Raw genomic sequence first — 115343 nt, 5'->3', positions numbered from 1 at the left:
AATGGGGCGGTCTCGAAAACCGTTGTGCGTGCAAGCGTACCGAGGGTTCGAATCCCTCACTCTCCGCCATATCTACCCTTTTTGGGGTGCTGATATACTAGATATAGCTTTCTCTTAGAGAAATTTTACCAAATATAGATTTGAGTTTAGGTTTGCTACGACGTTTGCTACGACGTTGCTACGAAAACTAGGCAATCCAAGCTTGTGAGCATTGCGAGCAGCGGCCTTCTGCTACGAGGCCAGCTAAGGCCGACAATCTTTGTAATGTTTTTGAACTGAAGTCGCCGTTTCCGAACCAAAGCGGACATTCCGACAAGCTATAAAAAGCACTGCTGTTTCACTTGGGACGCCCCGCAAACATTTTGCACATACACATCAAAGCGATAGCCTTGGCTGATGTTGTGAAAGGTCTCACTCCCCATGGAGTAGAAATCAGGGTGAGATACTATGTCGCCAAGTTCCGGTGTTTCACTGTCTATCAGTTCAAAGATGACGTATTCAGTGCCGGTCATTTCTGCTGCATACATACCGCGCTGCCTGTTTACCAGGACGATTCTCGCCTGCATCATAAATCTCCATTTTCAGCAGGATGCCAGATTGGGAGGTTATCTAGCCTAGAGGCGTCGATTGTAAGACAAGTCCATGGTGTTTTGTCCGCTTTAGTGGGTAAAGGCGACCTCCTGAATTTCCGTTATGAATGGCGAGAGGACGTGGGTTTGATCTTATGCTAAGTGAAGAACAAATCGCACTCCCGCAACCAACAACAAACCTCGGTCCATCGGACCCCTGGCGTTTTTATTTGGACGTATGGCGCTGATTTTAAGCTGCTCGTTCGGGAGGAAACATGTTGTGAAACAACATGTTGGAGACAACGGAGCAAGCGTTGCGGCGACGGTAAATCCGGCCAGTGTAACCAAACGTGACAGGCCCCGTCACCGCGTTATGAGAAAGCTAGCGGGGGCTGAGATTTCGCTTCACGGGGTAGCGAGAGAACTATTGAGGCTGCCAAGGTGGCTGTTCGCCAGCGCGAGAAGGTTGGACTGTCCGGCAAGTATGGAGCTGAAGCGTGGGTCGATGATATAGCGGTCGCCATCTTTCTTGATGATGATATTGGCGACTATCCGCAGCTCGTTGGTTGTGGTTGGTCCGCGCTTTCCCAGTTCCCATTTCGACACGGCGGCCTGGCGCACACCAATAGCCGCGCCAAAGGCGCCTTGGCTCATGCCAGCTGCGTTCCGTATCTGGGTGATAACGCTACCTGGAATGCCAACACGGTCAAGATACTCGCCGGTTCGGCCAGTTCGCGTGACAGGGTCGGGTTTTTCAATCTTGCTCTTGCCAGTCTTGTCGCGTTCGGCGCCTTCAGGCACATTCTTGATCCCGGTTTCGCCAGGCTGTGGCACTTTGCTTGGCGATGCCTTGCCGCCACCAGGGCCAAATTCGCTGGTGAATTTGAGAACAGGGCCTACGGGGGCGAGTTCAGGGGACAGATGCTGTGCTTCGGCTGTAATTTTGCCTTTCAGCTCATACGGCGGTTTTTCACTGCTACCTGACAGGACGTCGGTTGTCACCTTATAGCTCATCCAATAGCGATGCTTGTTGATCCGTTCGGTGAGTTCGCTTTCTATGTTGCTTTCGTGCAGCGAATTGACGCTATAGGTCAGCGGAAACAGGTTCCTGCCGTCTTTGCCTGGTCCTCCAAGGCCGCTATGCAGCAAATGCCCTTTTACGAAGATGTTTTTGTCGTCTGAAGCAGAGGGAGGGTTGAGTTTTCGCATGACCGGATCGATGTCTCCTGCGCCCGTGCGAGATCCCTTCGGATGGTCAGGCCCCAGAATGTCGGCTTCCATTTTGTGGCCAATGGACATGCCGAATTTGGTTTGAGGCGTGAACTTAACGGTCGTTCCGCCACCAAGCTTGCTTGCGCCATTGCCCAGGTCCGCCACATTGCCTTGAAGCTTGCCGTCGTCATCCCTGATCACGGCTTCCGGATTGATGGCGATCTTGATACCTGCGCCTTTCTGTCCCAATTTTTCATAGCCGATTTGTTTCAGTCCAAAACGCTTCTTCAGTTTAGGGAAATATTCAGCCACCTCGCTTGTTGAGTTGGTCTGCGCTTCAATCTTCTTGGTGATCTGGGTCGCTTGGTCCAATTCCGTTTTCTTCATCGCAGGCGAGCGCGGTTCCTTGGTTGGCGGCTGCGCGAGCACGGCCTCTATGCCTTTGCCGCCAATAGACTTGGGTGTTTTATTGTCTTCCTTGCCTTTGCCCTTGCCTTTGACCTTGGCGATCAGGTCTTTGGCCTTCTTGACGATCCAGTCGAGGATCTTGTCGACGCCTTTGTCGATCGGCTTCCTGATCTTCTCGATGATCTTCCTGATCTTATCGGATATGCCGCCGAGGCCCAATAGGCTCGCGAGGAAGCTGATCATCACGGGCACCGCCTTGCCGATCGTGGCTTCGACATATTTGGCGGCCTTGGCGAGCTGGCCATTGGCGATCTCGCCGATCGAGTTGAACACGCTCGTGGCAAACGCGACAATCTGGCTCCAGCGTTCGATGAAGAACATCACGACGCTATAGAGCACCTTGATGACCTTGATGAGCGCACCGGCGGGGTTGAGAAGCCCCAGCACCCATGTAACGCCTTCCATGATCACCTTCGAGATCACCCATTCCTTGATGCCGCTGATCACCGCGTCCTTGAGGCTCGCGAGCTTGTCCTTGAGCTTCTCCCAGAGCGCCACAGGGCCCTTTGTGACCAGGAGCTTGATGAACTCGATCGCCTTTTCGATCCGGCCGACCGTCTTCTCGCCCAGGCGTTTTACGAGCTTTTCCCTGATACGGTCGTATGTCAGGCCTAGGATCTGCATCACGAGGCTGAAGATGCCCTTGATGTCCCATTTGGCCGGAAGCGTGATCCCGGCGCCCCCCAGTGCGCCGGTGAGCCAGCCGATAAGCCCGCCCATCAAGTGCTTCCTGATATTCTTCAGGAACAGCTGCAGACCCTGTTTGACCGCGCCCGCCAGGTTTTTCACGAACTGGATTGGGTCGGAGAATATCTTGCCCAGTACGGCCTTGCCCTTGTTGAAAAGCGCCATGAATTTCTCAACCGGCGCCCCGACAAGCTTGAGCGCGCCCTTGAAAATCAGCTCCGCGATCTTTGTGCCGATGGCCTTACCGAAATTGATGATGCGCCTGACGGTCGGGCCGAAGACCTGTTTGATGATATTGAGGTTATAGCTGAAGCCGCGCACAAGGCTCATCTTGTCCCAGGCTTCGCTGAGCAAATTCTTGATGCCCTGCCAACTGAGGTTCAGCGTCTTGACCTCGGCTGCGAGCCAGTCAAAGGCCTCCTGCAGCGCGCCGGATTCCTTGAGTTTGTCAAATAGCACGGTGCCGCCCGGCACCATGCCAAGGATGCCGCCCACCAGGTTCATCGGCGTGCGTTCAACGCTTTCGCCCAGGATCGGGTTGTAGCCCACAAGCACCGTGATCAGGGTGTAGCCAGGCACCTGACGGGCATATTTGTTGATCTTGTCCGCGAGCCATCCGCCCTGGACCTGCCGGTTCGCCCGGCTGACACCTGCGGCCACTGGTGCGGTCTGCACGGCGGGCAGGGCCTGGGCTTCGTTGGGTGCAGCCTGAGCTTCCTCAGGAGCCGCTTGGGCTTCCTCAGGGGCTGCCTGTGCCTCTTCGGATGCGCCTTGAATCTCCGCTGGCGCGGCCTGCGCCTCAGCGGGGGCTGCCTGTGCTTCTTGTGGCGCTGACTGCACCTCATCCGTGGTTGCCTGCGCTTCTTCAGGTGCCGACTGAACTTCATCGCCAGCAGTTTTTGCTTCCTCGGGTGCAGTCTGTGCTTCTCGTGGTGCCGACTGTACTTCCGCCGCAGCCTGTGTCTCTTCAGGGGCAGCTTGAGTTTTCTCTGGCGCAGCCTGAACATCCTCAGCCGCAGCCTGGGGCTCCTCTGGTGCCGCCTGCGTTTCTTCGGACTTGCTCTTGGCTTCTTCTTCAGCGGCGGCGGCGCGCTCTTCCTGCGTGCGGATACCGCCTTTTTGCTGCACCACGTGCGTCAGCTCGTGCGCCAGCAGGAACCGGCCCTCGCGGCTGTCGGGGTTGAAGCGGCCGCTTGAGAAGAAGATATGGTAGCCGATCGCGAAGGCCTTGGCGCCGATCTGCTTGCACAACCGGTCGGCGTCGGCGCCCAGATGAATGCGGACTTTCGAGAAATCAGCCCCGAACCGGTCTTCCATGAAGGCTTTGGCCTTGGGCGGCAGGGGTACGCCGCCTGACTTGGCCGCTTCCACGGCGGCTTCAAAGTCTGGTGTGGCGGCGACGGCCTTGTCGTCATTGTCGGCCGCATCGCCTTCTTTCTCAGCGGCACCGGCAGCGTTTTCGTCGGGGCTTTTCTTGGCCTTCTTGCCATCGTCAAACACATGGCCGGCGGCGGCGAAGTCCTCGACGGCGAGCTCTCCTTCTCCGCCTTCTTCGCCTTTGGCCGCGACCGTTTCGTCGGCTTTGGCCTTGGGTTCTTCCATTGCCTGCGCTTCTTCGGGTGCGGATTGAGCTTCCTCAGGCGCGGCCTGGGCTTCCTCAGGCTCAGACTGGACTTCCTCAGGTGCCGTTTGGGCTTCTTCGGGTGCTTTCTGGGTTTCCTCAGGTGCCGCTTTGGTCTCTTCGGGGGCTGCCTGTGCTTCCTCCGCTGCTCGGTGGGCAATACGGGCGGCCTGGGCCTCATCAGCCTTGCCCTGGGCTTCCTCCGCAGCTTTCTGGGCTTCATCCGGAGCGGATTTGGCTTCTTCGGGTGCCTTCTGAGGTTCTTCGGGCGCTTTTTGGGCCTCGTCCGCCTTTTGGGCCTCTTCGGGCGCCATGCGCGGCTGGTCTTCCCATTCGGCCTGGCGCCATTTGCCGCGTTCAGGCACAGAAACCACCTTTTCCGCCGTGCGGTCGGCTTCGGCCTCAAGGGGATCGTTCTTGGCGCCAACTGTCAGCTTGGCCTGCAGCGCCATGCTGGCTTTCGAGACCTGTTCGGCCGCGGGCCCCGCACGCCGGGCCGTAGGCGCACGGAAGGCCGCGGCCCGGCTCACATGAGACGGTCTTGATATCCGGTGCAGCGATTTGGCGTGATGGCCTATAACTGCCTCCCTTCTTTCTCAAGCTCACGGTGGATACCCGCCTCGATTTCCGTGAGGCGGATGATACGGTCACCGCGTTCGGCGCTCTTGAGAGCAGCATAACGCGCCACATTCATGATCGCGCCGCCAGAAATTTCATGCAGCAAGGCCACATTCTCAAGCATGGCCTGGTCCTCGAGTTTCACTCGTTCGCTGAAGGCATTCATCCAGATACGGTAGCGGTTCGAGGCGTCGGGCATCGGGAAGTGGATGATGGTATGGAAGCGCCGGGTGAAGGCATTGTCGATATTGCTTTTCTGGTTGGTCGCCAGGATCGCGACACCGTCGTAATCCTCCACCCTTTGTAGCAAATAGGCCGTCTCCTGGTTGGCGTAGCGGTCGTGCGCGTCCTTGGTTTCTGTGCGCTTGCCAAAGAGTGCGTCGGCTTCGTCGAAAAACAGGATCCAGCGGTGATGCATGGCATAGTCGAACACGCGTGCCAGGTTCTTCTCGGTCTCGCCGATATATTTGGAGGTCACCATGGAAAGATCGATGCGGTAGACATCATAGCCGCTTTCCCGCCCCAGCAGCGCGGCGGTCATGCTTTTGCCGGTGCCGGGCGGGCCATAGAACAGGCTGCGGTAACCGGGCTTGACGCGCCTCGACATGCCCAGGTCATGCATCACTGTGTCACCGTGCTGTAGCCAGCTGCGAATTTCCCAGATTTGCTCAAGCGAATGGCCTTCCAGCACCAGATCGTCCCAGCTTTGCGATGTGTCGATCTTCTGGGCTGGGAAATCAGGCCCGAAGGACGGCGCGGAAATAACGCCGGTGGTCAGATAGTCGATGAAGGTCCGGGACAGGGTAATCTGGCCAGAGAGCAGTGGCTCGTTTCCAGTAACACCCTGAAGAGAAAGAATATTGTGCTGGGAAAAGAAGTGTGTGCCGTCAAAGACGGCCTGCAGGGCAAAGCGTACCTCAAGGTCCGTGCCGGCGATCAGGAAAAGGATCGTCTCGCCGGTGGGCAGGAAGCCGCTGTGGAAGCGCCCCTGCAGGCCACCAAATTCGGTGAACCCGCGGTCGAGCATCTGGTTTTTCATCAGGAAACAGTCGAACAGGTTGGGCCTGATATGCGGCACGAGGGCTGTGATCAGCACCAGGCGTTCGACCGGTGTCATCTGATAGTGGCGAATGACGCTGCCATAGGGCGACGGGTCTTCCGTGACGTCCGGCGGGTCCGGAAGCGGCAGGGCGCCTGAAGGCATGTCATCGGTCATGCTGGCAAGCCGGGCATTCAGGGTGCGTTGGAGCCAGTCGAGCTCGGCTTCGAGCGCAATGGCGTTGAGTGTTGTGTTTTCCGTCACCATTCCACCTCCAGCATTTTGGGCATCCAGGACAGCATCAGCGTGCGGTAGGGCCAGGGCAGGCCGTCGAGCAGGATGTCATACGGCCCAGGCTCTACCCTTAGGCGCCAGGCTTTCTCCTGTTCACTCAGTAGTCCATCACGCATCAGGAAGGTGCGCCTGAGGCCTTGCGTGCTGGTGCCCGACATTTGCTTCCAGTGGCCAAGCATGGCCTGCAGGAGCCCCTCCGCCTGTTCTTTTTCATGGTCCCTAAGGCTGATGCCGAGCGGCAGCACAGTGCCGAAAGGCAAGCCGCACATGACCATCGGGAGTGGTAGCTCATATTGCGGAGTCTCACACTCGCCGCTCGCCAGATACTGCACAAGGTGCACGGCGCGCGCCGCCAGTTCGGGCGACCGCCAGCCATCGTCCCCGAGCATCTCCAGCCGCGCGAAGAAGGTGGGCAGGAAAGGCCCCATCAGCACGGCCCCGGCGTTCCTGACGGGCAGCGCCGCGCCTTCCATTGCATCTGGCCGTTTCCAAGCCAGTGGCTCGCCGGCCTGTTGCCTGGAAAGATGGTCTTCATCGTCGCCGGGCGGCAGGTGGGCAGGGGGCTGGTCCGGGGTGCGCTCCTGCCCTCGGGGCAGTGCCCGTGGGGTGGTCGGGTGGCTGTCTTGCGGTGCTGTCCCGTGGGCCCCCGTCTGCTGGCCGGGGGCATCTGGGCGCGCCTCATGTGGCACAGGTTCGTCGCCGCGCACCGACAAGCCTCCTGGGCCCTGTGCATCGCTCGGCGGCGTTTCAACTGGCTCGTGATTGTCGCGCTGTGCCTGCTCGGCATCTGCCGGGCCTACTTGAGGCGCCTTGGTGGCGGTGTGTGTGTCCTTCGCTACGCCATTCTCTCCCATCTCTGCCGCGCTCATGCCCTCAGGTGGCTTGCCAGTTGAGGTGTGGGATACGGGGGCGCCCTCATCGATGGTCCGGGCTTCCGGGATGGAGGCTTCATCTTGAGGCCGATGTGTCTCTGGCGCCTCATGCCTTTCATCAGTGGGGCCGTTCGCCCCAATCCTGGAGGTGTATGGGGCCTTTGCTGTTATGGGTTCATCTAGGGGCCATCTTGTTGCGTCGGCTTCATCGGGGCCCGGCAGCATGTCAGATGACGCCGGAATGACAGCACCAGTCGCGTCACCGGCATGCGTCTCGTGCGGTTGCGACTGGGCGCGTGGCTGAACGCCTCTCCGCCTGAGAAGGGCTGTCAACTGCGTGGCTTCGGCACTGGACATCGTCGCCACTGCTTCGTCAAGCTCGGCCGCAAAAGTGCGCGGCAAGGCGGCCACAAGGCTCGTTGCGGCTTCCTCGCCCAATTGGGCCAGGCAGCGGCCGATGACCGGAAGCGCGACATCCGCGCGGCCAAGCCAGGACTGGATCAGCCCCGGCGAATGCCTGGCCGTATCGCTAACGGCCTTCGCAAGCGCCTGCAGGCTGTCTGCAACAGTGCCCGCTGTCGGCTGATACCATGGGGGCAGGGCGCCGGTCTCCAGGAACAGGGCGGCGGCGTCAAAAGTGCTCAGCCGTGTGATGCCACTGCCGGGCTCCATGGAACGCGGCAGAGCTGCAGCGTCCGATGGGGCGTTGTCAATGATCGCCTGCAGGCGTGTGGTGACTGCCTCCTGATACTGGCCCAGCACCTCGTCGATCACCATGTCGGGCTCGATGGCGCCCAGATCCACTTCAAGCCGCTCGATCACCAAGATCTCGTCCTGGGGGCAGATATCATCGAAGAGCCGGGCATCGACCGCATCAAACCGATCAGCCAAGTCAAGGGCGTCATGTTCCAGCAGATGGTCTGCGTCTGCACCCATGGGCAGGGTAAAATCCAGCACCCGACGTTCGATGATATGTTGCCATTCTGTCATCAGGTCACCGCGATTGCCCGCATACGTTTGAGATGCCGGGTCGCTTCATCGTTCGGGCTGCGTTCGATGATCGCATCCAGCTTGCGGACGAAATCATCGCTATATTTCACGCCCGCGCGCTTGCCAGCTTCCATGGTCTCAAGCGTTTTCCTGAAGGCTTCCTTGGCCTCTGGCGTGATGGTTTCGCGCCTGCCGAAGAAGCCCGCCACGGCGAGAGACGGATTTTCGATGGCAATAGGCAGGCCATCGAAGCGTTCTGCAGGTGGTGCATCCCGATCCGCGTCGGCAATTTTCTTGACGCTGTCGAGCACCTTGGTGGCTTCCTCGCCCATTTTCTTGTCGAGCGACCCTTCGCGGAAACGTCGCAGGCCGTCCCGGCTGCTGAGGCTGTTGCCCAGAAGTTCTGAGAAATTATTGAAACTGTCGAGCTCGCGGGCAGTAACCGCGATATGCTCGCGCAGGTCAAAATTGACACCTGGGCGCGGGGGCCGCGGTCCGGGCACTACGATCGGCCGTGTTGGCCGGTCGCGAATGACATCGCCGATATCCACAATCACGGTCGGATCAATGATGATCATCTGTTTGGTGATATGATGCTGACAGGATTTGGACCCTTTCGGCTGCACAAACAGATGAACCGTATAGGTTCCGGCTTTCCGGTAGGCGTGGGTCGGGGTCGGCCTGGTGCTATCAGGCCGCGAGGCGAAGATGAGATCGCCCAGTCTTGTGTCGGTTTCGCCGAAATACCAGCGATATTCCAGGTCGCCATCGTCCGGCTCGAAGCCATAGCTGAACTTGACCTTGCGGAAATCGTTCGGATCCACGACGCTTGATATCACGTTGCTCAGGCGGAAGACCGTCACGCTGAAGGTCTGTGTCTTGTCCTGGCCGGTATCGTCTGTGATCGTGTAGGCAAACTCGACCTTGCCGGGTCTTATGTCCGGTGATGCCGGCACAAAGACCCGCTTCAGTTTCAAGTCGCGCACTTCTGCGTCCGTCAGGTTCCGGCCTGTCAGTTCGCGGTTCAGCCGACCAGACGCAAGGTCCAGATACCCGATGCCCTTGCCGCGCAGGTTGCGCGCTGTCCCGGTGAACTTAAACTCGTAGAAGATCTTGTCGTCGATGCAGAAGACGCTTTCAGGAAGCGTGACATCGCCGCCGGTGGGTTCAGGGTCCGGTATCGGGTCAGGCGTTGGTGTGGGGTCTTCATGCTCGCAGCATTCGACAATATGCACGGTCACCCGCGCGTGCGAGACCAGGCGTTCGCCTGTGGGCAGGAAGGAAATCAGCTGATAGTGGAACTCGTCCAGCCGCTGGCCGTCCTTGCCGAACGGCTTATAGAGGAAGGCTGATTTTTCATCCAGGAACTCAACGCGTCCGAACTCGGGCTCCTTGGTGATGCTGACCCTGAAATGTGGTGTCGGCAGCAGGTCGTTGCGGATCACCTCGATCATCACCAGGTGTTCCTTGTTGGTGACCGCGAAATCGTCGTGGGCGATCATCAGCGGTGTGGTGACGCTGACCCAGAAGGGATAGCGCACAACGCCGCGCCCCTTGGTGCCGACAACAAAATCGACCATCTTGCCGATCGCCTCCGGCGCGGGCGCAAGCGCCAGATACTGGCCGTCATCTGCTTCGGCGATATAAAGCGCGCTGCCGCTGTCGTCCACCAGGACCGGCAGGTTGGCGTCAGACAGGCGCTCCGCCGTCTCCATGAAGCGCCTGAAGTCCGCGAAGTCCTCGCGGTTGCGCTTCTTCTCGCGGCTTACGTAAATCTCGGCATCGGGGCCCACCAGGCTCTCGAGGCTACCAAGGCGAACCTCTTTCTGCCACACAAGCTGGTGGTAGAAGGGGTAAATCTCCGGCTGTAGGATCTCAGTGCTGCGCGGTGGGCAGTCACAGCAACAAACATAGGGCAGGTAGAAATCTCCGACAATCTTGCCGTCCGCGATCAACAGGATGAGCGTCCCGCCCCAGGTGACCCCGGCGATATGCTCGAGCCCCCGGTGCTTGCGGTAGAAGTTTGCAAAAGCGCGCGGGTCATCAACCTGATGCTGCCTGCGGTGGGCCTCGAATATCTCATGGGTGGCCAAAACGGGGTTCGGATCGAGCCCGCCGAACAGGCGTTCGAGATATTTGGTCAGCTCACACAGCGCCAGCGTGACCATCACATGATAGGGCGAGCCCTGCCGCGTGCCCGGCTGCACGATGCCGCGGCTCCTAAGCGGCGCGTCGAGCACCGAACGGATGAAGTTGATGAGCGCGTCACGGTAGGCGGCGGCCTCATCCAGCATCAGCATATACTGCTGCAGGAACAGAGGCTGGTTGAAGCGGGTGACATGGTCGGGCAGCGCCTGCGCGAGCTCGTTCATCCTGTCGATCAGCGCCTTCGCCGACGGAACCTGTTTCGACAGATAGAGAATCCAGGGGTCGGTGCCGGGCAGGGTTTTGGTCAGGAACAGCTGCACACTCTTGAGCTGATAGACAAAGCCCGCGCGCGCCTGACCATACTGGTTCTGGTCGTCCGCCAGGTCAAACAGGCTGCCGGCGGGGAATCCACCATCCAGATAGACCTCTTCGACCGCGAAAGCGAGCTCGAAGCGTTCGCGCAGGTTCTTGACAGCCGTGATCGCCGCATCTGCCGTGTGCCCCAGAATGCCTTCGACGCGGATCATCTGCTGGTCGTCGATATTCTGCAGGAACGGGTTCGGGCCCGGGTCGCCATGATGGCTGGCCGCATCGCTTGCATTCACATGCCGCGCGCGCGCCGGGTTCCACAAGTCCTTGAGCTTCCGCCCGTCCTGGCCCGCCATGTGGTAATAATAGGGGATCAGGTTGTGGCTTGACGGGATGCGTTTCTGGGGCCGCACTTGAATGTCGCCAATGGGCACCCTGTTCGGCTGATAGAGGTCCAGCATGGTATGGATTTTTTCGAACCCGCGCCTGAGGCGCCAGATGGCTTCCTCTTCGCCCGAGACCGCCACGGTGGGAAGGAAATAGTGCCGCGCCGCCTTATAGGGGGCCAGCGGCTCCTCCATCACCATTTCCGAGACCAGAAGGTGGCGCGGAAAGGCCGTCTTGTCGGCGCAGGGCCTGGAGACAAGCGGCAGGCCGTCATTCAGCAGATCATTATAGGCGCTCACAAGGTCGCGCAGGAAATCATAGTAAACCTGGACCTGCTCACGCGGCGTTGCATTCCTTTTGCTCGTGAGGCGGTTGACAAATTGCTGACGGGTGGGCCAGGTCATACCCTCTTGCAGATAGGGCTGGAAATGGCGGAAGGCAGCGGTAAGAGCGTTCGCGAGGCCCGTAATCATATCATCGAACACTGGAGCATAAAGCGCCGCGAGATTGCCGCCAGTGTAGCTGGTGATACGTTTCATGCGGAGCGGCGAAATAGTGGCAAGTGCGCGGCCATTGTCGAACGTCTGCGGCACGATATCGGCCTTGCGCATGGCGATGCGTCGAACATTCACCAGCATCCGCTGGCCGCGGTCTGTGCAGTCCTCCTGGAAGCAGGATTTGATGTCTTCCTGATCGGCCTCTACATAAACAAGAAGGACATAATCCCTAGCCGTGATGTCGGTGAATTTGGCTCGGGCCGATTGTTTCTCAGCGTCCGACAGGGTCGAGACTTCGTCGTCGGTTCTGAGCTCGAACATATTCTCTATCTGCTTGCGGTTCTGCCCAGTGCCGGTCCAGAAGGGCTCGTACCCCTTCCTGATGGTGCCGTTGTCATCGTCCAGCGTCTGCTCGAACGGGTCTTCATAATCGAAAGCATATTCGAGCACGCAGTCATCAAGCACCGCGAGGAAGCCGAGCGACGTGATCCCCGCCCCGCACGACAGGCGGATGCGGTTCAGTTTGGTGCCGGTCAGCTCGAAGCTTGCCTCAGCGCCGCCGAGCCAGCCACTGCCGATGGCTTCGCGCCGGGTGGCGCGGTCGCTGGTATCCAGGTAGCTCAGGAGTTCATTCAGGTGATTGCTGCTAAGTACCTGATTAGCCTCAAAAATTGGATATTGGAGTTTATTCAGCTCTATATGGGTCATTGGGCTACTCCTCAGTCGCCATCGGAGACGGGATCGGTGCCGTCATTGGTTTTTTCGGTGAAGGTGCCGATTGCGGTATGGTCGAGAACCACAGGGTTCAGCGTGTCGTCCGGGTCTTCGCAGTCATGCAGCGTCGCCACGGGGTATATGCTCGTCAGGTCCCTGAGGACCGCCAGAAGCGCATTCTGTTTGCTCGTGAGCACATCAAGGTCCGGCGCGACGCCGACTTTGGCGGCCGTCCAGGCCTTCATGGCGGCCTCGACATCGCGCATCTGGTTATGGTCGATCCAGCAGATCTTGAGCGAGATATGGGCCGGGGCCTCAAGGCGGAGCGTGGTTTCCACAAGGCGCCGCATGTCGCGGTTGCGGAAGCGCTGCGCGAGCGCAGGCACCACCACGGTCGCGCGATAGCTGTATGGGTCCGCGATCTCGGCCGGGAGCGTGCATTCATAGCCGCTGCTGGTTCCCAGAAGGTCGGCATTCTTGGTGAGTGGCCTCAAAAGGATATGCTCGATCACATGCATGCCCTCAAGGAAATAGGTGGCGTCGATGAAGGCGAGGATGGTCTCAAGCGCCGCCCGCGCCGCGTCTTCGCTTGCGAACACCTCTGTGCAGGCCGCGAGCTGCTCACCCTCGCTGTTGAGGAAATAAAGGATGTGCGTGCCGTCTTCTTTAGGCGGGAAATAGGCATAGACATCTTCGGTGATGATGCGGATCAGGTCATAGTAGGTGCGCTGGGCTGCCGCTTTCGTCGGGTTGCGGACTGGGTCTTTCTCGCTTTTGATCACCAGCGGTGGGGCCGCACCCTCGGTTGGAACCGTCAGTTCGAACAACCAAGCCGCACCGTCCTTGGTAAATACCACCTCGTCACCCGAGCCGGGCGCCAGCGCCCGGTCACCGCGTGGTGGGATGCCCACAAGCCGCGCGGTCCGGTAGGCGAGGCCAGAGATATTGTCGGGCTTCCAGTGACGGGCCGGGTCGAAATAGTCGAAGCCGAGGCTGCGGCCGCTTGAGATGGCGGGATATTCCTTGAGGTACGTGCGCTTGTCCTCGATCAGGTCCTTGTCCGCGCGGCGGCGCCCTTCAAGGGTGTACAGAAGGAGCGCATAGTCCGTGAACTGTTCTGCAAAGCGCGCCAGCAGGTGATCCAGGAGCCTGTTTTGTCTTTTCAGGTAGCGTGCTTCCGTGTCACTGATGGCGATCAGGTTATCGCGGTACCCGGTGTTCGGGTCGTTCGCCACATAGGCGGTCCAGGCCAGCGCTACGGCCTCCGTGTCTGAAAGATCAAGGCTCGCGCCGTCATTTTCCATGAAGTCGCGGATCAGCGTCGCGATGTTCGGCGCGTGATAGACAGGGCCAACGAAGAAGGAGGCCTCGCTGTCGCCATTGATGCTGAGGATGTTCTTCACCTGGCTAAGCTGCGCCAGATAGTTGGCCATCATCTGGTCGAAGAACATCAGATAGGCCTTCAGCTGCAAAGCCTGTGCCTTGCGCTCGTCGCTTTCCGACGCGGCGAGCCCTTCATGGCCGATGCCAAAATTCAGCGGAAAGTGGCTCTGGATTGAGGTATAGCCATCGAGCGCCCGGTAGGTACCCTCAGGGGGCTCAATGTCATAGACATCCGCGGCCAGGCGGTTGCGTTCCCGTTTCGCAAGCGCCTCTTCATACAGAAGGTCTGCCTCTGCCCGGTCTATGGCGCAGGGCACATAGCCCTTGTAGAAATTAATCTTGGAGCGGTCGAGCGACAGGCGCGGCACATGGCGTTCGTCATTGATCAGCTCCAGCGACCAGCGCTGGCTGTGCTTGCGCACCGCGCCGTCTATATAGCTGGACATCATCAGATCGCGCACTGCCACGATGCCGTCGATGTCCATCAGGATATTGATGATGTCAGAGCTGTTGATCTCATCCGGCCAGGCGTCCCTCATCAGGCCTTGGGGGTCGATAAAGCCATGGTCGAGCGCCGGACCCTCGAATATCTCTGTGGGGTCGATGCCGTCATCCAGCAGGTGCTCAAGCGTCCGGAACTGGATGTCGGGTGATAGGAACTGCTCCACCTCGAAACGGATGGCGCTATAGACCGTCTCCGTGTCGGCGGCGGGGTCCAGTTCAATGTCGATGCAGAGGCCAATCTGCTCCACCTTCATGCCGAAGATATTCGCATAGTCCTCGCACACGGCCCGGTTGGCCTGGAGGCGCGCGATGGTGGCCTCGACGATCTCGAAGCGGCGGATCAGCTTGCGCTGGTGCCGCTGCATCAGGGCCTTCAGCCAGGTTTCGCGCTTGGCCCGTATCGTCTTGGCGAGTGCTTCCCGCACCGCCTTGGCCCCGAGATTCAGCTTGCCCGTGTGGGTGAAATGGAGGCACAGCCCTGCGATGATGGTGTCTGCGCCTTTGGTGAACTCAAGCATCAACGGCACCATCACGTCTTTCTCGAGCCACGCGAAGGCGGGCCGTACGGTCGTGACCTTGAAACTGTCGCTGGTGCGGAACAGGGCGTCCATATGGGCGGGCGACCAATCGGCCTGATAGATGATATATTTCTGCTGGTGGACCTTGTTGTCTGGCTGCAGCTTATAAAGCGCCGGGTTGGCCTGGTTGAGTTCACGGGGGTCGAAAAGGCCACCGAAGCCGATCACCAGATCAAGCGGGTAATCGGTCGCAGCCGCACCGCTGCCGATCGTTAGCGTCAGAGCCGCATGGAGGAAATTGTCGTTCAGGTCTTCCTTGATCTCCACCTGGCGACTGAGCTCGAGGAATATACTGTTCAGGCCGCGCATCAGGATATCCTGGTCCTGGCCGGTGTTGCGGCCCCCCAGTACAGGCGGCACATAGCCGAGCCGGTCGCCCTCGCGGTCGAGGAACAGCGGGATTTCCTGGTGTTTCGCCGGTTTGATCCAGGCATTCTTGACGCCGTCCGTATCGATCATCAGCTTCCGGTAGTCGAGGCTCGTGACTGGCGCACAGGTGAGGATCTCGCGCGCAGTGAAGAATTGCGGTGGCGGCGCCGCCGCTCCTTCGGCGTCGGGTGCATCGGCAAGCAGGTCCTTGACCTCATAGTTGGTGCGGAATCCCAGGTCGCTGACGGCGAAGCACAGTAGGTCGAGCATCGCGATGCCAGGGTCGTGGATATTGTGGTCTGTCCATATCTTGCCCGCGAGGCGCCGGATGTGGCCAAGCGCGATATCCTTGAGCGACCAGGCATTCTCAAGCGCCTCTACGGGTTCGCCGCGCGGGATCGTGGTCTCCCGCGCTTCCTGCCACTTGTCGGTTTTGTCGACAATGGTCATAAGGATACTCCTTTGCGCAGGATTTTATGGCGTTCCTTGGCGGCTGCGACGAGCACGGACCGCGCGCTCAATGCCTCGGCCTCGATCACCGGTTTGGGCTGGCCGCCTTCCGCCGTGTGGGTCATGACGAAATTGTGGACGGAATCCACATAAGGCCGCTCGTCGATGAAATCGACAATGGCGGAGGCGTGAATCTTGTTGCCGAACACGATGTCCCGGCCCTCGCTGAAGGCCCAGGGCGAGAGGAAGCGCACGATGTCTTCCGCCAGTTGGTCGCTCGCCAGGTCGAAATCGGCCACCTGGTCGTTATAGACCACGTTAAAGTGGGTGGTGATCTCCTCGAATGCGGGCGTCAACACTTCGATCCGGCTGGCGATATTGTGCGGCGAGCGCTTACCGAGGAGCGCTTTGATCGCGCGCCGTGTGGCCTGGCTGGCATAGGGCTTCAACCGATCGAACCCATTCTTGTTGCGGACATTGGGCACCACCACCACGGCCACGTTGCCGGGAGCGATTTCGCGTTCGTGCGTGGCGTGGCTGATGCACTTCACCTTGTAGATGTCAGGGAAATGCTCAAGCACCAGGCGTTCATAGTCCCAGATGGTGACAGCGCGTTCCTTGTGCCTGAGCCGCTCGCTGACACGGATATAGAAATCATCGTCCTGTTCTGCCATCTGGCCGCCGAAGGACGCGTATGGCTGTGCGACGGATGAAATGCGGGCGTCCTTGTTGACCATCTTTGCAATGGTCTCCTTGGGCAGGGCGGCAGAGAGGTGACTGGCCGCGTTATTCTGGTCTTCGAATTTGACTTTGGCGGCCTGGGCATGAAGGCTGACCATGTCGCACACTCCGGCCGGGTCGCGGTCCACGCTGGCGCGCAGCCACATCATGCCAGATGGCAGCAGCGTGTGGCTCGTGGTGGCGTCCGCGCCGATCTTGAAAGTGATGATGCCAGCCTTGAGTAAGCCGTCTGTGTTGTCTTCAAAGGTGACGTCTTTTTCCAAGTCCACCCATGTGTCGCCCGCGAGATAGGCCCAATTCACCGTCGGCAGCACATTCAGGGTGGGGTCTTCCGTGCCTTCGACCACTTGCATGAGGAGCGACAGCGCGAAGGAAGACTGCACCGCCGGAATATCCTTGAAGCCGATATAAAGTGTGCCCGCCTGCTTGGTGGCGCCATTCCCGGTCGTGGAGGCCGGCAGGGCACCGGAATCATAGTCCGGCAGCAGGGTGACCTTGCTGCCTGTCACAGGGCTGTGGCCGAACGGATGCAGGTGGAACAGCTGGCCGACGTCTGCTGCGGTCGCGAGCTTTGTTAGGTCCCAGTCGTCGCTCGCCGTATAGCCAAGTTTGACGGTTTTCGCGAGGGGTACAAAGGGCGCGTTCGGCAGCGTGACTGTGGGGGTTGGGTCCGCATCATCGTTGCCCTGGCCGTCATTGTTGCCGCTTGAGGGCTGCAGGGACGCAGTCGCCAGTTGGAGCGCGGCCGTGGTATAAACCTGCAAGTATTTCTCATGCAGCAGCGTGTGGTCCAGCGTGACGCGCACATAGCCGCGATTGAGGCTGTTGCCGAAGCTGGTGAATGTTTCAAGGTCCGGCGTGCGCGACCAGCCGCTGACCGGGTCGATCTTCAATTCGAAGCTGGTGCTTGAGGCCGTGGTCTCGCCGCCTGCTGTTTCCTTGTCGGCTTCTTCGTCGGTTTCCTTGGTCTCCACATTGACGACAAACAGCGTGTTGGTCTTGGGTGTCTGATCTTTCCAGCCGCCACTTGAGGTCTTGTCGAGGAAGGCGACACTGCAGGTAACGCCCGCGTTGGTGATGGTCTCGCCGTATCCGGCATAATGAGTGGCGAAATTCGGCAGGTCGTCCCATTCGATGGTCAGCGTCAAGCTCGAGAGCTGTTTCTGCAGCATTTCCCAGCTGCCGATCAACAGGCGGCTGCCAAGGCGCGGTGTGCTGCCGAAGGCTGCGAACGGCTTGTTCGACGGCACGGGGCCCTGGTCATTTTCCACCAGGAAATTCTGCATGCCTGAGACCGACACCTGGAGTGACAGGGATTGGAGCGGTGTGGCGGCCAGAAGCGCGAACTGCTCGGCCACTTTGCCGCCGTCTGCCACCAGCTTCATGAGCGGCCATTCGGTATCAAAAAGCGCATCTTCGGTGCCCAAAGCAAAGGCCGCGATTGCCGGCTCGTCTGCCGGGATCGTGAAGGTCAGTGACAGCAGCTGTTGCTTGTCTTCCGCGTCCCCCAGCTCGACCGTCGGTTTCGGGGCGTCCAGCCACCCTTCAGCGGTGCTGACGGCGGCGCTGAACAGGTTATTGAGCGTGTCGAGGTCCGGCAGCGTGATATCTAGCGGCAGGCCGACCGTCAGTGCGATCGTTCGCGTGCCCTCACCAAGCCTGAGGAGCGGGGAGGCGATGACAAGCCCCAGCGTGGGTGACGGACGGCTGTTGTCCTGCCCGAAGGTCAGCCACTGGACCTTGTCCGCATCCTCGAACGCCTCGCCCTGGCCATCGTTCGAGGCGGCCTCCAGGGACGTGTGCAGGCTGGTGCCGCTTGCACCGCCTTCGATATAAAGCGCGCGGATTTCCTCAACGCTCGCGCGGTTCAGGCTGCAGCTTTTGCTGAGCTTGTAGACGAGGTCCTTGCCATCCGCGTCCTTGCCCGCCTTGAAGCGCGTGTCGGCCCCAAGGGCGAAGCTACCGGTCTGGTTACCCGCAAGGGTGAAGACAAGATGCGCTTCATCCGGCACGCTTGGTTGGCGTGCAAGGCACAGAACCTCCTCATAATAATATTTCAGATGCTTTTCCGTGAGGGAATTCAAGGATTTCTGGGCAAGTCCGAAGATTTTTAGGAAAGCGATATAGAGCGCCATATGCGGCTGGTGCTTGGGCCAGCGGAGGCTGTCTTCAAGAAGCGTCGGGGCTTCGTTCACCGTACGCACCAGCACCCGGTGCATGGTGTCGAAAAGCGCCGATATGCGCCCGACCGCATGGCTGAGCATCTCTTTGAAATCATCGCCCTGGAAGATACCGACACCGGATACAAGGCCCTGGTTGCCGAAGCCCCATACGCTTGAGGCGTCGCTAAGTGCGCTGAAATCAAGGCCGAGAATGCTTTTGGTGCCGTCAGTGAAGGCAAGATCAAGCCCGGCGGCAGCGTCATAGGCAATCAGCCGGTGCATGGCGGGCGCAAGGTCCGCCCGAATTGTGGTTTTGAGGCTATGATAGACGGCAAGCTCGGGCGATGCAGCCTGGAACCAGCCGTCAAATAGCGCGGCGAGGTCAATCAGCTTGCCGCACAGGGCGCGGAAGCTATCGAACTGGTCCTGCTCGGTGCCCTCAAACGCCAGAACCGTTTCCTCCTGCGCGCGGAATTCCCCCAGGAAGGCGCGGTGGTCATAGAGGCTGATGAGCGCGATCAGGGTGGAGGGGTCATCTTCAATGAACGAGACCCAGTCGCCTGATATCCTGTTGTTACTGTTATAGAAAACCAGTTCTTTGCCATACTTTGTGGCCCAGGCGAGCAAGTCCGCGAGGCTGCGGTCGTCCAGTTCCACTTTCTTCGGATCGAGCATCAGCGGGGCCCGTCCGGCCTGGCTGGTGCCGTCGCGCAGAAGCGGATGCCGGGGTGTGCAGCAGGGGTCTTTCATCAGCTACTGGCTCCCAGTTGCGGGCTTGCGGCCTCGGACGGCAGATAGAAGGGGAACACAAAGTTGAAGCGGCTGTTCACCGTGGGGATCAGGTAATCGAGTTCGATATCGATCCGGCCTTCGTTCGGCACGGCATAAAGCTGGATGTCCTTCAGCTTGATCCTGGGCTCGAAATAGAGGATCGCGTCGCGGATCACCTCCCTCATATAGGTCTTGAGCGTGGTGTCGATGGGCTCGAACAGAAACCGCGTCAGGTCGCAGCCGTAAAGGGGCTCCAGAAGCCGTTCGCCCACCCGGGTGGTAAGGAGAATATGCAGGCTCTGGCGGATATCGGTTTCCTTTTCTACCATCTCGGCCCCGCCCCGTCCGCGGTCAAAGGTGGGCGGGAAGGCCCAGCCGCGTCCGAAAAAGGTGTTGTTGTCCATGCTCATGCGCTAGCCCCCGATCATCACAGTTGGTTCCCCCACGGCGGCCATGGCGCCGCAGATGCACACATCGGTGGTCCGAAGCGCCGGCATGCCGCCGATCAGCACCGTGGCGCTGCCCATCGGGAAGGGGCTGACGGTGGGCGGATGGACGATGGGCGGGATCGGGCAGACATGCATGTCCATGGCGACAGACGCTGGCATGCCGCCGATCAGCACCGTCGGTTGGCCGGGGCCGATAAGCGTGCCGCCATGAACGCTGACATCTCCCACCCGTGCGGCTGGAGGCATAAGTCTCTCCTTCAGTTGATCATCACCGTGGCACCCTTGACCGTGGTCACGGCACCCGATGTCAGTTCACTTCCCGCGCCGCCGTCCGCCTTGAATTGGGCGCTTGCTTTGGCCTCGATGTTGATGGCTTCCATCTTGATGTCGCCCTGCGCCTTCAGGGTGATGTCCTTGGGGCTTTCAAGCGTGATGCCGCTACTGTCCAGCGTGATGGTGTTGCCGTCAGGATCCTTGCAGACGATGGTGCCGGCTTCGTCGTCCATCTCGATGATGCGGCCGCTATCGAGCGACAGGTGGCAGGCGGGCTTGCCGTCATCGAAATACAGCTGTGTCTTGGCCCGGCTCTGGTAGCCCTTCTGGTTATTGTCCGCGGCGGGCGCAATGGGTGGCGCGTTCTTCGAGGAATGCAGCATCCCCAGCATCACGGCCTGGCGCGGGTCGCCATAGAGGAACCCTACGATCACCTCGTCGTCGATTTCAGGGCGGTAGACCGTGCCGCGCTCGGGCCCCGCGTCGAGTGTGCAGATGCGGGTCCAGATGCCGTCCTCGCTTTCATTGATCGTGGGCAAGCGCACACGGATGCGGTTGTCGCCTTCGGGGTCGCCGTCGATCGATGTGACCACGCCGATATGGAGGCCCTCAACTGAAGGCAGCATGCCGCCCGCCAGCGGCGCCTCTGCCTTGACCTTCCGGTTGAACCATTTGGGGTCCACACCCAGCTGATAGTGGCTGATCCAGTTGCCCTGGGTGATGTCATGCCGGATGGCGGAGACATAGGCATTGCCGCCGAAGCGTTCGCCCACATCCTGCAGTTCGACCACATCGCCCACGCCCACGCCCGCGAAGCCCTGGCTGGTCATGCGGCCACGGATCTTGGCCAGGCGGCTCCTGGCCATCAGGCTGTCGCCCCAGCTTTGCAGTTCACCCTCCGTGATCTTGCCTGTGTGGTGCAGGTGATAGTCCTTGGGGGCCACCACGGCCGCGAGGTCGGATGCGCTCACATTGCCCTGTTCGGGATAGCCGGGGTCGGCGCCTTCCACCTTCACCAGCTTCTGGCTGGACTGGTCCCAGCCCGCTGTACTGGTGGCCTGATACTGCTGCTCGGCGTCCAGCTCTGCCTCGAAGTCTAGGATCGTTGAACCATAGACAAACGCCTGTTTGGCCGCCTGGCTTGGGTCTGGCTTCTTGATCGTCACGGTGCCGCCTGCGACGAACACCAGCATACCCGCCATCTCGGCGCGCATCAGGAGGAAGTCCCAGTCGGTTGACAGGTACTGGACGATGCTCTCATGGGTTTCGGATGTGGCCGCTACATCCGCTGTCAGGCCGTGTTTCTTGATCAGCTCCTCAAGGACATCGCTGTCCTTGCTGTCATAGAAATACTGGCTGTTGTGGCCGATGGTCATCTTGACCGCAAGGTCCTTGCACACAACGGTCAGGAAGGATGAACCTTCCGATTTGCTTTTGAGGCCGTGGCGTATCACCAGCCCCTTGAAGAGCGTCTCTTCCTGGCTGTGATAGCCGCACTGGATTTCGATCTCGGCGCCCGGCGCGAACGTGTCCTTGTTGCTGGCCGCGAATGTCTGCTTCGATACATCGCCGTCTGCGAAAACCAGCTTGGCGGTGGGGATGCGGTTCACCTCATGCGTGATGGTGATGGAAATCAGGTGCAGTGTCAGGTCGATCTCTTCGCCGTTCGACAGGATCGTCACGGTCGACAGATCGACCGCCGCCGGTTGCGGCAGGATATGGCCGTCAGCATTCATGCCGTGCCTCCCGCGCTTGTCGTGGTTTTGGAGATGGGCGGGAACAGAAGCGTCTGGCCGGGCTCCAGGGTGCGGAAATCATTGAGCGCATTCACCCGCGCCACGGCCATATAATAGCGCGGATCGCCATAATATTTGTGCGCGAGGATGGGCAGTGTCTCACCCGCCGTCACCGTGTGATAGCGCGTCAGGTCGGGTGATTTGTCAGACTCTTCCGCCACGCGCTTCTCGTCATCGATGGTGCCATAGAAGGAGGCGGAAATGGTGGCGCGGAGCGGGTTGCCGTCCGGCTTGAACAGGGTGTATTTGACATCGGCGCCCTTGAAGACGCAGTTGAACAGCAGCGTGCCCCACGCCACGCGTAGGTAACGCGGGCGGTGGATTTCGCCGTCATATTCATACACCACCGACAGGAAGTGCCGGACCTTGTCAATCACGTCTTTCTTGCCGGGTTCCGAACCGTCGACCATCAGGTCTTCGGAGGCGCCGGTGCCGTCGATCATGAAAGTAAGGGCCAGGTCAATCGGCTTGGTACGCTTGAATTTCTGGGGCAGGGCGGATGTGCCCTTGCCTTGGTCTTCTTCATATTCGACCGCATATTTGACCGAATAATTGTCCGGGTTGAACATGGTCGTGAAGGTTGCAACCGGCGAGCCCGAGAATTTCTCGTCGGTGAAGGATTCGATGAAAAGCTTTTTCAGTTCACCGCTCATCTAGCGTTCTTCCCTCTCGTTCAGCATTGCAAGAACCTGATCCGTGCATTCGCTGATCAGTCTTTCCCGTTTGACGGCGGGCTTTTCCGCGCCTTCTTCGGGTTTCTTCTCTTCCTGGGCCAGGGTGGCCCGGATCACCAATTCTCGGACAACAAGGGGCATATCAAAGTCTCGTAAATCGTTGATAAGCGAGCTCGATGGTCTCGACCGCGATCGCATTCGCCTGCGCATTCAGGTTCGAGAAGGACCATTTGGTGGGCCACACCTTGACGAAGTTCCACACGGCCACCTCCGCCTGAGTCTCGTCGAGAAGCGAGATGGTGAGCCCCACGGGCTCAATCTCGAGGTCCTCGATCGCCGACTTGAACCAGTCGATCAGGCCGCTGTCGGTCAGGACCGCGCGCTTCAGCACAAGGGCCGGGAACTTGGCCTTGCCGGGCAGGCGGTGGGCGAAGCGGTTCTCACCGCCTTCCTGCACCTGCTCGACAGACACTTCGCTTGTGAGCCCGGATATTTCCTGGAAGCGGATATCCTGGTCTCCGGCCCCGTCCAGTTCGAACTTGGCGCTGAAGCTGAAGGCAGTCAGAGGATAGGCGTCAGCCATAAGTCAGCTCCTAGCCAAGCTCGATGGTCAGTCCCTCGTGCGCCAGCACCATTGTCTCGATCGCGACCTCATTGCCGCTGGCTTTCAGGCCTGGTCCCTCGACCTTCATGGCCCAGGCATTTTTCGCGTTCCAGACCATCACAGCTTCCTGCTTTTCATTCAGCAAGCTGATGACGACGTCAGTGCGCGGCACATTCCTGAGATCGGCGGTGCCTTTCCACATCTCGAAGAAGCCATTGTCATCAACCATGATGCCTTTCTTCAGCGTGATGTCGGAATATTTCCTCAGGCCCGGCATCTTGATGGTGGAGAATTCCTTCATCATGCCGTCGCGATATTCCAGAAGCTGGGCCTCGACGGTCAACCCCGAGGCCTCAGAGAAGCCAAGAGTGCTGCCGTTCAAGAGGACAGAAAACTGGAAGACGGGAAGTGGATAATCAGCCATTGTATTTTACCTTTCCAAGGGCGCCCGATCAGGCTTCCTGAAGTTTGTGGGAGAAACGGAGGATGATGAATTCGGCGGGCCGGACAGCAGCCATGCCGATCTCAATGATCATGCGTCCTTCAAGGATATCGACGGGTGTCATCGTGGTGCCCAGGCCCACATTGACAAAGAAGGCCTGCTCGGGTTTTGAGCCGGCAAGTGCGCCGCGCCGCCACAGGTCGGTCAGGTAATTGTCGATCATCGCCTTCACGCGGATCCAGGTGCCGCTGTCGTTGGGCTCGAACACCACCCAGCCGGTGGATTTCTTCACCGACTCCTCAACCATGTTGTAGAAGCGGCGGACCGGTACATAGCGCCATTCATTGTCGTTGCCCGCGAGCGTACGCGCGCCCCAAACCAGCAGACCCTTGCCAGCGAAGGATCGGATGGCGTTGATGGATTTGCCAGCTGTCACATCGACATTCAGGCGTTCCTGCTCGCCATGGTCGATGGCATAGCTGAGGCGCACGGCGTTCGATACGCTGACATTTGCAGGGGCTTTCCACACCCCACGCTTGCGGTCGACCGCGGCATAAATGCCCACAATCGCGCCACTTGGTGGCAGCCAATTGAGCCTGCCGCGCACCGCGTCAATAACTGCCTTGTAGCTTGACGAGACTTCATAAAGGGTCTTGTCGGCGGTCGTTTCAGCCATATCGCCTGCATTGTCCATGCTCATCAGCGCGCCATGGAGGCTGCTGAACAGCTCCCCCATATGTGGCATTGCCGCGGCTATCTTGTCGGCAACTTCTGTCTTGCCGTCAAAGATGGCGACATTTTTGGCGATAGCTCCGGTGACACCTAGCGCAGTCTTCTTGCTGTCGTAGTCGGCCGCAACCGGCGCATCGGCAAACCCGATGACCGCATCCGCAGCACCCAGATGGTAGGCGATCAAAGTCTTGAGATTGTCGCGAACGCTGTCTTCAATTTCTGCATTGGCAGCAAGAAGCAGGTTACCGCTCAATTGCTTGCTGCTTGCGGAATTGTCCACTGTGACCCATGTCTCGAACGCGCCGACCATTTTGCCGAGGAAGGTGAGCAGGTTCTTGAAGTTTGTCTTCGCATTGGCCGCGGTAGTGGACGCAGCCACTTTGCCTGCTAGCTCGAGATATTTGGTCTGGATCGCGGCGTCGACACCCGTGATCACGTCACTGACCTTCTTGTTGCCTGCTTGTGCCGACTGCAGGCTGACGATGGCCTGCGACACGAGCGTGCTGTCCGCGCCCGGCAGGCTGGTGAGGTCGATCGCAGATGTGCCCTTCTTGATGGTCAGCTGCGCGTTGGGGATATAACGCTCGATCCCCGCCTGGATCCAGGGGGTATAGGCCGCGCCGTATTTGAGGTTGTTGATACCGATATTCTTGCGGAAGTCTTCCTTGCCGGTGCGCCAGCCGCTTTCCCAAGTCGTTTCTTCCTTGGTCAGGTCTTCCTTCATGTCCATGACGGCGAACCGGTCGCCCAGCTTGGCGCATTGCATCAGGGCGGCGACCTGTAGGCTGGTGAGGTCTGTGGAGCTAAGGTAAGCGGCATCGGGGAAGACAATCAGGGTGGGTTCGTCCACCTTCTCCAGCTTCTTCAGGCCTGCCTTGATATCGGCTTTGGCTGGGCTGCCGGACGTGTTCCTGCCCACGGGTACGATGTAACAGTCGCCGCCACCATTATCGTAGTACATCTGCAGGCTTTCAAACAGGCAGTATTTGGGCGTGCCTGAGACTTCCTTGAGGGCATAGGTATCCGTCAGTGTGGCGGTAATTCCGGAAATTGGCGCCGGGCCACCAAAATATTTGCGGTATTCAACCAGCGACTTAATGCGTCGGGGCTCCGTGATCGGGACGCCATTGTCCGTTGCGAATTCCGTGTAGCCGATGAAGGCTGGCACGGCGGTTTCAACCTCAGCCACAGATGCGGGCAGGGTGCTGATTTCTTCGACGTAAACGCCAGGAGTTTTATAGGCCATGGTTTTCCCTTTCTAGCCTTAGATTGCTTGCTGTGTCCGTACCTGGGCCTTGGGTTCTGATGGGCTCGGGTGCGCTGTTACTCGGGACCGTGGGTCAAACTTGTACATAGACTTCGGCATTAACATCCGCGGGCGACGGGCTCGGGAGGTTGCCGATTATGGTCTTGTCCTGCGCGGGCGGGCTGCCGCCCCCGCCTCCACCCCCGCCGCCGCCGTTCCCGGGCGGCTGGGCGGGAGCTCCCTGATCAGCTTTCTCGATCAGTTGGATTGCTTTTCTGGGCTTTTCCCTGAAGGACACGGGCGCAGTGGACTGAAAAGTGAGCAGGCGTTTGCCACCCGTGGTGTCCTCTGCCGGATCGCCGAACGTGATCTGCGTATCGGCGCCCGTGGGGGTGTGTGAAATCTTGAAATCCTTGTCCTTGCGCTTGGCGCCGACATTGACATGATAGCGCCAGACTTTCTCAACCGGGCTGAACTGCGCCGTGAAGCTTGTGGTGGGCTTCAGCTTGCCGTCGCCATCGAGCAGCGCGCCGGGCGCAAGCGTGATCCACACGGTACGGAAATGCCGGTACTGCAGCTCGTCCTGCAAAAGGATGGGGATATCGTCCTGGCCCGCAATGTCGCTTGAGAGGGTGTAGAGCCCGGGGGGCAGGTCTTCCACCGGCAGGGCGTCAGTGATCCAGCCGTTGTTTTTGGTGTCATCCGTCGCGCCAGGAAGGGCCAGATAGCTTTTCTGCCGCGCGCTGGTGCCGTCCGGGCGCTTCAGGTCCACCGTCACATGGGTGTGGGGCTGGGCCGTCTTGATGACGACCGGGACAGAGCCGAAGAAATTATAGATGGCCTGTGAGGCGAGGGTGGATTGTCCCACTGCGTTCGCAAACGCATAGCTGGGCAGGCGGCCGAGCCACAACCGGTCCGCCTGTTGCCCTGCGTCATAGGTTGCACGGTGGGCAGGCTTGTGTTCAGGCAGGTCCGTGAATGTCAGAAACGCCCGGTTCCTGAGGCTGAGTCCGAACGAGAGTGATGTAAGATCCGCGAGGTCCACAAGCGGCTTGCCGTCTTTTGCTTCCGCGAACAGCCGCAGGATACCGCCGTCCTGCCGCACAAGAAGGCGCAGATTGGCAAGCGCCTGCTGCGTGGCTGCAAGCGGTTTGATGTCAAAATCGGCCGTGCTGCCACCCACATAGAAGCTGTGCAGCAGCTTGAGCTGAATGATTTCCACAAAATCTGTCATCGTCAGGTGCAATCCCCTGGGAGGTGGTTGGACTGAACTCAGAACAGGGAAGAAACTTCAGACAGGGATACTGGAAACGCGGGGCGGCAGGCGTGCCTACCCAAGCACGAGGGCCTCTTTCTTGGTGATCGGTTTGCCGCTTGAGACCACGCGGCCCATCTGCATGGCCACCAGGCGCACGCGGTACATGACGGATGGTGTCAGTTTGCCGCCCAGCGTGCCCCAGACATGGTTCTGGAACTCATAGTCCAGCGTCTCAAGCTCAAGCACCAGTTTCTTGACGCCGTCCGGCAGCTCGGGATACTCGTCTGCTGAGAACACCCGGTGGCCCTGGAAGAAAGTGATGGCCGCCGACAGGGACCTGAGCGACTGGTCATATTTTGTGTTGTCGGCAGCGACACCACTGACGTTGGCGGCAACAAGGACATGCAGGTTCAGTCGCACTTCAGGCGGCAGGAACTGGATGGCAGTGCCGGATCCAACAGCCTCCCGTTGCTGGGCTTTGTTCACCCGCTCTTCCTCCACATTCACGAGGCACATGCCAAGAAGGGCGTCCCCCAGCAAGCTCTTGCCGTCGCTATCGAAAAGCGGGGACAGGACGGTCGACGTCTTGGTGGAGCCGGTGATCGACTTGATGTAGGTGTCCAGCTCGGAGCGAAGAAATTCTAGCGATTTGTCGAGCATGCCAAGCACCTGTCAAAAGCTGGATTGAACCGGGGGTGGAAAAGCCGGACTGGCGAACTTGCGATGGCGTGAATACCCCCAAAACGTGTATTCATTATCGATCTGATAGAAGTCGTGTCAAACGGATTCTACCTCGAAAAAGTTTAGTCATACCCGATAGCTGGAGTGTCTGTTTGACACTTTTGGTGGCGGATTAACGTTACGGAAACATAACGATCTAGCCTCATTCTGGCCTTCAACCTGCAGGCCGATGCCAAGTGGAGACTATTTCATGGGAAGCTATCTAGAATAGATTTAAAACAATTAAAATTTGTATTTTAAATTCAGTTACCTAGCGATCTATTCGCGACATGGTTTAGTGGCGCGTTGCCTGCGAGACTCGGCATTTTGTTTCGGCCTAGAATTGTTTCCTTGGCATCAAGCTGGTCAAATAAATCTGTTAGGTCGATAAATATATTAAAGATAATCGTTTTTATGATTTAAATCGCATCGACATATCTCTTCCATCAACCGCGATTGGCTTCCAGGTTTTAGAGGAAACCGCAAATGGCAGTCTTGCCGGAGACCGAGCGTTCTCGCCTCTATAGAGCTCTAGCTATGATGTGGACTTGTCTTAAAAAAGTGGACACGACCGTGCTCTTTAAGCGGCTAGTTTTTCGTACGCCATTGGGCTGATATTGCCAAGTGTCGAATGTCGTCGTTTCCGGTTATAGAAGTTCATAATATACTCATTGATGGTCCTTTCCGCCTGTTCTCGGCTTTCAAACTTCACCCGCCATACCAGTTCTGCCTTCAAGGTTTTGAAGAAGGCCTCCACGACAGCATTGTCATAACAATTTCCTTTGCCGGACATAGACGACAGGATGCCATGCTGCTTCAGCGTCATTTGATACTCGGTCGCCACATATTGGCTGCCGCGGTCTGAATGATGGATCAGGCCTGGCTCTGGTCGTCTGAGGGCAATCGCCATCTTCAGGGCCTGCAGTGCCAGGTCCTGCTTCATGCGGTCACTCATATGCCAGCCCACAATCCGCCGACTGTAGAGATCCATCACGACAGACAGGTCAACAACCCATTTCTCATTCGGCCTTTCGGCGGTGAAGTCCTGTTCCAGCAGATTGGGGGCATAGCCGAAGGATGGTACGAGCCCTCGGCGCTGATACCGCTTCCTGCGGCTCCTGATGGCCTGGATGCCATTTTCCCGCATCAGCCTGCCAATCCGGGTAGGACCAACAGCCCAGCCCTTCTCCTTCAGCTCTTCAACCATCCGGGGGCGACCGTAGGAATAGTGGCTGCTTTCAAATTCCGCCCTGATATGGGCTAAGAGCACCATGTCTTCCCTGGCACGCTTGCTGGCAGGACGGCTGCTCCAGGCATAATAGCCTGACCGGGACACCGCCAACATGTTGCACAGGCGGTTCACCTGATGATGCGCCTTCTCCGCATCGATAAATCGATAGCGCATTACTTTTGGCTCGCGAAGAAGGCTGTTGCTTTTTTTAATATCTCGCGCTCCTCGCGCAGGATCTTGTTCTCTCGACGGAGCCGGGCAAACTCCCATTGTAGGTCATCAGTGCCTCCCAAGGGCTCACTGGTGCCTTTCTGATCCTGTCGGTATTGGGTGATCCATTTGCCGAGTGCGGCAAACCGCTGGTCAGCGCCAGCTTTACTGCTTCACGCTTGAAGTCTGATGAATGTCTCTTGTGGACCATAAATTCCTCCAATCAGTATTCCTAAGTCTGTTGAAGGTCGTGTCCACTTTTTTAAGACAAGTCCACCCTCTAGCTGCCTCCCGGTCGCATCATCAGTTCCAGGTCGATTGAAGGGCGCCCTGTTGCCGGAAACGGTTTCCTTCGTCCCTGGCACAGGTTCCCTGATAAATGGCGTGCATCGATTGGATTGACCTCAGGCAGGCACAACCGACACCCGGAAAGGCGTGAGCCTGAGGGACGCATACAGCACCGGCATCATCACCGGCTCGTAATCCGGGCACAGGGCGAAGGGTTGGCTTTCCGCGCTGCCGACCACCAGCGCGCCGTCCTCCATGCGCCAGCCAACCGACCACAAGCGGTTCGGGTTGGCGAAAATGGCGCCGCCTTCGGCCTGATAGTCCAGATAGTGCGGCTGGCCCGCGATCTGGCATTCCAGATAGTCGGTATCGCCCTCGAAATTCAGGCGGGTGAAGCTGGTGGCCTGGTCCTTGTGCGGCACAAAACAGAACAGGCGCCGCGAATTGGGCCGGTATCCCAGATAGCCGGTCTCGCCCTGCTCGTTACCGCTTCTGTATGTCAGCTTCAGGAGAACCTTGTCGCCCGCGCTGGTCAGGCGGTCTTTAAGCAGCATCTCCATCACTTCATCCGCAAGGGTGAATTTAGCCAACATATTCATTTCAACTCTCCTGGACCCGGCCCGTCCGTTTTGGCGGCCCGGTTCTGCCTTGGCGTTTTCGCATTATGGCGCCTTATCAGCAGGAAGCATGCCAACAGGCGGCCCCGCGGAAACCGGGGACTTCGTGTCAGGTTTCCCTCAATTAGCCGCGCAACGGCGTGTCCGGCCCGTGTCAGACGTGTCCGACACGGACATGGGAGGTGCAGGTCCTCCTGGTCATCACTCAAGTCATTGAAATAAATGAATTTTATAATTGGCATGCCCCCTGCAATCGCCAGTCCTACGGGGTAGATCACCGACGACACTTTGAGGGGACGATGACAATGAATGCACCACTGGTTTCAATGCAACGGGGCCTGGGCCATGACCTGGCGTCAGAGTATAAAGAGGAACTCCTGGGGGTTGTCCTGCACGCCAGTGCGGCGCTTGAAGCCCCGGCACCATCAGGCAGCCTGCCGGATGCTTTCCAGAAGCGCTACAGCGAAGCCAAGACAGCAGCCTACAGGTTCGTCAACCAGGTGCTGGACCCGCTCCTTGAAGTGCCCATGTATCTGAAGCGCCAGCAACAGATCATCTGCAAGAACCCGGTTGGGGTGCGGAACTGCTTCACGTTGCTGCGCGACAGCGCGGCCGCCGCAGACGCCCGCAAGCAGGCGACGGATTTCCTGAAAGTTCAGGCAGACACGGCCTATTTCAGCCTCAACAGCAGCGCCGGCAAGGTGCTGACGCTGGAAGCCAGCATCCGCGACTATGCCGACAAGATGACCCAGCCGGTGCAGAAGCTGAAGAAACTGGCCGGTGAAATTCGCACCCAGACCGCGCGCAAGGTGGACCTGGCGCAGCTACATGCTTTCGAGGGCCAGCGCCAACATCTGGCCATGCAACTCCGCGCCGCCTCCTGGCAGCTGATTGAAAATGGTGTCCGCACCGGTGACCGCTTCCGCGTGGCGCACGCGGAAATCTCAAAGGAAATGCCTTGGAACAAGGTGCCGTTTGTATCCGTTGTCGCCCAGGTGGGCGAAGACACGATCCGCATGGACGGCAAGCTGCTGCAGAAATCGGCGGCGCGGGCGCTGGCCCTCCACAACAGCCTGTGCGAGGCGGCAAAAACGGTGTTCCACGCTGGCGCCACGGCAGACGCGCTGGCGGGCCTGATGATGCATGCCCAGGATGTGCTGGCCCAGCGCAAGGCCATCTGCGAGGCGCTTCTGATCGTCGCGGCGGAGATCGAGCGTGCCACCACCCACTGCACCCAGGCCCAGAAGGCGCTTGAGGCTGATGATTATGCGGGCGCAGAGGCCGCGTTTGAAAATATGGCCGAAGCCTGGCACGAAGCGGTGCTGACCGCCCAGGGCATGGAAGTGGATATCGCCTACGCGAACGGTGATTTCGTCAGCGTCGGCATGGAAGGCAAGCAACTGGGTGCCAAGCTCGCGGAAGTCACCCCCGCCCATGGTCTCGCCAGCGAGATCTGTTGACCCCCAATCGAGGGACGGGGCGTGAGAGCCGGTGCAACGATGCCTCGTTGCACCGGTTTTTTGTTTGGGGGTGGGTACTCGGTCGTCACTCGGAGCCAAGCGCTTACCTGGCTACACTCTGTCGTCATTCGCCGGCTTGACCGGCGAATCCATTGGTCATGCCACCCAACATGGACTCGCCGATCAAGTCGGCGAGTGACGAAGATGAGGGAGTGCGGCCCCCCCCCCCCTTGATGCATGTCCGACACGCCTAACGTGTCTGAGCGGGGCAAGCGGGTGAGGCGCAGGCAATAAAAAAGCGGGCACCGCAGCGCCCGCTTTTGTGATTGGTTATGTCGCGATTCTAGTGTGGGTTAGTGCCGTCGCCGCTACCGGTCTCCGGGTCAAAGCTCAGTACGCGCGGGATGCGCACGATGTCGTCGCCCATATTCTGGTATACGGCCACGCCGAGGAAGCCTGAAAGCTGCCAAAAGCCTTTTTCGGCAACGACCGTGAGCGTGTCACCTGACCATGTGCTGACCCAGGTACTGATGCCAGTGGACGGGTCTGTGGACTGCTTCGGCTCGCTCCAGTCGCCCACCAGGCATTTGGTTACCTGATCCATTTCAAAGGGCGAGAAGCTCTCAATCTCATGCCGCACATTGGGTTGGGACACCAGATCCAGGCTGATCACCTGCACGCCGCTGACCTTGCGCAGCTCATCTGGTGTGGCGGTCATGGTGACTTCCACCTCAATGGTGTCGCCCGCATTGAACTGGATACAGCCGGTGTAGCGGCCTTGTTTGGTCATGGCGTCCTTGCCATTATGCTCGAACCGGTACAGAAGCACGTCGGAAATCTGGTCCCCGTCGAACTGCAGCCTCAGTTTATAGTCGTTCTTTTGCGTGGTCATAAAAAGACTCCCCTGTGATTAAACTGTTTTGTCAAATGGGGGCAGGTGCCCAACTCGGAACTTCAGAAACATGTTGGTCTTGCTGCCCCTCAAAGGGGGTAACAGCAAGATGCGTGCCTTATTTTGAAGGCTGGCTGGCAAGAAGTTTGTGATAGGCCGGGTCTTCCCTGAGAGCATTTAGGTAAGGCTCGTTCTGGATTTCGTTTACGGGTTGTCCTGCATCTATTGAGTGCTCGAGAAATTTAAGCGCTTTCTCTCGGTCTCCCGTTTGCTCCATCACAACAGAAGCCCTAAAAAGTACGTATCGATCCTCCGGGGCCAACTCTAGCGCTCGATATGTCATGGCGAGAGCTTCTTCAAGCTGTTCGGCCTTTGCATAGTAAAGCCCGGCTCTGCTGAAGACTGCAGGGCGCGTATCGTCTGGCTTTATCTGAGGAGTTAGGAGTTGAATTGCCCGCCGGTATGCGAGTTTGGCATCTCCATTGCTTCCTTTAATCATGCTGTAGGCATCGCCAAGGTTAGCCCAAAGGAAATAATTGTGGCTGTTGCCTTGTGCATCAATCGCGCGTTCAAAAGCCTGGACAGATTGGGCATATTGGCCCAGCGAGAAATAGAAGGAGCCGAGGTTGTTGTAAAGCATCGGGTCAGGCCGAATTTGCAGCCCTTGCTGTGCTGCACCTATGGCTCCAATAGTGTCTCCTTTGGCAAACAAGATTGCGCTCAGTGTTTTATAAGAATACACGTTGTCTGGCGCTTTTGAGATAGCTTGCCTAATGCGCTGTTCGGCGACCTCATAGCTTCCAGACCGAAAATATAGGTCGCCTAGATAGATCAAAAGCCTAGTGTCAGACGAGTATAGCTGGTTGGCAGTTTCAAAACGACGGATTGCCTCGGCAAGATTTCCTTCCCCCAAGGATAGCCTGCCATTCCCAAGAAGGGCGAAGTAATTTTTTGGGTCCAAATTCAGCGCAATCTGATATTCAGATTGGGCTTCATCCATTTTCCCTGAGAACTCGAAGGCCCAACCTGCAACGGCATGAGCAAGCGACAGTTGGTTGTCTAGTCCAATGGAGAGTTGAGCCGCCGCCATGCCATCGTCCAAAAGCTTCTGGTCAGATTTGGAGCTTGAGTACTCTGTTAGCAGCGCGAGGCTATAGCCGGCTGTGGCCGCTGCATTCTCCGGGTCTTCGGTCAGGATGCTCTGGAAGTAGGCTTTGGCTTCTTCAATCGCGCCCTTTTCCTGGCTGTTTCGCAGCCGGTCCATGCCTGCCTCAATGCGGCCGCTGACAGTCAGCGGTTCGTCGCCCATGTAGCGGGAGCCCACGAACCCAGCGCCCAGCGCGATAGCAATGGCGGCTGCGGCGGCGATGCGCTTGAGGGAAAGCAGGCGTTTGGCCTTGTCTGCCGCTTTGCGGTCGCGGAGCGGCGTGCCGGGGTCGGCGCTGTCGATGGCTTTCAGAACATCCGCGAACGTCTGGGGCCGGGCCGCGCGTTCCTTGGATAGCATCCGTGCCACCAGGTTGGCGCACCAGGCCGGGGCGTCCGGCGCGTGGGTTGATACCGGCGCTGGGTCCTCGTTCAAAATCAGGTGCACGATCTCGGCGTCCGATCCCGCCTTGAAGGCGCGCTCGCCCGTCAGCACTTCGTATAGCAGCGCGCCGAAGGAGAAGATATCAGACACTTCATCGGGCTTCCCGCCCTTCATCACCTCAGGCGCCATGTATGGCAGCGTGCCCAAAATCAGGCTTTGCCCCAGTGACCCGCGGGTCAGGGTTTCCATGTCATTGGCGGTGGGCGCGGTTTTCGCCAGGCCGAAGTCCACCAGCACCGGCACGCCACCAGATCTCATGATGATATTGCCGGGTTTGATGTCCGCGTGCACGATACCGAGCGAATGGCTGGCCCGAAGCGCGTCGGCCAGTTGCCGCACCAGCGCGAGGCGGTCGTCGAACGATGGGCTTGTGCGCGCCAGATAATCCTTCAGCGGTTCGCCGTCTAAGTATTCCATCACCATGACGGTATGGCCGTCATGCTCTGAAATCTCATAGAGCGTGACGATATTGGGGTGGTTCAGCTTCGCCAGCGTCTTGGCTTCCACAAGGCTCGCCTTCGGGTCCGCGCCGTCAGACACCGACTTGTTCAGAAGCTTGATCGCGACAGACCGGTCCAGCAGCGTGTCTTCGGCGCGGTAAACCGTGCCGTAAGCGCCCTTGCCCACCGTTTCGCCAAGCTGATACCTGCCGATTGCCTCAGCCATAAATAGACTTCCCCCGAGCCACGCACTTTTTGCCCCGCGCACCAGCCCCCACACAAAAGGCTCGCGCCCCTTTGACCTGCCTGCTATATCGCCTTAAGTTGCTATAGAGGCACGCAAAAGTAGACAATATTGCTTTTACGCGCAGGATGATGACATTTCAAGGACAGTGCATCAGGTCCGTGAGCGGGGAGAGGGCAGCATGCAGGACGAAACCGGTGAATACGGCTTGATGGACGAAACCGTATCGGTGGAAGGCGCGCGCACCGGCGGCCCCGGGCGGGAAATTCTGCTGCCCAGCCTGGGGATCATCTGGCACCCTGACGCCTCGCGCATCGGTGCCGTGGCACCCCTGATGTTCGGCCGTGCGACTGAGGCCAGTGTATCCCGGAACGCGCCGCAGTTCCGCAAGCGCGGCGTGAGCGAGGAACCGCTTGCTGACCGCCGGATTTCGCGGTCTGAGGTCATGATCAAGCGGGTGAGCCCGCGCGAGTTTTCCATCACCCCGCCAGACAGCAAAATGAAGGTTCTGGTGAACGGGCAGGCGATTACCGCACCCGTGACCATCAGCCTTGATGCGCTCGGCGACGATATCATCATCACGCTGGCCGGCACCATTGTGCTCTCCTTGTTCCTCAGCCCGGCTGAGGCTGCGCCCGCGCCGCCGGAAGGCCGGCTGCTGGGGGTCAGTGGGGCGATGCAGGCCATCTGGCGGGCGATCAGCCGGGTTGCGCCAACACATCTTCCGGTGCTTATTCGGGGTGAAACCGGCACGGGCAAGGAACTGGTGGCGCAGGCGCTCCATCTGGCCAGCGACCGGGCGGCTGAAAACCTGGTGTCGATCAATATGGCGACGCTCTCAAAAGAACTTGGTGCGGCGGACCTGTTCGGCGCCACCAAGGGGGCGTTCACCGGCGCCGTAAGGGACCGGGTCGGCTTTTTCGAAACGGCCGACGCCAGCACCATTTTCCTGGACGAGATCGGCGATACGCCCGCGGACTTGCAGGCCATGCTGCTGCGCGTGCTGGAGACCGGCGAATTCCGCCGGGTGGGGGAAACCCGCCTCCGCTACACCGGCGCGCGGGTGCTGGCGGCCACGGATCGGCCCCTGGGCGCGGACACTTTCTCGCAGCCGCTCCTCCGCCGCCTTGAAAGCATGGTGGTTGAGATGCCACCGCTTCGTCACCGGCGGGTGGATATCGGCATCCTGATCAAGCATTTTCTCGACACCGGGTCGTTCGGGGCCGCGCCCACGGATTTCACTGAGCATATGACCGCCATGGTGCTGCATGACTGGCCCGGCAATGTGCGCGAACTCAGAAACGCAGTGCAGCAGATGTCCGTCGGGCAGGTGCCCCAGTTCAACACGCCTGAAATGGGCCCTACGGGTGTGCCCCAAATGGGCCCAAAATCCTCTGGTGTGCCCAAAGCGAAGCCGTCCTACCGGGCGCCGGCGAGCGTGACGGAAGCCGAGATGCTCGCGGCGCTGGATGCCACCGATTGGCGCATCAAGGAGGCGGCAGAGCACCTGAATGTCTCCCGCACCGCGCTCTATGGTTTGATGGAAAAATCGAACAGTGTCAGGACGTTAGAGGATATCTCAGACGCCGACATCCGCGCCACCATGGAGGCCCACCCCGGCGATATCGGCGCCTGGGCGCGGGCGCTGAAGGTCCCCCACGGCGTGCTTGAGCGCCATACCAAGAAGATGATGTTCGACTAGAAGCGCCTAAAAGCGCCAGCCCAGCTCCACGCCGAACGTGCGCGGGCGAAGCGGTGTTGCGTGTAACCCCGTGGAAACAATCACGAAATTCGGGTCGTCCGGGTCCTCGCCCTCAATCACTTCAAGGCTGAGGGGGTTGCCGAAGGCGAACACGTTCGATTTGTCGCCGATCAGGTTGTTGCCGTAAACGGTCAGCGACCAGTTGTTTTTCTGCAGGCTGAGGCGCGCGTTTACCAGGTGATAGCCGTCCATTTCCGGCGAAAAATCGCTTTCGAACAAAAGGTCCGCGCCGCCCTCATAGCTATAGTCCGCGCTCACGCTCGCCCGTAAGTCATTGCTCAGGCTGAATTCCTTGTAAACCGACGCACCGGCTGAAAACTTGGGTGCCGCGGGCAGGGGGGTGCCAACCTCCGCGCCAAAGCGGGCCGTGGTGTCCGTGAGTTCGCTGTCGCTCGCGGACAGGTGCGCGCGCACCTCAAAGTCATAGGCCGGGCGGTAGGCCAGCTCAAACTCGGCGCCAATCACCCGCGCGTTGCCGACATTGTCGATATCCGGCAGGCCTTCGAAGCTGAATTGCTGGCTCTGGATACGGCGCCACAGGGCCACGTAAACCGCCGCTGACGTGGTCAGCGCCTTGTCGGGGCTCTGGTACTTGTAGCCCACTTCATAGTTGGTCAGCGCGTCGGATTTGTAATTCGTCAGCTCGGTCGCGACCGTCTCGCCACCCCCGATCGGCGTGGGTCCGGCCAGGTTGATGCCGCCCAGCCGGTAGCCCTCCGCCACCTGGGCATAGAGCATCAGGTCCTTGGTATGGTGGTAGGCCAGCACCGCCTTGGGCGTGACGCCGGATTTCTTCTGCTCGCCGTCCGTCTGCGCGAACAGGAACAGGCCCAGGTCGACAAGGTCAGAGGACGCGCGTTCGCGGTAGTCGAACCACCGAAAACCGCCGGTGACGGCCAGTTTTTCGGTCAGGAAATAGGTCACCTCGCCAAATAGCGCCGCTTCCTTGAGGGTGCTGGTCAGGTCTTCGGTATAGATATCCAGGTCGCCCTCTTCATCCGGCCAGATGACAGAAGCGGGGATCGCCAGGTTCGAGTTGATCCGTTCATTTCTCTTCGACCAGAAGGACCCGATGGTCCACTCAAGCCGCCCCCCGGTCTTGGACGAGAGGTGCGTCTCATTGCTGGTCGTCGCGATATCGCGGTTCATGGTGAAGGGGCTGGCGACCACATCAATCAGCACCAGTTTCGGTACCGCCAGCGAGCCATCAAAGGTGGCGTCAATGTTGCGGTCCGTCCAGCTGAAGGTGGTCTCAAGCGTGCCCCAGCCATAGTCCGCGCCCAGCGTGGCATAAACCTGGCTGAAACTGTCTTCGCGCGGTTCCTGAACATAATTGCCGCGCTTGGTGAAGGTGCGCCCGACATCATAATAATTGCTGTCGTCGCGGTCGTTTTCCTGCAGGGTGACACCCGCGAGCAGGTGCCAGTTGGGCCCCAGGTTCAGATGGGCCGAAAGCCGCCCGCCATAGGTGTCCGCCTGGTTGACGTTATCCAGCCCCAGCCGCAGGTCATCGATATAGCCGCCTTCATGCTCGAAGTAGGCCGCGGCGCGGATGGCCATCTGGTCTTCGACAAGCGGGACATTGACGATGCCGGAGATATCGCGCGAGGCCGTACCGCCCTTGGTCCATGCAAGGCCCGCGCTGGTGCTGAGCTCAGTTTCCGCCAGATTGGGTTTCTTGGTGACAACCCGGTAAAGGCCCGTGAGTGCGCCCGAGCCATAAAGCGTGCCCTGCGGGCCGCGCAGCACCTCGATGCGCTCGACATCCACTAACCGAAGCGATGGGTCGGGCGCGTTGTAGGTCAGGCGCGTATTGTCGAAATAGGTGCTCACGAGCGATTGCGCCCGGCCAGAGAATGCCCCGTCTGACAGCCCGCGCACCATCACCTTGTTCTGGCCATCGCCCTGCGTTGTGGCATGCATGCCGGCAATCCGGCGGGCGGCCGCGTTGGTGGTTTTCAGGCCAAGCTGCTGCTGGGTGCTGGCGCCGATGGCGCTGATACCGTAAGGCAGCTTCTGCAGGTTATCAGTGCGTCTCAGAGACGAGACCATGATCTCCTGCACGAAGGGTTCGCTTTGCGCCTTGGTAGCCGGCTTCGGAGCTGTTTTTTCCCTGGCTGGTTCGCGGAACACCCGAACCACGCTGGGGCTCACCACCTCGAACGTGAAGCCGGTGCCTTGCAGTAGCTGTGTGAGGCCTTCTTCAACAGTCAGGTCGCCGTTGAGAGCGTGCGCTTTGCCGTCCCGGTATGATAGGGGTGGGCGGCCGATGGAAATGCCCGCCTGACGCGCGAAAGAGGCCAGCGCTTCGGCAAGCGGCATGGCCTCTATCTCAAAATGGCTGGTGTCGGATGCTGTGGCAGCTCCGGGCGGCGCGGCAAGGCAACAGGCCAGCAGCACCGCAGCGGAAGCTGTCTTCCCATTTATGCGCACATGCTACTCCTTGCGACCGATCAGGATTGCCCCATCCGTTTGTTTTACGGTAACCGGCAGCAGTTGTTCAAGCGTCGCAAGCACGGTCTGCTTGTCACCCATGTTAAGGATTCCAGAAAAGTTGATATCCCTCGCGCTGGATGTCACGGCGATGGGTTCGCCGAAATAGCGGCTCAGGTCCCGCGCGATCTGATGCAGCGCCGCGTCTTCATATTCCAGATAGCCTTCAAGCCACGCGGTGACTTGCCGTGCGTCGACTTTCTGGACACGGGTTTCATTGGATTTTTCATAGGCAACCAGTTGGTCGCCGACCCGCAGACGTTCCCGCGCGTCTGACTGGACTTCATCCTCGATCACCTGTGTCGGCGCTACATCCACGATGCCTTCCGACACGGTAACAACCAGCTGGCTGTCGTGGCGCAGGATATTGAACTGGGTACCCACCACCTGCACAGAACGGTCGCCCAGGCCTACCCGGAAAGGCCGGTCCGGGTTCTTGGCGACGGAAAACAGCGCTTCACCGTACGCGAGGGCTGTCTGGCGCACGTCACCAGTGAAGGCAACTTCGATTTTCGTGTTGGTGTTCAGCTGCACAGTCGTGCCGTCTTCGAGCGTCACAAGCCGGGTTTCGCCCAGGCCGGTCTGGTAAAATTGCGCATCCGGGGCCATGAAATTGGTGCCGATCATGACCAGCAGGGCTGCGGCCACCGCGGCAGCTGCTCCGGCCCACGCCTTTGGCTTTGTCCAGCGCCAAGCAGCATCGATTACGGTGCCAGTGTCTGTTTCAGTGTTTTCAACGGAAGCCGCCACCACATCAGCGCCCTCTTCAACCATCAGGGCCAGGTCTTCCACATGGTCATAGGCCATGCGGTTGGCATCATCGGCTTCAAGCCAGTCTGTGAAGGCAAGCCAGTCGGCCTCCGTCACGCTGTCGCCAGTGAGGCGCGCGTGCCAGTCGGCAGCGGCGTCAAGCCGCTCGTCCGTCAGGAAACTGGTATCGGTTTTGGTCATCTGTCTGTACTGCCTTCACGAGCCCTGGGGGCTCAAATCAATCCTATTCAGGGTTAAGACGCCACCACAGGCACCCACCCGCCATGTCCAGCTGCTAATCCTTGTCCTTCAGGTGCAGGACAAGGAACTTCATGGCCTTGGCCATGTGTTTTTCCACTGTGCTGACCGCAATCCCAAGGCTTTCGCTAACCTCGCGGTGGCTTTTGCCCTTCAATTTGTGCAGCACAAATACCTTGCGGCACTGGGGTGGCAGCTGGTTCAGGGCCTCAGACACCTGCGCCAACTTCTGCTTGGCTTCAAGTGCGCGGTCTGCGGCCGGGCCTTCGTCAACGCTTTCACCGCCCTGGTCTGCCCTGCTGACATCCACCCAAGCCTTGTCGCGCACCATCTGCCGGGTCTTCTGACGGCGGTGGTCCAGCGCCACATTATTGGCCATGCGGAACAGATAGGCGCCAACATTACTGATGGCTGAGGCATCCTCAATGCGCTCCAGCTTCAGATACAGGTCCTGCAGCAGATCATCGGCGACAGTTTCATCCCGAAACCGCGCGACCAGAAATCGCTTCAGTGCCGGGCGTTTTTCCAGGAACGCCTCCAGCAATATTGATTTTGTTCCAGTATCCAAAAGGGTCGCCCTGACAAATGCGGCGCCTTCCGCGCCGCCATACCGGTGCCAACCATTCCAGATGTCAAAAGATTTCGCAATATCGCTCATAAGCAAAAATAAAATGGCCCCCCGCCAAAGAGGGAAACGGGGGGCCAGGTTACGGGCCAGAGCTCGATCGCAAGCTGGACAAAATTATCCATACTCAGCCCGATGAGGAAATCGTCTTCGAGCAGCGGACGCGCCGAGGATAACTCCCCGGCGCCGCCCCACAGGCCGTCATCACCATGACCCCCATCGATGGTAATGTCGTCCGCGCTACCAGAGAGTCTTGTGGCGCCAGCCTCGCCGACCTTCTGGTGATTTCGGGTGCCCAATCTGTCCGGCCATCAGCAGCCCTCTCGAGTGCAAGGTCTTGCTGCTGCCTCCTGAGCGGCCAGGGCACCCAGAAATTCTCACCCCTTCGGGTGGTCTACTAGGACTATGACGCCGCGCGTGAGGAATACCCGCCATTCAAAAAAACATTTTTTATTGGTGGTGATTTGACGGTGGAAATGGGCAGGATCGGCCCTCTGTTTGCAAAAATAAAAGGCTTCCAAAATAATGGAATTTCTTGCTAAAACAGGGATAAGAAAAAATACGACAGAAAATTTTGCAAAAATATGCAACTCGGGGTGACAGCATGAGTGACGACGAAAAAGAAAAAAATCTTCACCGTCTGGAGGATCTGGCCGCAATTGCCGGTGTGTCGATTTCGACTGTGTCGCGTGCGCTGAATGACAGCCCGCTGGTATCGGACCGCACCAAGAAGAAGATCCTGTCGCTGGCCCAAAGCAATAACTACAATGGCCGCCTGCGCGACAAGGTCTATACCGAGGATGCAGACAAGACGATCTCGATCGTGATCCCGCCGCCGCAGGGCCGCGACACGCGCCTGTCTGACCCCTTCACGCTGGACCTGATTGGCGGTATCGGTGACGCGCTCAAGGAACAGAATTGCGACCTTCTGATTTCGCACCTGACGATGACCGATTACCACAGCGCTGCAAACCTTGTGGCCAGTGGCCGGTGCGACGGCCTGATCGTGCTGGGGCAGAGCACAATGCACAAACAGCTAAACCAGTTGGCGGCACAGCGTGTGCCGTTTGTGACTTGGGGTGCACAGTTCCCGGATCAGCGCTATTGCTCGGTCGGCAGTGATAACCGCCAGGGCGGGCGCCGTGCCACTAATCACCTGATCCGTATGGGGCGCACGCGCATTGCCTTCGTGGGCGACTGTGAAGGGCCTGAGATGAAGTTGCGGCAGGAAGGCTACCGTGAGGCGCTTGATCAGAACGGCATCGCCTTTGACCCACGCCTCGTCAGGCCTGCGCATTTCTATCCGGAATCCGCCATGGAGGCGGTGGATGTGCTGGTGGAGCAGGGCGTCGAGTTTGACGGCGTTGTCGCCATGTCGGACATGATCGCCATCGGCGCCATGAAGGCGCTGGCGAACCGCGGCATCAATGTGCCCAAGGACGTATCCGTGATTGGCTATGATGATGTGCTTGTGGCGGCTTATTCAAGCCCTGCGCTCAGCACCATTCGCCAGGACGTGACGAAGGCGGGGCGGCTTCTGGTTTCCAAATTGCTGCGCATGCTGGAAGGCGAGGATGTGCAGTCTTCCACGCTGCCGACAGACCTGATTATCCGTGAAAGCTGCGGGTCTTAAGTCTTCCTGAGTGGACATGAAAAAAGGCGGCACCACCGGGCGCCGCCTTTTTTGTTTGGGTGTCGGCTTTGATCAGCCCTCGCAGGCTGCTGGTTTGAACAGGGCCCAACTCAGCGCTGGTGCCGTGTAGGCTTCGCCAGTCTCACCCGCTGTGCCGTCGATGAAACAGAGCGGGCCTTCAAGCGCCGGAACGCTTGCTGTCGCCACCTCGGCCGAGGTGTTGAAGACCGCCAGAACCGTGTCGCCTGTGGTTTCGTCCGTGCGCTCAAACACCAGCAGCCCGGGCTCACTGTCGGCATGCAGGAAAGTCATCTTGCCGTGCCTGAGGGCCGGGTGCGCGCGCTTGACCATGGTGAAGCGCTGCATGGCCTGATAAAGCGGATGATCGACGTCGAAATTATCCTCGGCGCTCGATTTTTCCGTGCCCAGCAGGTCGTTGTCGGCGTAGGACGCCACCTGGCTCACAAACATATCTTCGCGCGCGTCCTGGTCATGGCCGTCGCCGATAAAGCCTTGTTCGTCGCCATAATAAATCACCGGAACCCCGCGGCTGTAGAACATCAGCGCGTGGGCGAGCAGATCTTTCTTGAAGGATGCTTCCGGGCTTTCGTCCGGATTGCCGCGGCGGATGAAATGGGCGATGCGGCCCATATCGTGATTGCCCAGGAAAATGGGCAGCGACCGGGCGTCGCCCTTCACGGGCTGATAAAGGGTGTCTTTTTCAATGGTTTCCGCCAGTGCCTGCGGACCCTTGTTTTCCGAGAACATCTGATAGGCGGCTGACTGGAAAGCAAAATCCAGCACGAAGGGCACCTTGGCCTCATTGGTGAAGTGGCTGAGGCGCTCCGGCGTGGGTTCATACACCTCACCAAACATGTAGAAGTTCGGGATGCCTTCGGCCTCGGCGTGGGCCGTGATGGCAGGTGCGAAAGTTTGCCAGAAGCTGTCGTTCACATGCTTGACCGTGTCGATGCGGAAGCCGTCGATCTTGAATTCCGAGATCCAGAACTTGTAGATGTCGATAAAGCCTTCCTTGACGTCCGGATGTTCGGTGAACAGGTCATCAAGGCCCGCGAAATCCCCGTAGAGCGAGCTTTCACCCTGCCATTCGCTGTCGCCGCGATTGTGGTAATAGCGCATGTCGTTGAGCCACGCCGGCACCTTCACATCTTCTTCGCCCGCAGGCACATAGGGCGTGTAGGCATAATCAAGGGCGGTCAGCTTGTCGAAATTGTCTTTCGTCTGGTGCTCTGGGTCGTCGCCTAGGAAACCTGCGTTGATGGCTTCACCGTCCGGACCGCCTTTGGTGGTGTAGGGGAAGGCTTCTTTGCTGCGGTAATCGCACAGCGGCACGTTTGCCGGGTCGCTGCCGCGGGGGAAGCATTCCTCATATTTGATCACGTCGGCCGTGTGGTTGGTGATGATGTCGAAAATCACCTTCATATTGCGCTTGTGGGCTTCATCCACCAGCGTCTTGAGGTCATCATTTGTGCCCAGGTGCGGGTCGATCTGGGTGAAGTCCGTGATCCAGTAGCCGTGGTAGGCGGCTGTCATATTCACCGGGTTGCCCTGCACGGGCTTGTTCTTGAAGATGGGTGTCATCCAGATGGCGCTGACACCCATGTCAGCCAGATAATCCAGCTTTTCCGTCAGGCCCTTGAAGTCCCCACCATGAAAGAAACCCTTGTGGGTTGGGTCAAAGCCGTGTGTGGTGGCGTCGCCACCAAAGCCGCCGGTGTCGTTTGACGGGTCGCCATTATTGAACCGGTCAGGCATGACGAAATACATCACATCATCGGTGATCGGACGGCTGATGTATGGCTCCAGCAGTTCCGGGCGAACGGTGATGGGCTCTTCCGGGGGCAAGGCTTTATCAGCCTGGTCACAGCCAGAAAGAAGGGTCAGGGCAAGGCCGAAGGCGGCCAGGTTTGTTCGTTGAAATTTCATGTTATTCGGCCTCCGGCTCGGCGACATTGAGGGTGGCAAGGGCTGCAATGATCATGGAGCCGCCGGCAAACACAAGGCCATAGATGGCCTGGCCGGCAAACAGTTCACTGACCAACAGGCCCAGGGTGGTGGACGCCACAATTTGTGGGATCACGATGAAGAAATTGAAGATGCCCATATAGATGCCCATCTTGTGGTGGGCGACCGCGCTTGAGAGCAGCGAATAGGGGATCGACAGGATCGATGCCCAACCAAAGCCGACAAGCCCCATGGACACCACCAGCCAGTCTGGGTCGGTGACCAGATAGAAGGACGCCAGCCCAATGCCGCCGAGCGTCAGGTTCAGCATGTGGATTTTACGGCGGCCGATCCTGTTGGCGCAAAGCGCGATGAAGATGGCAGCGCCGATGGTTACGATATTGCGCACCGAATTCAGCACGCCGGCCCAGTTGGCGCCGGTATTATAAAGCTCGCTTGACGGGTCCAGGGCGCCAAAATGGAAGGCCGTGACCGCCGGCGTGGTGAAGGACCACATGGCGAACATGGCAAACCACGAAAAGAACTGCACGACGGCCAGCTGCTTCATGACCGTGGGCATCAGCATCAGGTCATCTGTGATTTCCACAATGGCGGATGTGGTTTTTCCTTTGGCTTTGCTGGCTGACACGATCAGGCGCAGCAGGCCAAACACGGCCACGCCACCTGACAGGATATGCAGCCGGTAGGATCCATCTGTCATATAGATAAGAAGCGAGGCGGCGGCGCCGACAATAAGCCACAGGAGGCCGCCTGATTTATGGCGCTGTGGCGTGATCAGCGCCCTCTCTTCATCTGACTGGGTGTGCGCAGCGGCGGCTTCGCCAATCGCCTGCTCGGCTTTGTTGAAGGCTTCAAGTTCCTCGGGGGCATACTCCTTGGTGGTGAAGACAGTCCACAGCACGCAGATCAGCAAAAAGATGCCACCGGTATAGAAGGCGTAAACAACCGAATCCGGGATGATGCCGGGATCGGCCTCGTTCGCCACACCGAACATGTTGGTCATGATCCACGGAAGTGCCGCGGCAACCGATGCACCAGTGCCAATGAAGAAGGTCTGCATGGCATAGCCAAGAGACCGCTGGCGGTTCGGCAGCATGTCACCCACAAAGGCGCGAAATGGTTCCATCGCGATATTGAAGGAGGCATCCATGATCCACAGCATGCCTGCCGCGATCCAGAGTGTCGGCGAGTTGGGCATAATCAGAAGCGCAAGTGTCGACAGAATCGCGCCATAGAAAAAATAGGGGCGTCGGCGGCCAAGCCGGGTCCATGTCTTGTCGCTCATATAGCCGATGATCGGCTGGACAATCAGGCCCGTAAGCGGCGCGGCCACCCACAGGATGGCAATTTCGTCGATGTTGGCGCCCAGCGTCTGGAAGATACGGCTGACATTGCTGACCTGCAGTTCGAAGCCGAACTGAATGCCCATAAAGCCGATACACATGTTCCAGATTTGCCAGAAGCTCAGCGCAGGTTTTTGCGTCATGCGATGATCCCGTTCCCTATAATAATGCGGCACCGAAGAATCGGGCCTCCCTTCCTGTTGTCTAGGATTAGCAATTTTTGCAAAAAATGCAAAAAGAATATTGCAAAAGACATCTTTGCAAACTTGCAAGGCAGCTAAATCGGTCGCTTATGACGCGATATATCACTCTATAACCCTTTATATGAGCCAGTGTACGCAAAACTGTTGCAGGAAAGGCACAGTTTGCATGGTCGCTGCAATAAATAGCAAAAATATGAAAAAATGACTTGATGTTTGCAAAGTGATGCGCGAACTTTCGACGCAGGGAAAGTTGCGGAAGTTTAACTTTTGGCCAGTAGGATCGGCCTGTGGGTTTGCTTCCAGGGTTAATACAGGGAAGGGAAGGCTTCATGCGTACCTCTAAATTTAAGTCTCATTTTTTATCCTTTGCGTCGGCTTCCGCCATCGCATTCGCCGCACAGCCTGTGCTTGCACAGGACAGCTCATCTGACACCGATGAGGACGAAGGCGTACAACTGGAAGAAATCGTTGTTACGGGCATCCGTGCATCGATCATGAGCTCGGTTGCCCGCAAGCGGGAAAGCAGCTCCATCGTGGAAGCGATCTCAGCGGAAGACCTGGGCAAGTTGCCTGACGCGTCTATTGCCGAATCGATTGCCCGCCTGCCGGGTCTTGCTGCACAGCGCCTTGACGGCCGCGCCAACGTGATCTCGATCCGCGGTCTGGCGCCAGACTTCACCACCACCACACTGAATGGCCGCGAGCAGGTTTCTGCAAACAACGGCCGTGCGGTTGAATATGACCAGTATCCATCAGAGCTGATCAACGGCGTGACCATTTATAAAACGCCGGACGCCAGCCTGACCAGCCAAGCTGTTGGTGGTACCGTTGACCTGCAGACCATCAAGCCTCTGGCGTACGGCGAGCAGGCCATTGTAGTGAACCTGCGCGGCGAATATGCGGACCTGGGTGCGCTCAATTCCGGCACGACGGCGCTTGGCTACCGCGCCAGCATTTCCTACGTTGACCAGTTCAACGACGATCAGGTTGGCATCGCGCTTGGTTACGCGCGCATGCTGTCACCAACGCAGGAAGAGCGCTGGAACAGCTGGGGCTTCCCGGAAGCGGCTGACGGCAACCTGATCATTGGTGGCGCCAAGCCTTATGTGAAATCGAACGAGCTGACGCGCGACGGCTTCCTGGGTGTGCTTGAATATGCACCACACGACAGCAAGTTCCGCACAACCATCGACGCCTATTATTCCAAGTTCGATGACGAGCAGACCCTGCGCGGTATTGAAATTCCACTGGCATGGTCTGGCGCGCAGCTGCAGGACGGCTACACAGTTGAAGATGGTCTGATCACGCAGGGTCAGTTCAACGGCGCAGAGGTTGTGGTGCGTAACGACTTCGTAAACCGCGAAGCTGAAACGCTGGCCATCGGCTGGAACACCGAATATCAGGTGAATGACAATCTGATGATCGAACTGGACCTCAGCCACTCCAGCGTTGACCGTATCGAAAGCAACATGGAAACCTACGCGGGTACCGGTCGTGGTAGCGGCAATGGTGCCACTGATAACCTGGGTTTCACCATCGGTGCGGACGGCAACGCTGTCTTCACCCATGGTCTTGACTATTCTGATCCGAACCTCATTCAGCTTGGCGGTCCGCTTAGCTGGGGTTGGGGCCTGTTTGTTGCTGGCTTCTATCCAGATGATCAAGCCCAGGACGGCTTTATCAACGCACCGGAAACCGATGACGAACTGTCTGCCGTGCGCCTGAGCGCCGAACAGTTCATGGACGAAGGCTTCCTGTCCAGCGTTGAATATGGTGTTCGCTTCTCAAAGCGAAGTAAAACGCTTCTGGACCAGGGCTTCTTCCTGACGCTCAATGAATATCCAGCGGACGTTCCGGTGCCAAGCCAGTTCCTTGAGGACCCAACGTCGCTTGAGTTTATCGGCATGGGTGATGTGCTTAGCTACGACGCGCAAGCGCTGTTTGAAAGCGGAGCCTATGTGATCAATGACGAAGCCGCCAGCACGCAGTCCCGTCTGACTAACAGCTGGACCGTGACCGAGAAAGTTGTGAACCTGTATGCCCAGGCCAATATCGACACCGAGCTTGGTAACCTGCCGGTTACCGGTAACGTCGGCCTGCAGGCTGTTTACACCGACCAAAGCTCAGATGGTTGGGCAGCCAAGACAGTAGACAACCAAGTGGTTGCAGCACCTGTTACGGAAGGCACTGATTACTGGGACTTCCTGCCAAGCCTGAACCTCAGCTTCAATCTGGATGACAACAACAAGCTCCGTGTTGGTGTTGCACAGGTTCTGGCACGTGCACCAATGGCTGACATGAACGCAGGCTTCGGCTTTGGTTTCGACCAGCAGAACCTGATCTTCACCGGTGGTGGCGGTAACCCGAACCTGAAGCCGTTCAAGACCTGGCAGTATGACCTGTCATACGAGCACTATTTCGGTGAAGGCGCTTATGTGTCGGTTGCTGGTTTCTACAAGCAGATCACAAGCTTCCCGTTCAGCTCGTCTGAAACCTATGACTTTGCGGAAGTTCTGGGCCCACTGGGCGAGGACCTGACGTTTGTCGACGGTGACGGCAATGAGTTTACGCTTTCGACCATCGGTCGCCGCGACTTCAAGGACAACGTAGACGGCGGTAAGATTTACGGTATCGAACTTTCGGGTTCCCTGCCGTTCGCGAACTTCTCGGAAGCGCTTGACGGCTTCGGTATCCTTGGTTCGGCTTCCTTTACCAAAAGCTCGATCATCGATCCGAACAGTCAGGAAAAAATCACGCTTCCAGGCCTGTCGAAGACTGTTCTGAATGGTACGATCTACTATGAAAAGTATGGCTTCCAGGCACGTGCCAGCGTTCGTCACCGTTCTTCGTTCCTGGGTGAAGTTTCCGCCCTCAGCCTCACCCGTGTGAAGGTTGATGTGGAAGCAGAAACCATCGTTGATGCGCAGCTTGGCTACGACCTCAGTGAAGTTGGTGTGGATGGCCTGACCGTTCTGTTCCAGGTGAACAACCTGACGAACGAGCCGTTCACCACCTTCTACAATGGCGATAGCCGCCAGGTGCGTGACTTCCAGAACTATGGCCGTACCTTCCTCTTCGGTCTGAACTATAAATTCTAGTCAGATCCGGCTGAGGCTGGTTGAAACAATTGCCCCTGCCGATATGATCGTCGGCAGGGGTATTTCTTTTTCAGGGTTTGGGTGAGGGCTTAGCGTGCAAGAGAACAGCATCAAGAAACTGGTAATCGTGGGCGGCGGCACCGCCGGCTGGATGGCGGCAAGCCTCCTCGTCAAGTTGATGCGCGGCCAGCTTGAGATTGTCCTCATTGAATCCGACGATATCGGTACCGTGGGCGTGGGCGAAGCCACCATTCCGCCCATCCAGATTTTCAACAATGTGCTGGGGTTGAATGAAGACGAGTTCGTCAAGGCCACCCAGGGCACCTTCAAGCTGGGGATCCAGTTCGAAAATTGGGGCGCCGTGGGCGACAAATATATGCACGCTTTCGGGTCCATCGGTCGGCAGATCGGCATGGTGCCGTTCCAGCATTATTGGCTGCGCGCGAAAGAGGCTGGCTTTGCGGGTGACCTGTGGGATTTTTCCTTCAACTATCAGGCGGCGAAGGAAGACCGGTTCGACCGTATGCGCCAGATCCCCAATTCGCCGCTCGAGGGCATCACCCATGCCTTCCATTTCGATGCCGGGCTTTATGCGCGCTACCTTCGGAAAGGCTGCGAGCTTTCGGGCGTCAACCGCATTGAGGGCATGATCACCGACGTGTCGCTTGATAGCGCAAGCGGCAACATTGCATCCGTCACGCTCAAGGACGGGCAGGTGGTCGAAGGCGATTTCTTCATCGATTGCTCGGGCTTCCGCTCGCTCCTTCTCGGCCAAGCGCTTGGGGTTGGATATACGGACTGGACAGGCTGGCTGCCGTGCGACAGGGCCGTGGCGGTGCCCGCGGAAAATGGCCCGCGCATGCGGCCCTACACCCAGTCGATCGCGCATAAGGCCGGCTGGCAGTGGCGCATCCCGCTGCAGCACCGGGCAGGAAACGGCCATGTTTTCTGCTCTGACCATATCAGCGAAGACGAAGCCACGCAGACGCTCCTCGACAATCTTGAGGGCAAGCCGCTGGCGGACCCGCGGGTGATCCCGTTCAAGACCGGGCGGCGCGAGAAATTCTGGCACAAGAACTGTATCGCGGTGGGCCTGTCATCCGGCTTTCTGGAGCCCTTGGAGAGCACAAGCATCCATCTGATCCAGACCAGCATCGTGCGCTTCGTGCAGATGTTCCCAAGCCTTGGCCTGGATGCCACCAATATCGATGAATATAACGAGCAGGTGGGCTTCGAGTTCGAAAGCATTCGCGACTTTATCATCCTGCATTATCACGCGACCCAAAGGGACGACAGCGCCTTCTGGAAGCGCTGCCGCACGATGGAGATCCCCGAAAGCCTGAAGCACAAGATGGACCTGTTCCGGGAGACCGGCCGTATCTTCCGCTTCAATAACGAGCTGTTCTCGGAGGCCGGGTGGCTGCAGGTGATGCTGGGCCAGCGCGTGATGCCGAAGGCCTACCACCCGATGGCTGACGGCTTGAGCGACAAACAGCTCAGGGAATATTTCACCAATTTGAAAACCATCATCAGCGGCACCGTGCCCAAGCTGCCAAAACAGGTCGACTTTATCGCCAAACACTGCGCCGCCGCACCGATGTAGCATCTATTCCGGACAGGCCAGGTTGATGAGCGTACGTGCGGCGTCTTTGGCGTCGGGGGCAGCGAAAGCCTTGCCCTGAATGTGTGCGGTGACAATCGCGCCTTCCTTGAGGAGCATCAGTTGCCGCGCCAGCGCTTCCGGCTCCTTGGCGCCGGCCTTGCGGGCCAGGTTTGCCATATGCTCCGTCAGGGCGCGCTTATGCATGGCCGCCATCTGGTGGATGGGGTGCGACGGGTCCTGAAACTCCGATGACGCCTTAATGAACATGCAGCTGTTGAAGCCCTCGCTCGCGATCCATTCCTGCAGTGTGTCGAAGCTGGCCATCAGTTGGCCCTTCGGCGAGTCCGCGCGCGCGGCAGGGCCTTCGGTCAGCAGGGCGGTGAACTGTTCATGCCGGCGCTCAAGCGTGGCCAGGATCAGGTCTTCCTTGGTCGCGAAATATTTATACATGGACGTCTTCGAGATGCCGGTCTCATGAACCAGCTTGTCCATGCCCGTGGCGTGGAAGCCGTCCCGGTAGAAAATCTCCAGGGCCTTGTCGATAAGTTCGTCCTTGCGCGACGGTCGCATGACTGATTCTTCCTTTGGGTACTGATCTGTTCTTTTTGTATCATTTTGGGCTTTCTTGATCCAGATAAGAAAAAATCCATAAAAATCAATATCATGAGACAGTATTTCTGCCCGTCACGTGTTTGTGATAAGGCTTCTCTTGACGAAATGTACCGATCTGTTCATTTTAATGTGTACCGATCAGTACATTTTCATATGGCGCGCGAAAGCGCTGGAAACGGAGGCATTCATGTCTGAGACCAAACGTATACTCTATAGCTTTCCCCTGTCGGGGCATTCACACCGGGCCGAGCTGGCGCTGTCGCTTCTGGGGCTCGATTTCGAGAACCGGGTGACGGACCTGCCGGCGGGCGAGCATAAATCCGACTGGTTTTTGAAGTTGAACCCCGAAGGCAAGGTGCCGGTTCTGGTGGACGGCGACGATGTGATTTACGAATCCACAGCCATCCTGACCTACCTTGCGGCCAAGTATGACACGGACAATAAATGGATACCGGCCAGCGCACATGGCCAGTCACTGGTGCAGCGCTATTTTTCCCAGGCCAGTGGGCCCTTGGCGGCAGGCCCCGCACGGGCGCGGTTGATCCAGGTTTTCGGCGCAAAATTTGACGAAGAGGAAACCATCACAAACGCCCACGCCTATCTTGAAGGGCTGGAGGCACAGCTTGAAGGCAGTGGTTTCCTTCTTGGCCAGGAAGTCACTTTCGCTGACGTGGCGCTCTATAGCTATGTGGCGCGGGCACCTGAAGGGTTCGTCAGCCTTGAGCCTTACCCCCATATTCGCGGCTGGCTTGCGCGCATAGAGGCGCTGGAGGGCTTCGTGGACATACCGCACACAAAGGTTTCAGCGGCCGCCTAGCGGCAGCTGTATGGCCGGGGCGGGCGTTTCCATTATCCCTGAGCAGGGATCCGCTTCGGCCAACCCCCACCACGAAGAGGCCCAGGAGAAAAACATGCCAGTAGACGAAGTGAAAGATGTGTTCAGCCCGTTTCACGACAGCGAGCTCGCCATCCAGGAAAGGCTGGGTGTGCGGGAAAAAGTGCATAAATATGCCAGCAAAATGGTGCGTCCCTACATGCCTGACCAGCATCGGGCGTTTTTTGAGGGCCTTTCGTATTTCTTTCTGGGGACGGTGGACGCGGAAGGCATGCCGTGGGCCCACATGATTTGGGGCGACCCCGGCTTTATCAGGTCGCCAGACGCGGAGACCCTTGTGTTGCCGCTTGCCTGTGTGCCGCCGGAGGCCCGGCATGTTGGGGCAGAAGTTGGCGGCCTTGGTCTGCTGCTCGAGAACCGTCGCCGCAACCGGGTGAATGGCCGCGTGGTTAGGGTGAGCGATGACAGCGTGACGCTGCAGATCACCCAGTCCTTCGGCAATTGCCCGCAATATATTCAGGCGCGCGTACCGGAGCCAGTGGCGCGGAAGTCGGGTGAGTGGCAGGAGGCCACCTTGTCCACCCGGTACCGGCACATGATTGAGACAGCTGACACTTTCTTCATTGCGTCTGCCGCGTCCCGGCTGGGCGTGGACGTCCGGCACGGTGTGGATGTCTCGCACCGGGGCGGCGCGCCGAGCTTCGTGAAGTTTCTGGATGACAGCACGCTGCTGTTTCCGGATTTTTCCGGCAACCGCCATTTCAACACACTCGGCAATATCCACGACACCGGCCGGGCAGGGCTGCTGTTCGTGGATTTCACGACCGGTGATCTTTTGCAGGTCAGTGGGGCCGCGGCCATCGTCTGGCCGGAAGACAGCCCATATGCGTACGAAGGTGCGGAACGGTTCGTGCGCGTCTCGATTGACAAGGTGAAGGCCACATCGGCCGCAGTGCCCTTTATCTGGCGGTTTCTGGGGGTATCCCCGCGCCTGCCGGCAGGGGCGGTGTGGACGCCAACGCCAGCACAAGGAACGGCGTCATGAAACCGGTAGGTCTTTCCAAAGTGCCGCCGCGCGCCCCTTTTCGGCATATTCTGTGGTCCTGGTGTGGCGGCATGCTGGCCATTGGGCTGATTGCCTTACTGGCAAAGGCATCCGCATTCCCGTTGATGATGGCGCCTTTGGGGGCCAGTGCTGTGCTGGCGTTCGGCGTGCCCGACAGCCCGCTGGCACAGCCGCGCAATATTGTGGTGGGACATGCGGTCAGCGCCTTTGTTGGTCTTGTGGCATTGTCGGTGTTTGGTGACGCCTGGTGGGTCGCAGGGGGCGCGGTTGCGACCGCCATCGCCGCCATGCAGTTGACGGGTACGGTGCACCCGCCTGCGGGCGCAAACCCACTGTTGGTGATCATGACGGGGGCTGGATGGGATTTCCTGTTCATGCCGGTGATCGCGGGTGCCGCCCTTCTGGCGCTGGTGGCTGTGGGTTTCAACCGGTTCGCAGCCAGGCGGGCGTACCCTGTTTATTGGTGAGGGCGGCTTATAGGGGAAGGATCAGGCAGGCTTTTTGGGCAGGTCGAAGGTCACGGTGGTGCCTTCGCCAAGCCGGCTTTCGATCTTAAGTGAACCGCCATGCAGCGTGACAAATTGTTCAACGATGGCGAGCCCCAGGCCCGTACCTTCAATGGCGTTCGTTGGGTCCAGATGGCCGCGGTCGAACCGGTGGGTGATGGTGGCCAGGCGGTCTTCGGGGATGCCGCGCCCGTCATCCATCACGCGGAACAGGGCACTGTCTTTCTGATCAATTACCTGGACCCAGACAAAGCCGTTCTCCTTACCGAACTTCACGGCATTCGACATCAGGTTGATCAGGATTTGCCGAAGCCCGCGCGGGTCGGCCCACACGGCCACAGGCGCCTTGCTCAGGTCCGGGCGGATCTGGATGCGTTTCTTGGTGGCCTGGGCGCTGACCATCACAGTGCAATCGCCAATGATTTCGGCGACATCAAGATGGGCCTTTTCAGGGGCGCGCTCGGCGGCATCGATGGCGGACAGGTCAAGAATGTCGTTGATCATCTGCAGCAGGAAGGTGCCAGAACGGTATATGTCGTTGCTGTATTCTTCATATTTGGCATTTTCAATGGGGCCAAACAGCTTGTCTTTCATGATCTCTGACATGCCGATGATGGCGTTCAGCGGTGTCCTGAGTTCATGGCTCATGTTCGCCAGGAAAGTGGATTTGGCCTTGTTGGCAGCTTCAGCTTCGGCCAGCGCCCGTTGCAGCGCCGCCTGGTCTGCTTTGGCGTCCGTGATGTCGCGGCAGATGGCGTAAAGTGCCGCCTGGCCCTGGTAGGGCACGCGGGTCAGCGTCACCTCCACGGGGAACACTTCGCCGGTTTTCTTGCGGTGCATCCATTCGAACCGGTTATAGCCTTCCTCAATCGCGATGCGCATCATGTCCTCGGCCTTTTCAAACGACGTCAGGCCGCAGGGCTGAAACTCGGGTGATACTTCCGATGGGTGCGCCTGTTCCATCTCCTCTGCGCTGGCATATTCGAACATCGTGGCCGCGCCCCGGTTGCACAGTTCGAACTTGTTTTCCGTCAGGATCATCATGGCGTCTTCGGACATTTCGAAAAGCTGGCGGTATTTTTCCTCGCTTTCGGCCAATTGTTTGTGGGTCTGCCATTCGGCCAGCCGGACGGCGAGCATGGAGGCCACCGTTGTCAGAAGGTCTTCATGGTCTTTGGTGAAATATCCGACGTCAGGGTGTTCACAGTCGATAATGCCATACAGCTTGTCGGCATAGACAATCGGCACTGTCAGTTCGGACCGCATGCCCCGCAGGTCTTCAATATAGCGCTGGTCCAGGCGGGTGTCGGCAATGCGCTCCGGCTTCAGGGTCATGGCCACGTGGCCGCTGATCCCTGCGCCCAGATCCAGCTCGATCTTGTTCTCGATAGACTGGTCCGGGCCCTTCTTTTCGCCGTAAGCGGCCCGTTGCACCAGCTTGCCGCGCTTGTCGTCATGCAGGTAGATCACGCAGTCCACGAAGCCCTGCTGGCCGACAACTTCTTCCACCACATACCAGACCAGGTCGTCCACAGACGACAGTCGCATCAGGTCCCGCGCAAACTTGTTCAGGATCTGCAGCTGTTCCTTGGGTCTGTTGTGCTTTGGCAAGCGATCATTCCTTGTGAAGGCCTTGGTGCGCCTTTCATAGCGCAAAAATGCTTAACGGGGAATTGATGGTGCCAATTTATCGCAGGGGATGAGAATGTGGTTTCACGCCAGCACGTTAGGTCGTCCGTTTGGCGGGGCAGTGTTTGGTAATGAAATCCGCGTGGCTGGGCATGGCAGCGGCGGTTTCTTCCATCACGCGCCTCAGGCCCTGAAGTCGGCCCTGATAGTCCACGTCCCGCGCGTCCGCCAGCGGGTCATGGCGCTCGGGCCAGATGCCCTGGCCGGTGAACACCGCCAGCCAGCTGGGGTTCCTGAACAGCTCAAGCTCGTGCGCCACAATGCGGCCGCCGCGCCGGAATTGTTCTATCTTGTAAGCCAGTTCTGCGGGGATTTCCATGTCCGCCACATACTGCCAAAGGGGCGCGTCGCGGCGTTCGGTGGCTTTATAGTGCAGGATGATAAAGTCGCGCGTGCGCTCATATTCGCCTGTTGTGATGCGGTTATATTCCTGAATGCCGTATTGGTCGAAATCAAGCGTCGGAAACAGCGCCAACAGCCGCGTGATGCCACTTTGGATCAGGTGCAGGCTGGTGCTCTCAAGCGGTTCCATGAAGCCCGCGGACAGGCCAATGGCCACACAGTTCCTGTTCCAGAATTTCTTGCGCCTGCCGGTTTTGAACCTGAGAAGTCGTGGGTCCGCCAGCGGCGTGCCGTCCAGATTGTCCAGGAGCGTCGCCTGCGCCTCATCGTCGCTGATATGCTGGCTTGCATAGACATAGCCGTTGCCGATGCGGTGCTGCAGTGGGATGCGCCACTGCCACCCCGCCTTGTGCGCCGTGGAGCGCGTGTAGGGCGTGAATTCCCCACCATGTTCGCACGGCACGGCCACGGCCCGGTCGCACGGCAGCCAGTGGGTCCAGTCCTCATATCCGGTTTTCAGCGTTTTTTCGATCAGCAGGCCGAAAAAGCCGGTGCAGTCGATGAAAAACTCGGCGTCCACCTTGGTGCCGCTTTCAAGTGTCAGGCTTTCGATGAAACCATCCGTGCCCCGCAGCGCCACATCCACCACCTTGCCTTCCATGCGCTTCACGCCGCGGGCTTCGGCATAGTCGCGCAGGAAGCGGGCGTACATGGTGGCGTCGAAATGATAGGCATAATCAAAGGTGCTCTGGACCATGCGGCGGTCCTGGGCAGGCACGCTGAACTTGCCGTTTTTCGCCATCACCCAGGCCATGGAATAATCGTCGATTGGGTCCACGGGGCCTTCCGCGCGGGCCTTGAGGTAATAGTGGTATAGCTGCACGGCGTCAAAGGGTGCGCCATATTCCCCGAACGGGTGGAAATAGCGGTGGCCTTCCTTGAACCAGTTCACAAATTCGATCCCCAGCTTGAAGGACCCTTCGGTGCGCTGTACGAACTCGGCTTCATTGATGCCCAGCGACTGATTGAAAATCTTGATCGGCGGGATGGTGGCTTCACCCACACCCACGGTGCCGATCTCTTCCGATTCCACAAGCGTGATCTCACAGGCGCCCTGCAGCGCGTTTGACAAGGCCGCTGCCGTCATCCAGCCGGCGGACCCGCCGCCGACAATGGCAATCTTTTTGATGTTGCGGTCGGTAGCGGTCATCACTCGCCTCGTGGCAGTTGCAGGATCATTGACTGGAGCGGTTCAAGCGTCAGGTCGATCATAGCCTGACTGTCCTGAACCACAAGCATCGCATCGCCGCCGCCAAGTTGATCGCCCAGCCGGTGGGTGCCGTCCGTCAGGCCCCAATTGGCCACAAGGTCTGAGGGTAGGAGGAGTGGCAAGTTGGCGGTATCCGTGTCTGAAAAGTTGGCGATAACCAGCAGCTTTTCCGCACCACTCCAGCGGGCGAAGGCGAACAGTTGGTCTGTGTATCCAGGCACATGCTGGCGGTTCACGCTGTGCAGTTCCTGGTACTCGCCCATCAGCGCCGAGCTGGTGGCTGAGAAGGTCATCACGCGCTCATAGTAGGCGCGCAAGTTCGCCTCATCTGCGGTCAGCGCGCCGCCGTCGAACTTGCCGCCGTTCATCCAGCGCTGGTGTGCGGGCACGCCGATATAATCGAAGATGCTGGTGCGGCTTGGGTCGCCAAAGCCCGCGTCCTCAGACCCATCCTCGCCCACGGCCTGCCCGAAATAAAGCATGGTGGGGGATGTGCGCAATGTGGCGGAGACAACCATGGCCGGCATGGCGCGCCACGGGCTGCCCGCGAATTCGGGACTGGCGATGCGTTGTTCGTCGTGGTTCTCAAGGAAATGCATCATGTGGGCTTCGATATCGCTGAGGCTCGCGATCTCGCGCGGCAGGGCGTCTGTGGTTTCGCGGCCCTGGATGATGGCCTTCAGCAGGTCATAAAGCCCGACCTTGTCATAAAGCACGTCCATCTTGCCCAGATGCACATAGTCCCTATAGAGCTTCGGGTTATAGACTTCCGCGAGCAGGAAGGCGTCCGGGTTTCGCGTTTTGATCGCGCTATTGAGGAAGCTCCAGAACTCCACCGGCACCAGCTCTGCCACGTCATAGCGGAAGCCGTCCACGCCCTGGTCCAGCCAGAAGAAGGCGACATCACGCATCTTGAGCCAGGTGTCCGGCAGGTCTTTGTCAGCCCAGAAGGCGGCGTGGGCGGGGTAGTCCCTGTCCGCATACCCTTCCGGAAGCGAAGGGAAGTCACGGCTGCCGTCGGGGCGCACACCGTAATTAAGCTTCACGGTCTCGTACCAGTCGTCGGCGCTTGGTTTGACCGACCGCGCGCCATTGCCGGTCCATTTGGCCGGTTTTTCCGCAAACTTGCCGTCCGCCAGCGGGTGCGCTTCTCCGCCTAGCGGCTCATAGCCCGCAGGGAAGTCCGGCACCTCAAACGCCTCGCCAGGGACATAATAGAAATTATTGTCGCGGGCATACTCGAGGCTCGTGTTGTCCGCCGCGCCAAAATCCTCCACGCCCGCAGGCTTCCCCAGCGAGGTGTAGCCCCGCGCCACATGGTTAGGGATGATGTCGATAATCACCTTCAGGTCGTGCTTGTGCGTGCGGTCGACGAGCGCGCGGAACTCATCCATGCGCCTGGCTGGGTCAGTCGCCAGGTCAGGGTCGACGCTGTAATAATCCTTCACGGCGTAAGGCGAGCCCGCGCGGCCCTTGATCACGTCCGGGTCGTCATTCGAGATGCCGTAAGCAGAATAATCCGCGATGACGCCGTGGTGCAGCACGCCCGTGTACCACACGTGGCTGACGCCGAGTTCCCTGATGCCTTCAAGCGCTTCATCGGTGAAGTCAGCAAACTTGCCGACACCGTTTTCTGCCCTTGTGCCCCAGGGCTTGTTCGTCGTGTTCTGGTTCCCGAATAGGCGGGTAAACACTTGATACACGACTGGCTTGCCTGTGCGCGCAGCCTCAGCCGTCGGTTCGGTTTCAGGGCTTGAACAAGTGGCGCTGGTGAGGGACGCTGCCGCCAGGGCGGCAAGGCAACCGATAAAAAACAGCCTGAAGATTCCCATAGTTCCCTCCTTCGACGTGGACGGAAGTATAGGCAAAACTGAAAACTTGTTGCAAATAAATCTGCAAGAAATGGCAAACGGCGACGTTTAATTTGCAGTTATTGTTATGTTTATTTAATTTATTTCAATACGTTAATATTATTTTATCGCTTTTGCAAATTTATGCAAAAACATCACCGACTCTCTTTTTCCCAGTCGAAAGGCGGGTAATCTGGATAGTCGAGGGTGATTCCCGTCTCGCCTGCCGCTGTGCGGCTGCGGGCTTCATCGCGCAGGCGCGCCAGGTCTTCAGTGATGCTGTAGCGCAGGTCCCGAAGCTGGGTCCAGTAGGCGCCGAAATGTTCCGGGCGCTCATCTGCTGCCAGCATGGGGCCGACGATGGCAAAGCCGCCATAGATGCGGGCCGCTTGTTTGCTTTCGAATTCCTTGATTTCGGTCATCAGCCGCGCCAGTTCGCCTGTGGGTACAGGGGCTGCAGTCGGTGTGCGGTCCTGGCCTGCAAACAGGCTGATTACCTTATCTGTGGGCATGGCCGCCGCGTCGCGCCAGATGTTCACCGTGTCAGCGTTCAGAAGTGTCTCGGTTTCCGGTTCAATCACCAGCACGGTGGGCGTGCCGTAAATCACGGGCAGGCCGAAGCGGGTGGCCACATGCAGGCCATGGTCCAGATAGCCTACGTCAACAATTTGTACTTCATAGCCTGCCTTCACCACCGCGGCGACTTCGGGCTTGTTGAGATGCTCGATAAAGCCCATGCTGTCGTGGCACCAGTTGGCGCCCATGACGATCATCGCGAGCTTGCCTGACGCGCGGGCGCGCATCAGTGCAGCGTCCACATCTGTCATCGCGTCCGCCGATGGTTTGAAGGGCGCATCGGTGTTGAAATGGTAGCTGGACTGACCTTCTGCATCCTCGGGCTCAAAGCCGGATGCAAGGGCCGGATCCTGAAGGCCGAACATCCCGGCAAAAAGGGCGATTGCCAATTTATACATGTGTCTGTCTTCCCTATAGGTCTGCTAAACTCATGCAGCAGAATTTGCCACTTTGCCAGTACTAATCGTCAGGTATATATAGGCGCATTGTCGCAGATGATTCCAGGCTTGGAAAAGCTGCGCATTAAAGTTACAACTGAAACCAATTGATATTGCTGCGATCCACACCCTTAGGAGAGTCTAATGTTTTCGCACCTCGAGCCGCTTCCCGCTGACCCAATTCTTGGCCTGTCGGCGCTTTTCAAGGCTGATACCAACCCGGAAAAAGTTGATCTGGGTGTCGGTGTCTACAAGACGGCAGAGGGCAACACACCGATTATGCGCTCCATTCAGGCGGCATTTGACCGGCTGGTGAAAACAGAAGGCAGCAAGGTTTATATCGCGCCTACGGGTTGGCCTGGCTTTACCGATGCGGCGCTTGACCTTTCACTGGGTGCACCGCTTGTGCATGCCCTTGAAGGCCAGATTGGTGCGATCCAGACACCGGGTGGTTGTGGTGCGCTGCGTCTCGGCTTTGAACTGGTAAACCACGCGGCTCCAGGCACCACCGTGTGGGTCTCAAACCCAACCTGGGCCAACCATGTGCCAACGCTGAAGGCGGCGGGCCTGGACAGCAAGGTGTACCGCTACTATGACCGTGCGACCACGTCGATCGACATCGAAGGCATGCTCGAGGACCTCAAGGGCGCCAAGGCGGGCGACCTGATCCTGCTGCACGCATCCTGCCACAACCCGACGGGCGCTGACCTGAATGATGAGGAATGGGACCGGGTGATCGAGCTGATCGGCGAACGCGGCCTGGTGCCGTTTCTGGACATGGCCTACCAGGGCTTTGCCCAGGGGCTGGAAGCTGATGCAGGCCCGCTGCGCCGCGCCTTTGAAAAGCTGCCGGAAGCTGTGCTTTCCTATAGCTGTTCCAAAAACTTCGGCCTGTACCGCGAACGCACGGGCGCGCTGATCGTCAAGTCCCAGGGCAAGGACGCCGCGAAGGCGCTGACGACCAACCTCGCCCGCATCGCCCGCGAAAACTATTCCATGCCGCCAAGCCACGGTGCCGCGCTGATGACCACAGTGATGCAGGATGAAGCCCTGCGCGCTGACTGGGTGGCTGAACTGGGTGAAATGCGCGACCGTGTCAACACCCTGAGGCGCACGCTGGCAGACAGCCTGACCCAGAAGGGCTATGGCGCTGAGTTCGGTGCTGTAGGGCGCCAGACGGGCATGTTCTCGCTGCTGAACCTGACGCCAGAGCAGGTCGCGGCCGTGCAGAAAGACAAGTCCATCTACTTCCCGGCAAACGGCCGCATCAACGTGGCGGGCCTGACGGAAGCCAACATCCCGTATGTGGCGGACGCCATCGCCGGCGTGATGTAAGGTAAAGCCTGATCAGTTATGGAAGAGGCGGTCCGGGTGGCCGCCTTTTTTATTTTCAAAGATCGCCACGATAGCAGCCATTGTCACACCGCTACCCAGAAAAATGGGGCCGACAAGTCGGAGGCCAGCGACAACCTGTAACGCATTCAACAAGTGGTGTTTCCCCAAAAGGAGCAGGGGGGTTGGTTACTGGCCCATGAAATCATAAATTATCAGGCCGCCTATGCCCGCAAGGATGCTTAAGACGGCGGCGGCCGGTATCAGCAATAAGGCGCCGATTACAGAAAAGGTGATCGTGGCGCCAGAGGGTGGGGTGCCGGTCGGGCCACCGAATGTCTCCAGCGATCTGTTATAAGCCGCAACCTGGAACAGATACTGCGCAATGAAGATAATCGCTGACACAAGGGCGATTCCTGCCCCAATGGGGGCGGTGGTAATTGGAATGATCAGGCCGGAGCCATAGGCTGAGCCGCCCATCACATATGGTACCGCAATGGCCGATGCAATGCAGGTCAAGCCGAACGTAATTGAAACATGCATTGTGAATTTCAGATGCGGCTTGGTGTTCTGCGCTGCGGGCATCATGGTTCCTCTATTTGTGTTCATGTAACACAATAATCTGAAATCGAAATAAGGCCAGAGATAGATAAAATTTGAAACAGGCGGTCCGGGTGGCCGCCTTTTTTATGCTCGGCCCGAGGCCAGCAGCATCTTGATGTCGGCTTTCAGGCCATCGATGTCATAGTCCGGGAACACTTCCAGAAAGCCAATGCCGGCGCGGGTGGCGGCTTCGCGCTTGACCGTGTCGCGGCCCTTTGCGGTGCCGTCCAGATCATGGCCCTCACCCTGATATTCCACCAGGATAACCGGGTATCCTTTCGCATCCGTAATGGCAAAATCCACGCGCTTGCTGTTGATCGCCAGGAAGCCTTCATCGGTGTCGCACGCGATCAATTCCCCCATGGAGACCTGCGGGAACACCTGATACTTGCCGCCATAGGCCGCCAGCAGGGTCTGCAGCTGACCATAGAGCTGGTGTTCGCCGTGGCGCATGATCTGCTTGCGGTCGAGAGAGGCGCTTTTGAGCGCCCGCAACTGCTTGCGGGACACCTTGCCCAGTCGGCCAATCGTACTGCGCCATGCAAGCCACAGAAGGGCGACAAGGACAGCAACGCCGATAAAGGAAATCATGGTTTCCGAAAATGTCATGAAGCACAGCCCCTTGTGTTTCAATTTCCACCAGCCTATGCCGGGTAGCGCGCAAACGCCAGCCCGCAGCCTAAAAAAGAAAATGGCGGGCAGCACCGGGGGCCGCCCGCCTGTGCGGGAATTACCAGAATTTCAGGCATTTCTCTGTTGGAGCTTAGGGAATGCCGAAGGCCAGGATTGCCCGGTGGGGCGGCCAGCGACTGCCGCCTCCCGCACTTAAACCTTGGGCTCAGGCGCCTGGGTCTGTCGCCCCTTCTTCCCGATAGACGCTGAAATCGAAATCTTCCACTTTAGCCGTGCCCAGCATCACGCCGAAGCCGATCAGCACGCAATATTGCATATAGAGGCTGGTCAGCACCGGGTCGAACGCTTCCAGCGCATATTCATCCGCCGCCACGGTGGTGATATGGAACAGGCTGATGCCAATCGAGGAATAGACCAGCACCTTTGTGATGGCTTCCACGGTTTTCATATAGTCCTTGCTGGCCTGGTATGGGTCCAGCTTCTTGCCGTAGATGAAGCGGGCGATGATCCAGGCATAGAGCAGGTTCATGCCGGTGGTCATGCCCACCGAAATGTAAACTTCTTCCTCCCAGGGCTGGTCCCAGCCCTTGACGGTCAGATAGTATACAAGCCACGCACCAAAGCAGACGAGTGCCGCAAACACCGCGACCGGTGAGACAAAGTCAAACAGGTGCCGGGGGCGCAGATCCGCCGTGCGCCGTGCTTCCTTGAAAGCGGCGCGCAAGGCTTTGTATTGCTTGTGCTCTTTCACTGCGACAATGAAAAACGGGATGAACTGCAGGAAGAAATAGAACATCACGAAGATTTCGTCACCGCCCAGCGGGTCAGGCCGGTATCCGCTGCCAAGCATGCCGGCCAGGATCAGCAGGCCAATGATGGCGATCCCATTGTTCACGCGTCTGAAAAGCTTCAGCTTTCCTGCCATGTTAGCGGCGAAGTTGGGCCCGGCGTTCGGATACAGTTTCGGGTATTCTTTAACTGGGAAATTGTCGATCACATAGCGCACCCGCGCGATGAAGCGTCCCGGGAAATAGTGGCTGAGCAGGTAAATCTGCCCCAGGAAGGCGGCATAATAAATCACCATCACAGCGGTTTCGGACATATTGAACGGCATGTCATTGGCCTCCCGCTACAAGCTTGAACAGATAGGCAAGGCCGCCTGCGGCGACCAGCATGAGCATAATGATAAGGGCGGCGTACATTGTTATTCTCCCGCTGTCGGTTTGTTTTGCATGATGTTCGCGAAGGCTATTCTGATCTCGCTGTCGGTTGCGCCTTTTTCGCGGCATGCGTTGATTGTTTGGTTGATCTGGCCTGCGACCCAGGCATTCAGGTCAAAGTCCATGTTCTTGCGGGCATCGGGGTGCACGAAGGTGCCCCTGTAGCCCTTGGTGATAATCACCTTGTCCCGTTCCAGAAGCTGGTAGGCCTTGGCGACGGTCTTGTTATTCAGGTTCAGGTCATTTGCCAGCTGCCGGATGGAGGGCAGGGCATCGCCGGGGTTGATGCCGCCCGCGCTGACAGCACGTTTGATCTCGGCCATCAGTTGGGCAAAAAGCGGTTCCTCGGCGTCTATGTCGATGACTATTTCCATATTCTTCTCATCTGTCGTGACTCGGGTTTCTGCTCCAAATGGCCGGGATCGCTTGGTGTTTTTGTTGTTCCCTGTGTACCATGTATATAAGGGGTACAATGGGTACATTAAAGAGTCAAGCGCCAAAACCACCGGCAGACTTTTGCGTGCCCTGCAGAAGTGTCTGTCTTTACCGATTTCAGGTCCGATGCCCCTCAGGGGCTAGAGCCGCACCAGGTCATCCCGAGTAAGTGCGGCAGATTGGAATATCTGACATGCGAGAAGCCCCTGACTCTCCGCTCGGTCGCGGTGTCTGAAGCGCTGCGGTTGATCGTGCGACCTATTTATTCTTGGTCAGGAAGTTCTTGATGATGCCTGTCAGGTCCAGGATCGAGCTGTCGGCGGCATCCATGTGTTCCTCAAGGTCATCCACCTCGTGATGCTGGCGTTCCAGCTCACGCGCCTCCAGCTCGGCCTCCAGCGCGTCCAGCAGTTTCCGCGTTTTCTTAACCCGTTTCTTGAGCTTCTTGTATGGCAGGTCTGTTATGTCTTTAGCCATGATTAAGTCTCCTCGCACTTCTTAAGCAAACATCTGGTAAACCAGTACCAGCACGCCCGGCAAAGCAAAGTAAACACCCAAAATATACAACAAGGCCAGCGACTTGTTCTTGGTGGCCAGTTTCGCAAGCGACGTTGCGCCCTTCAGCGGCAGCATGCGCAGGTTCTTGATGCCGTAAATAACCAGCACCGCCAGCACATTGAAGGTAAGGTGTACCATGGCAATTGTCATCGCCGGCAGGGCTGTGGCGCCGGTAATGGCCGTCGCCGCCAGAAGTGACGTGATACAGGTGCCGATGTTGGCGCCCAGGGTGAAGGGGTAAATCTGTTTCAGGCGGAAGCTGCCCGCGCCCGCCAGCGGCACCATCAGGCTTGTCGTGGTGGAAGATGATTGCACCAGAACCGTGACAATCGCGCCCGACGTGATGCCCGCAACCGGCCCGCGGCCAATGGCACCATGCATCACCCTTTTGGCCCGGCCAACCATCAGCTTCTTCAGCAGTTTACCAACAAACATGATGGAGAAAAAGATGATCGCGACACCAAACAGGATGAGGAGCGCGTTTGCCCAGGGGGCATAGATCATCTCGGAAAAGTCCTTCACCAGGCCGATAACGGGTTTGGTGATGGGCTTGATGAAGTTGAAGCCTTTTACGCTGACATCCGCGCCGCCCACCAGGAAGCTGGCCACAAACGCGCCGATTTTATGGAGAATCCCTGTTGCCAGCTCCAGCGTCATGAAGATGATCACGGCAATCAGGTTGAAGATGTCATGCACCGTGGCGGCGGCAAAGGCGCGCCGGAAGGCCTTCTTGCGGTTAATATGCCCCAGCGCCACGATGGTGTTGGTGATGGTGGTGCCAATGTTGGCGCCCATCACCATGGGTACGGCCATTTCAACCGACAGCCCACCAGCCACCAGACCGACGATGATGGAGGTAACGGTGGACGAGGACTGGATCAGCGAGGTGGCCAGAATGCCAACCACAAGCCCCATGAAGGGGTTGGTGGCGAATTCGAACAGCTGGGTTGCGTCCCCCTTGGTCGCGCCCTTGAAGCCGCTGCCGATCATTCCGACCGCCGTAATGAGAAGATAGACCAGAAACGCGACAGCGATCCACTGGACGGTCGACTTCAGGATGGAAGTTTCCTCCGCACCGGCCGTTGCTACGGGTTGATTGGTCATGATTGTCGTCCCCTAAACCACCAAATTTCAGTATCGCCCCCAGAGGCGCTGGATGCTAGTTGGGTTGCCGCCCGAGGTCAAATCCAATCGTCTGTTGGCGCCAGTGGTGGGCACGGAAATCTCGTTGAGGGGTTATTCAGGTTGAAGATCTTTGATCACCTGCGCATCGATCCAATAGAGGTCAGATTGAGGCTCTCCGTTACCGCCCGCTGATGGCACCATCCTGTTGAAGAACAGATATTTGCCGTCAGGCGTGATGTGGGGGCCGCCCTCTTCCGCGTCTGTGTTGACCTTGTCGCCCATATTGATCGCTTCGCCCCAGGAACCATCTGGCCGCCGGAAGCTGATGTATAGGTCATTGCTGCCAAAGCCGCTCTCTCTTTCCCCGTCCCACATGATGTAACTCTCATCAGGCGCGATATAGGGGTGGGCATTCCATGTGCCGGTGTTGATCTCATTGGGCAGGGGCTGCGGGTCTTCCCGTTTCCCGTCAACAAACCTTGAATACCGAAGCGTGCCATTGCCGTCACGGGTCCATTCATCGAAAACCAAAGTGCCCTTGGCAGACGCCGACAGGCCCATGATGTCTATTGCCTCGAAAGCGGGGCCGAGGCTTTTCATGTCCGACCAGCCGTCAGGTGTGCGCTCTTTATACTGGACGCCATAATGCAGGGCCTTACCGTCGGGCGAGGGGAACGGCCGGCGCCAGCCTTCCGGCATCACAACTTTCTGCCAGCCGTCACCCACGCGTTCATAGGTAACTTTTTCGGGCTCTGGTGCGTCCCGCGTGTGCCGCCACCGGTTGACATAAAATTTATTCATATCCAGCGAAAAGCTTCCGGCATCGCCCCATTTTTCCGTGTTCACAAGACCAGGTGCGAAGGGTTCGGCGGTCATGCCGGGTGGTGTTTGGCCGAGGTAAGGGCCTTTGAGCGCAGACAGGTCGTCCCCCGCATGGCTGCCGCTCGCCACCGATGCAGCAAAGGCTATAACTGTTGACGCAAAAAAGAATTTCATGGTTCCCCCCTTATTCCGCAAACGCAGGCAGAATTCTTTCCGCCGTTTTCTGCAGGGTACTGGGCTCTGCATCATGAGCGGTTACCACCACCATCAAATCCAGCTCCTCGATCAGAATGATAAACTGGCCACCACCCCCTTGGGCAGATGCGCTGAAATAGCTTTTATCGCCGGCTCTCAGATCTGCGCTCCACCAGAAATACCCATACCCCTGGTTGGAAACATCTTTGCCGCCGCCAAAAGCATCCTCATCCCCAACAGCAATGAGCCTGTCGGTTGCTTTGGCAATGAAGGCCTCCGGCACCAACTGTGCACCATTCCACCGCCCTTTATTCAGGGCCAGAGCAGCTACCTTGACCATGGCACGCGATGTAATGCTTGCGCGCCACCCTGCCGCTGGCAGGCCACTCGGGTCGGTCTGCCAGCTATAGGTCGCTATGCCCATTTTGCCGAAGAGTTCATCCTTGATAAAATCTTTGGCAGAACCAGGCACGACTGCCTCAAGGACCTGCATTACCAAGCCTGGGCCGGTGCCATAAAGAAAGGTTTGAGACTCTGCGGTGATCGGTGCGGTGCGCTCAAAGATGGCCTGTACCTGCTTCTGGCCCTGAATCTGGTTCGGGTCGTCGTTAAGGGCGCTCCACTGTTCTTCCGTCAGCCGAATGCCGGTGGTCATCGTGAGTGCCTGATGTAGCGTGATCTTGTCTGCACCTTCGATAAATTTTGTTGGGTCCAGCTCTTTCAGAAAGCTGGCCACGGGTTTGTCCAGGTCGGCCATGGTCAGATATCCCATCTGGATTGCACGCCCCAGTGCCAAACCGGTGTAAGTCTTCGTCGCGGAAACTTGCGGGTGGGTCAAGTTGACTCGACCACGCAAATAGTATGATTCAAATAACAGTTTGCCGCCCTGTGCGATCAATAGACTGTCGATATCGCCGTGCTTACCCTCAGCGATCTCCCGAGCCAGCTTGATGATCATGTCTTTATTGCCGCCATCGCCACCCAGTTGGCCCACACTAACGCCGTCTTTTCTGTCCGCCGGCGTGGCATCAATAAAAGCTTTTTCAAGAAGCGGGACATCCCAAAATGACAGCCCGGCATCATCGACGGTAACCTCCAGCGACACATAATCCATATGCGGCGTTTTCCAGAAAGGAAGCGCGGCCTCGGTGGTTGTGGCGCCATTGCTTTCAGCCGCGCTGACTGTGCTGAAGCTGCTCACACTGCTTAACAAGGCAACAGCAAGAAAGTGCGTGAATTTTGCTTTGATCGTCATGATAATTCCCCATTCTATTGAACCCCACACAGACAAAATCAGATTTTTTTGGTGAAGCGTTATTTGTTCCCGTCAGGGCTCAATCTTGTGGCCGCAGGTTTTCGATCACCTTGGCGTCAACCCAGAAGATATCGATGTTGTCATAGTTGCCTGGCGGGCTCACGACCCTGTTGAAGAACAGATATTTGCCGTCTGGCGAGACATAAGCCCCCGCCTCCGAGGCTGCTGTATTGATCTCGGCCCCCATATTTTGGGCGTCTGTCCATGTGCCGTCCGGCAGCTGGAAGCTTATATAAAGATCACCGTCCCCCTGGCCGCTTTCCCGCTCCCCATCCCAGATGATGTAAGATCCGTCCGGTGCGACGAAGGGGTGGGCATTCCACAGGCCTGTGTTGATCTCTGTCCCGAACGCTTCTGGGGCCTGGCGCACACCGTCCACCAGATGGGAATAGCGGATGATGCCGTCGCCGTTCGGCACGCCAGCCTCGTCAAAAACATAGGTGCCATCCAACGTGGCCGACAAGCGCATGATGCGGATGTCTTCAAAATCAGGGCCCAGGCTTTTCATTTCACCCCAGTCATCGCCGGCTCGCTCCCTATAATGCTTGCCCAGATGCATGGTCTTGCCGTCAGGTGAAACGATCGGGCGGCCAACGCGTTCCGTCATGCCAGACACGGTCCAGCGGCCATCTGCCTGTTTCAGGGAAACCAGCCACCAGTCTTCACTGTTGGTCTTTTTCAGCGTGTAATAATATTCCGTCATGTCCGGACTGAAAAAGCCGCTGAGTTCCCGGTGACCTTTCGAAATGATGCCCGGAGCGAACACCTCGGGTGTCAGTCCGGGTGGTTGTTGGCCAAAGTATGGGCCTTCGGCAACCGACGCCTCGTTGCCTGCGTGGCTGGCGTCGCTCAATATCATCGCCGCAAATAGCAGGGCTGCCTTTGTACAAGAAGGTTTCATAACGTCTTTCATGCCCATGGTTAGTTTTTCGGCCGCAGGTCTTCGATGAAGCCCGCGCTGACCCAGAAAATGTCCACATTCTCAAAATTGTCTGAACCCACATTTCTGTTGAAAAACAGGTATTTGCCGTCTGGCGTCACGCCTGCGGCGGCCTCCCAGACTGGCGTATTGATCTTGTCGCCCAGATTGATGGCCCCGCCCCACGATCCGTCCTTCTGGCGGTAGCTGATATAGATGTCGGAATTGCCGTAGCCGCTGTCGCGTTTGACATCAAAGATCAGGTAGGATTCGTCTGGCGCGATGAAGGGGTGGTTGATATGCACGCCTGTATTGATCGCCGCGCCAAGCGCCTGCGGTGTTTCCCGCTTACCGTCAATCATCCTTGAAAAGCGGACGGGGAAGGATTCATTGTTTTCGTCATAGGTATCGAAATAAAGCGTGCCGCTTGCAGACGATGACATCCGCATGATCAGAAATTCACTAAAGGGCGCGTCCAGCATTTTCACGTCCGACCAGCCGTCTTGGGTGCGCTCCCTGTAGCGCCGCCCCAGATGCATGGTTTTACCGTCCGCCGAGATAACAGGCTGGCCCAGGCGCGGGGCCATAACCTCTTTGTGCCACGCGCCACCCTTCTGCCACAGGCGCATCAGCTCATGCTCCTCCGTGTCGGCATTGTTGCGCAGGAAATAGGCTTCCTTCATATCCGGCATGAAAGTGAGGCCATATTCCCAGCCGTCAGTTGAAACAATACCGGGCGCAAAGGGGATGGGGGTGTCGCCGGGTGGCGTTTGGCCAACGTAAGGGCCGCTCATGCCTGTGACCCTATCACCGGCTTGGCTGCCAGCCGTTACTGCGGCAGATGCAAGAAAAAAGGCAATAGAGAAAGAAAGACGTTTCATAGACTTACCTTCCTGTAGAGGCTGATTCCGGATCAGCAATAAGACCCGACAACCATTTGAAGCTGCGCACTGCTGTGGCTGGGAAGGCTTCGGAGTGGCCGGACTTTTCAACAATCTCAAGCTCTTTTGGGTTGAGGCCCGCAGCTTTATGGCGCTGAAGCATGGACATGAATGCTTCAATCAGGGGTATTGCGTCGGTTTCTTTCTCACCCACGCTCACATACACATTGGCGTTCAGCGGTGTGCCATCAGCTTCGTGTTTTGTGGCGAGGTCTTGAAGAAACTTGAGGCTCCTTGGGTCGAAGGCCGGACTACCGAGCACATAATGTTTGAATGTATCCGGTTCTTCAAAGAGAATATAGGAACCAAACTGACCCCCAAGGGAAAAGCCAAAATAGATGCGCTCAGTCGGGTCTGTTTGGTAGTTGGCTTCCACATATTTGATCACATCATTGCGGATAAAGGTCAGGTGATTACGAGCCTGGCCATCTTTGTATTTTGCTTGCAGTTCTGGGGTGGGAGCCGGAATAAACGTGTAATCGCGGTTGCGGCTGCGATGAGGCCGCTCGTCACCGTCAAAATCGTCTTTCGAATCCTTCTGCCAGGACATAACCACGACGATGGCGTTTGGCAGCATAAACTCGGCGGCGCCAGACAATAACGGCATGTGCCAGTCACCGTCGGTGGCATAAACCACGGGGTGCTTTACACTCGCGTCTTTCCCATAATCTTCCGGCAGTCTGATATAGAGATCATACGCCCTGCCCGTTGAGCTGTCCGTGATAGGCACCACTTCAGTTCTCAGAATTTTATAGGACTTATGATCGCTACTTTGCGCGCCTGTAAGCGACAGCAAAATTAACGCAATCACAACAATAAATTTTTTCATGATAATCCCCCCATAAATGTCGGCAAGCATACGGGCCTGCAGACCAAGCTGGGCGCATTAGGTCATATATCGGAAGATATACAAAGCCCGTGCGATGAAACGTTTCGTCGCTGAGGTAAGGTGTGAGGTTATAACAAATCGTGGACGCGGGGCTTGAGCGCTTTCCTAAGGGAAGTCGCAATCCGATCTCAGGCCGTCGCCGTATACCTTTCAGGTAAATCAGCAGGAGTATCCATGCGGCACTTACTGATCATATGGAAGGCGCGATGACATCCAAGGCGTGGGCTTCTGACCTGTCCGGCCTGCTGGCGGAAAGCACCGATGCTGCGGTGGTGATTGGCGCCAGCGGCGGCATCGGCGGCGCGCTTTTGCAGGCCCTTGAGGATGTGCGTCCCGCCGGGCAGGTGATCGGCTTTTCCCGCAGTAGTGAGGGCGGGCTGGACCTCCTGGATGAAGCCACCATCAAGGAGGCTGCGGCATCCATCCGGCGGCGGGGCGTGACGCTCAGGCTCCTGATTGTTGCCACTGGTGTACTGGAAACAGGCGCGACGCGGGCCGAGAAAAGCCTGCGCGAACTGGACCCCACCAGCATGCTCAGGATGTTTCAGCTGAACACAGTCGGCCCCGCGCTTGTGCTGAAGCATTTCCTGTCCCTTGTGCCGCGCAAGGGCCGGTCGGTGGCGGTGTGCCTGTCAGCGCGGGTGGGCAGCATTGGCGATAACCGCCTGGGCGGTTGGTACAGCTACCGCGCGTCCAAGACGGCGCTCAACCAGCTGATTAAAACCGCGTCGGTGGAACTGGCGCGCAAGGCGCCGGATGCCGTCCTTGCCGCGCTTCACCCCGGCACGGTGGACACACCGCTGACACAGCCGTTTGCGAAAACCGGCCTTGACGTGCAGGCGCCTGATGTGGCCGCAGGCCGGCTGCTCCGCGTTATCGCGGGGCTGCAGACCGCCGATACAGGCGGCTTTTTTGACCATAAAGGCATGAGGATAGAATGGTGAAACATGGCCTATGGGCAGTGGTGTTTCTGTGTGTGCTGGCGTGGCCGGCGCACGCGCTGGACGCTTTGAACCATTATGACGTGCTTAGGGGCGGCAAGAAGATCGGCGACCATGAAATTCGCTTCTCCCGCACGGGACAGACCCTGCGTGTGGTGTCGGAAACCCGGATGAAAGTGAAATTCCTGTTCATCACCGCCTACCGCTATCACTACCGGTCTGAAGAAATCTGGCATGGCGGTGTGCTTGAAAGCGTATCCACTGAGGTCAATGACAATGGCGAGCGCACCAGCACCCGGATTGAGGCCGACGGCGGCGACTATGTGGCCATAGACGCAGACGGCAGCAGCCGGCGTATCGAGCGCGCCTTTGTCACCACCAACCACTGGAATGTGGGCGTGGTGGCGGCGAACACGCTTTATAACACCATCACCGGCAGGCTGAACGAGGTGGCAATTACCGGCACCAATGTCGCGCAATCGCCTGAAGCCTTTGCGCTGCAGGTGCGCGGTGATCTGGATATCGACACCCGCTATGACGTGCTCGGCAACTGGCTGGGCATGACCTTCACCCACGATGACGGCAGTGAAATTGAATTCCGCTGCACGGATTGCCGCAACACGCTGGAGATACCCTCATGATTATCTGGATCACCGGCGGCAGCTCAGGCATCGGGCGCGAGCTGGCGCTGCAGTATCTGGCTGCGGGCCACAAGGTGTTTGTGACCGCCCGGTCGGCTGACAAGCTGAAGACGCTGGCGGAAGAAGCCAAACCGCTTCCGGGCGACTATAACTGGGCGGTGGCCGATGTGTGCGACCGCGCGGCCCTCAAGCTGGCGGTCGCTACCTTAGAGACCGCCTGGGGCGTCCCTGATCTGGCCATCCTTAACGCCGGCACGCACCAGCCAACATCCGCCCGCCAGTTTGACCTGGCCACACATGAACGGCTGATGCAGGTGAACTATATGGGCGTGCTGAACTGTCTTGAGGCGGTGTTGCCGTCCATGCGGGCGCGGGGGAGGGGCCAGGTGGCGCTTGTGGCGTCGCTCGCCGGCTATCGCGGACTCCCGATGGCAAGCGCCTATGGTGCCTCCAAGGCGGCGCTGATCAATTTTGCGGAAAGCATTCGGGAAGAACTGAAGCTGGACGGTATCGACGTGCGGCTGGTAAACCCCGGTTTTGTCAAAACCCCGCTGACGGACCTCAATGATTTCCCCATGCCGTTTCTGATGCCGGTCGACAAGGCAGCGGCGCGGATTGTCAAAGGCCTGGCGGGGGCCGGGTTCGAGGTGACCTTCCCGACCCGCTTTGCCTTCATCATGAAGTTGCTGCGGCTGCTGCCAGACAGGCTCTATCTGGCAGCAACAAAGGGAATGGCGCGGGGCGACTGACCGTTATTCGGCGGCAATGCCAACGCTGCTGCTACCCGCGTCATCCGCGCGGCGGAAGCTCAGGAAAACGGTGCCAATCTTGAAGCCCCAACGGTACACCGTGGCTTTGTTGAGAAGCGTGCCGTCCTTCTGCAGGAACATCCAGTCATCAAACGTCACGTTCCAGACGTCATCTCCCACGGTCAGCCGAAATTTGTAGGTCCAGTGGAAGCTGTTGCCTGATGTCTTGCCTTCCGCTTCGCCAATGGCCATTTCGGTGCGGCCCACATAGCTGTTGGGGCCGGTTTTGTCGATTTCCCAGCGGCGGAATTCGGTGCTTCCGTCGTTATAGAGGAAGTTCTCATCCAGCGTCAGCGTGGTGCCGTCGAAGCTGCCGTCGATATCCACGGTGAACTGGTTGCGCACATTCCCGAACCGGTCTTCAAAGAGGCCGGTCGCTTTCGTCTTGCCGGTAAAATAGTCCTCCAGAACGAATCTGGGTTCCTGATCTTTGAATTCTTCTACTGTCATGCTTGTGCTGCAGGCGGTCAGGCAAAATAGGGCAACTGCCAATGTGAAAATATGCCGCGCCACTCCTGTCTCCTTTGATTGAAACGACTGAGTTTTGTACGGTTTCTCGGGGGTGCCGGATTAGTCGAAAGCTGCAGAAATCTGCCAAAGTCTGCGGGTTGCCATCAGCTTGAGAAGCGCTGGAAGCAGGGCGTAAACCAGTGCGATAACTAGGGGCGGCACAGCACCGCCGGTGACGGCTTCAGAAGCGCCCAGCGCGCCGAACGCCAGCAGGATGGCAAAGGCGAACGCGAGCTTGCTGATCATGCCCCAGATGGCGAAATGGCTGGCCATTTCCGCGTGGCCCAGATGGTGGCGGGCCTTGGCGATATCCGCCAGAACGGCGGGCCCCAGCGTCAGTTCAGCCGCCAGCGCGCACCCGGTGACCACGCAGATAACATAAAAGAAGGCAATCTGGCCCGCCCCCAGAAGGGTGGCGAAAGGGAAGGCCAGGCATACAACTGCCATGCCCAGCGCCATGATGCGCTTCTTGTTCGCGCCCTTCGCGGCGTGCGCCCACACGGGCATGGCCAACACGGCGGCGGCAAAATAGATCAGAATCGCAAGGTCTTTCTGGGCGTCTGTGCCCTTCAGTACTTCACTGACATAAAGCGGGAACAGGGCGGCGGGTATGGCGCTGGCGGTGGCGGTGAAAAACCAGACCGTGCCAAATCCCCGCATCTGGGGCGTGCGCACAATGGCCAAGAGGGACGCGGCCTTTCGCCGAGTGCGCGCGATGTCCCCGTTCGGCAAACTCAGCATGGCCAACACCAATGTGCCCGCGCCGATGGGGATCAGCAGTTGCGGGACAAGGGGCAGGATGGCGGCGTCCGTGAACAGGGGAAGCGCCAGCGCACACAGCATGCCGACAAGCGACCAGGCCTCACGCGATGTGGTGAAACGGGTGGTCTCAGCCTCATTCCTTGCGATATCCGCGCCCCATGCCTGGTAGGGAATCATCACCATGGTCCATCCGATATAAAGAACCGCAGACCACGCCCCCAGATAGAGCGGGGTGACGGCCTCCCCGGGCAGGCAAAGCCGGATCAGGGCGGCTGAGGCAATGACACCGCCTACCGCCATCCAGCCCTTGCGCCGAAGCGCGTCGCTTTTCGTACTGTCGCTCAGCTTTCCCACGAAGGGGTCGCTGACCATGTCAATCAGGCGCGACAGGAACAGGGCCACCGCCACAGCCGTGAAGCCCAGGGCTTTGTCTTCGGCGTAAAAGGTGGGCAGATATACCGCGAAGGGGATCAGCGGAAAGGCCAGTGCCAGGCCCGGCAGGCCATAGAAAAAAAGCTGAAACGCATGCCGGAAGCTGGCGCCAGTGTCATCAGCCTGCCGGGCGTCACTTTTCGCTGATGACATAGTGGCTGACATCGATGGTACCCTCAATGAAGCCGGCCTCGCAGTAGGATAGGTAAAAGCGCCAGGTGCGGATGAACTTGTCGTCAAACCCCTGGGCGCGCACGCCGGTGTTTGCGCCGATGAAGGCGTCATGCCACAGCTTGAGCGTTTTGGCGTAATCCAGCCCGAAATCCAGCTGGGACTTGAGCTGAAGACCCGCGCTTTCGAATTGGTCTTTCAATACCGCGTCAGAGGGCAACATGCCGCCCGGGAAGATATATTTCTGGATGAAATCCACACCCTTCCGGTAGCTTTCGAACCGGTCATCGGCGATGCGGATCACCTGGATGCCGATGTTGCCGCCGGGCTTCAGGCGCTTCTTGAGCGTTTCGAAATAGGTGGGCCAGAACTGTTCGCCCACGGCCTCCAGCATCTCGATCGACACGATATGGTCAAACTCGCCTTCAAGGTCGCGGTAGTCGCACAGCATCAGGTTGGCGGCGGCACCATTGCTGGTCGCGTCAAGGCGTTCGCGGGCATAGATCAGTTGTTCGGTCGACAGGGTCACGCCCGTGACGCGGCAGCCCAGTTTGTTAACGGCAAAATCGGCAAACCCGCCCCAACCGCAGCCCACCTCAAGCACATGGTCGCCCGGCTTGATGCCCACGGCTTCGGCCAGCTGGCGGTATTTGTTTTCCTGCGCTGCCTCAAGGCTTTTGGCGTCATCCCTGAACAGGGCGGCCGAATAGGTCATGCTGGGGTCCAGCCACAGCTCATAGAAGTCATTGCCCAGGTCATAGTGATAGCTGATGTTACGGCGGCTGCCGCGCACCGTGTTGCGGTTGAAGAAATGGCTCAGCCGGTCCACCAGATTCAGGGCACGCAGTTTCGGCAGGCGGCTTTCAAGCCGGTCCATATTGGCGGCAAGAAGCTGCAACAGCGCCGTCAGGTCAGGCGTGTCCCATTCGCCGTCCATATAGCCTTCCGCGAGGCCAATGGCGCCGCCCGTGAAGGCGCGGCGGATCGCTGACCATTTGGTGAAATGCATTTCTGCCCGGTAGGGGCCGGGGCTTTGGGTGCCGGTGAAAAGCTGGACATGGCCAGACGGGAAGGCGACGCGCAGCGTGCCCACCGCCAGATGGTCAAGGACGCGGGCGAAAAGCTTTTCAGCCAGCGTCGGCTGCGGATTGACCTGAACCCTGTTGAAGCTGCCGTCCATATTATCCTCCGTTATTCTTGCTCTGGCCCGCATGGGCGATCTTCGTACGTATTTTTGCCTGCTCCGGTTTGCTGAAAACTTTCAGCCGCTTCAGCCACAGCCGCAGCGCTTCATAGTGAATGGCCGCTGTTACTTTGAAGGTGACGAGCGGGATCTTCAGGAACAGCTTGGCCAGGTTGGCGCCCGTGAGCGGCAGCGGGGCCAGTGTCAGGCTGGCCGTCATGTCCAGCACGCCGTCGCGGCCCAGATAGTTGATCGCCAGCCCGAGCTTGTCGGCTTGCGTGCGCACGCGGAACCGGTATGTTCCTTCGACGCCATAGAAGGGCGAGACGTGAAAGCATTTGTCTGCGTCATGCAGGGGCACAGCGCTGCCGGGCGTGCTGTGGCAATAGATATAGCTGTGGCTTTCGCCGAAGGTGTTGTGCACTTCGTAAACGATTGCCAGCGTTTCGCCGGTTTCCGACAGGCAGAAAAACACAGTCAGCGGATTGAAGCCGTAGCCCAGAAGGCGCGGCATGGTCAGCATCATCACCCGGCTTACTGGCGCCGCCGTGCTGCCGGCCACAAGAGACAGAACATGCGCCTTCAGTGAACTGCCGTCACGCTTGCCGTAATCCTTTTCGTACACCGAAAACAGGTTGGGGCGATTGAGCGATAGGCCCCCCGGCAGGACTGGGGTGCCCCTCTCGAACGCGTCCAGGTCCAGCATCAGATAGTAGATAGGGTAACGGAAGGCGTGGCGCTTTGGCCGCAGCCTTTTGTGCCACACGTCGCCAACATAAAGGGATGTCTGGAAGTCTGCGCTCATGCTGCCTCCAGCGCCGTTGCCAGCAACTGATCCGCAAGGCCGATACGCGCATTCTGGCCGGGCTTAAACCACGGCCGCGGCACACCGCCGAGCATTTCGGCAACCGCGAGGCCCGCCTGGATGCCGTCTTCATGGAAGCCGTCGCCCAGGTAGGCGCCGCAGAACCACATATTGTCGGTACCCTGTCTGGCCCAAAGCTGCTGTCGTGCGGCGTGGCTGGCGCGGTCGAACACCGGGTGCTCATAATCATACCAGCCGTGGACCAGCTCGCGCCTGATGTCCCTGTCCGGGTTCAGGGTCACGATCACCGGGTGGTCGGTGTCCAGATGCTGCAGGCGGTTCATCCAGTAGGATACGGCGGGCCCGGCTGTGCGGGTGGCATCACGCCGCTCGATATAATTCCAGCTGGCCCATGCGGCCCTGCGCCGGGGCATCAGGCTGATGTCGCTGTGCAGCGCCACCCTGTTGCGGCTGTAGCGCATGACGGAAAGGGCATTTGCGACGGTGTCATCCGGTTGGTCGATCATTCTCAGCGCCTGGTCGGAATGGCAGGCGAACACCACATGGTCATGAAGGCTGCGGGCGCCGGATCGGGTGATCAGCTCTATTTTGCCGCCCAGCTTGCGGACTTGCTCTACGGGGTCAGCCAGGCGGATCTGGTTTTTGAACGGGGCCGTCAGGCGTTTCACATATTCGCGGCTGCCGCCCAAGACCGTGCGCCAGGCTGGCCTGTCCGCCAGTTGCACCAGGCCATGGTTCCTGAAGAAACGCAGGAAAGACGCCGCCGGATAATCCAGGATGTCATCGCAGTTGCTGGACCAGATGGCCGCGCCCATGGGCGCCAGATGGTCCTTGATAAAGGCCTCGGTGAAGCCGTGACGCCCGAGCAGTGTGCGCAGGCTGATGTCCTGACCGTCAGCTTCCGCCAGAAACGCGTCTGATTTTTTATAGAACCTGAGGATCCCGATGATCATCTTCCAGAAGCGCGGGCGCAGCAGGTTGGTGGGCTGGGCCAGAAGGCCGAAGCCGTCGCCGCCCGAATATTCGAACCGGCCGTCGTTCAGCGACACGGAAAAGGACATATCAGTGCCCTTCGTGGGCACATCCAGGCGGTCAAACAGGGCTGTCAGGTTAGGGTAGTTGGTGGGGTTATAGACAATGAAGCCGGTGTCCACCGGGATGGATTTGCCGCCAACTTCAATGTCCACCGTGTTGCTGTGGCCGCCGATATAATCATTGGCTTCATAAACCGTGACGGTGGCGCTTTCGCCCAATAGCCAGGCGCATGACAGGCCCGCAATACCACTGCCGATAACGGCGATATCCTGATGGGATTCCCCGCGGCAGGGCGGGTAAGTGATGCGGGACTGATGCACGGCGGCTCTCCAAAGTTATTGTTACTCTGGATACGCCGAATGTTTGGGGCTGGATCATCTGCCGGGTGGGCGCACGCCCCCGGGGCCGGTGGACTGGGGCGGCGAGCTGACGGAAAAAAGGCTGGCCCGGCTTGAAGCTGCCGGGCCAGGGTCATCACCCGCGTTGGAAGGACGGAGGGGATGATGTCTCTGCGCACTTTCCGGTGGACTGGGAAGGTCTAATGGAAGTTGTCACAGAGGGGTATTTCGGCAGGGCGCCGAAATACTGTATGATCTTTAGAAGCCAACGATCAGCTCCAGCCCCAGCACGCGCCCGCGCTTGAGCGTGGAGAAGGTCCCGCCTTGCGGGTTTGCGGCAAAGGGTTGTGCCACACCGGTGGACAGGGGCCCGCCGAACGGCAGCTGGGTTTCGCCGCCAACCACGGATTCGTCCAGCAGGTTCTTGCCGTAAAGCGCCAGCTTCACATTCTCAAGCGGGGTCTGCCACGCCAGTGCCGCATCCAGCATGGTTGCGCTGCTGATCCAGCCCAGGTTGTTGTCACTGTAGGCGAAGCGGTCCTTATACTGGATGTTGGAGCGCAGCGTCAGCATACCGGCTTTGCCCATGTCCATGTCCCAGATAAAGCCCACACCGTAGGTCACATCGGGCACCCGCGGGATCTCAAGCGCCAGGTCGGCCGCGTCTGTCACGCCGTCACCGGATATGTCAGACCGGACATCCTGATAAGCCGCGTCAATCAGGCCGAGGTTGCCTGTGACCAAGAAATTGCTTGCAAGCCGGACAGAGGCTTCAAGTTCAAGGCCCGTGATGTCTGTGTCTGCGGTGTTCAGGATAAACTGGGACACGCCTGAGGTGGCGGACGCAAAGTTTACCTCGCGCTGCATGTCGTCAACCTTGGTGTGGAAGACAGCGGCATTGAGGGTCAGGCCACCGTCTGCGGAGCGGTATTTGACGCCCAGCTCATAGGCATCCACGCTTTCCTCATCGAACGCGAAGGACCCCGTGGCGGCAACCTGCTCAAGGAAAGCCACCGGGTTGGTGATGCGGAAATTATAGCCGCCCGACCGGAAGCCTTTGGTGTAAGAGGCATAGGCCTGGAGCGTGTCGGAAAAGCGGTACTGAAGGCCCAGTTTGGGCGTGAAGTTGGACCAATCGTTCTTATCTGTCACGTCATCCGGGCAGGTTGCGTCAACAACAGAACAGGCCGCTGCCCGCGGGATGGTGTAGCTGATATTGGCGTCTTTTTCTTCTGAGGAATGGCGCAGGCCCAGGGTTGCCGTCAGCTTTTCGGTAACGTCAATATCGGCTTGTGCGAACACGCCCCACACCGTGTGGTCCTGCGCGCCGCCACCATAGAAGGAAAGCGGTGTCACGGGTGGCAGGTGGCGGATTTCCGTGTAGGCGATATCCTGCTTGAAATAGAAGAAGCCGGTTGTCAGGTCGACATTGCCGAAACGGCCAGCATAGCGCAGTTCGTTCGAAACCTGTTCCTGCCTCAGGTCGCTGTCGGAATGGAAAATGAAGGCGGGCAGGGCGTCAATATCACCACTGGTCTGCTGCTGGAAATCGCGGTAGCCAAAGATGTTGGAGATGGTGCCGTCCCCGAAGGCCACGTCCAGATCCGCCCTGAGGGACGCCAGCGTGGATTTGTTATCGAACAGGCCCTGGTTATCGTTCGAAAAGTCGAAGGTGCCACGCTCATACACACCCCTGTTTTGTGAAACCGGGCCGTCTGCATCCACGTTCACATGTTCGATTTTTGCCAGAATGCGCAGGCTTTCACTTGGCAGGAACTCAAGCGATCCGCGAATGAGCGTGGTCTCGCCGCCGCCCCTGTTGTCACCGAACACCAGGTCTTTGAAATAGCCCTTGTCCTTGTTGTAGTAGGCAGACAGTCGCCCGTTCAGCCTGTCCTCAACCAGTGGGCCGGAGACATAAGCCTGCAGGAAGGTGCTGCCGCTGCCGCGGCCGCTATCCACCGGGGCTTCATGCGCCACCCGGACCTTGGCTTCAAATTCTGCCGTCGGGTTGCCGGTGTTGATCAGGACCGCGCCGCCCGTGGTGTTGCGTCCGAACAGAAGGCCTTGCGGGCCGCGCAGCACCTCGATTGAGCTGAGGTCGAAGGTGTCCTGGATCAGGCCGTTGTTGAGCCCGATATAGACGCCGTCCACAAACACGCCAACGGTGGGGTCGATGGACGGAATGGATGAATTGATGCCAAGGCCGCGGATCGAGAAATTGGCCACGCCTTTCGAGGTGCCGATATCATCAAGCGAAACATTGGGCGCGGAATAGCTGAGGCCTTCGATGTCGCGAACCTGCAGGGCTTCAATTGTATCGGCGTTGAAGGCGGTCACGGCGACCGGCACGCTTTGGACGTTTTCAGCATCCTTTTTCTTGCGGGCTGTGACGGTGATTACATCAAGGACACGGTCGATGGTGCTTTCGCCATCAGCGCTGTTGGCTGCGAAAGCAGGTGTGATGGAGCCGCAAGTGAGTGCGGCGATGCTGGTGCTTATCAAAAATCGTTTCATGGTTCCCCTCCGGATTACTGGCTAATGCCACCCTCAGTGCCGCCTGGAGGCGGCTATTCACACAGACGCGTTGTCCCTATTTTGTTGTATATACATCATTGATATTTGCAGCTTGCCTTGGCCTTGAACGAATTTTTGCAGGGCACCAGACAGTTGAAATTGCGTCCGGTGTTGTATATGCACCTATATAGATGATCGGCAATGATCCAGAATTGAATAGGGGCTATTCAATATGGTTGGTCACGCCAAAGCTGCGGTTATGATGTAGGTACACAACAGGAGGCGCTGATGGACAAAACGACAGAAGTGGGCGAAAGGTGCGCTGCGGCCAAGGTGTTGCGGGTAAGCCGCGTTTTGACCCGCAGCTATGATGAAGCCCTGAAGCCGCTTGGCCTGACGGTCACGCAGTTCACTCTCTTGAATGTCATCGCGCATATCAAGCCGGATTCATACGCCCGCATCGGTAAACTTCTTGATATTGACCGGACAACCCTGTCGCGGAACCTGTCGCTCCTCAATAAGGCAGGGCTGGTATATCTGGGTACGCCGGGCGGCGACCGAAAGCGCGAAGTGCTGCTGACCACGCGGGGCCTTGCCCTTCTGGAAGAAGCCTACCCCAAATGGGAAGCCGTGCAGGACCGCGTGGAGGCCATGTTCAGCGCCGATGAATATCAGCAATTGGCCCAGATGCTGGGCCGCCTGCGGCAACTGGGCTAGGGGGCACCGTAGGCGCGGCATGGCCGACGAGACAGCATGATGTCTCGCCAGCATGTTTGGTCGGTTTTAGCCGTTCATCAGGTCGCGCACTGAAACCTTCAGGCTTTGGCGGCAGGCCAGATACCCCACCAGGCATACGGTTGTCACCATCAGCACCATGGTGCCAGCCACCCACCACAGATTTGGCTGGTAGCTCATGCCGAACTGGGCCTCATAGATCATCAGCCCCGCGGCCCAGGCGCCGCCGATGGCGCCTGCGGCCGCAACCAGCGCCGTCACAGCCCAGTCATGGAAGTTTAGCCACAGGCAGTCCTTGTCCTTCAGCCCCATGCTCATCAAGAGGCCGTTTTTCTGCCGGTCATCGGCACGGAAGCCGCTGACACTGGCGGCCAGAACGAACAGGGCGAGCAACAGGATCATGCCTGCGTAGCCGCTGGTGATCTGGGTAACGATACCGAGGGTCTGGTCAAACCGTTCTGTCAGCTCCCGAAGTGGCGCCAGCGCCAGGGTTGGGTGCTGCTGCCACAGGGACGCCAGCTTGTCCCATGCGGCTTCCGGCAGTTCCATGCTGCCCATGAAGCGGCTGGGCGCATCAATATGGGCGCGGGCAGAGGCCGGTACCTGGAACCAGAAGGTGATTGACCCGCCGCCCGACTGGAATACATGGCTTGATGTCAGCGTAAAGTCATATTGATTGTCGCCGATCTGGTAGGTCAGCGTGTCGCCATAGCTGAAGTTCAGGTCTGTCATCACTTCGGGCTCTACGGAAATCTGCTGCCAGTTGTCGGTGCCGGGCTGCCAGAAGGTGCCGCCTTTCAGGCGGTTGTTCGCGGGCATCTGGTCTGTCCAGTGCAGGCGAATGGGTTCCTGCAGGCTGGCCAGGCTGTCGCTGGGTTTCTGCATATAGTCATTCAGGCGCTCGCCGTTCACTGAAATCAGTTTGGCATAAACAAACGGCCGCAGCGTCAGAACCTTCGCCTGGTTGGCAGATGCCCAGTCATGAAGGGCCTCAACATGGTTTTCCTGCGCTTCGGTAACCATCAGGTTACCGTCGTGGGTGCGCGCATAGCCTTCCATCATGCTGCTCAGGTCGCGCATCAGCATCAGGGTGAACAGAAGCAAAAGCCCGCAAAGACCCAGCCCCATCACCTGTGCCGATTTGGCGAACAGCCGCTGGCGCATGATAAAGAAAGCGAAGGGCAACAGCCCAGTCCGGCGACGTCCCCATATGTCACCAAGCCTGACGGCACCCCAGGTGAGCGCGATCATCAGCACCAGGGCCACGCCAATGGCCGCCAGCGTCATGCCCGTCAGAAGCCAGTTGTCTGAATAGGCGGCCGCCAGCAGCGATACCGACAGAAGCCCCCAAAACAGCCGCTGCCAGACATGGCTGTCTTCGCCTGTGTGCCGAATGAGCGACAACAGCGATGCCCGCGACAGCTGCAGCATGCTGGGGATCTGAAGGGCCATCAACAGCATCAGCAGCAGCCCGATGGTCTGCGCGACATCCGCGACACTCCAGCTTGCCTCCGCGCCGGGGAACACGGTTTGCAGATTTGCAATAATGGCTGAATGGGCAAGGGCCGCCAGCCCGGTTGCCAGCAGGGCCGCCAGCAGGAAGCTCAAGAACCAGCCCCCCAGCGCCATGGCGATGCCTGTGCCCAGCGGTGTGCCGATGCTGGAGTAGATCGCCAGCCGGTAGCGCATTTTGGCAAGCCAGCGACGGTTGGTCATGTCAAGCGCGACAGCGCCCAGGAAAAACAGGATCACAGACGCCAGCCCAAGGAAGTTTTCCGTGCGCTGCCAGAAGGTGGCAAGCGGGTGCTGGCCACCATGTTTTTTGACAATGCTGGCCGCGGGCAGGGCGTCTGTGGCCCAGGCCTCAATGGCCGCCTGCGCGTCTGTTGGTCCGGCAATCAGGTGCCGTGTGCGGTCCTTGCCGCTTGTGGGCAGGGTGGCGCTCAGGCTGTCATGATGCACCATGGCGCGCAGGTCCACGCTGTGGCCTTCCATCAGGCGGTCGGGCTCATGCAGCAGGATCGCCGATACTGTCAACGCCTTGCCGCCCAGCATAATCGTTTCGCCCACCCGGGCCTGCAGCTTGGTGGCCAGGCGCGCGCCCAGCCAGATTTCGCCGACCTCTGGGCCACTGGATGCGGTGCGCTCCGGTGACGCCGGGGTGTCCGCTATCCTGAGCGTGCCCTCAAGGGGATACTGGCTGTCCACCGCCTTCAGCTGCACCCGCGCCCAGGCATCCTTGTGGGTCAGGGTAATACCGCTCAGCCGGGTTCTGGACACGCCGCTGGCCATGCCGCGCAGGGCATTTTCCTGCGCGGGCGCGAGCGGTTCATGTGTTTCCAGTACCAGGTCTGCCCCCAGCATCTGGTCCAGGTTGGTGGCCAGGAACTTCTGGATGGATGCGCTGGTCAGCGTCAGCGTGATCAGGAACATCAGAAGCGCGGCCTGGGTTGCCATGCTGATGCGGCCATCGCTGTCTTTCAGGTCGTTGAGGCTGTTCTCTAACGTCAGGCGAAGCTTACTCATGCTGCCATCTCCAGCTTGCCGGCTTCCAGGTGAAGCCGGGTGTCTGCCTGTGCGGCCAGGCGCCTGCTGTGGGTCACGATCACAAGGCCGCAACCGGTTTCCCTGGCGCAGTCAAACATCAGGGATGCGATGCTTTCGGACGTGCGGGCATCCAGGTTGCCCGTTGGTTCGTCTGCAAAGATGAAGCTGGGGTTCGAGATAAAAGCCCGCGCCACTGCGATGCGCTGCTGCTCGCCGCCGCTCAACTGGTGCGGGCGGTGCCGGGCGCGGTCCGAAAGCCCGACCTTGGCCAGCCAGTCCGCAGCCTGATCAAATGCGTCGCGCGCGCCCTTCAGCCTGAGCGGCAGGGCCAGGTTGCCGATGGCATCCAGTTCCGGCATCAGGTGAAACTGCTGGAAGATGAAACCGCTGTTGGCCCGAAGCGTCCGGGCGTCCACATTGGTGCCGTCCAGAAAGAATCGCACGGTGCCGCCGGTCGGGGCCTCAAGGCCCGCCGCGATAGACAGCAGGCTGGATTTCCCCGCGCCTGACGGGCCAACGATGGCCTGTGTCTGGCCGGTGCGGATGGTCATGCTCAGGTCTTCAAAAAGCCGGATGCACTCCCGGTCGGTGGTGAACTCGTGGCTGATATTTTCAAGCTCGATTGTTGTTTTCATGGTCCTCTCCTGTCGGTTCAGGCAGATCATGCCAGCGCCATTGTCAAATGAAGGTGAAATGATCGGCGCGCCCGCTTGACGTCTGTTTGACATTGGCTGTGCGATGCTTTCTGATCGCCGAAGAAAAAGGGACCGCCAATGCGCATTCTGATCGTTGAAGACAATCTGGATATCCAGGCCAACATTGCCGACTATCTGGAAGACACCTACAGCCTGGATTTCGCCTACAGTGGTGATCAGGGGCTGTCGCTGGCGCTTGAAAATGAATATGACGTGATCGTGCTGGATTTGATGCTGCCGGGCAGGGACGGCCTGGATGTCTGTGCTGCATACCGACAGGCTGCGGGGCTGCAGGCACCGATTATCATGCTGACGGCACGCGACACCATTGATGACAAGGAAGCCGGCTTTGACGCGGGCGCCGACGATTATCTGGTGAAGCCCTTTTCCCTGCGCGAACTGAAAATGCGGATTGAAGCGCTGACCCGGCGCCCGAAGGCGCGCCAGAGCACTGAGCGCAGTTTTGCAGGGCTCAGTTTCGATGCTGGCGCGCTGACGGTCTCAGTGAAGGATCAGTCTGTGGTACTGCACGAAAAAGAAGCGCGTATTCTGGGGCTGCTGCTGGATGCCGCGCCGGATGTGGTGACATCAGCCACCATCAGCTATGCCCTGTGGGGCGACGAGCCACCCGAATCCGGCGCGCTCAGGACCCATATCTATAATCTGCGCAAGGCCCTTGGGTCCCTCGGTTTGGGGGATCTGCTGAAAACCCGTCGCGGCAAGGGGTATGCGCTGGAGCAACCGTCATGATGCGCGCGTCACGCAGGGTCCGCAGCATGATCATGCGCCTGTTTGTGGGTGCCATGGTTTCAAGCTTTGCCGTCTTCACCCTGATGGTGGTGATTTTCGGCTTCTCGCTTGAGGATGAGATTTTCGATCTGCAGGTCCGGGATGCCGCGACGGAGTTCATCAATGAGAATCCGTCGCCTTTGGAACTCAGCGGCACGATGCCCGGCCTCAAGATGACCTACTATATCGGCACGGAAGCGATGCCCGACTGGCTGAAGGCGCAGGTTGACCCAACCTACCGTAATGGGGCGTTTGAGGTTTTCGGCAAAGAGCACGGTCATTTCCACGCGCTTGTGCGTACGCTGGATGATGGCCGGAACCTGTATGTTTTCTTCAACGCCCGGCCGTTCATCCGGTCCACCCCGCAGATCAAGGGGTTTCTGGTGATCATTGGCGGCATGGTGGCTTTGGGGCTCCTGATCTCGCTGTTCTTCCTGGCGCGCATGAGCCGCAAGGTATCAGGCCCCCTTGAGCATATGGCCCAGGTTCTGGGCGACGGGGACAGCGTGGCGGGGCGGATGACCATTCCGAAAAGTGCCCCACGGGAGCTGCAGGCGCTGGCGCGCGCCATTGAGGACCGGGAAGCCCGCATTCAGGAACTGATTGAACGCGAGCGCCAGTTCAACCGGGACGCCAGCCATGAACTGCGCACCCCGCTTTCGGTGGCCTATGGCGCCGCGGAAGTACTGGAAGAAAAAGAAGGCGGCAAAAGCCGGGCGCTGATGCGCCTCAAGGCCGCGATCAAGGATATGCAGCAGCTGACGGAAGGCATTCTGTGGCTGGGGCGTGACCCGGGCCGGGCCCAGGCGTGCGACGTGAGCGCCGTGTGTGCCAGCAGCATCCGGGCCTATGGCCACCTGGTGGGCGACCGGCCCGTGACCATCCGGCAGGAAGGGGAGGGCGTTTCCATGCCCGTGCCCGAAGCCGTGGCGCATGTGATGGTAGGCAATATCCTCAGGAACGCGCTTTCCTATACGGAAGAAGGCGAGGTGCTGGTATCGGCTGCGGAAGGCACGCTGGAAATCACAGATACAGGCGTGGGTTTTGGTCATGCTGACCCGGCCAAACAGGGCTTCGGTGTGGGCCTGACGCTGGTGTCGCGGCTGTGTGATCATTTCCGCATCAGCTTTGAAGCCACCGCGCGCCCTGATGGTGGAACTGTGGCGCGGCTGACATGGCGCGACATTGATTGACGCGGGTTTGACGAAGGTTTGACATTGGGCTTGTTAGAAGCACTCCAGCAAAGGAGACTTCTGATGAAACAGACAATGATAAAAATCTTCGCCCTTCTTCTGGCGATTACGGCAGCAACCACTCCAAGCCTTGCCGAAACCTATGTCCAGCAGTTCGGTTATGACGCGCCGGACGGCAACCGCATTACCGGCTTCATCTATCAGGCACAGGATACGCCCAAGGACGCGCCCCTGGCGGTGCTGATGCATGGTCTGATGGGCTCAAGCCTCTATTGGCTTGCGGACGACAACCGGATGCAAGGCGATGATGTGAGCGCCGATCTGATCGCACGGGGCTACCGCGTGCTGGCGCTGGATGCGCGACACCACGGCGCCCGCATTGTGGATGTGAAGCCAATCGAACATGTGTTGAAGGCCCGCAAGGGGGACAGTGCAGACTATGAAGCCATGATCCTGAAAACCGTGGATGACTATCAGTTTGCCCTCGATAAGGTGCTGGCGAAATATGCGGACACCCAGCGTGTGCTTGTGGTGGGATACAGCATGGGCGCGCAGACCGGGGTGCTTCTGGCCGCCCGTGACCCGCGCGTGACCCATCTGGTAACCATGGTGCCGCCCGCTGTCAGGAACGTGCCTGCGGTGTCGCCCCTTACCTTCGCGCCCAAGGTGACAGTGCCGTGGTTTCTTTTGATGGCGGAAAAGGATCAATATTCCACGCCAGAACAGAATACCGAATTGGTGGCGGCGGCTGGCCGCGCGCCTGAAACCCGCACCTTCGACAGCAAACATGTGCTGCCCGCCAGCTATGTGAGTGCTGTGGAAGCCTGGCTGGACCAAATTTCAGACTAGGCCTGATTGCCTCCGTTTGACCCGTAAGTCAGTTTGATCCCGGGTCAAACGGCAGGCAGTGAACCTGGTCACCCGCGCTAAGCTCCGAAACGCCTTCGGGCACCATCAGCCAGGCATTGCTTTCGGCGAAGGGTGCTGTTTGGAAGGACTGCTGCCGCTTGTTGGGTATTGCGATCATAAGGCCACTGTCGCTCAGGCGCATGCGTCCCATCAGGAACACTGTTTTCGATGCGTCGACCTGGACATCCCGTGTCAATCGGGCAACCCGCATGGGCTCAGGGGTCTGTCCTGAGAGGTGCCTTACAAAGGGGTAGACAAAGGCTCTGAGCGCCAAAGCCGTTGAAATAGGGTTTCCGGGAAGCCCAAAGAAGAAACTTCCCCCAGGCAGCCGGGCAAAGAGAACGGGCTTTGCAGGTTTGATGCGGGCTTTGTGGAAAATGATTGTTGCGCCCATGTCTGTCAGGACAGGTTTGACAAAATCATACTGGCCCGCTGATACGCCGCCTGTGGACAGGATAATTCTTGGCTTGCCCTCAATGGCCGTGTCGAGCGCGGCAGCAAAATCTTGCGGGGTGTCTCGTACGGTGGCGGTGTGTTGCAGGTCGAAGCCCAACTCCCGCGCAGTTGCCGCGGCGTACAGACCGGTGGCGTTATAGATCTGGCCGGGTTTTAACGTCTGGCTCAGGTCATCGACAAGTTCCTGCCCGGTGGAAATCCAGGCGGCAGTCGGCCTTTGGATGACCCGAACCTTGCCAAGCCCCAAGGCCGACAACAGCGGCAGGTGCTGGCTGGCAAGCAAGGTCCCGGCCTTCAGTATGGTTTTGCCCTGGGCAACGTCCTGGCCGATATGCCTGACATGTTGATCCGCCTGGTAGGGTGCATGGAAGGTCAGCACATCTGTTTCCCAACTTGCCGCCTCGACCGGCAGGACTGTGTCTGCGCCCAGCGGTAGGGGAGCGCCCGTCATGATTTTCACGGCTTGCCGCCCCTTCAGCTGTGCAAGTCCGGCATTGTCTCCGGCGATGCTGGCCCCGACGACTGGCAGTCTGACCGGAGAATCTATCGTGGCGTCTTTTACAAGGTCGGAGTTGAAGGCAAATCCGTCCATGGCGCTGTTGTTGAACGAGGGCAGGGAGAGGGGGGCTTTGAGGTCATCGGCCAATGTTTGTCCGATCGCTTCAGAGAGCTCTACCTCAGTTGCCTCCAAATGGGTGGCTTCGCGGTGAAGGTCTTCAAGACAGTCAACATAGTGCCTGAGGCCTGGGCCCGAGCAGCAGTCATGAGCAGGATCAAACATAGCCAAAGTCTCCTGAAACACGCATCAGGTCATCCCCCGATACTGGAAAGATTTGAGGTCTGTCCGGTCAGGCCAGCCGCAAGCTGATGGCCGTCGACCTTCTGGCCGACGGCCTTGATTAGCCTGGCTTTCAGCTCTTCGACCTGATCATCGGACTGTAGTAGGGCGCGCATGGGAACACCGAATTCACCAAATAGGCATAGATGGAGCTTACCCATGCTGGAGAAGCGAAGTCGGTTGCAGCTTTTGCAGAAATCCTTGGAGTAGGGCGCGATCAGGCCGATGCTGCCCCGATAGTCCGGGTGGACATATTCATTGGCCGGCCCTGCGTCCACCGCCTTGAGTTTCTTGGTCCAGCCTTCGCGCTCCAGCTTCTCGGCAATCACGGTGGCGGGAATATGGTGTCGCTGGAAGTAGGCCGGGTGGTCGCCTGTTTCCATCAGCTCAATGAAGCGCACGGACAGGGGCCGATCTTTCGCGAGCCGTAGGTAAGCGTCCAACTCATGGTCGTTGATCCCCTTCAGGTACACAGCGTTCAGCTTGACGCTGTCGAAACCGGCGTCGAAGGCGGCATCGATACCGCGCAATACTTCATCGCAGCGGTCATGCCCCGTGACCTTCAGGAAGGTCGCTGGGTCAAGGCTATCCAGGCTGACGTTGATTGCGCTGATGCCGGCATCAAAGAAGGCCTTCGCGCGGTGCTCAAGCCGGTAGCCGTTTGTTGTGAGGGCAAGTTTCTCTAAGCCGTGAAGGGCCCCGATTGTCTCTGCGATTTCAAGGAAGTCCTTACGCACGGTAGGCTCGCCGCCGGTGAGGCGGATTTTGCGGAGGCCGAGTTCAGTAAAGGCTGTGGCTGCACGCCTGAGCTCATCCACGGTCAGGGGCTGTGGCCCAGCGCATTTCCTGTAGCCGTCAGGCAGGCAATAGCTGCATTTGAAATTGCAGGCCTCGGTTACCGAAAGCCGCAGGTATTTGAAGGTACGGCCGAATCCATCACTTAAGCGCACAAGCTGGCTCCTTTCTAATCGCGAGAGGCCAGACGGTTTCCCGCGCAGACCCGGCAGCATTGGCTGCGGCCAAAGGCTCGTATGACATGGGTCACTTAGAGCCAGAGGCTTCGGAGTTGGGCACTCTTTAAGAAAGGGATATCCTGAACGGCGATGGGCGTGTTTGATTCAGATCAAGAGTCTGTCTGATAGGCCATTTCACTAAGTTCCGGGCGCGGGCAGTCGTCCGTTTGTGAACGGCCGCATTGGCCTGCAAGCTCCACGTCGCAGAAGTCGCACAGGGAGTCTGCATCGGGCATGACAACATGGTCTGTCGCCACCCTGAAACCTTCTTCCTTGAACTTCTTGAGTGTGCGGGAAAATGTTTCCGGGCGCATATCAAGATAGGATGCGATGATGGATTTCTCGTACGGCAGCAGGATGGTGCCGTCGGAAGACTTTTGATTGAGTGCAAGCCTGAGCAGGAACCAGCCAACGCGCTCCTGCGCGCTTTTCAGGCGTGACAGTTCCAGCTGTTGCACCAGACGCTGGGACCTGAGCGACACGGTATTCAGCATATTGACCGCAAGCTGCGGGCTTGAATGGATGCGCTGGCGGATCACTGGCGCTGGAATCGACAGCAGTGTTGCGCGCTCCACCACCTGGGCATTCACAGGCGTGGGCATATTGAGGAACACGGCTGATTCCAGGAGCGTTTCGCCCGCACCCAGCATTTGCAGGATGGCCTCTTCGCCGGTCTCCAGGCCGTTATAGGCTTTCACCCAGCCCTCCAGGATGACATACATCCGGGCAGCCGGTTCGTCGCGCAGGAACAGAAGCTTGTCTTTTTCATATTCGCGTATTTGCGAAAGCGACAGCAGTTCGTCCAGGTCTCCGTCGGCAAGGGCTGCCAGCATTGGCAGGGACTTCAGGAACGGCCGGTATTGCGCCATTTTCCCAGACGTCACATCATTGGCGTTTCCGGTTGCTTCGGCTTTCAATGCGCCCTCAAGCCCGTTCACCAGCGTGATCTCAGCCTTCCTGAGGCCGTCGATCATGCGGGTCAGCAGCTCAAACCAGGTTTCGCCTGAATATTGCTCAATCTCGCCGGGAGGGGCGCCTTCCTCCAACAGGTCGTTGATCTTGCCGAGCGCCCGCAGGTCCGTGTCCTGCACTGCTTCCTGAAGCACAGTAATCTGGCTGGGGGATGCGAGTGCCTTGAAGGTGTCGAAATAGGTGCGCTGTTCGGCGATCAGGGCCACAAAGCGGTCGCAGAATTCCTGATTGCGGAACGAGAAAGTATAGAATCCACGCGCCCCCAGCGCACGCTCCATCCCCACACGCTCCTTCCACTGCAGGAAGTTGGAATAGGCGGACACCAGCGCTGAATTATGGCGCGGTTCACGTTGCGCCAGTTCGATCATGGCGTCGATGGTGGGGACCGTGAATTTGAAGGTATAGTTGTTGAGTGCCTGCGTATAACGCACCTTCATCAGGCGAATCTGGTCCCTGACCTCGGTCAATTCCTCGAATTTCCGGAGCAGGAACGCCAGGCGTGCCTCAAAGCTTTGAGGCAAGGCGTCCTTGACGTCCGTTCGCCCGCAAAAGGTGCGCAGGTCGTTGATAGCCTTGTCGACGGCCTTGTTCTGTTCATCGTACCGGCGGGCAAAAATCTTGCCGAGGCTGTCAAGAAGCAGGCCAGCACAGCCGCGTTCGCGCTGGATTTGATGCACCACGTCCCCAAGCTTATGCAGCAGGTCCTGAACCAGTCGGGTATTTTGAACGGGTGTATTCATCGAATCTCCTTGGCCCGTCATTGGGCCATGCGACGGAATATCGCATTTTGGATGTTGCATTCAAGTTAATGCGACCAAAAAGCGCATATTTTCACGACTTTTCCCAAATATTCGTGCCCGAAAACCTGCCGCTTTAAAGCCCAAAACCCGGAAAATTCAGTCGCTTGACATGGATCAAACACGGCTTCCCTCCGAGCCCCCATAGTAGCGACAACCAAAAGGGCAACAATTGTGTCAGGAGGGAATCGTGACAGACACCCTGGTAACTCAAGGTCAAAGAACCCACGCGCTGAGCGCTAGTACACTCGCGTTCACTGTGTGTTTCGCAGTATGGACGATCTTCTCGATCATCGGGATCAAGATCAAGGCGCAGCTGGGGCTGACGGACACCCAGTTCGGTATCCTGGTGGCAACACCAGTGCTGACAGGCTCGCTGAGCCGCCTGTTCCTTGGTATCTGGACCGACCAATATGGCGGCCGGATCGTGTACACCATCCAGATGCTGGCGACAGCCGTCGCAGCCTACCTGCTGACAATGGTAACCACCTACGAGATGTTCCTGGTGGCGGCCCTGGGTGTCGGCCTTGCTGGCGGTAGCTTCGCTGTTGGCGTGGCCTATGTGTCCCGCTGGTACCCGAAAGACCAACAGGGCACGGCCCTTGGTATCTTTGGCATGGGTAACGTGGGCGCAGCCATTACCAACTTCGGTGCGCCGATGCTGCTGGTGGCTGTGGGCGGTGCCTGGCAGGGTGTTGCGCAGGTTTATGCTGTTGTCATGGCTATTACAGCCGTGCTGTTCTTCCTGTTCACGAAAGACGACCCGGTTCACGCCGCCAACAAAGCCAGCGGCCACAAGCACCCCAGCTTCCTCCAGCAGCTTGAGCCGCTGAAGAACCTTCAGGTATGGCGCTTCTCGCTCTATTACTTCTTCGTGTTCGGTGCCTATGTGGCGCTGGCGCTGTGGCTGCCACGCTACTATGTCGGCGCCTACGGCCTTGAGCTTGGCACCGCCGGTATCCTGGCTGCAAGCTACGCGCTTCCTGGGTCTATCTTCCGGGCGCTCGGCGGCTGGCTGTCGGACAAGGTTGGTGCGCGGACGGTTATGTACTGGACCTTCATCGCAAGTGTGATCTGCACCTTCATCATGTCCTACCCGGCCACTGATTATACGGTTGCGGGCATCACTGGGCCGATCACTTTCAATGTCACCATTCCGCTGGAACTGTTTGTGGCGCTGACCATCGTCCTGGGCTTCTTCATGTCCCTTGGTAAGGCCGCTGTCTACAAGCACATCCCGGTCTACTACCCGGACCATGTTGGGTCCGTGGGCGGCATGGTGGGTCTGATCGGTGGCCTTGGCGGCTTCGTGCTTCCCATCACCTTCGGCTTCATGAACGACGTAATCGGCGTCTGGACCAGTTGCTTCATGCTTCTGACTGTCCTCATCGCTGTGGCGCTGACCTGGATGCACTTCGCGATCCAGCGGCTCGAGAAGCAACGCATTCCGGAACTGCGTGGTCCACGCAACCTGCCGGAACTCGAAGGCCTCAAAGGCTAACGTCCAAGGATCTGAGAGGCCTCTTGGGGCCTCTCTCCCAACTTACCCGAGGGGTCCGGAGAGGCCTCGTTTAGGAGAGTTCAAATGACTGAACAAGCAACCAAACTGGAAGAGAAGGGCCGCGATCTATACGGCTGGAACCCGGACGATGATGTCCAGTGGGCCGCTGCGGGCAAGAAGATCGCAACGCGCAACCTCTGGATTTCCATTCCATCCCTGCTGTGTGGCTTCGCCGTCTGGCTTTACTGGGGCATCATTACGGTTCAGATGCTGAACCTTGGTTTCCCGTTCGAGCAAAGCCAGCTCTTTACCCTGGCGGCCATCGCGGGCCTTTCCGGCGCGACGCTTCGGATCCCAAGCTCCTTCTTTATCCGCATCGCGGGTGGGCGCTATACACTCTTTTTGACGACAGCGCTCCTGATGATTCCGGCGGCGGGTACAGGCTTCCTCTTGCAGGACCCGAACACGCCGCTGTGGCAGTTCCAGCTGATGGCGCTCCTCTCGGGCTTTGGTGGCGGTAACTTCGCGTCTTCCATGTCCAACATCAGCTTCTTCTATCCCAAGAAGATCCAGGGCTATGCCTTGGGCATGAATGCGGGCCTTGGCAACTTCGGCGTTACCACCATGCAGATTCTGGTGCCGCTGGTGATGACATTCGCCCTGTTCGGCGGTGACAGCATGACGCTCAAGAACACGTCCGGCACGCTGATCGGTAAAATTCCAGCTGGCACGGAAACCTATATCTTCAACGCTGGTTGGGTATGGCTGCTGTTCCTGGTGCCGCTGGCGATTGCCGGTTGGTTCGGCCTCAACAACATCCGTGACGAACATGTATCCCCTGACGCGGGCGCGGCGCTGCCAGCCTTCGGTAAAATCCTGGGCATGCTGGGCATTGGCCTGCTGACAGCCACCTTCGGCCTGTGGCTGATGCTGCCAGCTGAAATCGGTGGATCTGGCCTTAATGTCAATAAATGGATCGTTCTGCCGCTTGTGATCGCGCTCACTGTGTTCGCACTGAAGCTGATCCCCGGCAAGATTCAGACAAACCTCAAGCGCCAGTTCCAGATTTTCGACAACAAACACACCTGGGCCATGACCGTTATCTACACCATGACCTTCGGTAGCTTCATCGGCTATGCCGCGGCCATGGGCCTGGCGATCAAGGTGGTGTTCGGCTTCCAGCACCTGATGGTGGACGGTGTCATGACCCACAATACGGTGAATCCGAACGGCCCATCGGCCCTGATGTTCGCCTGGATGGGTCCCTTCATTGGCGCGCTGATCCGCCCCATCGGTGGCAGCTGGGCTGACAAGATGGGCGGCGCGAAAGTGACGCAGATCGTCAGTGTTGTGATGGTGGCCTGTGCACTGGGCGTGGCTTACTTCATGAAGGCAGCCTACGCGTCTGCAACACCTGAGGAATATTTCTATCCGTTCCTCGTGCTGTTCATCATCCTGTTCGCGGCTACCGGTATCGGTAACGGCTCCACTTTCCGCACCATCGCAGTGGTGTTCAACAAGGAACAGGCTGGCCCTGTGCTTGGCTGGACCTCTGCTGTCGCGGCATACGGCGCCTTCATCATCCCGAAAGTATTCGGCGAAGAAATCAAGGCCACCACACCTGAGTATGCACTCTATGGTTTCGCCATCTTCTACGGCGTCTGCATCCTCATCAACTGGTGGTTCTATCTGCGCCCAGGCGCATACGTGAAAAACCCATAAGTTAACAAGGGCATCCGGAGACAATCCATGAGCAACTTTATCGACAGGCTCTCATACTTCACCAAAACGCCCGAAAAATTCTCGGACGGGCACGGTATCACTACTGACGAAAGCCGGGACTGGGAAAAGGCCTACCGCGGCCGCTGGGCGCACGACAAGGTCGTGCGGTCCACCCACGGGGTGAACTGTACCGGCTCCTGCAGCTGGAAAATCTATGTGAAGAACGGTCTGGTGACCTGGGAAACCCAACAAACGGATTACCCAAAAACCCGGCCTGATCTTCCGAACCACGAACCTCGGGGCTGCGCCCGTGGTGCCAGCTACAGCTGGTATCTCTACAGCGCGGCACGGCTGAAGCACCCTATGGTGCGCGGCCGGCTCCTGGAGCTGTGGCGCAAGGCGAAAGCCAAGCATGGTGATCCTGTGGATGCCTGGCAATCGATTGTCTCCGATCCTAAGAAGACCCAGGAATACAAGCGCGTTCGCGGCCTTGGCGGTTTCGTGCGGGCAACCTGGGAAGAAGCCAATGAGCTGATTGCGGCGGCGAATGTGTTCACTGCCAAAGAACACGGCCCGGACCGTATTATCGGCTTCTCGCCGATCCCGGCTATGTCCATGGTGTCTTACGCAGCTGGCAGCCGCTATCTGTCGCTTATCGGCGGTGTTTGCATGTCCTTCTATGACTGGTACTGCGACCTGCCGCCTTCTTCGCCACAAACCTGGGGCGAACAGACAGACGTGCCTGAAAGCGCGGACTGGTACAACTCAGGCTATATCATTGCCTGGGGATCGAACGTGCCACAAACCCGTACGCCGGATGCCCACTTCTTCACCGAAGTTCGCTACAAGGGCACCAAAACCGTTTCCGTGACGCCGGACTATTCCGAAGTTGCGAAGCTCACGGATATCTGGCTGAACCCACGCCAAGGGACAGACAGCGCCATGGCGATGGCCATGGGGCATGTGATCCTCAAGGAATTCCATGTGGCCGGTAAGTCGGAATATTTCGACGACTATTGCCGCATGTATACCGATATGCCGTTCCTCGTGCGCATGGAGGAGAAGGATGGCCGTCTTGTACCAAGCCGTCTCCTCCGTGCATCCGATTTCGAGGGCGCGCTGGGCGAAAACGAGAATGCTGACTGGAAAGCCGCCATCCTGGACGGCAACACCGGCAATGTGGTTGTGCCAAACGGCACCATCGGTTCGCGCTGGGACAAATCCAAGAAATGGAACCTGGAGCTGAAGAATGTTGCCGACGGCAGCGATGTCTGGCCGAAGGTGACCCTTGTGGGCCGCGAAGATGAAGTCTCCGCCGTTGCTTTCCCATATTTCGGCAACCTGGAGAACGACCAACCGATCTTCCAGCATACCGACCACGAAAGCATACTTGAGCGCAATGTGCCGCTGAAGACCGTTGAAACCAAGGACGGCCCCATCAAGGTTGCGACTGTCTACGACCTGATGGTTGCCAACTATGGTGTCGATCGTGGCCTGGGCGGTGACAATGTTGCCGCGTCTTATGACGATGACATTCCTTACACCCCGGCCTGGCAGGAAAAAATCACTGGCGTGGACCGCGAGCGTGTGATCCAGGTGGCGCGCGAGTTTGCGACCAACGCCGACCAGACGCGCGGTCGTTCGATGGTGATCCTGGGGGCCGCCGTGAACCACTGGTATCATATGGATATGATCTACCGGGGTATCATGAACCTCCTGATCATGTGTGGCTGTGTGGGCAAATCCGGCGGTGGCTGGGCCCACTATGTAGGGCAGGAAAAGCTGCGCCCGCAAACCGGCTGGCAGCCGCTGGCGTTCGGTCTGGACTGGGCACGCCCACCCCGGCACATGAACTCCACCAGCTTCTTCTATAACCACTCCAACCAGTGGCGATATGAGAAGCTCGGCGTTGATGAGATCCTCTCCCCGCTCGCCGACAAGAAGAAGTGGGAAGACCACAGTCTCATTGACTGTAACGTCCGGTCTGAGCGCATGGGCTGGTTGCCGTCGGCGCCGCAGCTGGGTGCAAACCCGCTGAAGGTTGCCAAGGCTGCTGAAGAAGCTGGCATGAAGTCTGCCGACTATGTTGTCGACCAGCTGAAGTCCGGCAAGCTCGAATTCGCGTGCGAAGACCCGGACAATCCGAAAAACTTCCCGCGCAACATGTTCATCTGGCGCTCGAACATCCTTGGGTCTTCGGGCAAGGGCCACGAATATATGCTGAAGCACCTTCTGGGTACCCAGCATGGCCTCTTGGGCAAGGACCTGGGCGAGCTGGGCGGCAAGAAACCAAGCGAGGTCGTCTGGCACGAAGAAGCGCCAGAGGGCAAACTTGACCTGGTGGTCACGCTTGATTTCCGCATGTCCACCACATGTGTCTATTCCGATGTCGTGCTGCCTTCTGCCACCTGGTATGAGAAGAACGACCTCAATACATCAGACATGCACCCCTTCATCCACCCGCTGACCCGTGCCGTTGATCCGGCCTGGGAAAGCCGGTCTGACTGGGACATCTACCGCGGTCTGGCCGAGAAATTCTCGGAGATCTGCGTTGGCCACCTGGGTGTTGAGAAGGACATCGTTACCCTGCCGATCCTGCACGACACCCCGGGCGAGCTGGCGCAGCCGCTGGGCGTGACAGACTGGAAGAAGGGCGAATGCGACCCAATTCCGGGCAAGACCATGCCTGCGCTGATTGAGGTGGAGCGGGATTACCCGAACACCTACAAGCGTTTCACGGCCCTTGGTCCGCTGATGGCGAATGTTGGCAATGGCGGTAAGGGTATCAATTGGAAAACCGAAGAGGAGGTCGAGCTTCTTGGCCGCCTGAACGGTGTCCATGACGAACCCGGTGCCAATGAAGGCATGCCGAAGATTGTGTCCGACGTGGACGCAACTGAAGTGGTGCTCTCCCTCGCGCCAGAGACCAACGGCCATGTGGCTGTGAAGTCCTGGGCTGCGCTCGGCGAGATTACAGGGCGCGAACACACGCACCTGGCCAAGCCGAAGGAAGAGGAAAAAATCCGCTTCCACGACATCAAGCAGCAGCCGCGCAAGATCATCTCGTCGCCGACATGGTCGGGCCTTGAGGACGAGCATGTCAGCTATAACGCCGGCTACACCAACGTGCATGAGCTGATCCCGTGGCGCACGCTCACCGGTCGCCAGCAGTTCTACCAGGATCACGAATGGATGCGTGATTTTGGCGAGGGCTTCTGTGTCTACAAACCTCCGGTCAACACCAAAACGGTTGAGCCGGTGAAGGACAAGTTCGCCCGCGGCCACAAGCAGGTGGCGCTGAACTGGATCACCCCGCACCAGAAATGGGGCATCCACTCCACCTACAGCGACAACCTGCTGATGTTGACGCTGAACCGGGGCGGGCCAGTGGTCTGGTTGTCGGAAATCGACGCGAAGAAGATCGATGTCGAGGATAACGACTGGATCGAGCTCTATAACACCAACGGCGCCATCATGGCGCGGGCGGTCGTATCCCAGCGTGTGCCGGAAGGCATGACCATGATGTACCACGCCCAGGAGAAGATGATTAACACACCTGTCTCCAACACCACGGGCGGTCGGGGCGGCATCCACAACTCGGTAACCCGGGCGGTGGTCAAGCCAACCCACATGATCGGCGGCTACGCGCAACTGGCTTACGGGTTCAACTATTACGGCACAGTCGGCTCCAACCGCGACGAATTCGTGGTGGTGCGCCGTGTCGACAACATTGACTGGGGCATGGAAGAAGCTTCCTCCCAGGCCGCCGAGTAGGAGATAAGCTCATGAAAATACGTGCACAAATCGGCATGGTCCTCAATCTGGACAAATGCATTGGCTGCCACACCTGCTCGGTCACCTGTAAGAACGTGTGGACCAGCCGGGAAGGTGTGGAATATGCCTGGTTCAACAATGTTGAGACCAAGCCGGGCGTGGGCTACCCCCGTGAATGGGAAAACCAGGACCGCTGGAACGGCGGCTGGGAAAGGAAGACCAACGGCAAGATCCAGCCGAAGATCGGTGGCAAGTTCCGGGTGCTGGCGAACATTTTCGCCAACCCCGACCTGCCGGAGATCGACGACTATTACGAGCCGTTCACCTTCGACTATGCCCATCTGCAGAATGCGCCGGAATCCAAAACCGTGCCAACTGCGCGGGCGCATTCCGTGATCACCGGCCAGACGATGGAAAAGCCAGAATGGGGCCCCAACTGGGAAGAAATCCTGGGTGGCGAGTTCGAGAAGCGGTCGAAGGACTATAACTTCAAGGACGTCGAGAAGGACATTTACGGCCAGTTCGAAAATACCTTCATGATGTATCTGCCGCGGCTGTGCGAACACTGCCTGAACCCTACGTGCGCTGCATCCTGCCCATCAGGCGCGATCTACAAGCGTGAGGAAGACGGCATCGTTCTGATCGACCAGGACAAATGCCGTGGCTGGCGCATGTGCGTGTCTGGCTGCCCTTACAAGAAGATCTACTTCAACTGGCAGTCCGGCAAATCGGAAAAATGCACCTTCTGCTTCCCGCGCATCGAGAACGGCGAGCCGACAGTGTGTTCAGAAACCTGCGTGGGCCGCATCCGCTATCTGGGTGTGTTGCTCTATGACGCGGACCGGATTGAAGAAGCGGCCTCCACGCCGGATGAGGAGGACCTCTATGAGGCCCAGACCGACATCTTCCTGGACCCGCACGACCCGGCTGTGATCGAACAGGCGCGCAAGGACGGTATCCCGGACAGCTGGCTCGAGGCTGCCAAGAACTCGCCTGTCTATAAAATGGCGATGGACTGGAAAGTGGCCTTCCCGCTGCACCCTGAATACCGCACGCTGCCAATGGTCTGGTACATCCCACCACTGTCACCGATCCAAAGCGCGTATGCGGAAGGCAAGATTGCCGGCGACGACATCATGCCTGACGTGAAAAGCCTGCGGATTCCGGTGAAATACCTGGCCAATATGCTGACAGGCGGCAAGGAAGAGCCGGTTGTCCATGCGCTTGAGCGCATGATGGCCATGCGCAGCTACATGCGCTCCAAAACCGTGGGCGGCGAAGGCAATGTGGACGTGCTGGACCGCGTGGGTCTGGACGAACGCACCGTGGCCGACATGTACAAGATCATGGCGCTGGCGGACTATGACGACCGCTTCGTTATCCCGACCAACCACCGTGAATATGCCGGCAAAACGCCGTTCGATAATGAAATCGCGTTTGAAAGCCGGTCGGCTTGTGGCTTCAGCTTCGGCAACGGCTGCAGTGGCGGCAGTGCCCGCTCTGGCGGCATGTTTGGCGGCAAAACCCACAAAAACACCATGTCCGGCAACGTAAGGAGAGGCTGATGCGTACCTTCAAGATCATGGGCATGCTGCTTGCCTATCCAACAGAAGACCTGCAGCAACATATGGATGAGCTGAAGGCCGTTATCACGGAAGAGAAGCTCATCCCGCAGAAAATCATGAAGCCGCTTCTTGGCTTCATGGACGATCTGGCGCGTCGGAACCTGATGCGTGTGCAGGAAGACTATGTGGCCAACTTTGACCGGTCGCGCGCACATTCGCTTTACCTGTTTGAGCATGTGCACGGCGAAAGCCGTGACCGCGGCCAGGCCATGGTGGACCTGCTGGACCTTTATAAAAGCCATGGGTTCGAGCTCGCGGCCCGCGAGCTGCCGGATTACCTGCCGCTGTTCCTTGAGTTCCTGGCGATCCTGCCGTTTGAGCAGGCCAAGGAGCTTCTGGGTGAAACCGTCCATATCCTGGGGGCCGTGGGTGCCAAGCTGAAGGCCAAGAAACTGGGCTACCAGCATGTGTACCGCGCGCTGGAGGCACTCTCGGACGCCAAGGCTGACGAAAAGTTCGTCGAGCAGGCGCTCCTGGACGCCGAACAGGAAGACACGAGCCTGGAGGCGCTTGACAAGGAGTGGGAGGAAACTCCCGCCTTCGACGGCGACGCATCCTGCGCTGTGTGTCCATCCGCAACCCGCCATCAGGGCACGGCAGGCGCCGCGCCCACCGTTCAGTGATAGGAGGCAAGAATGTCAGCTTATCTCAATGACTTCTTCTTCGGGATCTACCCCTACCTTGCCATCGTCATCATGGTGATGGGCTCGATCCTTCGCTACGACCAGGACCCATACAGCTGGAAAGCGGGTTCAAGCCAGCTTCTGCGCTCGAAGGGCATGCGGGCGGGCAGCAACATGTTTCATGTGGGCATCATTCTGCTGTTCTTCGGCCACCTTGTAGGGCTGTTGACGCCTGAAAGCGTGTATCACCTGGTGATGACGGCTGCGGCCAAGCAGAAAATGGCAATGATCGCCGGTGGCATCTTCGGCACCATCTGCTTTATCGGCATGACCATCCTTCTGGTGCGGCGTCTGACAGACCCACGTATCCGGGCCACCAGCAAACCGGCGGATATCATGATCCTTCTGGTGCTGTATGTGCAGCTGATCCTCGGGCTTGCCACCATCCCGGCTTCTGCCCAGCATCCGGACGGCAGCTCCATGATTGCGCTGGCCAACTGGGCCCAGCATATCGTGACCTTCCGCGGCGGAGCTGCAGACTTCGTGCTGCATGAACCACTGGTGTTCAAGCTGCACATCGTTCTTGGGCTCACGATCTTCGTGCTGTTCCCTTTCACCCGGCTCGTGCATGTGCTGTCCGCGCCGATCAAATATATCTTCCGGTCTGGCTATCAGATCGTACGCAAGAGGGCCTGAACCATGCCTATCTTTGTGAACAAGACCGAAATCTCGGACGACGATGTGTTCAAGGAAATGCAGTTTCATCCTGCGCCAAACAGGGAGGCCGCCCGTGACGAGGCGGCCAAGGCCCTCCTTGTTCGTGAACTGTTGCGCCAGGAAGCCATTGAAAAAGGCTTCCTGGAGGAAGATGCGACCGAAGAGGCCTTCGATGCCGGGATCATGAAGCTGATCCAGGCCGAAGTAACGGCGCCAGAAGCCACGCCAGATGTGTGCCGCCATTATTACGACCAGAATATTGAGCGGTTCAGCGCGGGCGAGGGCGCCAAGATGCCTCTGCCCTTCGGCGAGGTTGAGGCCCGTATCCGCGACTATCTTCACACCAGGAGCATTCGCCATGGAATTCAGTCTTACATATTGGACCTCGCTGGAAGGGCAAAGATTGCGGGGTTTGATCTCGCGGCTGCGCTCTAGGCTTTCAGCATTCAGGCTTCACACCGCATAGCGGGAATACACAGGTGCATTGATGGACTCCTACGAAGAACTGCTCGAAGGCTATAAAATCTTCCGCGCCGAATATTTGGAAAAGAAATACGAGGCCTACCGCACGTGGGCCTCGAAAGGGCAGGCGCCCAAGGTTCTGATCATCGGCTGCAGCGACAGTCGGGTGAACCCCGCCATTCTGACCCACGCCGGCCTTGGCGAGATTTTCGTGGTCAATAATGTGGCCAATATCGTACCGCCATATGAAAAAGGCGAAAGCCACCACAAGTCCCTGGGTGCTGCTATTCAGTATGCGGTCAACCACATCAAGGTCGAACATATCATCGTGATGGGGCATTCGGGCTGTGGCGGCATCGCCGCCCTGATGGCCGAAAAACCGGAAGACCGGTTCGACACAGGCGAAGATGACTATATCGCAGACTGGGTAGGCATTCTGGCGCCCGCACGAGAGGCGGTTCTGGAAAATTGTGATCCGGAAGGCGACCATGAAGAATGCCTGCGGCTTGCGGAAATGGAGGGGGCGCTTGTCTCCATCCAGAACCTCGCCGGATACCCCTGGGTGCGCCAGGCGGTTCAGGACAAAACCCTCACGCTTCACGCCTGGTATTTCCATGTGGACAGTGGCGAGCTCCTCTCGTACCGACCGGAAGAAGGCCGCTTTCGCCGACTGTGTCGCTAGCGCAACACCAGGGTGCGACATTTTGTCAAATTCTCCAATTTTTTCATCTACTTGATCTGGATCAGGTAATGACATCACTGATGCAGCTAAAACACACTCATTGAAGGGTTTTTAAGGAGTCGAACCATGAAAAAGAGCCCCCTATTGATTGCTGTTAGCTCATTTGCAATTGCTGCATCCGGCGCCGCAGCCGCCGAAGACACCGGTAACTTCCTGCAGGATGGCGACGCGGGGCTCGATCTCCGCTACAGGCTTGAACTTGTGGATCAGGACGGTTTTTCCAAGAAGGCCACAGCATCGACGCTGCTGACCAAAATCTGGTACCGCACAGGTGATCTGCATGGTTTCAGTGCTTATATTGAAGGCACCAATACCACGCACGTTGGGCAGGACACTTTCAACGATACGGTGAACGGCAATATCACCCGCCCGGTGGTGGCTGACCCGGACACCACAGAGCTGAACCAAGCCTATATTCAGTATAAAAACGAATATGTGACCCTCAAGGGTGGTCGCCAGGGCATCAACCTCGGCAACCAGCGTTTTGTCGGCACTGTGGGCTTCCGCCAGAATGACCAGACATACGATGCGGTGGCCGCAATCGCGACGCCAGCGAAGGACCTGACGGCCGTTTATGGCTATGTCTGGAATGTGAACCGCATTTTTGGTGAGGACCACCCACTTGGTGACTTGGACACCAACACCCATGTGTTCAACCTGGGCTACAAAGGCTTCGAATTCGCCAACATCACGGCATACGCTTACCTGATCGACCTGAATGACGCGCCGGTTTTGGGGCTGTCCTCAAGCACATTCGGTGTGCGCCTTGACGGCAAGCAGACAGTGTCTGACGGCCTTAAGGTCGGGTATGAGCTCGAGTATGCGTCGCAGTCTGACTATAAAGACAATCCGAATGATTTTTCGGCTGATTATTGGCGCGGCAGCCTGTCTGCGACTGCGGGCAGCGTGACAGGCCAGGTGGGCTACGAGCTGCTGGGCAGCGACAATGGCGTGGCGTTCCAGACCCCGCTTGCAACGCTCCATGCCTTTAATGGCTGGGCCGATAAGTTCCTGGGCACACCTGCGAACGGCCTTGAGGACGTGTTTGTGTCTGTGGCCTATAAGGTGCCGGGTGATGGCGCCTTCGGAGGCACGCTTTTCAAGGCGGTGTATCACGACTTTTCAAGCGATACCGGCGGGATTTCCTACGGCAGTGAAATTGACTTCCTTGTATCCAAGAAGATCAACAAATATCTGACGGCCAGCGTGAAAGCGGCTTTCTATAACGCAGATTCCTTCTCGGCTGACACCGACAAGATCTGGTTCACGCTGCAGGCGAAATTCTAAGCCTGCAACTGCCGGCTCGGAAAATCAAAGTGCCGGGTGCGACAATAAGCGCCCGGCATTTTTTATAACTTTACGCTATGATATTGCAAATCAGTTGCAGGAGTTTATCCATGTCCGCAAAACGGTATCAAGGCCCCGCCTTTCTCAGTTTCGGTTTTCGTCCCTTCTTTCTGTTGGGCGGATTGGCCGCAGCCTTCCTGGTGCCCGCCTGGCTTTACCTTTTCACCCACGGGGGTGACCTGCCGGGCGGGATGGACCCAATGCGCTGGCATATCCATGAAATGCTGTTCGGCTATCTGGCGGCGGTGATCACTGGCTTTCTGCTGACGGCCATCCCCAACTGGACAGGGCGGCTGCCCATTTCCGGCATGCCGCTTCTGATGCTCACACTGGCGTGGATGCTGGGGCGGCTGGCCATGCTGGTGCCGGTACAGCCGGTAACAGCCGCCACGGTGGACAGCGTTTTCCTGCTCGCGGTGGCCGCGATTGTCAGCCGCGAGGTGATCGCGGGCAAGAACTGGCGCAACGCTCCGGTTTGCCTGATCATCAGCCTGCTGGCGGCCAGCAATATTGCCTTCCATATTGAAACGCTTGGGCTGTTTTCCGGCGACTATGCCGTGCGGGCCGCCCTTGCGCTGATTGTGCTTCTGAATGCGCTGATTGGTGGCCGCATTGTGCCCAGCTTCACGACAAACTGGCTGATCAAGTCGGGCAAGGCCACGCGTCCCATTCCATTTGGCCAGTTTGACAAGATTCTCCTGCTGGCCACCGCCGCGGCGCTTGCCTTGTGGGTTGTAGGGCCGCAAAGCATGGTGGCGGGTGGCCTTCTTGTGCTGGTGGGCGCTGGCCATCTGGTGCGGCTTGCGCGCTGGAAGGGCTGGGCCACGATCACTAGCGCCATTGTGCTGGTGCTCCATGCAGCCTACCTGTGGATACCAATCGGGCTGGCGCTTCTCGGGCTGGACGTGCTTCTGCCGTATGCCGGCATCACCCCCAGCGCTGGTATTCACGCCCTGACAGCGGGCCTGATGGGGCTGATGCCGCTTGCTGTCATGTCCCGCGCCACGCTGGGGCACACAGGCCGCGAACTTGCGGCGGGGGGCTTCGGCGCAGCCATGTATCTGGCCATCTTTCTTTCAGCGGCCCTGCGGGTGTCTGCACCCCTGGCGCCCGATGCCTATAGCATGCTGCTGTCGGTCTCCGGCCTTTTGTGGGCCGCGGGTTTCCTGATGTTCGTGCTGCGGTATGGCATGATGTTGGTCAGGCCGCGGAAGCAGGCGGCCTGATTTCCCTTGCGGGCGGGGCGGGCTAAGCCACGAAACTGAGGCCCGCTTCGCCGTGGAAGAAACCGTTCGAAAGCGGCACGTCCGGCAGTAGATGTTGAAGCTTTTGGGCGGCCTCTTGCCCGCTTGTTTTGCCCCCTGCGCAGTCACGGAACAGGGCAGCTACCTGCACCATATCGGTGGTATGGGGTGTCAGCCGGAAATTTTTGATGCCCATTGCCTTCAGGGTCTCAAGCTCGTGCGTCAGGCACAGGTAGGCGTGCGACAGGGTCTGCAGGCCGTTTATGGCCAGGAACGGTTGGTCGTCCAGCGTTTCAACCGCCAGGCCGTCGGGGTCTTTGTCGCAGACATATTGGCAGCCGCTTTTGGCCAGGCCATGATGCCGGGCGTGGAAACAGCGGGCCGAAATCGCCAGTGGCGCGCGGCCAAACACCTGCACCTCCAGCTCAGCTTCGGCCGCTTTGGCCAGGGCCTCTAGGCTGGCTTTCGGCAGTTCCGGGTTCAACGAAATCCGCTTGGCGCCTTCCTTTTCAAAATATTTGAGCGTGCCCTCGTTATAGACATTGACCGAAGGCCCCAGCGCGTGCGGCGTGCCCGCCAGCGCTGCGCAGGCAGACAGGTCGTTGGCCTCGATCATGTTGGTGCCAGCGAAGGCCATGATGTCATCCAGGGCGGCCTGATCTTTCGTGTCCATCACCAGTTGCAGACTTGAAAGGATCACCCGCTTGCCGCCGCGCTCCAGCCGGTCGATGATATCGCCATAGTGCGGCAGGTGAAACGGGCGGCGCTTGGCACACACGGCTTCTCCGAAATAGACGATATCCAGGTCTGCTTCGTCGGCGACGCGGAAATAGAAGTCGCGCATGTCGTCGGCTGTCCAGTTGAACAGCAGGGGGCCCATTGACAAGGTTGGGGCGGTTGTTGTCTGTGTCATAGCCATTTCTTCCCATATGCGCCTGTGGTGTTGCGGTTACCTTCCGTCAGATGGCTGACACCAGCCGCTGTGCCGGGCGTGCCGTCAATCGCGGCCCGGAAGGCAGTAACCACATCGCGAACGTATGCCTTGCTGCGCTGTCTGCCTTCGATCTTCAATGCGGTCACGCCCGCGGCCTCCAGGTCCGGCAGGATCGGGGTGATATCAAGGCTCGTCGGTTCCTCGAACAGGTAGCGCGCGTCATCGCCGGTCTTGAAGCGGCCCTTGCACAAGGTGGGGTAACCGGCGTTTTCATCATCCGCGAAGCGGTTGATGGTGAAGCCGCCCAGCTTGCTCGTCAGCCCTTCTTCTGTTCGCTCATAGGCCACATGGCTGGCTGGCGAGCAGACACCGTTCTGGTTCGGTGACTTGCCGGTGATATAGGACGAAAGCGTGCAGCGGCCCTCGGCCATCGGGCACATGCCGCCAAAGGCAAACACTTCCGTCTCCACATTGATGTCCGCGTTCAGTCGTCCGATCTCAGGCACGGTCAGGACACGCGGCAGCACCACGCGTTTGATGTCGAACCGGTCCTGGTAATAATTGATCGCAGTGGGGTTGGATGCCGACGCCTGCACGGACAGATGCAGCCTGAGGTCTGGGAAATTGGCGCAGGCATAGTCCAGGAGGCCGATGTCAGCCAGGATCAGCGCGTCCACCCCAAGCTCGGACGCGGACCGGATCGCGGCATGCCACGGCGCCGGGTCGCCCGCGCGGGCATAGGTGTTCACCGCCAGGAATATCTGCGACCCACGCGCATGGGCATAGGCAAGGGCCTCTCCAAGTTCATCGCGCGAGAAATTCAGCCCCGGGAAATTGCGGGCGTTGGTTTCATCCCGGAAGCCCATATAGACCGCGTCGGCCCCCGCATCCACGGCTACCCGAAGCGCGGCGGGTGTGCCGGCGGGGCATATCAGTTCAAGTTTTGTCATGAGGGGTGTCCGGATTGCCAGTTTTGGTCTCTATGGTGGGGCCCTTCGAGTGCCCTTTTTGCGTGCGATAGGGCAGTGCCAAGGGGGCCTGCCGCCGCCAGAATTTCGCGCTGCAGGCTGAAATCCGCGCTGTCCAGCGCGTTCCTCAGGGTCAGCAGGGCTTCTGTGTCGCCGCTGATCGTCAGGTCACGGGTGAAGAAAAGGGCATCACCGTCCATTTCCCCCTCAATCAGCGCAACAAGCAGGGGCAGAGCCCCTTCAATGCCAACATCGCTGGGGGTGGCCTGTCGAACGATTTTCACCGCCACTGCATGGTGGTGCACCGATAGCAGAAGGGTCACCCCAAGGTCGGTGATCTTGATCAAGAATTTCTTGCCTGCTATCGGCCGCAGGCGGTCGAGAATAGCCCCATGCCTGCGTGACATGCGCTTGGCCAGCACAGACAAGGCCAGGTTGGCTGGGGCGAGAGGCAGGAGACGGATCGATCTTGCAGCAATCGGTGCTGCCTTCCGGTAGAGATCTATATGCATGTCTGATTCCACTGTTGTGTTGCATGCACATTAGAGGGCTGAGCCACGAGGGACTTGATGCAAATCAAACTGACCTGAATTGAACCGATTTGGGCAGGCACGAAATGCGGAAGGGCTCGGGCATTTGTCCGTTCCCAAAATCTTGGCCAGTATTTGATGGGGGCAGGAGAGGCACAGTACCAGGCCTCTTCAGGGGAGAACCACCGGGCGCACCCGGTGGTTCCTGTTTCCTTGAGCGGTTGCTCCGCTTTGCGGCCTGCGCTTTAGTCGAGCGGTGGAAGCATATCCGCACCGCGAACCCACGGTGCACCAGCGTCCAGCATGGCCTTCTCAAATGCCGGGATTGTGGTCTCGGTCAGCGCGATAAGGCGCTGGCGGACACCCGCGAAAGCATCCAGGGCGTAGCCGAGCTGTTCATGGCTTTGAGGCGTTGGGCCATAATAGCTGCCTGCGCTTCCTTTGGCGAAAGACACCCGGCTGCTGATTGTCGCCGGTTCCGCACCCTTCTGGTCATCGGCCTTCTTGCCATTGATGGCTTCATCAAGGCTGAAGAGCTCAGCACGGATCGCGGCAAACTGCGCCTCAAGCGCGGCCCTGTCGGCTGTGCGGTCAAGCGCTGTGCGGTAGCCTTCAAGTTGCTTCTGCAGGTCGGCAATTGTCAGGCTTGCAGCGTCAATCGCCGCGTCAATCCGCACTATTTTCTCCTGGAAGGCTTGCACCTCGGCTGGCGTGGACTTTTCAAGGGTTGGCTCGATATAGTCGACCACTTCGAAGGAGACCGGCGACGTCAGCTCGCGGATCACACCGCCCTGGCGGACATTGAGCGTGGCCGTATAAGTGCCCGGTAGCGCCCGTACCCCACGGGCAGGCCCCATCCAGGATGGGCGCGGCTCGTTGGTGATGGCTTCCTTGAGCGCGTGGTGGAAGTCCCAGGTTACGCGTTGGATGCCTTTCTTGTTAGCGGCGGGCACGTGGCGAACCACGGCGCCAGCAGCATCCTTGACGGTCACGAAGACTGCAGGCTCGTCCTCGCGCAGTTCCGCCTCCAGCACGTCCCAAGCCGGGTAGACAACATCCTTGCCATCCTTCGCCAGCTTCTTGTCTGCCTCGACGCGTTTGTCTTTGGCGGTCTTGAAGCTGTCCTTCAGATAGTAGGTGAAGGTTGCACCATAAGGCGGGTTTTCGGCCACCCACTGGTCGTCACCCTGGCTGTCGCTGTGCAGTTCGTCTTCGAGGTACATCAGGTTCTGGGCTTTGGCGAAAAGAAGGGCTTCCTCTTCCAGCGTGTCGGCGTTCAGGCTGCGGAGCGGTGAATAGTCATCCAGGATGAAGATGCCGCGACCGAAGCTGCCAGCCACCAGGTCATTTTCCAGTCGCTGGATGCGGACATCGCGGAAGGAAATGGTAGGAACGCCGCCTGTCAGCTCAACCCAGTTTTCGCCGCCCGTGACGGTGAAATACAGGCCGAACTCGGTACCAAGGAACATCAGGTCCTTGTTCACGTGATCCTGGGTGATACGCCACACAAGAGTTTTCTCTGGCAGCCCACCAGTGATCATCTTCCAGGATTTGCCACGGTTGGTGCTCTTGATCAGATACGGCTTATAGTCGCCTTCCTTGTGGTTATCGAGGGCAGCATACACCGTGTCGGCATCGAAGCGATCAGCCCGGATGTCATTGACATAGGCATTGTCTGGCACGCCCTTGATCTTGCCGATCTCATAGCGGGTCCAGGTCTCGCCGCCGTCAGACGTCACCTGAATAAGGCCATCGTCGGTGCCGACATACAGGATATTCTCGTCGATCGGGCTTTCCGCCACGTTCGCGATTGTGTGGAAATCGGACATGGCATAAAGGTCCCAGCCTGCTTCAGGCCCCCAGGTGCGGCCCATCATAGGCATACGCAAGCGGTTGCCGTTGCGGGTCAGGTCTGGGGAAATGGCTGTCCAGGTGTCGCCCCGGTCGTCAGACCGCCACAGGCGCTGTGAGGCGTGATAAAGCCGCTTTGGGTCGTGGTGGGAAACATTGATCGGCGCGTCCCAGTTGAAGCGTTCAGCGGGTTCGCCGGGCTTCGGCTGAGGCTGGATAAAGACTGTCTCGCGCAGCTTGCGGTCATATCGGTTCAGGCTGCCCTTCTGCCACTGGGCATAGACAATGTCCGGGTTGCCAGGCTCTGTTGCCGGCTGGTGGCCGTCCGCACCCAGAATGATATACCAATCGGAATTCTTGATGCCGTCCGCGCGCTTGGTGCGGCTTGGGCCACCCTGCGTGGAGTTGTCCTGCGTGCCGCCATAAACGTTGTAGAATGGGAAATCGTCGTCAGCCGCGATCTTGTAGAATTGCGTGACCGGAATGCTCTGGTTGAAGCGCCAGGTTTTCATGTCGTCGCGGCTTTCATAAAGACCGCCGTCAGAGCCAACCAGAATGAAGTCCGGATCATCAGGGTGGAACGCGAACGCGTGGTCATCCACATGGCGGTTCTTCAGATTCATGGTTTCCCATGTTTTGCCGCCATCCTTGGTAACCTTGCTGGCATTATTTGAAAAATAGACCATGTCGAACGTATGCGGGTCTGTGAAGATCTCCTGGTAATAGTGATTGCCGGTACCCCCCGCCGCTACATCGGACATCTTCACCCAGCTTGCGCCCCGGTCGGAGGAGCGCCAGAAACCACCTTTGCGCTCATCAAGTTCGATCGAGGCATAGACGACATCAGGATTGATGGGGGAAACAGCAATGCTGGATTTACCCATGGATCCCTTCGGCAGGCCTTCGGTCATCTGACGCCAGGTTTCCCCGCCGTCATCGGACGTATAGAGACCGGAACCCGGGCCGGAATCGATGAGATTAGCGATCGTCCGTTGGCGCTGCCATTTGGCGGCATAAAGCTTGTTCGGGTTCCTTGGGTCGATCGCGACGGAGCCAACGCCCGTCCATTCGTCGCCTTCCAGAACGTTGCGCCAGGTCTGGCCGCCGTCGGTGGTCTTGAAGAGGCCGCGTTCACCGCCGCCCGACCAAAGCGGGCCCTGGGCGGATACCCAGACGGTATTGGAATCGGTTGGATGAACAATGATGTCGCCGATGTGCTCAGACTTTTTCAGCCCCATGTTTTTCCAGGTCTTGCCACCGTCCAGGGACTTGTAGACACCGTCACCAAAGGCGATATGACGACCGCCGTTGTTTTCACCCGTGCCCACCCAGATGACATTCGGGTTGCTTGGGTCGATGGTCACGTCACCAATGGAATAGACCGCCTCATCGTCGAAAATCGGCGACCAGGTCGTGCCCGCATTTTCTGTTTTCCAAACACCGCCGGAGCCAATGCCGACATACCAGGTAGCTGGATCGGTCTGATCGACTGCAATGTCAGCAACCCGCCCCGACATATAAGCCGGACCAATGTTTCTGACCTTGAGGCCATCAAACGTTTTCGCCGACATCAATTTCTCATCGTCCGCACTCAGTGCCGGCGTTGTGGCCAGCATAATGGCAAGTGCTATATTCACACCGAGCTTCATAGGTGTCCCTCCTTTTTCCTCAGTTTTCCACGTCAGGCCGGGAAGTCGTTTCCCATCCTGGTTGAATTGCAGTTTCCCCTATCGTGACCCCCTTATGTGTCACGTGCCGGACATTTGTTGGCCTCAGTCACTTTTCAAACGGATACCCAATTTGAACGTGCGCCCGGCATCCGGCAGGCCGAGCTGAGGTAGTATGGTCGTGTCGGTAATATTGTTTACGGCGCCATAGATTTGCCAGACGCCGTAGTCTGTCTGTTTTACAGGCATGTAGAATTTAACATTGAATTCTGTCGACGTACCAAGCCGTGCCAGGGTGCCATCCTCATTTTCATCAAAGGCCTGGCCCAGATGGTTCATTTCTGCGCGCAGACTGCTGCCGCCCGGCGTCTCATAGTTTGCTGCCAGCAGCAGCTGGGACTGGGGCCGTTGATAAAGCGTAGGGCGGTTGCCTTCTGCGTCGCGGTCAGCTTTCAGGTCCTGCCAGAAGGCGTTGGCCTCAAGCGTGACGGCGCTGGATGCCTGCCAGACGATTCCGGCCTCAATGCCAACCCCCCTGGACCCATCAAGATTGAACCGTTGCCGGCGCGCTATGCCGTCCACGGTCACATTTCGCTGTGACAGCGTGTCACCAATCCGGGTAAACCATGGCGTGACTGTAAGTTCAAACGGCTGGTCGGTCGGCATCCACGCGAACGTTATATCACCCACCAGGGCTGTTTCCGGCTTCAGGCCTGGGTTCAGGAGGAAGCGGCCCAGCGCGTTGCCGTACAGTTCGCGCATGGTTGGGAAACGCGTGCGTTGGCCAATCGTTGCCGTTACCGTGAGGTCAGGCGTGGCCTGCCATTCAGTCGCCCCGGCTGCGGCCCACTTGGAGATTGCGTCCTGCATCGGGCGCCCACCGGTCAGCGGTGTGGTGGCCCGGTCATATGCAACCGAAAAGGAGCTTTTCACCCTATCGCTGATGGGAATATCTACTTCACCGCCGATACTGAAAAGCCGTTGGCGAAAGCGGTCTGGATCACCGCTGCTGTTGGCCAGCAGGTCTGTCTCGGTTTGCGTGTGCGTGCTTTCCTGCAGGGAGGTAACAAGCCGCGTGGTCAGATGCCGCCAGTCATGGGACAGGACCAGTCGTCCGCCATAGGTGCGGTCCCGGTCGTCCTGCCTCTCTTCAGCCACGCTATAAGATACATCACCATAGGATACGATTTGCTGGCTGAACCGTTGGTGCCAGCTGTTGATGCGCAGGTCGGTCGCCTCACTGATGGATATGTCGCCCGCAAGGCTGATCTGGGTCATGTGCCAATCGGGATAGCGCCAGAAGCGGGGATTACCTTCCGCCGGGTCGATGTGGGCCGCGGCGGCAATACCTTTTTTTGCGTCGATATCCATGGCGCTGATGCGCACGGAGCCCCAATCCCGTTCAAGGGCGGCGGCCCCAAAAAAACTTGTGCTTTCGAGGTCGGTGTTGGTCCGGCCATCACCTGCCAGCGGGTCGAAGGGAATGGGGTCACGGCTCGCGACTGTGACGGCATCCCTTTTGAAATGGTTGCCACCCAGTTGCAGGCTTGCCCCATCAAGGGGCACAAAAACTTCCCCTTCAACTAGACGGGAGCCATGCGAGCCCATCTCAGATCTGGCATTCAGCTTGAAGGCGTCCGCCTTCTCATAGGTGGAGATATCAACCACACCAAGAACCGCGTTGGCGCCATACTCAATGGGTGCGGCGCTTTTTAGGATGTTCACCTTCCTGATGAAGCTTGCCGGAAACAGGGACAGGTCGGCACGGCCGTCCCAGGGCACGCTGATCGGTGCCCCGTCGATGAATATCTGCGACTGGCGTTCTTCGGAACCGCGCAGCCGAAGCACGGCTTCCCCGCGCGAATTGGTGCGGATACCCACGCCCAGAACGGCACGGAACACCTCGGTAAAATCGGTCGGCTGGCGGCGCTCGATCGCTTGCTCATCAAGCGTGTGGGCTGGCTGAAGCGCCCGTTCCTCGCTCCTGGCTACCGTGACACTGATTTCCTCGACACGGTCCCACGCGCCGTCCGTTGTCTCGGCAATGCCTGCGTTGGCGCCGGCAAGCATGCCGCCCACTATGCCGCTCACGCGCACGGCAAGGCCTATGGCGCAGTGCCCACGGTTGACTGTATCGACCGTCTTGTCCTTTTGTGGTGCCATAAAAGGCCTGTCGCTCTTTAAATAAATTTCCTGCTGCTGGGCGATGAGACTCAGCATTTAAAGACTGGCCATGTCAGCAAAAATATAACTTATGTCTATGACAGTGCGACCAAAGGAGGAAATATGGCGATGACCTGAATGGTCCTCCGAGATCCTTCAGGTGGGTTTTCCAGACAAGACAGCGAATTCATGAGGTCTTTCCGGGCTCTCCTGGATGACGTGCCTTAAGCCTGCGTCGCCTTGGATTTGCCCAGTGCCTGCGGCTCGCCAGAAACGGATAGAAAAGAACCTTTCCTATTCATACTTCAGTTAGGCTGTCGCCAGGAAGTAGAGGACATAGAGTGCGAATAGGGCAAGAATCAGCCGGATTGCCCATTTTCGTTTGCGGCGACTATCCAGGACGATTTCTGCCTGTCTGGCTTCGTCTGCGTCAAGTTTTGGCGGATCGGTCTTCTTGTTGCTGTCATGCTGCTGTGAGCGATCGTTCATTTTAGTACTCCTTAAAGGAAAAAAGAGCCGGCACAGCGAAGGGGAGGATATCTCCGCTGTACCGGGCATGCGGGGCCAGATGGCCCCTTGGTTCTGGTTATTATTTACCGGTTGTTTTGGTCTTGTCCTGGGACAAGGTGATAACCGATGTGGCCTCTACTTCCGCTTCATCGAAGAAGGCCTTGTCGAGCGGGCCGCTGACATAAACGCGGTCACCGACATCGACCTGCTGGAAGCCGGTGTCATCCAGCGGGTTGTAGGCCAGATGTGCCGTTTCAACCATGATCTGGTGGAGGCCCGTATCCAGCTTGAATTCAGTGCCTTTCACCTTTTCCACAGTCCCTGTCAGGCCAAACCAAGTGCCTTCGGGGGCGTCTTTCGGGTCATAGAAGCCATAGTTCCAGTAGGCACTGTCTTCCTCGTCTGTGTCGCTGGCGTAATAGTATGTGGCACGGTCAACGACATAGACGCTGCTGGCTTCAATGGTTTTGGTCTCGTAGAGGTCCTTGTCGATTTCGCCTCGGACTGTCACCGTTTCACCTGGATTGATCCTGGCCGCTTCGTTGTGCCAGTCCCAGTCGTCCATTTCTACAGTGATCAGGCCGTCGCCGAAGTCCAGCATAAACGAGTCACCCACCTGGGAAACCACATTACCGGACAGCACGATGCTTGCCTGGTCAGGTTTTTCGTAAGGATCAACGGCGCCAGGCATTGCGCCGTGGTCATCAGCGAAGACAAGTGCACCCGACGCTGTTGCGCCCAGGCAGGCAGCGATAGCGGTTGTTGCAAGAAACCTTCTGTAGAAAATCATAGGTATTCTCCTCTTGGTTAAAAGGTGAATCCGCTACTCTCAACAGTCGCAGGAAGGAACGTGAAACAGGGGGGAGGGTTCCGATATTTTTCCGGGAGTCAGGATATCTCCTCACACACTTCGTCGGTTTCTTTTATTCGGGCATAACGGTCTTCAAGGGTCAGGAGGGAAGCCTCCTGCATTGCCGACGAGATCGCGGCTGTTGCGTCCGATACCAGGGTGGGCCTGTAGCCCAGGTCGCTGGCACTGCGGACAGCACTGCTGACACATTCATTGGTGTATACGCCTGCCACATAGAGGTTGGTGATGCCCAGGTTGCCGAGCAGATAATGAAGGTTGGTTGAGGTGAAGATGCCGCTTGCGGTTTTGCTCAGAACCAACTCGTCGTCGATGGGTGCGACCTGAGGCAGGAATTGGGCGAGTTTGGAATGGGGTGGGGCATGCAGGCCCAACCGGACGTGCTCCGGGCTGCGGTCGCGGCCATCCTGTGTCAGGGAACAGATGCGGCAGTGAATGACTTCAAGCTGCTTGTTGCGAAATGCACTCTGCAGCCTGACCACATTCGGCAGCACCAACTTCAGAACCCGGTC

General features: G+C 58.5%; 86 protein-coding genes, 1 tRNA gene, 1 pseudogene and 1 riboswitch (2 of these 89 cut by a window edge). Of the genes and pseudogenes, 27 read left to right on the top strand and 61 right to left on the bottom strand.

What is annotated here, in order from left to right; genetic code table 11:
* Positions 1–69: transfer RNA gene (locus tag KORLAC_RS05200), tRNA-Ser, on the top strand; it begins 21 nt to the left of the window's first position.
* Positions 70–317: 248 nt separating this feature from the next.
* Here KORLAC_RS05200 and KORLAC_RS05195 read toward each other — a convergent pair.
* The 19 genes and pseudogenes from KORLAC_RS05195 to KORLAC_RS05105 all read right to left on the bottom strand — a co-directional run bounded on the left by KORLAC_RS05195 (position 318) and on the right by KORLAC_RS05105 (position 29905).
* A complete protein-coding gene (locus KORLAC_RS05195; RefSeq protein ID WP_068304028.1) occupies positions 318–566 on the bottom strand; it encodes a hypothetical protein in 249 nt (82 codons plus the stop codon).
* 408 nt (positions 567–974) lie between these two features.
* Positions 975–5087 (bottom strand): eCIS core domain-containing protein, encoded by a 4113-nt coding sequence (locus tag KORLAC_RS05190; protein ID WP_068304027.1) that lies wholly within the window; start codon positions 5085–5087, stop codon positions 975–977.
* A gap of 44 nt (positions 5088–5131) precedes the next feature.
* Positions 5132–6481 (bottom strand): ATP-binding protein, encoded by a 1350-nt coding sequence (locus tag KORLAC_RS05185; protein WP_068304025.1) that lies wholly within the window; start codon positions 6479–6481, stop codon positions 5132–5134.
* Positions 6475–8370, bottom strand: coding sequence for a contractile injection system tape measure protein (locus KORLAC_RS05180; protein WP_068304023.1), 1896 nt, complete (start codon positions 8368–8370; stop codon positions 6475–6477). The genes KORLAC_RS05185 and KORLAC_RS05180 overlap by 7 nt, the downstream gene beginning before the upstream one ends.
* Complete coding sequence (locus KORLAC_RS05175) at positions 8370–12419, bottom strand: PKD domain-containing protein (protein WP_068304020.1); 4050 nt, start codon at positions 12417–12419, stop codon at positions 8370–8372. The genes KORLAC_RS05180 and KORLAC_RS05175 overlap by 1 nt, the downstream gene beginning before the upstream one ends.
* Positions 12420–12430: 11 nt before the next feature.
* On the bottom strand, positions 12431–15709 hold the full coding sequence (locus KORLAC_RS05170) for a hypothetical protein (protein WP_068304018.1): 3279 nt from the start codon (positions 15707–15709) through the stop codon (positions 12431–12433).
* Positions 15706–19362 (bottom strand): baseplate J/gp47 family protein, encoded by a 3657-nt coding sequence (locus tag KORLAC_RS05165; RefSeq protein WP_068304017.1) that lies wholly within the window; start codon positions 19360–19362, stop codon positions 15706–15708. Before KORLAC_RS05165 ends, KORLAC_RS05170 begins: the two co-directional genes overlap by 4 nt.
* Positions 19362–19793: a GPW/gp25 family protein gene (locus tag KORLAC_RS05160; RefSeq protein WP_068304015.1), complete on the bottom strand. Its 432-nt coding sequence runs from the start codon at positions 19791–19793 to the stop codon at positions 19362–19364. Before KORLAC_RS05160 ends, KORLAC_RS05165 begins: the two co-directional genes overlap by 1 nt.
* Positions 19794–19796: 3 nt before the next feature.
* Positions 19797–20078, bottom strand: coding sequence for a PAAR domain-containing protein (locus KORLAC_RS05155; protein WP_068304011.1), 282 nt, complete (start codon positions 20076–20078; stop codon positions 19797–19799).
* 11 nt (positions 20079–20089) lie between these two features.
* Positions 20090–21841: a type VI secretion system tip protein VgrG gene (gene vgrG, locus KORLAC_RS05150; RefSeq protein ID WP_068304009.1), complete on the bottom strand. Its 1752-nt coding sequence runs from the start codon at positions 21839–21841 to the stop codon at positions 20090–20092.
* Positions 21838–22554 carry a CIS tube protein gene (locus KORLAC_RS05145; RefSeq protein ID WP_068304007.1) on the bottom strand — a complete coding sequence of 239 codons (717 nt, stop codon included), beginning with the start codon at positions 22552–22554 and terminating at the stop codon, positions 21838–21840. Before KORLAC_RS05145 ends, vgrG begins: the two co-directional genes overlap by 4 nt.
* The gene (locus tag KORLAC_RS18865; RefSeq protein WP_160328598.1) at positions 22555–22716 is read right to left on the bottom strand and encodes a DUF5908 family protein; all 162 of its coding nucleotides are present in this window, start codon (positions 22714–22716) and stop codon (positions 22555–22557) included.
* A gap of 1 nt (position 22717) precedes the next feature.
* On the bottom strand, positions 22718–23158 hold the full coding sequence (locus tag KORLAC_RS05140) for a phage tail protein (protein WP_068304004.1): 441 nt from the start codon (positions 23156–23158) through the stop codon (positions 22718–22720).
* Positions 23159–23168: 10 nt separating this feature from the next.
* On the bottom strand, positions 23169–23603 hold the full coding sequence (locus KORLAC_RS05135) for a phage tail protein (protein ID WP_068304003.1): 435 nt from the start codon (positions 23601–23603) through the stop codon (positions 23169–23171).
* Positions 23604–23631: 28 nt separating this feature from the next.
* Positions 23632–25599 (bottom strand): phage tail sheath C-terminal domain-containing protein, encoded by a 1968-nt coding sequence (locus KORLAC_RS05130; protein WP_068303999.1) that lies wholly within the window; start codon positions 25597–25599, stop codon positions 23632–23634.
* Between the two features lie 94 nt (positions 25600–25693).
* Positions 25694–26833, bottom strand: coding sequence for a hypothetical protein (locus KORLAC_RS05125; protein WP_068303998.1), 1140 nt, complete (start codon positions 26831–26833; stop codon positions 25694–25696).
* A gap of 96 nt (positions 26834–26929) precedes the next feature.
* Positions 26930–27517 (bottom strand): Pvc16 family protein, encoded by a 588-nt coding sequence (locus KORLAC_RS05120; protein ID WP_068303996.1) that lies wholly within the window; start codon positions 27515–27517, stop codon positions 26930–26932.
* Between the two features lie 640 nt (positions 27518–28157).
* A pseudogene (locus KORLAC_RS05115) lies at positions 28158–29229 on the bottom strand (IS3 family transposase).
* A 193-nt stretch (positions 29230–29422) separates the two neighbouring features.
* Positions 29423–29905 carry a hypothetical protein gene (locus tag KORLAC_RS05105; protein ID WP_068303991.1) on the bottom strand — a complete coding sequence of 161 codons (483 nt, stop codon included), beginning with the start codon at positions 29903–29905 and terminating at the stop codon, positions 29423–29425.
* Positions 29906–30228: 323 nt separating this feature from the next.
* On the opposite strand from KORLAC_RS05105, the gene KORLAC_RS05100 reads away from it, so the two are divergent.
* Positions 30229–31383, top strand: coding sequence for a hypothetical protein (locus tag KORLAC_RS05100; RefSeq protein ID WP_068303988.1), 1155 nt, complete (start codon positions 30229–30231; stop codon positions 31381–31383).
* A gap of 343 nt (positions 31384–31726) precedes the next feature.
* Here KORLAC_RS05100 and KORLAC_RS05095 read toward each other — a convergent pair whose 3' ends face one another.
* Entirely contained in the window at positions 31727–32275 is a 549-nt protein-coding gene (locus tag KORLAC_RS05095) for a hypothetical protein (RefSeq protein ID WP_068303986.1), read from the bottom strand.
* Positions 32276–32393: 118 nt separating this feature from the next.
* Positions 32394–34532 carry a serine/threonine-protein kinase gene (locus KORLAC_RS05090; RefSeq protein ID WP_068303984.1) on the bottom strand — a complete coding sequence of 713 codons (2139 nt, stop codon included), beginning with the start codon at positions 34530–34532 and terminating at the stop codon, positions 32394–32396.
* 199 nt (positions 34533–34731) lie between these two features.
* Here KORLAC_RS05090 and KORLAC_RS05085 point away from each other — a divergent pair, with 199 nt between their 5' ends.
* A complete protein-coding gene (locus tag KORLAC_RS05085; RefSeq protein WP_068303982.1) occupies positions 34732–36252 on the top strand; it encodes a sigma 54-interacting transcriptional regulator in 1521 nt (506 codons plus the stop codon).
* A gap of 6 nt (positions 36253–36258) precedes the next feature.
* On the opposite strand, the gene KORLAC_RS05080 is transcribed toward KORLAC_RS05085, so the two are convergent.
* From KORLAC_RS05080 to KORLAC_RS05070, 3 genes are all read right to left on the bottom strand, one after another.
* Positions 36259–38745: a TonB-dependent receptor gene (locus tag KORLAC_RS05080; RefSeq protein WP_068303977.1), complete on the bottom strand. Its 2487-nt coding sequence runs from the start codon at positions 38743–38745 to the stop codon at positions 36259–36261.
* Positions 38746–38748: 3 nt separating this feature from the next.
* The gene (locus KORLAC_RS05075) at positions 38749–39756 is read right to left on the bottom strand and encodes a FecR family protein (protein WP_068303975.1); all 1008 of its coding nucleotides are present in this window, start codon (positions 39754–39756) and stop codon (positions 38749–38751) included.
* Between the two features lie 94 nt (positions 39757–39850).
* Positions 39851–40381: an RNA polymerase sigma factor gene (locus tag KORLAC_RS05070; RefSeq protein WP_206594862.1), complete on the bottom strand. Its 531-nt coding sequence runs from the start codon at positions 40379–40381 to the stop codon at positions 39851–39853.
* A gap of 661 nt (positions 40382–41042) precedes the next feature.
* Here KORLAC_RS05070 and KORLAC_RS05060 point away from each other — a divergent pair.
* Positions 41043–42071, top strand: a complete 1029-nt coding sequence (locus KORLAC_RS05060; RefSeq protein WP_068303969.1) for a LacI family DNA-binding transcriptional regulator — start codon at positions 41043–41045, stop codon at positions 42069–42071.
* A gap of 72 nt (positions 42072–42143) precedes the next feature.
* Here the strand turns inward: KORLAC_RS05060 and KORLAC_RS05055 are convergent, their stop codons facing one another.
* Together KORLAC_RS05055 and KORLAC_RS05050 are read right to left on the bottom strand one after the other, a co-directional pair.
* Positions 42144–44018 (bottom strand): alpha-amylase family glycosyl hydrolase, encoded by a 1875-nt coding sequence (locus KORLAC_RS05055; protein ID WP_068303962.1) that lies wholly within the window; start codon positions 44016–44018, stop codon positions 42144–42146.
* 1 nt (position 44019) lies between these two features.
* Positions 44020–45543: an MFS transporter gene (locus KORLAC_RS05050; RefSeq protein WP_068303960.1), complete on the bottom strand. Its 1524-nt coding sequence runs from the start codon at positions 45541–45543 to the stop codon at positions 44020–44022.
* A 389-nt stretch (positions 45544–45932) separates the two neighbouring features.
* On the opposite strand from KORLAC_RS05050, the gene KORLAC_RS05045 reads away from it, so the two are divergent.
* Positions 45933–48701, top strand: coding sequence for a TonB-dependent receptor (locus KORLAC_RS05045; RefSeq protein WP_068303958.1), 2769 nt, complete (start codon positions 45933–45935; stop codon positions 48699–48701).
* Positions 48702–48795: 94 nt separating this feature from the next.
* Positions 48796–50304, top strand: coding sequence for a tryptophan halogenase family protein (locus tag KORLAC_RS05040; protein ID WP_068303956.1), 1509 nt, complete (start codon positions 48796–48798; stop codon positions 50302–50304).
* 3 nt (positions 50305–50307) lie between these two features.
* Here KORLAC_RS05040 and KORLAC_RS05035 read toward each other — a convergent pair whose 3' ends face one another.
* Positions 50308–50874 (bottom strand): TetR/AcrR family transcriptional regulator, encoded by a 567-nt coding sequence (locus KORLAC_RS05035; RefSeq protein ID WP_068303954.1) that lies wholly within the window; start codon positions 50872–50874, stop codon positions 50308–50310.
* Between the two features lie 229 nt (positions 50875–51103).
* On the opposite strand from KORLAC_RS05035, the gene KORLAC_RS05030 reads away from it, so the two are divergent.
* From KORLAC_RS05030 to KORLAC_RS05020, 3 genes are all read left to right on the top strand, one after another.
* A complete protein-coding gene (locus KORLAC_RS05030; protein WP_068304660.1) occupies positions 51104–51733 on the top strand; it encodes a glutathione S-transferase family protein in 630 nt (209 codons plus the stop codon).
* A gap of 94 nt (positions 51734–51827) precedes the next feature.
* The gene (locus KORLAC_RS05025) at positions 51828–52796 is read left to right on the top strand and encodes a pyridoxamine 5'-phosphate oxidase family protein (RefSeq protein ID WP_074519408.1); all 969 of its coding nucleotides are present in this window, start codon (positions 51828–51830) and stop codon (positions 52794–52796) included.
* Positions 52793–53284, top strand: a complete 492-nt coding sequence (locus KORLAC_RS05020; protein WP_068303950.1) for an HPP family protein — start codon at positions 52793–52795, stop codon at positions 53282–53284. Before KORLAC_RS05025 ends, KORLAC_RS05020 begins: the two co-directional genes overlap by 4 nt.
* A gap of 21 nt (positions 53285–53305) precedes the next feature.
* Here KORLAC_RS05020 and KORLAC_RS05015 read toward each other — a convergent pair whose 3' ends face one another.
* From KORLAC_RS05015 to KORLAC_RS05000, 4 genes are all read right to left on the bottom strand, one after another.
* Entirely contained in the window at positions 53306–54934 is a 1629-nt protein-coding gene (locus tag KORLAC_RS05015; protein ID WP_139167565.1) for a sensor histidine kinase, read from the bottom strand.
* Positions 54935–55049: 115 nt separating this feature from the next.
* The gene (locus tag KORLAC_RS05010) at positions 55050–56564 is read right to left on the bottom strand and encodes a tryptophan halogenase family protein (RefSeq protein ID WP_068303943.1); all 1515 of its coding nucleotides are present in this window, start codon (positions 56562–56564) and stop codon (positions 55050–55052) included.
* A complete protein-coding gene (locus tag KORLAC_RS05005) occupies positions 56564–58456 on the bottom strand; it encodes an alpha-amylase family glycosyl hydrolase (RefSeq protein ID WP_068303942.1) in 1893 nt (630 codons plus the stop codon). The genes KORLAC_RS05010 and KORLAC_RS05005 overlap by 1 nt, the downstream gene beginning before the upstream one ends.
* 173 nt (positions 58457–58629) lie before the next feature.
* On the bottom strand, positions 58630–59448 hold the full coding sequence (locus tag KORLAC_RS05000) for a thioredoxin domain-containing protein (protein ID WP_068303939.1): 819 nt from the start codon (positions 59446–59448) through the stop codon (positions 58630–58632).
* A gap of 183 nt (positions 59449–59631) precedes the next feature.
* On the opposite strand from KORLAC_RS05000, the gene KORLAC_RS04995 reads away from it, so the two are divergent.
* The gene (locus KORLAC_RS04995; RefSeq protein WP_068303937.1) at positions 59632–60822 is read left to right on the top strand and encodes an amino acid aminotransferase; all 1191 of its coding nucleotides are present in this window, start codon (positions 59632–59634) and stop codon (positions 60820–60822) included.
* Positions 60823–61008: 186 nt separating this feature from the next.
* Here KORLAC_RS04995 and KORLAC_RS04990 read toward each other — a convergent pair whose 3' ends face one another.
* The 11 genes from KORLAC_RS04990 to KORLAC_RS04940 all read right to left on the bottom strand — a co-directional run bounded on the left by KORLAC_RS04990 (position 61009) and on the right by KORLAC_RS04940 (position 70414).
* A complete protein-coding gene (locus KORLAC_RS04990; protein WP_139167567.1) occupies positions 61009–61407 on the bottom strand; it encodes a hypothetical protein in 399 nt (132 codons plus the stop codon).
* Between the two features lie 99 nt (positions 61408–61506).
* Positions 61507–62031, bottom strand: a complete 525-nt coding sequence (locus tag KORLAC_RS04985) for a DUF2726 domain-containing protein (protein WP_068303933.1) — start codon at positions 62029–62031, stop codon at positions 61507–61509.
* A 229-nt stretch (positions 62032–62260) separates the two neighbouring features.
* The gene (locus KORLAC_RS04980; protein ID WP_068303931.1) at positions 62261–63169 is read right to left on the bottom strand and encodes a hypothetical protein; all 909 of its coding nucleotides are present in this window, start codon (positions 63167–63169) and stop codon (positions 62261–62263) included.
* A gap of 90 nt (positions 63170–63259) precedes the next feature.
* Positions 63260–63649: a GntR family transcriptional regulator gene (locus KORLAC_RS04975; RefSeq protein ID WP_068303930.1), complete on the bottom strand. Its 390-nt coding sequence runs from the start codon at positions 63647–63649 to the stop codon at positions 63260–63262.
* A 319-nt stretch (positions 63650–63968) separates the two neighbouring features.
* Positions 63969–64187, bottom strand: a complete 219-nt coding sequence (locus KORLAC_RS04970) for a hypothetical protein (protein ID WP_068303928.1) — start codon at positions 64185–64187, stop codon at positions 63969–63971.
* Between the two features lie 21 nt (positions 64188–64208).
* Positions 64209–65372 (bottom strand): Na/Pi symporter, encoded by a 1164-nt coding sequence (locus KORLAC_RS04965; protein ID WP_068303926.1) that lies wholly within the window; start codon positions 65370–65372, stop codon positions 64209–64211.
* Positions 65373–65504: 132 nt separating this feature from the next.
* Entirely contained in the window at positions 65505–66389 is an 885-nt protein-coding gene (locus KORLAC_RS04960; RefSeq protein ID WP_068303924.1) for a TolB-like translocation protein, read from the bottom strand.
* A gap of 10 nt (positions 66390–66399) precedes the next feature.
* Complete coding sequence (locus KORLAC_RS04955; protein ID WP_068303922.1) at positions 66400–67665, bottom strand: serine hydrolase domain-containing protein; 1266 nt, start codon at positions 67663–67665, stop codon at positions 66400–66402.
* Between the two features lie 79 nt (positions 67666–67744).
* On the bottom strand, positions 67745–68626 hold the full coding sequence (locus KORLAC_RS04950; RefSeq protein WP_068304658.1) for a TolB-like translocation protein: 882 nt from the start codon (positions 68624–68626) through the stop codon (positions 67745–67747).
* A 20-nt stretch (positions 68627–68646) separates the two neighbouring features.
* A complete protein-coding gene (locus KORLAC_RS04945) occupies positions 68647–69525 on the bottom strand; it encodes a TolB-like translocation protein (RefSeq protein ID WP_068303921.1) in 879 nt (292 codons plus the stop codon).
* 4 nt (positions 69526–69529) lie between these two features.
* Entirely contained in the window at positions 69530–70414 is an 885-nt protein-coding gene (locus KORLAC_RS04940; RefSeq protein WP_074519410.1) for an alpha/beta hydrolase, read from the bottom strand.
* A 266-nt stretch (positions 70415–70680) separates the two neighbouring features.
* On the opposite strand from KORLAC_RS04940, the gene KORLAC_RS04935 reads away from it, so the two are divergent.
* The 3 genes from KORLAC_RS04935 to KORLAC_RS04925 are packed head-to-tail and all read left to right on the top strand — an operon-like array spanning position 70681 to position 72805.
* The gene (locus KORLAC_RS04935; protein WP_206594860.1) at positions 70681–71418 is read left to right on the top strand and encodes an SDR family NAD(P)-dependent oxidoreductase; all 738 of its coding nucleotides are present in this window, start codon (positions 70681–70683) and stop codon (positions 71416–71418) included.
* Complete coding sequence (locus KORLAC_RS04930) at positions 71412–72056, top strand: DUF6134 family protein (protein WP_068303915.1); 645 nt, start codon at positions 71412–71414, stop codon at positions 72054–72056. The genes KORLAC_RS04935 and KORLAC_RS04930 overlap by 7 nt, the downstream gene beginning before the upstream one ends.
* A complete protein-coding gene (locus KORLAC_RS04925) occupies positions 72053–72805 on the top strand; it encodes an SDR family NAD(P)-dependent oxidoreductase (RefSeq protein WP_068303913.1) in 753 nt (250 codons plus the stop codon). The genes KORLAC_RS04930 and KORLAC_RS04925 overlap by 4 nt, the downstream gene beginning before the upstream one ends.
* A gap of 3 nt (positions 72806–72808) precedes the next feature.
* Here KORLAC_RS04925 and KORLAC_RS04920 read toward each other — a convergent pair whose 3' ends face one another.
* The 6 genes from KORLAC_RS04920 to KORLAC_RS04895 all read right to left on the bottom strand — a co-directional run bounded on the left by KORLAC_RS04920 (position 72809) and on the right by KORLAC_RS04895 (position 80639).
* Positions 72809–73378: a DUF3833 domain-containing protein gene (locus KORLAC_RS04920; RefSeq protein ID WP_074519396.1), complete on the bottom strand. Its 570-nt coding sequence runs from the start codon at positions 73376–73378 to the stop codon at positions 72809–72811.
* A 57-nt stretch (positions 73379–73435) separates the two neighbouring features.
* On the bottom strand, positions 73436–74734 hold the full coding sequence (locus KORLAC_RS04915) for an MFS transporter (RefSeq protein WP_082714516.1): 1299 nt from the start codon (positions 74732–74734) through the stop codon (positions 73436–73438).
* A complete protein-coding gene (locus KORLAC_RS04910; RefSeq protein WP_068303909.1) occupies positions 74703–75920 on the bottom strand; it encodes an SAM-dependent methyltransferase in 1218 nt (405 codons plus the stop codon). The genes KORLAC_RS04915 and KORLAC_RS04910 overlap by 32 nt, the downstream gene beginning before the upstream one ends.
* A gap of 1 nt (position 75921) precedes the next feature.
* Complete coding sequence (locus tag KORLAC_RS04905; protein ID WP_068303907.1) at positions 75922–76728, bottom strand: DUF1365 domain-containing protein; 807 nt, start codon at positions 76726–76728, stop codon at positions 75922–75924.
* Positions 76725–78104: an NAD(P)/FAD-dependent oxidoreductase gene (locus KORLAC_RS04900; protein WP_206594859.1), complete on the bottom strand. Its 1380-nt coding sequence runs from the start codon at positions 78102–78104 to the stop codon at positions 76725–76727. Before KORLAC_RS04900 ends, KORLAC_RS04905 begins: the two co-directional genes overlap by 4 nt.
* A 276-nt stretch (positions 78105–78380) precedes the next feature.
* Positions 78381–80639, bottom strand: coding sequence for a TonB-dependent receptor (locus KORLAC_RS04895; protein ID WP_068303905.1), 2259 nt, complete (start codon positions 80637–80639; stop codon positions 78381–78383).
* A 288-nt stretch (positions 80640–80927) separates the two neighbouring features.
* On the opposite strand from KORLAC_RS04895, the gene KORLAC_RS04890 reads away from it, so the two are divergent.
* Positions 80928–81356 carry a MarR family winged helix-turn-helix transcriptional regulator gene (locus KORLAC_RS04890; RefSeq protein ID WP_068303903.1) on the top strand — a complete coding sequence of 143 codons (429 nt, stop codon included), beginning with the start codon at positions 80928–80930 and terminating at the stop codon, positions 81354–81356.
* A gap of 66 nt (positions 81357–81422) precedes the next feature.
* Here the strand turns inward: KORLAC_RS04890 and KORLAC_RS04885 are convergent, their stop codons facing one another.
* Positions 81423–83900 carry an ABC transporter permease gene (locus KORLAC_RS04885; protein ID WP_068303901.1) on the bottom strand — a complete coding sequence of 826 codons (2478 nt, stop codon included), beginning with the start codon at positions 83898–83900 and terminating at the stop codon, positions 81423–81425.
* Positions 83897–84556, bottom strand: a complete 660-nt coding sequence (locus KORLAC_RS04880; protein ID WP_068303899.1) for an ABC transporter ATP-binding protein — start codon at positions 84554–84556, stop codon at positions 83897–83899. Before KORLAC_RS04880 ends, KORLAC_RS04885 begins: the two co-directional genes overlap by 4 nt.
* 138 nt (positions 84557–84694) lie before the next feature.
* Between KORLAC_RS04880 and KORLAC_RS04875 the strand changes: the two genes are divergently transcribed.
* From KORLAC_RS04875 to KORLAC_RS04865, 3 genes are all read left to right on the top strand, one after another.
* Positions 84695–85366 carry a response regulator transcription factor gene (locus tag KORLAC_RS04875; protein WP_068303897.1) on the top strand — a complete coding sequence of 224 codons (672 nt, stop codon included), beginning with the start codon at positions 84695–84697 and terminating at the stop codon, positions 85364–85366.
* Positions 85363–86598, top strand: coding sequence for a sensor histidine kinase (locus KORLAC_RS04870; RefSeq protein WP_068303895.1), 1236 nt, complete (start codon positions 85363–85365; stop codon positions 86596–86598). The genes KORLAC_RS04875 and KORLAC_RS04870 overlap by 4 nt, the downstream gene beginning before the upstream one ends.
* A 63-nt stretch (positions 86599–86661) precedes the next feature.
* Positions 86662–87447: an alpha/beta hydrolase gene (locus tag KORLAC_RS04865; RefSeq protein ID WP_068303893.1), complete on the top strand. Its 786-nt coding sequence runs from the start codon at positions 86662–86664 to the stop codon at positions 87445–87447.
* A 28-nt stretch (positions 87448–87475) separates the two neighbouring features.
* On the opposite strand, the gene KORLAC_RS04860 is transcribed toward KORLAC_RS04865, so the two are convergent.
* From KORLAC_RS04860 to KORLAC_RS04850, 3 genes are all read right to left on the bottom strand, one after another.
* Positions 87476–88744 carry a molybdopterin molybdotransferase MoeA gene (locus tag KORLAC_RS04860; protein WP_068303891.1) on the bottom strand — a complete coding sequence of 423 codons (1269 nt, stop codon included), beginning with the start codon at positions 88742–88744 and terminating at the stop codon, positions 87476–87478.
* Positions 88745–88773: 29 nt separating this feature from the next.
* Positions 88774–89751, bottom strand: coding sequence for a GTP 3',8-cyclase MoaA (gene moaA / locus KORLAC_RS04855; protein WP_068304650.1), 978 nt, complete (start codon positions 89749–89751; stop codon positions 88774–88776).
* A riboswitch (molybdenum cofactor riboswitch) is annotated at positions 89743–89879 on the bottom strand. (Overlaps the previous gene by 9 nt.)
* A gap of 45 nt (positions 89880–89924) precedes the next feature.
* Positions 89925–91526, bottom strand: a complete 1602-nt coding sequence (locus tag KORLAC_RS04850; RefSeq protein ID WP_068303888.1) for a nitrate- and nitrite sensing domain-containing protein — start codon at positions 91524–91526, stop codon at positions 89925–89927.
* Between the two features lie 247 nt (positions 91527–91773).
* Between KORLAC_RS04850 and KORLAC_RS04845 the strand changes: the two genes are divergently transcribed.
* The 10 genes from KORLAC_RS04845 (at position 91774) to KORLAC_RS04800 (ending at position 105322) form a co-directional block, all read left to right on the top strand.
* The gene (locus KORLAC_RS04845) at positions 91774–93084 is read left to right on the top strand and encodes an MFS transporter (RefSeq protein ID WP_068303886.1); all 1311 of its coding nucleotides are present in this window, start codon (positions 91774–91776) and stop codon (positions 93082–93084) included.
* Between the two features lie 84 nt (positions 93085–93168).
* Entirely contained in the window at positions 93169–94806 is a 1638-nt protein-coding gene (locus KORLAC_RS04840) for an MFS transporter (protein ID WP_068303883.1), read from the top strand.
* 27 nt (positions 94807–94833) lie between these two features.
* Positions 94834–98580 (top strand): nitrate reductase subunit alpha, encoded by a 3747-nt coding sequence (locus tag KORLAC_RS04835; RefSeq protein ID WP_068303881.1) that lies wholly within the window; start codon positions 94834–94836, stop codon positions 98578–98580.
* Positions 98581–98591: 11 nt separating this feature from the next.
* Positions 98592–100145, top strand: coding sequence for a nitrate reductase subunit beta (gene narH / locus KORLAC_RS04830; protein WP_068303878.1), 1554 nt, complete (start codon positions 98592–98594; stop codon positions 100143–100145).
* Entirely contained in the window at positions 100145–100828 is a 684-nt protein-coding gene (gene narJ / locus KORLAC_RS04825; protein WP_068303876.1) for a nitrate reductase molybdenum cofactor assembly chaperone, read from the top strand. Before narH ends, narJ begins: the two co-directional genes overlap by 1 nt.
* A gap of 12 nt (positions 100829–100840) precedes the next feature.
* Complete coding sequence (gene narI, locus KORLAC_RS04820) at positions 100841–101524, top strand: respiratory nitrate reductase subunit gamma (protein ID WP_068303874.1); 684 nt, start codon at positions 100841–100843, stop codon at positions 101522–101524.
* 3 nt (positions 101525–101527) lie between these two features.
* Positions 101528–101980 carry a hypothetical protein gene (locus tag KORLAC_RS04815; protein ID WP_068303872.1) on the top strand — a complete coding sequence of 151 codons (453 nt, stop codon included), beginning with the start codon at positions 101528–101530 and terminating at the stop codon, positions 101978–101980.
* A gap of 52 nt (positions 101981–102032) precedes the next feature.
* On the top strand, positions 102033–102689 hold the full coding sequence (locus KORLAC_RS04810) for a carbonic anhydrase (RefSeq protein WP_068303869.1): 657 nt from the start codon (positions 102033–102035) through the stop codon (positions 102687–102689).
* Between the two features lie 126 nt (positions 102690–102815).
* Positions 102816–104036 carry an alginate export family protein gene (locus KORLAC_RS04805; protein ID WP_068303867.1) on the top strand — a complete coding sequence of 407 codons (1221 nt, stop codon included), beginning with the start codon at positions 102816–102818 and terminating at the stop codon, positions 104034–104036.
* A 110-nt stretch (positions 104037–104146) separates the two neighbouring features.
* Positions 104147–105322 carry an NnrS family protein gene (locus KORLAC_RS04800; RefSeq protein ID WP_068303864.1) on the top strand — a complete coding sequence of 392 codons (1176 nt, stop codon included), beginning with the start codon at positions 104147–104149 and terminating at the stop codon, positions 105320–105322.
* Between the two features lie 22 nt (positions 105323–105344).
* Here KORLAC_RS04800 and ubiV read toward each other — a convergent pair whose 3' ends face one another.
* The 8 genes from ubiV to KORLAC_RS04760 all read right to left on the bottom strand — a co-directional run.
* Positions 105345–106253: a ubiquinone anaerobic biosynthesis protein UbiV gene (ubiV, locus tag KORLAC_RS04795; protein ID WP_068303862.1), complete on the bottom strand. Its 909-nt coding sequence runs from the start codon at positions 106251–106253 to the stop codon at positions 105345–105347.
* Positions 106250–107224 (bottom strand): ubiquinone anaerobic biosynthesis protein UbiU, encoded by a 975-nt coding sequence (gene ubiU / locus KORLAC_RS04790; RefSeq protein WP_068303859.1) that lies wholly within the window; start codon positions 107222–107224, stop codon positions 106250–106252. Before ubiU ends, ubiV begins: the two co-directional genes overlap by 4 nt.
* Positions 107221–107754, bottom strand: coding sequence for a ubiquinone anaerobic biosynthesis accessory factor UbiT (gene ubiT / locus KORLAC_RS04785; RefSeq protein WP_068303857.1), 534 nt, complete (start codon positions 107752–107754; stop codon positions 107221–107223). The genes ubiU and ubiT overlap by 4 nt, the downstream gene beginning before the upstream one ends.
* Positions 107755–108017: 263 nt before the next feature.
* Positions 108018–111272: a VPS10 domain-containing protein gene (locus KORLAC_RS04780; protein ID WP_068303855.1), complete on the bottom strand. Its 3255-nt coding sequence runs from the start codon at positions 111270–111272 to the stop codon at positions 108018–108020.
* A gap of 123 nt (positions 111273–111395) precedes the next feature.
* Complete coding sequence (locus KORLAC_RS04775; RefSeq protein WP_068303853.1) at positions 111396–113453, bottom strand: TonB-dependent receptor plug domain-containing protein; 2058 nt, start codon at positions 113451–113453, stop codon at positions 111396–111398.
* Between the two features lie 309 nt (positions 113454–113762).
* Positions 113763–113942, bottom strand: coding sequence for a hypothetical protein (locus KORLAC_RS04770; protein ID WP_068303850.1), 180 nt, complete (start codon positions 113940–113942; stop codon positions 113763–113765).
* 100 nt (positions 113943–114042) lie between these two features.
* The gene (locus tag KORLAC_RS04765; protein WP_068303848.1) at positions 114043–114753 is read right to left on the bottom strand and encodes a NirD/YgiW/YdeI family stress tolerance protein; all 711 of its coding nucleotides are present in this window, start codon (positions 114751–114753) and stop codon (positions 114043–114045) included.
* Between the two features lie 98 nt (positions 114754–114851).
* Positions 114852–115343 carry the 3' portion of a cysteine hydrolase family protein gene (locus tag KORLAC_RS04760; protein ID WP_139167569.1) on the bottom strand. Its footprint extends 162 nt past the window's final position, so 492 of the gene's 654 nt are visible here — the last part of the coding sequence; the start codon falls outside the window, past its right edge; it ends in the stop codon at positions 114852–114854.

It is taken from the genome of Kordiimonas lacus (genome assembly GCF_001550055.1).
Lineage (GTDB): Bacteria > Pseudomonadota > Alphaproteobacteria > Sphingomonadales > Kordiimonadaceae > Kordiimonas > Kordiimonas lacus.
Note: the sequence above shows the minus strand (reverse complement) of the source record. Positions and strands in the feature narration are given on the sequence as shown.

Coding starts and splice junctions, on each gene's coding strand:
- KORLAC_RS05095 (WP_068303986.1), bottom strand. CDS start 32,275: ATGACCACGCAAAAGAACGACTATAAACTGAGGCTGCAGTTCGACGGG.
- KORLAC_RS04960 (WP_068303924.1), bottom strand. CDS start 66,389: ATGAAATTCTTTTTTGCGTCAACAGTTATAGCCTTTGCTGCATCGGTG.
- KORLAC_RS18865 (WP_160328598.1), bottom strand. CDS start 22,716: ATGCCCCTTGTTGTCCGAGAATTGGTGATCCGGGCCACCCTGGCCCAG.
- KORLAC_RS05135 (WP_068304003.1), bottom strand. CDS start 23,603: ATGGCTGATTATCCACTTCCCGTCTTCCAGTTTTCTGTCCTCTTGAAC.
- KORLAC_RS05195 (WP_068304028.1), bottom strand. CDS start 566: ATGCAGGCGAGAATCGTCCTGGTAAACAGGCAGCGCGGTATGTATGCA.
- KORLAC_RS05025 (WP_074519408.1), top strand. CDS start 51,828: ATGCCAGTAGACGAAGTGAAAGATGTGTTCAGCCCGTTTCACGACAGC.
- KORLAC_RS04840 (WP_068303883.1), top strand. CDS start 93,169: ATGACTGAACAAGCAACCAAACTGGAAGAGAAGGGCCGCGATCTATAC.
- KORLAC_RS05160 (WP_068304015.1), bottom strand. CDS start 19,793: ATGAGCATGGACAACAACACCTTTTTCGGACGCGGCTGGGCCTTCCCG.
- KORLAC_RS05145 (WP_068304007.1), bottom strand. CDS start 22,554: ATGAGCGGTGAACTGAAAAAGCTTTTCATCGAATCCTTCACCGACGAG.
- KORLAC_RS04990 (WP_139167567.1), bottom strand. CDS start 61,407: ATGATGCCCGCAGCGCAGAACACCAAGCCGCATCTGAAATTCACAATG.
- KORLAC_RS05165 (WP_068304017.1), bottom strand. CDS start 19,362: ATGAAAGACCCCTGCTGCACACCCCGGCATCCGCTTCTGCGCGACGGC.
- KORLAC_RS04835 (WP_068303881.1), top strand. CDS start 94,834: ATGAGCAACTTTATCGACAGGCTCTCATACTTCACCAAAACGCCCGAA.
- vgrG (WP_068304009.1), bottom strand. CDS start 21,841: ATGAATGCTGACGGCCATATCCTGCCGCAACCGGCGGCGGTCGATCTG.
- KORLAC_RS04985 (WP_068303933.1), bottom strand. CDS start 62,031: ATGACATTTTCGGAAACCATGATTTCCTTTATCGGCGTTGCTGTCCTT.
- KORLAC_RS04770 (WP_068303850.1), bottom strand. CDS start 113,942: ATGAACGATCGCTCACAGCAGCATGACAGCAACAAGAAGACCGATCCG.
- KORLAC_RS05120 (WP_068303996.1), bottom strand. CDS start 27,517: ATGCTCGACAAATCGCTAGAATTTCTTCGCTCCGAGCTGGACACCTAC.
- KORLAC_RS05030 (WP_068304660.1), top strand. CDS start 51,104: ATGTCTGAGACCAAACGTATACTCTATAGCTTTCCCCTGTCGGGGCAT.
- KORLAC_RS04925 (WP_068303913.1), top strand. CDS start 72,053: ATGATTATCTGGATCACCGGCGGCAGCTCAGGCATCGGGCGCGAGCTG.
- KORLAC_RS04940 (WP_074519410.1), bottom strand. CDS start 70,414: ATGAAAAAATTTATTGTTGTGATTGCGTTAATTTTGCTGTCGCTTACA.
- KORLAC_RS05180 (WP_068304023.1), bottom strand. CDS start 8,370: ATGACAGAATGGCAACATATCATCGAACGTCGGGTGCTGGATTTTACC.
- KORLAC_RS04765 (WP_068303848.1), bottom strand. CDS start 114,753: ATGATTTTCTACAGAAGGTTTCTTGCAACAACCGCTATCGCTGCCTGC.
- KORLAC_RS04775 (WP_068303853.1), bottom strand. CDS start 113,453: ATGGCACCACAAAAGGACAAGACGGTCGATACAGTCAACCGTGGGCAC.
- KORLAC_RS05005 (WP_068303942.1), bottom strand. CDS start 58,456: ATGGGAATCTTCAGGCTGTTTTTTATCGGTTGCCTTGCCGCCCTGGCG.
- KORLAC_RS04945 (WP_068303921.1), bottom strand. CDS start 69,525: ATGAAACGTCTTTCTTTCTCTATTGCCTTTTTTCTTGCATCTGCCGCA.
- KORLAC_RS04930 (WP_068303915.1), top strand. CDS start 71,412: ATGGTGAAACATGGCCTATGGGCAGTGGTGTTTCTGTGTGTGCTGGCG.
- KORLAC_RS04860 (WP_068303891.1), bottom strand. CDS start 88,744: ATGTTTGATCCTGCTCATGACTGCTGCTCGGGCCCAGGCCTCAGGCAC.
- KORLAC_RS04880 (WP_068303899.1), bottom strand. CDS start 84,556: ATGAAAACAACAATCGAGCTTGAAAATATCAGCCACGAGTTCACCACC.
- KORLAC_RS05010 (WP_068303943.1), bottom strand. CDS start 56,564: ATGACCGCTACCGACCGCAACATCAAAAAGATTGCCATTGTCGGCGGC.
- KORLAC_RS04815 (WP_068303872.1), top strand. CDS start 101,528: ATGCCTATCTTTGTGAACAAGACCGAAATCTCGGACGACGATGTGTTC.
- narJ (WP_068303876.1), top strand. CDS start 100,145: ATGCGTACCTTCAAGATCATGGGCATGCTGCTTGCCTATCCAACAGAA.
- KORLAC_RS05085 (WP_068303982.1), top strand. CDS start 34,732: ATGCAGGACGAAACCGGTGAATACGGCTTGATGGACGAAACCGTATCG.
- KORLAC_RS05130 (WP_068303999.1), bottom strand. CDS start 25,599: ATGGCCTATAAAACTCCTGGCGTTTACGTCGAAGAAATCAGCACCCTG.
- KORLAC_RS04915 (WP_082714516.1), bottom strand. CDS start 74,734: ATGTCAGCCACTATGTCATCAGCGAAAAGTGACGCCCGGCAGGCTGAT.
- KORLAC_RS05075 (WP_068303975.1), bottom strand. CDS start 39,756: ATGACCAAAACCGATACCAGTTTCCTGACGGACGAGCGGCTTGACGCC.
- KORLAC_RS05125 (WP_068303998.1), bottom strand. CDS start 26,833: ATGACAGATTTTGTGGAAATCATTCAGCTCAAGCTGCTGCACAGCTTC.
- KORLAC_RS05020 (WP_068303950.1), top strand. CDS start 52,793: ATGAAACCGGTAGGTCTTTCCAAAGTGCCGCCGCGCGCCCCTTTTCGG.
- narI (WP_068303874.1), top strand. CDS start 100,841: ATGTCAGCTTATCTCAATGACTTCTTCTTCGGGATCTACCCCTACCTT.
- KORLAC_RS04955 (WP_068303922.1), bottom strand. CDS start 67,665: ATGACGATCAAAGCAAAATTCACGCACTTTCTTGCTGTTGCCTTGTTA.
- ubiV (WP_068303862.1), bottom strand. CDS start 106,253: ATGACACAGACAACAACCGCCCCAACCTTGTCAATGGGCCCCCTGCTG.
- KORLAC_RS04895 (WP_068303905.1), bottom strand. CDS start 80,639: ATGAAACGATTTTTGATAAGCACCAGCATCGCCGCACTCACTTGCGGC.
- KORLAC_RS04910 (WP_068303909.1), bottom strand. CDS start 75,920: ATGGACGGCAGCTTCAACAGGGTTCAGGTCAATCCGCAGCCGACGCTG.
- KORLAC_RS05100 (WP_068303988.1), top strand. CDS start 30,229: ATGAATGCACCACTGGTTTCAATGCAACGGGGCCTGGGCCATGACCTG.
- KORLAC_RS04965 (WP_068303926.1), bottom strand. CDS start 65,372: ATGACCAATCAACCCGTAGCAACGGCCGGTGCGGAGGAAACTTCCATC.
- ubiT (WP_068303857.1), bottom strand. CDS start 107,754: ATGCATATAGATCTCTACCGGAAGGCAGCACCGATTGCTGCAAGATCG.
- KORLAC_RS05185 (WP_068304025.1), bottom strand. CDS start 6,481: ATGGTGACGGAAAACACAACACTCAACGCCATTGCGCTCGAAGCCGAG.
- KORLAC_RS05155 (WP_068304011.1), bottom strand. CDS start 20,078: ATGCCTCCAGCCGCACGGGTGGGAGATGTCAGCGTTCATGGCGGCACG.
- KORLAC_RS04850 (WP_068303888.1), bottom strand. CDS start 91,526: ATGAATACACCCGTTCAAAATACCCGACTGGTTCAGGACCTGCTGCAT.
- KORLAC_RS04970 (WP_068303928.1), bottom strand. CDS start 64,187: ATGGCTAAAGACATAACAGACCTGCCATACAAGAAGCTCAAGAAACGG.
- KORLAC_RS05090 (WP_068303984.1), bottom strand. CDS start 34,532: ATGGCTGAGGCAATCGGCAGGTATCAGCTTGGCGAAACGGTGGGCAAG.
- KORLAC_RS04905 (WP_068303907.1), bottom strand. CDS start 76,728: ATGAGCGCAGACTTCCAGACATCCCTTTATGTTGGCGACGTGTGGCAC.
- KORLAC_RS05035 (WP_068303954.1), bottom strand. CDS start 50,874: ATGCGACCGTCGCGCAAGGACGAACTTATCGACAAGGCCCTGGAGATT.
- ubiU (WP_068303859.1), bottom strand. CDS start 107,224: ATGACAAAACTTGAACTGATATGCCCCGCCGGCACACCCGCCGCGCTT.
- KORLAC_RS05140 (WP_068304004.1), bottom strand. CDS start 23,158: ATGGCTGACGCCTATCCTCTGACTGCCTTCAGCTTCAGCGCCAAGTTC.
- KORLAC_RS04890 (WP_068303903.1), top strand. CDS start 80,928: ATGGACAAAACGACAGAAGTGGGCGAAAGGTGCGCTGCGGCCAAGGTG.
- KORLAC_RS04980 (WP_068303931.1), bottom strand. CDS start 63,169: ATGCCGTTCAATATGTCCGAAACCGCTGTGATGGTGATTTATTATGCC.
- KORLAC_RS05105 (WP_068303991.1), bottom strand. CDS start 29,905: ATGAATATGTTGGCTAAATTCACCCTTGCGGATGAAGTGATGGAGATG.
- KORLAC_RS04885 (WP_068303901.1), bottom strand. CDS start 83,900: ATGAGTAAGCTTCGCCTGACGTTAGAGAACAGCCTCAACGACCTGAAA.
- KORLAC_RS04875 (WP_068303897.1), top strand. CDS start 84,695: ATGCGCATTCTGATCGTTGAAGACAATCTGGATATCCAGGCCAACATT.
- KORLAC_RS05060 (WP_068303969.1), top strand. CDS start 41,043: ATGAGTGACGACGAAAAAGAAAAAAATCTTCACCGTCTGGAGGATCTG.
- KORLAC_RS04935 (WP_206594860.1), top strand. CDS start 70,681: ATGACATCCAAGGCGTGGGCTTCTGACCTGTCCGGCCTGCTGGCGGAA.
- KORLAC_RS04995 (WP_068303937.1), top strand. CDS start 59,632: ATGTTTTCGCACCTCGAGCCGCTTCCCGCTGACCCAATTCTTGGCCTG.
- KORLAC_RS05055 (WP_068303962.1), bottom strand. CDS start 44,018: ATGAAATTTCAACGAACAAACCTGGCCGCCTTCGGCCTTGCCCTGACC.
- KORLAC_RS05000 (WP_068303939.1), bottom strand. CDS start 59,448: ATGTATAAATTGGCAATCGCCCTTTTTGCCGGGATGTTCGGCCTTCAG.
- KORLAC_RS05175 (WP_068304020.1), bottom strand. CDS start 12,419: ATGACCCATATAGAGCTGAATAAACTCCAATATCCAATTTTTGAGGCT.
- KORLAC_RS04780 (WP_068303855.1), bottom strand. CDS start 111,272: ATGAAGCTCGGTGTGAATATAGCACTTGCCATTATGCTGGCCACAACG.
- KORLAC_RS05045 (WP_068303958.1), top strand. CDS start 45,933: ATGCGTACCTCTAAATTTAAGTCTCATTTTTTATCCTTTGCGTCGGCT.
- KORLAC_RS05170 (WP_068304018.1), bottom strand. CDS start 15,709: ATGACCATTGTCGACAAAACCGACAAGTGGCAGGAAGCGCGGGAGACC.
- KORLAC_RS04800 (WP_068303864.1), top strand. CDS start 104,147: ATGTCCGCAAAACGGTATCAAGGCCCCGCCTTTCTCAGTTTCGGTTTT.
- KORLAC_RS05050 (WP_068303960.1), bottom strand. CDS start 45,543: ATGACGCAAAAACCTGCGCTGAGCTTCTGGCAAATCTGGAACATGTGT.
- narH (WP_068303878.1), top strand. CDS start 98,592: ATGAAAATACGTGCACAAATCGGCATGGTCCTCAATCTGGACAAATGC.
- KORLAC_RS04805 (WP_068303867.1), top strand. CDS start 102,816: ATGAAAAAGAGCCCCCTATTGATTGCTGTTAGCTCATTTGCAATTGCT.
- KORLAC_RS04865 (WP_068303893.1), top strand. CDS start 86,662: ATGAAACAGACAATGATAAAAATCTTCGCCCTTCTTCTGGCGATTACG.
- KORLAC_RS04870 (WP_068303895.1), top strand. CDS start 85,363: ATGATGCGCGCGTCACGCAGGGTCCGCAGCATGATCATGCGCCTGTTT.
- KORLAC_RS04810 (WP_068303869.1), top strand. CDS start 102,033: ATGGACTCCTACGAAGAACTGCTCGAAGGCTATAAAATCTTCCGCGCC.
- KORLAC_RS04975 (WP_068303930.1), bottom strand. CDS start 63,649: ATGGAAATAGTCATCGACATAGACGCCGAGGAACCGCTTTTTGCCCAA.
- KORLAC_RS04950 (WP_068304658.1), bottom strand. CDS start 68,626: ATGAAACCTTCTTGTACAAAGGCAGCCCTGCTATTTGCGGCGATGATA.